This window comes from Pseudosulfitobacter sp. SM2401 (assembly GCF_042932805.1).
Classification (GTDB): Bacteria; Pseudomonadota; Alphaproteobacteria; order Rhodobacterales; family Rhodobacteraceae; genus Ascidiaceihabitans.
The window spans coordinates 3182501-3296885 of the sequence record NZ_CP170633.1; the positions used below are offsets into that span (position 1 = coordinate 3182501).

110 protein-coding genes, 1 tRNA gene and 2 pseudogenes (1 of these 113 only partly in view) are annotated in these 114385 nt (G+C 56.6%); 46 read left to right on the forward strand and 67 right to left on the reverse strand.

Annotation, left to right across the window (positions count from 1 at the left end; translation table 11 throughout):
• Window positions 1-85: 85 nt before the first annotated feature.
• The 4 genes from msrQ to ACFIO0_RS15630 form a co-directional block, all read right to left on the reverse strand.
• Window positions 86-682, reverse strand: a complete 597-nt coding sequence (msrQ, locus tag ACFIO0_RS15615; RefSeq protein WP_390911323.1) for a protein-methionine-sulfoxide reductase heme-binding subunit MsrQ — start codon at window positions 680-682, stop codon at window positions 86-88.
• Window positions 683-685: 3 nt separating this feature from the next.
• Window positions 686-1591, reverse strand: a complete 906-nt coding sequence (gene msrP / locus ACFIO0_RS15620) for a protein-methionine-sulfoxide reductase catalytic subunit MsrP (RefSeq protein WP_390911324.1) — start codon at window positions 1589-1591, stop codon at window positions 686-688.
• A 112-nt stretch (window positions 1592-1703) separates the two neighbouring features.
• Window positions 1704-1922, reverse strand: a complete 219-nt coding sequence (locus tag ACFIO0_RS15625) for a DUF6500 family protein (protein WP_390911325.1) — start codon at window positions 1920-1922, stop codon at window positions 1704-1706.
• A complete protein-coding gene (locus ACFIO0_RS15630; protein WP_390911326.1) occupies window positions 1923-3413 on the reverse strand; it encodes a glutamate synthase-related protein in 1491 nt (496 codons plus the stop codon).
• A 414-nt stretch (window positions 3414-3827) separates the two neighbouring features.
• Here ACFIO0_RS15630 and ACFIO0_RS15635 point away from each other — a divergent pair, with 414 nt between their 5' ends.
• The 4 genes from ACFIO0_RS15635 to ACFIO0_RS15650 all read left to right on the forward strand — a co-directional run bounded on the left by ACFIO0_RS15635 (window position 3828) and on the right by ACFIO0_RS15650 (window position 7336).
• Complete coding sequence (locus ACFIO0_RS15635; protein ID WP_390911327.1) at window positions 3828-5183, forward strand: calcium-binding protein; 1356 nt, start codon at window positions 3828-3830, stop codon at window positions 5181-5183.
• 454 nt (window positions 5184-5637) lie between these two features.
• Window positions 5638-6327, forward strand: coding sequence for a calcium-binding protein (locus ACFIO0_RS15640; RefSeq protein ID WP_390911328.1), 690 nt, complete (start codon window positions 5638-5640; stop codon window positions 6325-6327).
• Window positions 6328-6509: 182 nt separating this feature from the next.
• Window positions 6510-6986 (forward strand): hypothetical protein, encoded by a 477-nt coding sequence (locus ACFIO0_RS15645; RefSeq protein WP_390911329.1) that lies wholly within the window; start codon window positions 6510-6512, stop codon window positions 6984-6986.
• The gene (locus ACFIO0_RS15650; protein WP_390911330.1) at window positions 6983-7336 is read left to right on the forward strand and encodes a hypothetical protein; all 354 of its coding nucleotides are present in this window, start codon (window positions 6983-6985) and stop codon (window positions 7334-7336) included. The genes ACFIO0_RS15645 and ACFIO0_RS15650 overlap by 4 nt, the downstream gene beginning before the upstream one ends.
• A gap of 64 nt (window positions 7337-7400) precedes the next feature.
• On the opposite strand, the gene ACFIO0_RS15655 is transcribed toward ACFIO0_RS15650, so the two are convergent.
• Together ACFIO0_RS15655 and clpB are read right to left on the reverse strand one after the other, a co-directional pair.
• A complete protein-coding gene (locus tag ACFIO0_RS15655; RefSeq protein WP_390911331.1) occupies window positions 7401-8045 on the reverse strand; it encodes an HAD-IA family hydrolase in 645 nt (214 codons plus the stop codon).
• A gap of 65 nt (window positions 8046-8110) precedes the next feature.
• Window positions 8111-10726, reverse strand: coding sequence for an ATP-dependent chaperone ClpB (clpB, locus tag ACFIO0_RS15660; protein ID WP_390911332.1), 2616 nt, complete (start codon window positions 10724-10726; stop codon window positions 8111-8113).
• Window positions 10727-10992: 266 nt separating this feature from the next.
• Between clpB and ACFIO0_RS15665 the strand changes: the two genes are divergently transcribed.
• The 3 genes from ACFIO0_RS15665 (at window position 10993) to pyrF (ending at window position 12602) form a co-directional block, all read left to right on the forward strand.
• Window positions 10993-11307: an orotidine 5-phosphate decarboxylase gene (locus tag ACFIO0_RS15665; protein ID WP_390911333.1), complete on the forward strand. Its 315-nt coding sequence runs from the start codon at window positions 10993-10995 to the stop codon at window positions 11305-11307.
• Window positions 11308-11544: 237 nt separating this feature from the next.
• Window positions 11545-11814, forward strand: a complete 270-nt coding sequence (locus ACFIO0_RS15670; RefSeq protein WP_390911334.1) for a hypothetical protein — start codon at window positions 11545-11547, stop codon at window positions 11812-11814.
• Window positions 11815-11912: 98 nt separating this feature from the next.
• A complete protein-coding gene (pyrF, locus tag ACFIO0_RS15675; protein ID WP_390911335.1) occupies window positions 11913-12602 on the forward strand; it encodes an orotidine-5'-phosphate decarboxylase in 690 nt (229 codons plus the stop codon).
• 180 nt (window positions 12603-12782) lie between these two features.
• On the opposite strand, the gene ACFIO0_RS15680 is transcribed toward pyrF, so the two are convergent.
• On the reverse strand, window positions 12783-13211 hold the full coding sequence (locus tag ACFIO0_RS15680; protein WP_390911336.1) for an NUDIX domain-containing protein: 429 nt from the start codon (window positions 13209-13211) through the stop codon (window positions 12783-12785).
• A gap of 52 nt (window positions 13212-13263) precedes the next feature.
• Between ACFIO0_RS15680 and ACFIO0_RS15685 the strand changes: the two genes are divergently transcribed.
• Window positions 13264-14517 (forward strand): DNA polymerase IV, encoded by a 1254-nt coding sequence (locus ACFIO0_RS15685; RefSeq protein ID WP_390911337.1) that lies wholly within the window; start codon window positions 13264-13266, stop codon window positions 14515-14517.
• Here the strand turns inward: ACFIO0_RS15685 and ACFIO0_RS15690 are convergent, their stop codons facing one another.
• Together ACFIO0_RS15690 and ACFIO0_RS15695 are read right to left on the reverse strand one after the other, a co-directional pair.
• A complete protein-coding gene (locus ACFIO0_RS15690; protein ID WP_390911338.1) occupies window positions 14518-15624 on the reverse strand; it encodes a class I SAM-dependent RNA methyltransferase in 1107 nt (368 codons plus the stop codon).
• Between the two features lie 36 nt (window positions 15625-15660).
• Window positions 15661-16521 carry an N-formylglutamate amidohydrolase gene (locus ACFIO0_RS15695; RefSeq protein ID WP_390911339.1) on the reverse strand — a complete coding sequence of 287 codons (861 nt, stop codon included), beginning with the start codon at window positions 16519-16521 and terminating at the stop codon, window positions 15661-15663.
• 152 nt (window positions 16522-16673) lie between these two features.
• Here ACFIO0_RS15695 and ACFIO0_RS15700 point away from each other — a divergent pair.
• A tRNA-Val gene (locus ACFIO0_RS15700) sits at window positions 16674-16748 on the forward strand.
• An 82-nt stretch (window positions 16749-16830) separates the two neighbouring features.
• Window positions 16831-16956, forward strand: coding sequence for a type B 50S ribosomal protein L36 (gene ykgO / locus ACFIO0_RS15705; RefSeq protein ID WP_085850311.1), 126 nt, complete (start codon window positions 16831-16833; stop codon window positions 16954-16956).
• Between the two features lie 77 nt (window positions 16957-17033).
• On the opposite strand, the gene ACFIO0_RS15710 is transcribed toward ykgO, so the two are convergent.
• On the reverse strand, window positions 17034-17717 hold the full coding sequence (locus ACFIO0_RS15710; RefSeq protein ID WP_390911340.1) for a WYL domain-containing protein: 684 nt from the start codon (window positions 17715-17717) through the stop codon (window positions 17034-17036).
• A 102-nt stretch (window positions 17718-17819) separates the two neighbouring features.
• Between ACFIO0_RS15710 and ACFIO0_RS15715 the strand changes: the two genes are divergently transcribed.
• Window positions 17820-18671: an EamA family transporter gene (locus ACFIO0_RS15715; RefSeq protein WP_390911341.1), complete on the forward strand. Its 852-nt coding sequence runs from the start codon at window positions 17820-17822 to the stop codon at window positions 18669-18671.
• A 98-nt stretch (window positions 18672-18769) separates the two neighbouring features.
• Complete coding sequence (yghU, locus tag ACFIO0_RS15720) at window positions 18770-19648, forward strand: glutathione-dependent disulfide-bond oxidoreductase (protein WP_390911342.1); 879 nt, start codon at window positions 18770-18772, stop codon at window positions 19646-19648.
• A 38-nt stretch (window positions 19649-19686) separates the two neighbouring features.
• Here yghU and ACFIO0_RS15725 read toward each other — a convergent pair whose 3' ends face one another.
• The 10 genes and pseudogenes from ACFIO0_RS15725 to ACFIO0_RS15770 form a co-directional block, all read right to left on the reverse strand.
• Window positions 19687-21285 (reverse strand): ABC transporter permease subunit, encoded by a 1599-nt coding sequence (locus ACFIO0_RS15725; protein ID WP_390915346.1) that lies wholly within the window; start codon window positions 21283-21285, stop codon window positions 19687-19689.
• Between the two features lie 155 nt (window positions 21286-21440).
• Complete coding sequence (locus ACFIO0_RS15730; protein ID WP_390911343.1) at window positions 21441-22640, reverse strand: phenylacetate--CoA ligase family protein; 1200 nt, start codon at window positions 22638-22640, stop codon at window positions 21441-21443.
• Window positions 22641-22700: 60 nt separating this feature from the next.
• A complete protein-coding gene (locus ACFIO0_RS15735; protein WP_390915347.1) occupies window positions 22701-23525 on the reverse strand; it encodes an ATP-binding cassette domain-containing protein in 825 nt (274 codons plus the stop codon).
• A gap of 66 nt (window positions 23526-23591) precedes the next feature.
• Window positions 23592-24869, reverse strand: a complete 1278-nt coding sequence (locus tag ACFIO0_RS15740) for an ABC transporter substrate-binding protein (protein ID WP_390911344.1) — start codon at window positions 24867-24869, stop codon at window positions 23592-23594.
• A 70-nt stretch (window positions 24870-24939) separates the two neighbouring features.
• Window positions 24940-25089, reverse strand: a pseudogene (locus tag ACFIO0_RS15745) (branched-chain amino acid ABC transporter permease); the annotation flags it as partial.
• A 138-nt stretch (window positions 25090-25227) separates the two neighbouring features.
• Window positions 25228-26199, reverse strand: a pseudogene (locus ACFIO0_RS15750) (branched-chain amino acid ABC transporter permease); the annotation flags it as partial.
• Window positions 26200-26281: 82 nt separating this feature from the next.
• A complete protein-coding gene (locus ACFIO0_RS15755) occupies window positions 26282-27268 on the reverse strand; it encodes a branched-chain amino acid ABC transporter permease (protein WP_390911345.1) in 987 nt (328 codons plus the stop codon).
• A gap of 15 nt (window positions 27269-27283) precedes the next feature.
• A complete protein-coding gene (locus tag ACFIO0_RS15760; RefSeq protein ID WP_390911346.1) occupies window positions 27284-27709 on the reverse strand; it encodes a hypothetical protein in 426 nt (141 codons plus the stop codon).
• The gene (locus ACFIO0_RS15765) at window positions 27702-28520 is read right to left on the reverse strand and encodes an ATP-binding cassette domain-containing protein (protein ID WP_390911347.1); all 819 of its coding nucleotides are present in this window, start codon (window positions 28518-28520) and stop codon (window positions 27702-27704) included. Before ACFIO0_RS15765 ends, ACFIO0_RS15760 begins: the two co-directional genes overlap by 8 nt.
• A 15-nt stretch (window positions 28521-28535) precedes the next feature.
• On the reverse strand, window positions 28536-30506 hold the full coding sequence (locus ACFIO0_RS15770) for an AMP-binding protein (RefSeq protein WP_390911348.1): 1971 nt from the start codon (window positions 30504-30506) through the stop codon (window positions 28536-28538).
• A gap of 271 nt (window positions 30507-30777) precedes the next feature.
• Here ACFIO0_RS15770 and ACFIO0_RS15775 point away from each other — a divergent pair, with 271 nt between their 5' ends.
• The 3 genes from ACFIO0_RS15775 to ACFIO0_RS15785 all read left to right on the forward strand — a co-directional run bounded on the left by ACFIO0_RS15775 (window position 30778) and on the right by ACFIO0_RS15785 (window position 33699).
• Complete coding sequence (locus tag ACFIO0_RS15775) at window positions 30778-32685, forward strand: PAS-domain containing protein (protein WP_390911349.1); 1908 nt, start codon at window positions 30778-30780, stop codon at window positions 32683-32685.
• Window positions 32682-33383 (forward strand): response regulator, encoded by a 702-nt coding sequence (locus ACFIO0_RS15780; RefSeq protein ID WP_390911350.1) that lies wholly within the window; start codon window positions 32682-32684, stop codon window positions 33381-33383. Before ACFIO0_RS15775 ends, ACFIO0_RS15780 begins: the two co-directional genes overlap by 4 nt.
• 88 nt (window positions 33384-33471) lie before the next feature.
• The gene (locus ACFIO0_RS15785; protein ID WP_390911351.1) at window positions 33472-33699 is read left to right on the forward strand and encodes a WGR domain-containing protein; all 228 of its coding nucleotides are present in this window, start codon (window positions 33472-33474) and stop codon (window positions 33697-33699) included.
• Here ACFIO0_RS15785 and ACFIO0_RS15790 read toward each other — a convergent pair.
• Together ACFIO0_RS15790 and fdhF are read right to left on the reverse strand one after the other, a co-directional pair.
• A complete protein-coding gene (locus ACFIO0_RS15790) occupies window positions 33696-34889 on the reverse strand; it encodes a hydantoinase/carbamoylase family amidase (protein WP_390911352.1) in 1194 nt (397 codons plus the stop codon). The genes ACFIO0_RS15785 and ACFIO0_RS15790 overlap by 4 nt on opposite strands.
• 88 nt (window positions 34890-34977) lie before the next feature.
• The gene (gene fdhF / locus ACFIO0_RS15795; RefSeq protein WP_390911353.1) at window positions 34978-37740 is read right to left on the reverse strand and encodes a formate dehydrogenase subunit alpha; all 2763 of its coding nucleotides are present in this window, start codon (window positions 37738-37740) and stop codon (window positions 34978-34980) included.
• Window positions 37741-37908: 168 nt separating this feature from the next.
• On the opposite strand from fdhF, the gene ACFIO0_RS15800 reads away from it, so the two are divergent.
• The 3 genes from ACFIO0_RS15800 to ACFIO0_RS15810 are packed head-to-tail and all read left to right on the forward strand — an operon-like array spanning window position 37909 to window position 40246.
• On the forward strand, window positions 37909-38565 hold the full coding sequence (locus ACFIO0_RS15800; RefSeq protein WP_390911354.1) for a histidine phosphatase family protein: 657 nt from the start codon (window positions 37909-37911) through the stop codon (window positions 38563-38565).
• An 11-nt stretch (window positions 38566-38576) separates the two neighbouring features.
• On the forward strand, window positions 38577-39191 hold the full coding sequence (locus ACFIO0_RS15805; RefSeq protein ID WP_390911355.1) for a glutathione S-transferase N-terminal domain-containing protein: 615 nt from the start codon (window positions 38577-38579) through the stop codon (window positions 39189-39191).
• Window positions 39188-40246 (forward strand): saccharopine dehydrogenase, encoded by a 1059-nt coding sequence (locus tag ACFIO0_RS15810; RefSeq protein ID WP_390911356.1) that lies wholly within the window; start codon window positions 39188-39190, stop codon window positions 40244-40246. Before ACFIO0_RS15805 ends, ACFIO0_RS15810 begins: the two co-directional genes overlap by 4 nt.
• On the opposite strand, the gene ACFIO0_RS15815 is transcribed toward ACFIO0_RS15810, so the two are convergent.
• The 5 genes from ACFIO0_RS15815 to ACFIO0_RS15835 are packed head-to-tail and all read right to left on the reverse strand — an operon-like array spanning window position 40239 to window position 44855.
• The gene (locus ACFIO0_RS15815) at window positions 40239-40970 is read right to left on the reverse strand and encodes an SDR family NAD(P)-dependent oxidoreductase (protein ID WP_390915348.1); all 732 of its coding nucleotides are present in this window, start codon (window positions 40968-40970) and stop codon (window positions 40239-40241) included. The two genes, ACFIO0_RS15810 and ACFIO0_RS15815, sit on opposite strands and share 8 nt — an antisense overlap.
• Window positions 40970-41548 (reverse strand): DUF3833 family protein, encoded by a 579-nt coding sequence (locus ACFIO0_RS15820; protein WP_390911357.1) that lies wholly within the window; start codon window positions 41546-41548, stop codon window positions 40970-40972. Before ACFIO0_RS15820 ends, ACFIO0_RS15815 begins: the two co-directional genes overlap by 1 nt.
• A 3-nt stretch (window positions 41549-41551) precedes the next feature.
• On the reverse strand, window positions 41552-42802 hold the full coding sequence (locus ACFIO0_RS15825) for an MFS transporter (protein WP_390911358.1): 1251 nt from the start codon (window positions 42800-42802) through the stop codon (window positions 41552-41554).
• The gene (locus ACFIO0_RS15830) at window positions 42799-43560 is read right to left on the reverse strand and encodes a DUF1365 family protein (protein WP_390911359.1); all 762 of its coding nucleotides are present in this window, start codon (window positions 43558-43560) and stop codon (window positions 42799-42801) included. The genes ACFIO0_RS15825 and ACFIO0_RS15830 overlap by 4 nt, the downstream gene beginning before the upstream one ends.
• Window positions 43557-44855 (reverse strand): FAD-dependent oxidoreductase, encoded by a 1299-nt coding sequence (locus ACFIO0_RS15835; RefSeq protein WP_390911360.1) that lies wholly within the window; start codon window positions 44853-44855, stop codon window positions 43557-43559. The genes ACFIO0_RS15830 and ACFIO0_RS15835 overlap by 4 nt, the downstream gene beginning before the upstream one ends.
• A gap of 275 nt (window positions 44856-45130) precedes the next feature.
• Here ACFIO0_RS15835 and ACFIO0_RS15840 point away from each other — a divergent pair, with 275 nt between their 5' ends.
• The 4 genes from ACFIO0_RS15840 (at window position 45131) to ACFIO0_RS15855 (ending at window position 48195) form a co-directional block, all read left to right on the forward strand.
• Complete coding sequence (locus ACFIO0_RS15840) at window positions 45131-45637, forward strand: sigma-70 family RNA polymerase sigma factor (protein WP_390915349.1); 507 nt, start codon at window positions 45131-45133, stop codon at window positions 45635-45637.
• Between the two features lie 7 nt (window positions 45638-45644).
• On the forward strand, window positions 45645-46301 hold the full coding sequence (locus ACFIO0_RS15845) for a ChrR family anti-sigma-E factor (RefSeq protein WP_390911361.1): 657 nt from the start codon (window positions 45645-45647) through the stop codon (window positions 46299-46301).
• Between the two features lie 110 nt (window positions 46302-46411).
• A complete protein-coding gene (locus tag ACFIO0_RS15850) occupies window positions 46412-47461 on the forward strand; it encodes a methylated-DNA--[protein]-cysteine S-methyltransferase (RefSeq protein ID WP_390911362.1) in 1050 nt (349 codons plus the stop codon).
• Window positions 47458-48195, forward strand: a complete 738-nt coding sequence (locus tag ACFIO0_RS15855) for an isocitrate lyase/phosphoenolpyruvate mutase family protein (RefSeq protein ID WP_390911363.1) — start codon at window positions 47458-47460, stop codon at window positions 48193-48195. The genes ACFIO0_RS15850 and ACFIO0_RS15855 overlap by 4 nt, the downstream gene beginning before the upstream one ends.
• A gap of 13 nt (window positions 48196-48208) precedes the next feature.
• Here ACFIO0_RS15855 and ACFIO0_RS15860 read toward each other — a convergent pair whose 3' ends face one another.
• The 7 genes from ACFIO0_RS15860 to puuE all read right to left on the reverse strand — a co-directional run bounded on the left by ACFIO0_RS15860 (window position 48209) and on the right by puuE (window position 56923).
• Window positions 48209-49441, reverse strand: coding sequence for a DNA recombination protein RmuC (locus tag ACFIO0_RS15860; protein WP_390911364.1), 1233 nt, complete (start codon window positions 49439-49441; stop codon window positions 48209-48211).
• Window positions 49438-51273: a DNA mismatch repair endonuclease MutL gene (mutL, locus tag ACFIO0_RS15865; protein WP_390915350.1), complete on the reverse strand. Its 1836-nt coding sequence runs from the start codon at window positions 51271-51273 to the stop codon at window positions 49438-49440. Before mutL ends, ACFIO0_RS15860 begins: the two co-directional genes overlap by 4 nt.
• An 87-nt stretch (window positions 51274-51360) precedes the next feature.
• Window positions 51361-52710, reverse strand: a complete 1350-nt coding sequence (locus ACFIO0_RS15870) for an aminotransferase class III-fold pyridoxal phosphate-dependent enzyme (RefSeq protein WP_390911365.1) — start codon at window positions 52708-52710, stop codon at window positions 51361-51363.
• An 84-nt stretch (window positions 52711-52794) separates the two neighbouring features.
• Window positions 52795-54150: a solute carrier family 23 protein gene (locus ACFIO0_RS15875; protein ID WP_390911366.1), complete on the reverse strand. Its 1356-nt coding sequence runs from the start codon at window positions 54148-54150 to the stop codon at window positions 52795-52797.
• Between the two features lie 51 nt (window positions 54151-54201).
• Window positions 54202-54690: an ureidoglycolate lyase gene (locus ACFIO0_RS15880; RefSeq protein WP_390911367.1), complete on the reverse strand. Its 489-nt coding sequence runs from the start codon at window positions 54688-54690 to the stop codon at window positions 54202-54204.
• Window positions 54687-55496 (reverse strand): bifunctional allantoicase/(S)-ureidoglycine aminohydrolase, encoded by an 810-nt coding sequence (locus tag ACFIO0_RS15885; protein WP_390911368.1) that lies wholly within the window; start codon window positions 55494-55496, stop codon window positions 54687-54689. Before ACFIO0_RS15885 ends, ACFIO0_RS15880 begins: the two co-directional genes overlap by 4 nt.
• Entirely contained in the window at window positions 55493-56923 is a 1431-nt protein-coding gene (gene puuE / locus ACFIO0_RS15890) for an allantoinase PuuE (protein ID WP_390911369.1), read from the reverse strand. The genes ACFIO0_RS15885 and puuE overlap by 4 nt, the downstream gene beginning before the upstream one ends.
• Before the next feature lie 68 nt (window positions 56924-56991).
• Here puuE and uraH point away from each other — a divergent pair, with 68 nt between their 5' ends.
• On the forward strand, window positions 56992-57351 hold the full coding sequence (gene uraH, locus ACFIO0_RS15895) for a hydroxyisourate hydrolase (RefSeq protein ID WP_390911370.1): 360 nt from the start codon (window positions 56992-56994) through the stop codon (window positions 57349-57351).
• Here uraH and ACFIO0_RS15900 read toward each other — a convergent pair.
• The 7 genes from ACFIO0_RS15900 to ACFIO0_RS15930 form a co-directional block, all read right to left on the reverse strand.
• A complete protein-coding gene (locus tag ACFIO0_RS15900; protein ID WP_390911371.1) occupies window positions 57348-58262 on the reverse strand; it encodes a metal ABC transporter permease in 915 nt (304 codons plus the stop codon). The genes uraH and ACFIO0_RS15900 overlap by 4 nt on opposite strands.
• The gene (locus tag ACFIO0_RS15905; RefSeq protein ID WP_390915351.1) at window positions 58259-59464 is read right to left on the reverse strand and encodes an iron chelate uptake ABC transporter family permease subunit; all 1206 of its coding nucleotides are present in this window, start codon (window positions 59462-59464) and stop codon (window positions 58259-58261) included. The genes ACFIO0_RS15900 and ACFIO0_RS15905 overlap by 4 nt, the downstream gene beginning before the upstream one ends.
• Before the next feature lie 4 nt (window positions 59465-59468).
• Window positions 59469-60275: an ATP-binding cassette domain-containing protein gene (locus ACFIO0_RS15910; RefSeq protein WP_390911372.1), complete on the reverse strand. Its 807-nt coding sequence runs from the start codon at window positions 60273-60275 to the stop codon at window positions 59469-59471.
• Window positions 60276-60277: 2 nt separating this feature from the next.
• A complete protein-coding gene (locus tag ACFIO0_RS15915; RefSeq protein ID WP_390911373.1) occupies window positions 60278-61240 on the reverse strand; it encodes a metal ABC transporter solute-binding protein, Zn/Mn family in 963 nt (320 codons plus the stop codon).
• Window positions 61241-61336: 96 nt separating this feature from the next.
• A complete protein-coding gene (locus tag ACFIO0_RS15920) occupies window positions 61337-62284 on the reverse strand; it encodes an ATP-binding protein (RefSeq protein ID WP_390911374.1) in 948 nt (315 codons plus the stop codon).
• Entirely contained in the window at window positions 62272-62958 is a 687-nt protein-coding gene (locus tag ACFIO0_RS15925; protein ID WP_390911375.1) for a response regulator, read from the reverse strand. Before ACFIO0_RS15925 ends, ACFIO0_RS15920 begins: the two co-directional genes overlap by 13 nt.
• A complete protein-coding gene (locus ACFIO0_RS15930) occupies window positions 62955-64454 on the reverse strand; it encodes a DUF4153 domain-containing protein (protein WP_390911376.1) in 1500 nt (499 codons plus the stop codon). The genes ACFIO0_RS15925 and ACFIO0_RS15930 overlap by 4 nt, the downstream gene beginning before the upstream one ends.
• 177 nt (window positions 64455-64631) lie before the next feature.
• Here ACFIO0_RS15930 and deoC point away from each other — a divergent pair, with 177 nt between their 5' ends.
• A complete protein-coding gene (deoC, locus tag ACFIO0_RS15935; protein WP_390911377.1) occupies window positions 64632-65651 on the forward strand; it encodes a deoxyribose-phosphate aldolase in 1020 nt (339 codons plus the stop codon).
• Between the two features lie 36 nt (window positions 65652-65687).
• Window positions 65688-68030 carry an aldehyde dehydrogenase family protein gene (locus ACFIO0_RS15940; protein ID WP_390911378.1) on the forward strand — a complete coding sequence of 781 codons (2343 nt, stop codon included), beginning with the start codon at window positions 65688-65690 and terminating at the stop codon, window positions 68028-68030.
• A gap of 56 nt (window positions 68031-68086) precedes the next feature.
• Here ACFIO0_RS15940 and ACFIO0_RS15945 read toward each other — a convergent pair whose 3' ends face one another.
• From ACFIO0_RS15945 to ACFIO0_RS15975, 7 genes are all read right to left on the reverse strand, one after another.
• Entirely contained in the window at window positions 68087-69421 is a 1335-nt protein-coding gene (locus ACFIO0_RS15945; protein ID WP_390911379.1) for an insulinase family protein, read from the reverse strand.
• Window positions 69418-70722: an insulinase family protein gene (locus tag ACFIO0_RS15950; protein WP_390915352.1), complete on the reverse strand. Its 1305-nt coding sequence runs from the start codon at window positions 70720-70722 to the stop codon at window positions 69418-69420. Before ACFIO0_RS15950 ends, ACFIO0_RS15945 begins: the two co-directional genes overlap by 4 nt.
• Before the next feature lie 164 nt (window positions 70723-70886).
• Window positions 70887-71396 (reverse strand): DUF3035 domain-containing protein, encoded by a 510-nt coding sequence (locus ACFIO0_RS15955; protein WP_390911380.1) that lies wholly within the window; start codon window positions 71394-71396, stop codon window positions 70887-70889.
• Window positions 71397-71449: 53 nt separating this feature from the next.
• Window positions 71450-71932, reverse strand: a complete 483-nt coding sequence (gene lspA, locus ACFIO0_RS15960) for a signal peptidase II (protein ID WP_390911381.1) — start codon at window positions 71930-71932, stop codon at window positions 71450-71452.
• Between the two features lie 14 nt (window positions 71933-71946).
• Window positions 71947-73533 (reverse strand): bifunctional phosphoribosylaminoimidazolecarboxamide formyltransferase/IMP cyclohydrolase, encoded by a 1587-nt coding sequence (gene purH, locus ACFIO0_RS15965; protein WP_390911382.1) that lies wholly within the window; start codon window positions 73531-73533, stop codon window positions 71947-71949.
• 20 nt (window positions 73534-73553) lie between these two features.
• On the reverse strand, window positions 73554-75296 hold the full coding sequence (locus ACFIO0_RS15970; protein WP_390911383.1) for a heparinase II/III family protein: 1743 nt from the start codon (window positions 75294-75296) through the stop codon (window positions 73554-73556).
• Window positions 75297-75390: 94 nt separating this feature from the next.
• The gene (locus tag ACFIO0_RS15975) at window positions 75391-76665 is read right to left on the reverse strand and encodes a transcription antitermination factor NusB (RefSeq protein WP_390911384.1); all 1275 of its coding nucleotides are present in this window, start codon (window positions 76663-76665) and stop codon (window positions 75391-75393) included.
• A gap of 113 nt (window positions 76666-76778) precedes the next feature.
• Between ACFIO0_RS15975 and ACFIO0_RS15980 the strand changes: the two genes are divergently transcribed.
• Window positions 76779-76955: a DUF1674 domain-containing protein gene (locus tag ACFIO0_RS15980; protein ID WP_390911385.1), complete on the forward strand. Its 177-nt coding sequence runs from the start codon at window positions 76779-76781 to the stop codon at window positions 76953-76955.
• A 68-nt stretch (window positions 76956-77023) separates the two neighbouring features.
• On the opposite strand, the gene ACFIO0_RS15985 is transcribed toward ACFIO0_RS15980, so the two are convergent.
• Window positions 77024-77380 carry a dihydrodipicolinate reductase gene (locus ACFIO0_RS15985; RefSeq protein ID WP_390911386.1) on the reverse strand — a complete coding sequence of 119 codons (357 nt, stop codon included), beginning with the start codon at window positions 77378-77380 and terminating at the stop codon, window positions 77024-77026.
• 123 nt (window positions 77381-77503) lie between these two features.
• Window positions 77504-78319 carry a 4-hydroxy-tetrahydrodipicolinate reductase gene (dapB, locus tag ACFIO0_RS15990; RefSeq protein ID WP_390911387.1) on the reverse strand — a complete coding sequence of 272 codons (816 nt, stop codon included), beginning with the start codon at window positions 78317-78319 and terminating at the stop codon, window positions 77504-77506.
• Window positions 78320-78413: 94 nt separating this feature from the next.
• Here dapB and rbfA point away from each other — a divergent pair, with 94 nt between their 5' ends.
• The 7 genes from rbfA (at window position 78414) to rpsO (ending at window position 83292) form a co-directional block, all read left to right on the forward strand.
• Window positions 78414-78833: a 30S ribosome-binding factor RbfA gene (rbfA, locus tag ACFIO0_RS15995; RefSeq protein WP_390911388.1), complete on the forward strand. Its 420-nt coding sequence runs from the start codon at window positions 78414-78416 to the stop codon at window positions 78831-78833.
• Complete coding sequence (locus tag ACFIO0_RS16000) at window positions 78830-79564, forward strand: phosphodiester glycosidase family protein (RefSeq protein ID WP_390911389.1); 735 nt, start codon at window positions 78830-78832, stop codon at window positions 79562-79564. Before rbfA ends, ACFIO0_RS16000 begins: the two co-directional genes overlap by 4 nt.
• Window positions 79565-79635: 71 nt before the next feature.
• Window positions 79636-80541, forward strand: coding sequence for a tRNA pseudouridine(55) synthase TruB (truB, locus tag ACFIO0_RS16005; RefSeq protein WP_390911390.1), 906 nt, complete (start codon window positions 79636-79638; stop codon window positions 80539-80541).
• A 171-nt stretch (window positions 80542-80712) separates the two neighbouring features.
• A complete protein-coding gene (locus tag ACFIO0_RS16010) occupies window positions 80713-81204 on the forward strand; it encodes a hypothetical protein (RefSeq protein WP_390911391.1) in 492 nt (163 codons plus the stop codon).
• A gap of 87 nt (window positions 81205-81291) precedes the next feature.
• Window positions 81292-81804 carry a DUF1643 domain-containing protein gene (locus tag ACFIO0_RS16015; protein WP_390911392.1) on the forward strand — a complete coding sequence of 171 codons (513 nt, stop codon included), beginning with the start codon at window positions 81292-81294 and terminating at the stop codon, window positions 81802-81804.
• A 108-nt stretch (window positions 81805-81912) separates the two neighbouring features.
• Window positions 81913-82872, forward strand: a complete 960-nt coding sequence (locus ACFIO0_RS16020) for a calcium-binding protein (protein ID WP_390911393.1) — start codon at window positions 81913-81915, stop codon at window positions 82870-82872.
• 150 nt (window positions 82873-83022) lie between these two features.
• Window positions 83023-83292: a 30S ribosomal protein S15 gene (rpsO, locus tag ACFIO0_RS16025; RefSeq protein ID WP_390911394.1), complete on the forward strand. Its 270-nt coding sequence runs from the start codon at window positions 83023-83025 to the stop codon at window positions 83290-83292.
• Window positions 83293-83423: 131 nt separating this feature from the next.
• Here the strand turns inward: rpsO and ACFIO0_RS16030 are convergent, their stop codons facing one another.
• The gene (locus ACFIO0_RS16030; protein ID WP_390911395.1) at window positions 83424-84458 is read right to left on the reverse strand and encodes an ACP S-malonyltransferase; all 1035 of its coding nucleotides are present in this window, start codon (window positions 84456-84458) and stop codon (window positions 83424-83426) included.
• On the reverse strand, window positions 84455-86644 hold the full coding sequence (locus ACFIO0_RS16035; RefSeq protein WP_390911396.1) for a thiamine pyrophosphate-dependent enzyme: 2190 nt from the start codon (window positions 86642-86644) through the stop codon (window positions 84455-84457). The genes ACFIO0_RS16030 and ACFIO0_RS16035 overlap by 4 nt, the downstream gene beginning before the upstream one ends.
• 232 nt (window positions 86645-86876) lie before the next feature.
• Between ACFIO0_RS16035 and ACFIO0_RS16040 the strand changes: the two genes are divergently transcribed.
• The 3 genes from ACFIO0_RS16040 (at window position 86877) to pnp (ending at window position 90929) form a co-directional block, all read left to right on the forward strand.
• Window positions 86877-88022, forward strand: a complete 1146-nt coding sequence (locus ACFIO0_RS16040; protein ID WP_390911397.1) for a hypothetical protein — start codon at window positions 86877-86879, stop codon at window positions 88020-88022.
• 127 nt (window positions 88023-88149) lie between these two features.
• The gene (locus ACFIO0_RS16045) at window positions 88150-88533 is read left to right on the forward strand and encodes a hypothetical protein (protein WP_390911398.1); all 384 of its coding nucleotides are present in this window, start codon (window positions 88150-88152) and stop codon (window positions 88531-88533) included.
• Between the two features lie 260 nt (window positions 88534-88793).
• On the forward strand, window positions 88794-90929 hold the full coding sequence (gene pnp / locus ACFIO0_RS16050) for a polyribonucleotide nucleotidyltransferase (RefSeq protein ID WP_390911399.1): 2136 nt from the start codon (window positions 88794-88796) through the stop codon (window positions 90927-90929).
• A 54-nt stretch (window positions 90930-90983) separates the two neighbouring features.
• On the opposite strand, the gene ACFIO0_RS16055 is transcribed toward pnp, so the two are convergent.
• Both ACFIO0_RS16055 and ACFIO0_RS16060 read right to left on the reverse strand, forming a co-directional pair.
• The gene (locus ACFIO0_RS16055) at window positions 90984-91598 is read right to left on the reverse strand and encodes a hypothetical protein (protein ID WP_390911400.1); all 615 of its coding nucleotides are present in this window, start codon (window positions 91596-91598) and stop codon (window positions 90984-90986) included.
• 252 nt (window positions 91599-91850) lie between these two features.
• Window positions 91851-92636, reverse strand: coding sequence for a phenylalanine 4-monooxygenase (locus tag ACFIO0_RS16060; protein ID WP_390911401.1), 786 nt, complete (start codon window positions 92634-92636; stop codon window positions 91851-91853).
• Window positions 92637-92749: 113 nt separating this feature from the next.
• Here ACFIO0_RS16060 and ACFIO0_RS16065 point away from each other — a divergent pair, with 113 nt between their 5' ends.
• Window positions 92750-93208 (forward strand): Lrp/AsnC ligand binding domain-containing protein, encoded by a 459-nt coding sequence (locus ACFIO0_RS16065; RefSeq protein WP_390911402.1) that lies wholly within the window; start codon window positions 92750-92752, stop codon window positions 93206-93208.
• A gap of 32 nt (window positions 93209-93240) precedes the next feature.
• The gene (locus ACFIO0_RS16070; protein ID WP_390911403.1) at window positions 93241-93936 is read left to right on the forward strand and encodes a glycosyltransferase family 25 protein; all 696 of its coding nucleotides are present in this window, start codon (window positions 93241-93243) and stop codon (window positions 93934-93936) included.
• On the opposite strand, the gene ACFIO0_RS16075 is transcribed toward ACFIO0_RS16070, so the two are convergent.
• Window positions 93933-94586 (reverse strand): redoxin domain-containing protein, encoded by a 654-nt coding sequence (locus tag ACFIO0_RS16075; protein WP_390911404.1) that lies wholly within the window; start codon window positions 94584-94586, stop codon window positions 93933-93935. The two genes, ACFIO0_RS16070 and ACFIO0_RS16075, sit on opposite strands and share 4 nt — an antisense overlap.
• 155 nt (window positions 94587-94741) lie before the next feature.
• On the opposite strand from ACFIO0_RS16075, the gene ACFIO0_RS16080 reads away from it, so the two are divergent.
• Both ACFIO0_RS16080 and ACFIO0_RS16085 read left to right on the forward strand, forming a co-directional pair.
• On the forward strand, window positions 94742-96181 hold the full coding sequence (locus ACFIO0_RS16080) for an aldehyde dehydrogenase family protein (RefSeq protein ID WP_390911405.1): 1440 nt from the start codon (window positions 94742-94744) through the stop codon (window positions 96179-96181).
• A gap of 86 nt (window positions 96182-96267) precedes the next feature.
• The gene (locus ACFIO0_RS16085; protein ID WP_390911406.1) at window positions 96268-97107 is read left to right on the forward strand and encodes an alpha-1,2-fucosyltransferase; all 840 of its coding nucleotides are present in this window, start codon (window positions 96268-96270) and stop codon (window positions 97105-97107) included.
• On the opposite strand, the gene ACFIO0_RS16090 is transcribed toward ACFIO0_RS16085, so the two are convergent.
• Window positions 97104-97751 (reverse strand): RluA family pseudouridine synthase, encoded by a 648-nt coding sequence (locus ACFIO0_RS16090; protein WP_390911407.1) that lies wholly within the window; start codon window positions 97749-97751, stop codon window positions 97104-97106. The genes ACFIO0_RS16085 and ACFIO0_RS16090 overlap by 4 nt on opposite strands.
• Before the next feature lie 77 nt (window positions 97752-97828).
• On the opposite strand from ACFIO0_RS16090, the gene ACFIO0_RS16095 reads away from it, so the two are divergent.
• Complete coding sequence (locus tag ACFIO0_RS16095) at window positions 97829-98239, forward strand: nuclear transport factor 2 family protein (protein ID WP_390911408.1); 411 nt, start codon at window positions 97829-97831, stop codon at window positions 98237-98239.
• 3 nt (window positions 98240-98242) lie between these two features.
• On the opposite strand, the gene rarD is transcribed toward ACFIO0_RS16095, so the two are convergent.
• The 10 genes from rarD to ACFIO0_RS16145 all read right to left on the reverse strand — a co-directional run bounded on the left by rarD (window position 98243) and on the right by ACFIO0_RS16145 (window position 109675).
• A complete protein-coding gene (gene rarD, locus ACFIO0_RS16100) occupies window positions 98243-99142 on the reverse strand; it encodes an EamA family transporter RarD (protein WP_390911409.1) in 900 nt (299 codons plus the stop codon).
• Between the two features lie 116 nt (window positions 99143-99258).
• A complete protein-coding gene (locus tag ACFIO0_RS16105) occupies window positions 99259-101706 on the reverse strand; it encodes an FAD-dependent oxidoreductase (protein WP_390911410.1) in 2448 nt (815 codons plus the stop codon).
• 98 nt (window positions 101707-101804) lie between these two features.
• Window positions 101805-102812: a helix-turn-helix domain-containing protein gene (locus ACFIO0_RS16110; protein WP_390911411.1), complete on the reverse strand. Its 1008-nt coding sequence runs from the start codon at window positions 102810-102812 to the stop codon at window positions 101805-101807.
• Between the two features lie 3 nt (window positions 102813-102815).
• Complete coding sequence (locus tag ACFIO0_RS16115) at window positions 102816-103691, reverse strand: homocysteine S-methyltransferase family protein (RefSeq protein ID WP_390911412.1); 876 nt, start codon at window positions 103689-103691, stop codon at window positions 102816-102818.
• A gap of 159 nt (window positions 103692-103850) precedes the next feature.
• Complete coding sequence (locus ACFIO0_RS16120; RefSeq protein WP_390911413.1) at window positions 103851-106304, reverse strand: FAD-dependent oxidoreductase; 2454 nt, start codon at window positions 106302-106304, stop codon at window positions 103851-103853.
• A complete protein-coding gene (locus ACFIO0_RS16125) occupies window positions 106301-106678 on the reverse strand; it encodes a GFA family protein (protein ID WP_390911414.1) in 378 nt (125 codons plus the stop codon). Before ACFIO0_RS16125 ends, ACFIO0_RS16120 begins: the two co-directional genes overlap by 4 nt.
• Complete coding sequence (locus ACFIO0_RS16130; protein ID WP_390911415.1) at window positions 106678-107298, reverse strand: LysE family transporter; 621 nt, start codon at window positions 107296-107298, stop codon at window positions 106678-106680. The genes ACFIO0_RS16125 and ACFIO0_RS16130 overlap by 1 nt, the downstream gene beginning before the upstream one ends.
• Before the next feature lie 13 nt (window positions 107299-107311).
• Entirely contained in the window at window positions 107312-107884 is a 573-nt protein-coding gene (locus ACFIO0_RS16135; RefSeq protein WP_390911416.1) for a helix-turn-helix domain-containing protein, read from the reverse strand.
• Window positions 107885-107970: 86 nt separating this feature from the next.
• Window positions 107971-108429, reverse strand: a complete 459-nt coding sequence (locus tag ACFIO0_RS16140) for a GAF domain-containing protein (protein WP_390911417.1) — start codon at window positions 108427-108429, stop codon at window positions 107971-107973.
• Window positions 108430-108502: 73 nt separating this feature from the next.
• Complete coding sequence (locus ACFIO0_RS16145; RefSeq protein ID WP_390911418.1) at window positions 108503-109675, reverse strand: acetyl-CoA C-acyltransferase; 1173 nt, start codon at window positions 109673-109675, stop codon at window positions 108503-108505.
• A 90-nt stretch (window positions 109676-109765) separates the two neighbouring features.
• Here ACFIO0_RS16145 and ACFIO0_RS16150 point away from each other — a divergent pair, with 90 nt between their 5' ends.
• The 3 genes from ACFIO0_RS16150 to ACFIO0_RS16160 all read left to right on the forward strand — a co-directional run bounded on the left by ACFIO0_RS16150 (window position 109766) and on the right by ACFIO0_RS16160 (window position 112452).
• On the forward strand, window positions 109766-110104 hold the full coding sequence (locus tag ACFIO0_RS16150; RefSeq protein WP_390911419.1) for an anti-sigma factor antagonist: 339 nt from the start codon (window positions 109766-109768) through the stop codon (window positions 110102-110104).
• A 67-nt stretch (window positions 110105-110171) separates the two neighbouring features.
• The gene (locus tag ACFIO0_RS16155; RefSeq protein ID WP_390911420.1) at window positions 110172-110594 is read left to right on the forward strand and encodes an ATP-binding protein; all 423 of its coding nucleotides are present in this window, start codon (window positions 110172-110174) and stop codon (window positions 110592-110594) included.
• Window positions 110595-110874: 280 nt separating this feature from the next.
• Complete coding sequence (locus ACFIO0_RS16160; protein ID WP_390911421.1) at window positions 110875-112452, forward strand: gamma-glutamyltransferase; 1578 nt, start codon at window positions 110875-110877, stop codon at window positions 112450-112452.
• A gap of 23 nt (window positions 112453-112475) precedes the next feature.
• On the opposite strand, the gene hspQ is transcribed toward ACFIO0_RS16160, so the two are convergent.
• Entirely contained in the window at window positions 112476-112802 is a 327-nt protein-coding gene (hspQ, locus tag ACFIO0_RS16165) for a heat shock protein HspQ (protein WP_390911422.1), read from the reverse strand.
• 84 nt (window positions 112803-112886) lie between these two features.
• Between hspQ and ACFIO0_RS16170 the strand changes: the two genes are divergently transcribed.
• A complete protein-coding gene (locus ACFIO0_RS16170; protein WP_390911423.1) occupies window positions 112887-113768 on the forward strand; it encodes an AEC family transporter in 882 nt (293 codons plus the stop codon).
• A gap of 71 nt (window positions 113769-113839) precedes the next feature.
• Window positions 113840-114385, forward strand: partial view of a lytic transglycosylase gene (locus ACFIO0_RS16175; RefSeq protein WP_390911424.1) — the 5' portion only. Its footprint extends 42 nt past the window's final position; 546 of the gene's 588 nt are visible here — the first part of the coding sequence; it begins with the start codon at window positions 113840-113842; the stop codon falls past the right edge of the window.

Consider the following 114385-nt stretch of genomic DNA (forward strand, 5'->3'; position numbering starts at 1 on the left):
CCCCCTGCGCTGAGGGCGACTTTGGCATCACATGGCCAATCCGCAAACTGGGAATATAGTCGCATAGTATATTGCGCGGTTCAGGCTATGCGCGCGTTCTCTTATACCTCAAGGCCAGCAGGCCCAGAATGACCGCCATGTAGATCAGCGGTTCCAGCTGGATCCCCTTGACGACCATGATGAAATGGATCCCGCCCAAGGCCGCGATAACATAGGTCAGCTTGTGCAGCTTGCGCCACGTCGGGCCTAACTTGCGCACGGACCAGTTGTTCGATGTTATGGCCAACGGGATCATCAACACGAACGCCCCCATGCCTATAGTAATGTAGGGACGTTTCAGGATGTCCGTCCAGATCTGGCTAAGGATGCCGATGTCCAGCACCAGCCACACCAGCAGATGCAACGCGACATAGGTAAAGGCCAGAACACCAAAGGTGCGGCGGAACTTGAGAAAATTGAACCCGAGGTAGCGGCGCAGCGGTGTGATCGCCAGACCGATGATCAGCAACTGTAGGGCAATCTCGCCCAACTCGTGTTCCAGTTCCTTGATCGGCTCTCGGCCCAGCGCACCGGTTTGCGCCATGTACAAAAGTACAGGCACCGGGATCAGGTATAGAATGTAGACAGCCCACGTGGGAATCCGGCGGACCGCCGTGTTGGTAAAATCGACGATTGAACGCATGGTTTAGAAGTTCTTCTTCAAGTCCATGCCGTCATACAGGCTCGCGACTTCTTCTTCGTAGCCGTTGAACATCAAAGTCGGCACACGTTTGGCAAACAAACCGCCGCCGATCACCCGTTCAGAGGATTGCGTCCAGCGCGGGTGCGACACCTCGGGGTTCACGTTACTGTAGAACCCGTATTCGCGCGCGTTGGCTTTGTTCCAGCTGGTGGGTGGCTCTTTGTCGGTCAGGGTAATCTTGACGATGGATTTGATCGATTTGAACCCATATTTCCACGGCACAACCAAACGCATCGGCGCGCCGTTCTGGTTGGGGATCGGTTTGCCGTAGATGCCTGTGGCCATCATGGTCAGCGGGTGCATTGCCTCGTCCAGACGCAGCCCTTCGACGTAGGGCCAATCGAGCGAACGGAACCGTTGGCCTTGCATTTCTTCGGGGCGATACAACGTCTCGAACGCCACATATTTCGCACCGTCTTGGACACCTGCCAAATTCAGCAAGTCAGCCAGCTCAAATCCGTTCCAAGGCACAACCATCGACCATGCCTCGACACAGCGGAACCGGTAGATGCGTTCCTCGATGGTCATGGCGTCCATGATGTCGGACATTTCGTAGGGGCCGGGGTTGTCGACCATACCGCCGATCTCAACCGTCCACGGGGTCGTGGTCATTTCGCGCGCATAAATCGCCGGATCGGTCTTGCCCGTGCCGAATTCGTAAAAGTTGTTGTACTGCGTGATGTCTTCCCACGAATTCGGGACCAATTCTTCGTTCGCCGCCGCAGCCCCTGCAACACCCGCCAAACCAAAGCCTGCAGCAGCCCCCGCAATCAATTGACGACGGTTTACAAATCCCGCCTCGGGCGTGACGTCAGCGTGGGTCAGTGTGTTGGTCCAGCGATTGGCCATGGGAAATCTCCTGATACGTTTTGAACGTTATGCAACATAGTTGGGCGCGTTTCATGTAATTCCTACCCAGATCACACGAAGTTTGGAGGCTGTAACATTCGCACCTAGGCCTTTAGCGCCCCTCAACGATCATCTGGCGGATTTTTGCAGCTTTCTCAAAGTGGTCCAACCGGTGGGTTTCGATCCACCAAGTCGCTGCTTCCATCAAGGCCTCGGGGTCGTCGTTTCTATTCTTAAAGAAGGCATAGAACGACAGGCCAACGCCAATCCCTTTTTGGGCGATCTTGGCGTCACAAACAGCAACGGCCTTGTCCCGCAAGCTTTGGCGCATTTATTCGGCCGCCGTTTGAACGCTTGGGTAAATCTCGTTCATGGGAACAGTGCGGCCGCTGTCTTGCATGATCCGTACGTGACGGCGACGCATCAGGCGGGGTTCGGCAACACCAACCGAATGGGCAATCGTTTCAACCTCTTTGATGATGTCCTTGGCGTAGCGGGCGACGCGCACGTATTTGTCCTCAACCACCAAACCCTTTTGAAAGCGCTTGTCGTGGGTCGTGATCCCGGTTGGGCAGGTGTTCTTGTTACACTTTAGGGCCTGAATGCAGCCAAGACTGAACATGAATCCGCGCGCCGAGGTGACAAAATCGGCCCCCGCCGCCAGCGCCCACGCGATGTCACCGGGATTGACCAGCTTGCCGCTGGCGACCAGACGCACGCGATCTTTTAGGCCCGCAGCGTCACGCACGTTCGTGACAAGAGGCAATGCCTCGCGCACCGACATGCCGACCAGATCGATCAAAGGCATCGGGGCCGCACCGGTGCCACCCTCACCGCCGTCGATGGTGATGAAATCAGGGGCGGTGTCCGCGCCCCGCCGCACGATGGTGTCGAACAAATCTTGGACTGCAGGTTCAGTACCCACCACCATTTTGATGCCCACAGGTTTGCCGGTGACCTCGCGAATGTGCACGATCAGCGTCAACAGATCGTCCCAATCATCAACCTCGGCGTGGCGGTTGGGTGAAATGCCGTCTTGGCCCACGTTCAAACCACGGATTGCCGCGATTTCAGCGGTCACCTTTTCACCGGGCAGAATGCCGCCTTTGCCGGGCTTGGCACCTTGGGCCAGCTTTAGTTCGAACATGCGGACGTTTTCATGCTCTGCCATGGTGCGCAGCTTGTCGTCGCTTAGCTTGCCATCCGTATCGCGCACGCCAAACTTGGCGGTGCCGATCTGGAACACGACATCGCAGCCACCCTCCAGGTGAAACGGGCTTAGACCGCCCTCGCCTGTGTTCAGCCACACGCCGGCTTTGGCGGCACCACGGCTGAGCGCCTGAACGGCAGGTTTTGAAATCGCGCCGTAACTCATGCCCGAGATGTTAAAGAACGACTTGGCGGTGAACGGCGTGCGTGCAGTTGCGCCAATCACCATCGGTTCAGTGCAGGCAAATTGGTTGTCCAAAGGCGGGAACGGATCGTTTGCGAATGTTGGCGTGCCAATTACGGTCAAATTGCGGGTCGAGCCAAAAGCGACCGTGTTGCTGTGCCCTTCGGCAGCGCGTTTGACCCATTCACGTTGGGCGCGGTTGAACGGCAATTCCTCGCGATCCATTGCAAAGAAATACTGACGAAAGAATTCGCCCAGCGCGGAAAACAGATGCCGAAATCGGCCAATAACCGGATAGTTGCGGCGGATCGCGTCTTCGGTCTGGATACGGTCCGCGATGAACAGGACAATTGCCAGCAGCAGCACCACGCCAATCACCCCGACAAAGACAAAGGCCAACGCCTCTAGCACATTCATTGCAAAACCCATGACGTCACTCCCTATTCTCGTGTTGTGCCTGTTGTGTGAGCAAGCGACCCGTGGCGCAAGGGCACAGACCATCACGATGGCTACAGCCGCTTGAAACATCTGCCGTCGATTCGGGCGGTTCAGGCGTTTGAAATAAGGCACGCCGATCAATCCGCACGATACCGCGCCTCTGTTGCGCACCGCACGACAATCTTTCACGCCATGCGAGAAGAGGGCCACAATTCTGCCCTAAAGGTGCCAATTTGCGGACAAAATCAAAAATCTCGTGTTAACCTTTACTCAACCGAAGATACCTTCGGATCTGCATTTCGACGGGCTGCCACCCGTCACCACCAAAAGTCTGACCATGCCGTGGCGCGCTATTTGCGTGACCGTCCGTGATCACGCTTTGATATTTAGACGGGGACTAGATTTATGCCAACCACAGGTAACGATACGCTGACCGGCAACATGACATCCGACACCATCGATTTGCTGGATGGCAATGATGTGTATTCCGCACTGGGCGGGTCCGACAAAGTCACGGGCGGTGCAGGCGACGATATGATCGACGGCGTGTGCGGCAATGATTCAATCACCGGCGACGAAGGCAATGACACTCTGCTGGGCGGCAATGGCCGTGACACGCTGTGGGGCGGCATCGACAATGACTATCTGAACGGCGGCAACCAAGAGGACCTGCTGTTTGGCGGCGAAGGCGCGGACATGCTGATCGGCGAAAAGGGCGACGACACCCTGTACGGCGGCATCGGCAACGACACCCTGAATGGCGGCAAGGAAAACGATTTGATGTCGGGCGGCGATGGCGCGGACACCTTCATCTTTGCGTCTGGTTCGGGTCAGGACACGATCACTGATTTTACCCAAGGCCAGGACAAGCTGGACGTTTCAATCATGAACATCTGGCAACTGTCCCAAATGGGTTTGCAAACCGAAGGCTCCGGCGTGCGCGTCTCATTTCGTGACGGCAACTATGTCGTGCTGGAAAACACCGCACTCGAAGACGTCGATCTGTCGGACTTTGTTCTGGCAGACGCACCCGAAGTCGTCACAACCGAAGGCAGCGACACGATCGTGGGCACCAACGGTGCTGACACGTTCATCGGTGGTGGTGGCAGTGACCAACTGTCAGGCGGCCGCGGCAACGACACGCTGGACGGTGGGTCTGGTCAGGACACGATCCAAGGCGGCGGCGGGCAGGATGTGATCAACGGTGGGTCTGGCAAAGACAAACTGATGGGCGGCAACAACAACGACGTGATCTACGGCGACGCGGACAACGATTTTATCGATGGCGGCAATGGCAACGACTACATCAACGGCGGCAACGCGAACGACCGACTGTATGGACGGCGCGGCGATGACACTGTGATCGGCGATCACGGCAACGACAAAATCTATGCTGGCGACGGTCATGACCAAGTCGAAGGTGGCGCAGGCAAAGACCTGATCTATGGCGGCAAAGGCGACGACACGATTGACGGCGGCATGGGCGATGACGAAATGCGCGGCGGCAGTGGTGCTGACGTATTCATCTTTGATGACCGCAGTCGCGCCGACAAGATTTTCGGGTTCGAAGACGGCATTGATCTGCTGGACTTTACCAGCTTTGGGTTCGGTTTTGGCATGGACGACATGACCATCACGCAGATCGGAAATGATCTGGAAATCCGCACCAGCGCACGCGATGCAGTGACGCTCAAGAACTTTGATCTGGGCGATCTAGACAACGGCGACTTCATCTTTGCCGAGATCCCAATTCTGGGTTAATCGGGCGCGGTTCTAGCGAAAATTCACACAGGGCGGCCCGTCAAACGACCGCCCTTTGCGATTCGGTGCCGTCTTTCCCGATTCGGAGCATTTTGCCGGTTAGCATCCGAGCATCTGCGCCACAGCACCCCCAAACCTGCCGTTTTGTTGATAAAAAAACACATTTTGCACGTCGACTCGCGGGATGTGGCCAAAATGTGATGAAAAGTAGCACGGCTCAAAGCCCGCCTTGTGATATCTTCTGCGGGTCCTGGGGTGGATGAGTAAATTGGTTAAGGATTATGACATGACGACTTAAATCGAAGACACATTTAGCGACAGTTTTACCCCCAACCCCATTTCACCAGTCGCTGGTGACCTGCTAGACGGAACATTAAATTCAGAAGAATTCGGCCCGGATTCAATCGACGGCATTAATCTGCAATTGATCGCGGGCTACACCTATACTTTCAGCATGTTGGCACCGCCAGCGACCGAACTGTACTACATTTCCGGCCCGGACGCCGCACCGATCTATGCGACGCCTGTGATTGATGGCCCGAGCAATCAACTGACATTCACGGCTGCCGCCAGTGGCGTTTATACGCTGTTCCTCGAATCCGCAGATTACGTCGATTACATAATTGACGTGACCGCAGCCGACGCGCCGGTTGTTGTCGATCCAAACATCCCGACCGAAAGCAACGACACCGTTTACGGCACGTCTGGTGCTGACAACGTTGCGTTGTTGGGCGGCGATGACCGCTTTGTCGGCGGCAGTGGCGAAGACGTTTTGAACGCCGGTCAAGGCAACGACGTGCTAGACGGCGGCACGGGCAAGGACACCATGAACGGTGGCAACGGTAACGACACGTTGATCGGCGGCGCAGGTGACGACCAGCTGCGGGGCGACAACGGGGCAGATGTCTTTGTGTTCGCAAGCGGCATGAACCGTGACACTCTTCATGATTTCGAAGACGGCATTGACCTGCTCGACTTTTCCGCGATGGGTCTGTTCGACATGTCGCAGCTGACCCTGACGCAGGTGGGCATCCATGTGCGCATCAACGCCAGGCCCAGCGATTTCTTGACTGTTCGCAAGGTGGATTTAGCAGATCTGACAAACGACGATTTTATCTTTTCGGATATTTTTGAGCTGACCTAAACCAAACAGCGCATGTAAAATTCGCACCTACAGGGGGAAATCTAGGTAATTTTCCCCCTATAGGTGTGCAATCTGATCACGCCGTGTCATGGTCGCCTTCGTCAAACCGCGAAACTGTCCGTTTCAAAACATATCGCTGCCCAAAATTTTAATCAAAACGCTGTCATTAACCATGTCGCACAATGCGGCAGAGGTATTTTGTAGCAGGAAAATTAGAAAAAATAACAGCTTACACCGAAACCGTCGACACATTCTTAAACAAAAGCGGAGACGCAGCTAACCCCAGTATATGTCCTGGTGACACTTTTGACGGAACGCTGACCGAAGGGTCCGACGTTGTCGATGCAGTCAATTTGGGCAACTCGCTGGTTGGCGAAAAGTATACTGTCTCGGTCACATTCGACAATCTTGACGGCCTGATCGTGTTCGACCTGGTTTCCGCTGTTCAAGCGACCAGATTTGGTTTTCAAATCGAGGATGGCGTTTTGACCGCTTCTGAAGCGATCTTGAACCCGGAGGCATATTTTTTGATTGATCCTTCGGATTTCACAATCGAAGGCAACACACTGACCTTCAGTTATGCCCCTATTCAGCCCAGCGACTTTGCTTTGCAGATCTTGCAAATGTCATCACAGGGGCCTCAGGCGACGACCGCTTGACCGGTACGGACACAGCCGATGTGGCCGATCTTGGTGACGGCGCTGACCACTTGAGCGGCAAAGGCGGCAACGACACAATCGACGGCGGCGCGGGTCGTTACAACATGACAGGCGGCACTGGCGCTGACACCTTTGTTTTCGCGAATGGCATGGGCAAAGACGTGATCCCGGACTTTGAAGACGGTGTTGATACGCTCGATTTCTCGGCCTACGGATTTACCGATATCTCTGATCTGTCGCTGGAAACAGAAGGGGCAAATGTTTTGATCACAGCGGATGCAGGTGACACTGTCTTGCTGCAAAACGTAGATATTTCTGAGCTGGATAACTCCGACTTTATCTGGGCCTAAATCCGGGCCTTACTTCTCAAACAATTAAAAAGCGCCTGCCGGAAAACTCTGGCAGGCGCATTTGTTACAACTCCAACAAATTGGGCAAATTTGCCATATCGTCAAAGGTTGCGACGCAAAACGGATCCAGTTTGGCCACTGGCGTATCTGCGCAATAGCCATAGCATGGCATCTTGGCGGCGACGGCGGCCTTTGCCCCTGATGCACTGTCTTCGATCACCACACAGGCGGCGGGATCGCAGCCTGCTTTGGTCGCCGCTTTTAGGTAAACATCCGGCGCTGGTTTGGGGTGATCGCAATCATGTGCTGTGTAAATGCGCCCCTGCATTCGGTCCCACAATCCCGTACGTCCCAAAGTCGCCTGCATTTTGTCCATCGGCCCGTTTGATCCGACAGCATAGGGAATGTCTGCTGCATCCAATGCATCCAAGACGCCAAGAATAGATGGGATCAATTCAACCGAAGCCCCCAGCACCTGCGCGACGTTGGCATTGATCGTAGCGACCCAATCATGCGGCAATTGCACGCCACGCCGCCCAACTTCTTCGCGCACACTGGCCATCGTGCCACCGACAAACAACGCCATGATCTGATCCACGGGCAGGTCAAACCCATGGCTGGCAAGTGATCGTTGTATTACTTCATTTGTCGTCCGCTCGCTGTCGACCAAGACCCCGTCGCAATCAAAAATTACCAGTTTTGGCTGCATTCTGTACCTCACGTTAAAAGGCCAGACAGTATGTCCGGCCTTTTCAGTGTTTCATGGATCATGGGTTAGTGAACAGTGGCCTCGTCCGGTTTTGGCCGGTTCGATGCGGCGATCCGGTCACCGATGATCAGGCCATCTGCACCCGCTGAGACTTCGATCGTGTCGCCGTCCAGCACGTCACCCGCCAGCAGCATTTCAGCCAGCGGATTCTGCAGCGCGTTCTGGATGACACGTTTCAACGGGCGTGCGCCAAACACCGGATCATAGCCTTCGTCCGCGAGCCACGTGCGCGCGCCGTCGTCCAGATCAAGCGTGATCTTGCGCGCCGCCAACCGACGCAACAGGCGCGCCATCTGGATCTTCACGATGCCATCCATGTCGCCGCGGTTCAGGCGATCAAAGATGATCGTTTCATCCAGACGGTTCAGGAATTCGGGGCGGAAATGTCCGCGCACGGCCTCCATCACATCGCGTTTGGCGTCCGATGCATCAGCACCATCCGGCAGTTGGCTCAGCGCTTGCGCGCCCAAGTTCGACGTCAGGATAATCAGCGTTTGCTTGAAATCCACCGTGCGCCCTTGACCGTCCGTCAGCACGCCGTCGTCCAAAACCTGCAACAGGACATTGAACACGTCGGGGTGCGCCTTTTCGACCTCGTCAAATAGGACAACCTGGTACGGGCGACGCCGCACCGCTTCGGTCAGAACGCCACCCTCGTCGTAGCCGACATAGCCAGGAGGTGCCCCGATCAGCCGCGAAACCGCATGTTTTTCCATAAATTCGGACATGTCGATGCGCACCATCGCGCTGTCATCGTCGAATAGGAATTCTGCGACCGCCTTGGTCAGTTCGGTTTTCCCGACGCCGGTTGGGCCGAGGAACAGGAAAGATCCCAGCGGGCGATCTTCGTCGTTCAAACCAGCGCGCGACCGGCGCACGGCATTGGACAACGCGGTGACCGCTGTGGATTGACCGATGACGCGACTGTGCAGTTGGTCTTCCATCCGCAGCAGTTTTTCACGGTCGCCTTCCAGCATTTTTGCGGTCGGGATTCCTGTCCAGCGTTCAACCACCGACGCGATCTGTTCGGGGCGCACGGCCTCAGCAACCATCGCTTCGGATTCAGCGCCTTCAGCCTCGCCCAATTTGCGTTCCAGATCGGGGATCACGCCGTACGACAGCTCTCCGGCTTTGGCCAGATTGCCCTCGCGTTTCGCGATCTCCAGCTCGCTGCGCGCATGATCCAAATGCTCTTTGATGTCACGCGCCCCCGCCAGTTTGTCGCGCTCTGCCTGCCACTGCGCGGTCATTTCAGCGCTGCGTTCTTGCAGATCAGCCAGATCCTTTTCCAGCGTTTCCAGACGATCCTTGGACGCGGCATCGTCCTCCAGTCGAAGCGCCTCTGCCTCGATCTGTTTTTGCATGATGTCGCGGTCCAGCGCGTCGAGTTCCTCGGGTTTGCTGTCGACTTCCATGCGCAAACGGCTGGCGGCCTCGTCCATCAGATCGATGGCTTTGTCGGGCAGAAACCGGTCGGTGATGTAGCGGTGCGACAAGGTTGCCGCCGCAACCAGCGCGCTGTCGGAAATGCGAACACCGTGGTGCAATTCGTACTTTTCCTTGATGCCGCGCAGGATCGATATCGTGTCCTCGACAGTGGGTTCTGCGATAATCACCGGCTGGAAACGACGGGCCAAAGCCGCGTCTTTTTCAACGTATTTGCGGTATTCATCCAAGGTTGTGGCACCGACGCAGTGCAATTCGCCGCGCGCCAAGGCAGGCTTGATCAGGTTGGCCGCATCCATCGCGCCCTCGCCTTTGCCCGCGCCGACAAGCGTGTGCATTTCGTCGATGAACAGGATGATTTCGCCGGCAGCTTCGGTGACCTCGGTCAACACGGCCTTCAGGCGTTCCTCGAATTCACCGCGATATTTTGCGCCGGCGATCAACGCGCCCATGTCCAACGACAACAGGCGTTTGTTGCGCAAGGATTCAGGCACGTCGCCGTTGATGATGCGCAGAGCCAAACCTTCGGCGATCGCGGTCTTACCCACGCCCGGTTCACCGATCAAAACCGGGTTGTTTTTGGTGCGGCGCGACAAGACCTGCATTGCGCGGCGGATTTCCTCGTCACGGCCAATGATCGGGTCAATCTTGCCTTCTTCGGCGCGGGTTGTCAGGTCTTGGGCGTATTTTTTCAACGCGTCATAGCCATCTTCGGCGCTGGCACTGTCGGCTGTGCGGCCTTTGCGAATGTCGTTGATCGCGGTGTTCAAAGCCTGGGCGTTAACCTTACCGGCGTCCAATGCCGTTTTGGCACCGGACTTAACCATGCACAGTGCCATCAAGATGCGTTCGACCGGCACAAAGCTGTCGCCCGCTTTCTTAGCCAGCGCTTCGGCTTCGGCCAAAACTTTGCTCGTTGTGTTGTCCAAATAAACCTGTGCGGCATCGCCTGACACTTTGGCCAATTTGCCCAACGATACGTCAGTGGCCACTGCCACCGCGCGTGCATCACCACCCGCTGCCGTGATCAAATTGCTGGCCAAACCTTGGTCATCGTCCATCAGTGCTTTTAGAATATGTTCAGGCGTCAGCCGTTGGTGACTGTCGCGTGTGGCGATCGTCTGGGCAGCTTGTACAAAGCCGCGCGACCGCTCTGTGAACTTGGTTAAGTCCATGGTCGTCTCCTTTTAAAAAGCGCCCTGTCTCGTGTCGCACCTGACAAGCAGCATACGACATTTATCGGGCCTCATACCCCACTTGGGCATAATATTCGGGCAATTCAAGAGGGGTGCTATTGTCAAAAAACATCCCTAAAACCGCTTGTTTTGACGATAAAATCGCAAGATTCACAAAAGTTTTACAAAATTCCCCTCGAAATGAAGAAAACAAAACCCAATGTATTTATCACGAAACGAGCAATAACAAAAACAGGTGTCCAGATATGCAACGTCATACAGTCGAACTGAACAACGTCATTTACAACGCGACCAGCCAACGCTTTGAGGCATTGGCGACGGTCCACGGCGGAACCGAGACGCGCAAATTCGCATGCGCCATCGACGCGCCAATCGACATGTCCTTTGAGGACGCATCCGTTGGTCTGACCACACAAGCGCTGCGTCGTCATTCCGGTCGTGGCGGCCTGTCATCTTCACAGGTGTTCAACCCGACCTTGGCCCAGCGCACCATCCGTGCCGCCGCCCCGACCAAGCGCAACTTTGATCCGTTCGACATGCTGCGCCGTCTCGCCGCCTGACCCAAAGCTACATTTCATTCCAATGCGCAGGCCCGCGTCATTCCCCTATGTTTTGCGGCCTGCACAGCAGAGACAGCTGCCTGCCTGCTAAAGTCTCTGATACTCACCCGGCCGTACAGTGTGCGTGCCGGGCTTTTTACTGACCTCAGACAAATGTGGGGAATAATTTAACGACTTTCCCTTAGAACACAGCCACCTGCCGCTATACGATCCGACTGGTAAAACGGGGGTCGTGGCGTGCAGATAACCAGTGTTGATTTTGTCGAAGTAAACGCATCCGAAGCGCAGTGTTTGTTGACCTGTGAAGACGTGGTTGTGTCGTTAAAATGCGTTAGTCTTTTGCCAGCAGAGGCCGACGCGACGCAGCACCGGATCGCATGGTTACAAGACGCCCTGCGCCAATTGCGTCGCATGCCAGAATACCGTGCCGCCGCTGCCGAAACCGAATTTGGCGAGATCGCTCTAAGCGCGTCCTCCGCCTTACAGCGTCGCGCGGCCTCAGTCTAAAGGCCCAATTTTGGCGGCTTTGCAGGCTAAGCATAGACTTGGTGCGCCCGATCCTTTAGTGACCCGATTGTTTGTTTGCAGAAAACAGGGATCACACCATGACAGATGACAGATTGATTGTAGCGCTGGACGTGCCGAATGCGCACGCCGCACACGAATTAACCATGCAAATCGGCGATGCCGTTAACTTTTATAAAATCGGCTTGGGGATGCTGACCACCGGTGGCCTGGCATTGGCCAACGAGCTGATCCAAGAACACAACAAACGCATTTTCCTTGATATGAAACTGTTCGACATCGGGGCCACGATCGAGGCTGCGGTGCGTGGATTGGCGCAATTCGATCTGGATTTCCTGACGGTGCATGGTGATCCGCATGTAATCGACGCTGCCAAACAGGGCGCTGCGGGCAGCAATCTGAAAATCCTTGGCGTGACTATTCTGACGTCTTTGGACCGCGCTGATCTGGATGCGTGCCTGATCAAAGATGGCGACGTTCAGGATTTGGTTATCACCCGCGCCGCCCGCGCGTTTGAGGCAGGTGCCGATGGCGTCATCGCCTCGCCCCAAGAGGCCGCGATGATCCGTGCATTGCCCGAAGCAAAAGACCGCCTGATTGTGACCCCCGGCGTGCGCCCAGTCGGGGCTGCGTTAGGTGATCAAAAGCGGGTGGCAACACCGCATCGAGCGATCACAGACGGGGCCGATCACATCGTTGTCGGGCGTCCGATTTGGCAAGCCCCAAGCCCGACCGACGCCGCACAACAGATTATCGCCAGTCTACCTTAACCCGTCTTCTTGTGTGAAAATCGCCACAACATACACGATATAGTTGTGGCCAGGTATTCCATACTAGGTGAATCCGCCAAACTACTGTATGCATACGTTATTAGGTGATACTCCCCGACGGACCCGTTCTTCCTGAGGTTCGTCAACTCCCCTCGCTCAGACAGCGAGGGGTTTTCTTTTTTAGTCACCGGATTCTCCGTTCAAATAAACCCGCAGACGGTCGCCTAACGGACCGATCGTTTTGGGGTGATTGATGTACTCAGACGTGCTCATCAACACCCAGCGCTGGCCCTCGTCGCCAAGCTGAATGTCGCGGGCGACCTGTGCAGGTAAGTGCGCGACAAAGAACCACTTATCCCCTAAATCACTGTCAAAACGCTTGCCCCAGACCACTGCATTCGGGTCAATCAGCAACCCCAGTTCCTCGCGTGTTTCGCGCAGGGCGCACGCCATCGGGGTCTCACTCCCTTCGCGCCCACCGCCGGGCATATCCCAGCAATCCGGCCACGGAATATCGTCACGGTCATCGCGCAAAATCACGGCCAGATTATCGCCCACAAACAGCGCCAGCTTGGCCCCGTGGAATGGCGTGGGAAAGGTCATGTTCATCCTAACGTCCTCGCGTTAAACTGCCTGTGAACCCTATCAGAGCCGTACCAAAATGCCTGCCCTTTGTCGCGATTGCATGACCCAATTCCCGAGCGGTCGGCGCTGCCCCGCCTGCGCCAGTCCGCGTGTCGTTAACCATGCAGAGCTGTATGACCTGTCGATTGCCCACATGGATTGCGATGCGTTTTATGCGTCGGTCGAAAAGCGTGACGACCCCAGCCTGTCGGACAAACCCGTGATCATCGGTGGCGGGCGGCGTGGTGTGGTGTCGACCGCCTGTTACGTGGCGCGCATTCGCGGTGTGCGATCTGCCATGCCGATGTTTCAGGCCCTGAAATTGTGCCCCAATGCGGTGATCATCAAACCGCGAATGGAGGCCTACGTCGAGGCATCCCGCGCGATCCGCAAGATGATGGAAGACCTGACCCCCGCCATCGAACCGCTGTCGCTGGACGAGGCATTCATGGACCTGCGCGGCACCGCCCGCTTGCACGGCGCTCCGCCTGCGGTCATGCTGGCGCGGTTGATAAAACGGATGCGGGACGAGTTAGGGCTGACCGGATCTATCGGGCTAAGTCACAATAAATTCCTCGCCAAGGTCGCCTCTGATCTGAACAAACCGCACGGATTTTCGGTGATCGGTGCCGCAGAAACCGACGATTTCCTGCGCGACAAACCCGTGGGCATGATCTGGGGTGTGGGCGCCGTGACCAAAGTTGCACTGGAAAAGGCGGGCATCCGCACTTTTACCGATTTGCTACGTTGGGATCGGGCTGATTTGACGGTGCGGTTCGGGTCCATGGGCGAACGTTTGTGGCACCTTGCGCGTGGGCAGGACCATCGCCGTGTCAGCGCGCATGAACCGGTCAAATCGATCTCAAAAGAAACGACGTTCAATGACGACACGTCGGATCTCGAGATCCTCGATGGGCATCTTTGGCGGTTGGCGGAACAAGTATCTGATCGCGCCAAGGCCAAGGATCTCGCGGGTCGCGTTGTGACGCTGAAATTGAAACGCACCGATCATTCGACGATCACGCGACGGGTCACGCTGCACGACGGCACGCAAATGGCTGACGTGGTTTATCGCACAGCGCGCGCGTTGTTCGATCAGGTTGGCAACCAAGGCCCCTACCGATTGTTGGGGTGCGGGTTGTCGCATCTGATCAGTGCCGAAGGGGCGGATTGGTCGAACGATCTGCTGGACCCCGACGCCAATAAACGTAGTGCGGCCGAGCGTGCGACAGACAAAATCCGTGAAAAATTCGGTTCGGATGCGATCCTGAAAGGGCGCGCGCTGCGCTGATTACAGCGGCCCCGTGCGATACAGCGATACCTTTAGGCCACCGTTTGAAACCGGCCGTGTTTGTTCCAGAAACTTCAAACCCATTGTGTTGGCAAGGCTCGCATCCGAGGTCACAACCCCCACGCGCCAGCCTTTGAACTGGGTTTTTAGCATCGTGCCCAATTGCGCATAAACCGGATACAGCGTCTTTTTCGACCCGATCCGCGCGCCGTACGGCGGGTTCACCATGACCAAACCTTTTGGCCCATCGGGGGCTTCAGCCTCGGCAAAAGGCCGTTCCTGAAACGAACACATCTGGGCCACACCTGCGCGCTCGGCGTTTTCGCCGCTCATCCGCACAGCACCCGCATCACGGTCCGATCCATAGAACCGCTGATCGCTGGAATTTGTCGTGTCGACAGCCTTAATGTCTGCCCACGCGTCTGCGTCAAACGTCGCCAACTGCTCAAACCCAAAAGCCCGCGCACGACCGGGGTTCAGCCCGCTCGCAATTTCCGCCGCTTCTATCAAAAACGTGCCTGATCCGCACATCGGATCATAGACCGGCTCATGCCCGTCGTACCCGCATTGGCGCAAAAACAAAGAGGCCAAGGTTTCACGCATCGGTGCCTTGCCTACCGCAACTTTGTGCCCGCGTTTGTGCAGCAGTTCGCCGCTCGTATCGATGCTGATGGTGCACAGATCGTCCTCGATCCGGACCATGATTTTTAGCGCGGCGTCTTTGCTGATTTCAGCCCCGTGTTCCTCGGTGATCGCGCGCTCTACCCGCTGTGCTGCGGCACCTGCATGATAAATTCGCGATTTTTTGCACATCACCTCGACCTTCACAGGCACATCGACGCGCAAAATTTCACCCCACGGGAATTTCCGCATCCGTTTGTCCAGCTGCGCCAAGTGCATCGTGCGAAAGCTGCCGATGCGGGCCAGTACCCGATTGGCCCCCCGCAATTGCAGGTTGGCGCGCCACACCTCGGCCCACCCGCCGCGGGTCGCAACGCCACCCTTCAACACTTCGGGCGCGGCGAATCCTAAGGCGATGGCTTCATCCGCCAGCACCTGTTCCAGCCCGGGGGCCGTTGCGAAAAATATCTCGAATTCGGTATCCATGTGGCTCCCTAGCGGGGAATGCTGCGCGGGGCGAGCCTATTCCGCAGCCAGTGGCATCCGACCCTGCCCGACTTTGGCAACATCAGCGACAACATCACGCAACGCAGCGCGCACGGCTTCAAAATCACCATTCGGGCGAATCAGCTTTTCGTTCATGTAGATAGACCTGTCGATTTCGACCTGAACCGCATGTTGACCACGCGATGGGCGCCCGTAGGCTTGCGTGATGTACGCACCCGCGAACGGCACATTGCGTGTGACAACAAAACCGGCCGCGACAAATGCGGCCTCAAGCCGATCGACAACTTCTGCGGTCGCCGCAGCTCCGAACCTATCGCCCAGCACAACGTCGGGGCGGCGTATGCCTGAGCGTGCAACACCGTCCATCGCTTCGTGTGGCATCGAGTGGCAGTCAACAAGCACCGCTTGACCATGCCGTTGGTGTGCTGCGTCCAGCAGTTTTTGCAGCATTTCGTGGTACGGCGTCCAATATTGGTCGATGCGCCGCTGTGCTTCGGTCTGCGAAATCTTGCCCCGGTAAATTGCGCGCCCGTTGGCAACCACACGGGGAACAACACCCAAACCCGCCGCAACCCGTGGATTATGGCCCGATTTGCGCAGCCCTTCGATCAAGGCAGGATCCAGTTCGTCCGCGCTTCGGTTCAAATCAACAAACGCGCGTGGTGCACCGGCTTTCAGGAATGACGCCCCGAACTTTGGCGCGCAATCAAACAGCTGATCGACAAACGCATCCTCGCTTGATCGGATCGTATGCTCATCCAAAACTGTGCGCCGCAAGAACGACCAAGGATAATCGCGCCCCGAATGAGGTGATGCGAAAACCACGCAAGAGGTCTGCTTTTCAGGGTGCAAAACTTCGTAAGCGAACTTGGGCATATTCCGTCCTTTGTTGCTTATAACATATAGTAGTTGTTACGATGTTCAAAAGCCCTTGATCCCTGTTCCGACTCCTTTTATACGCCCCGTTACCGGCGCGGACTTTCGCGCCCCTTTTTGTTGGGGTGCATTGGTTCAAACTGGCATAGCGTGGGGGATTAGCTCAGCGGTAGAGCACTTCGTTGACATCGAAGGGGTCACAAGTTCGATCCTTGTATCTCCCACCACCGACACCCGTCTGGCACCCTGTCAGGCCCCGATTAACCAGGCGCTGCTTTGCGCCATGACAAACAGGAAGGAATTCGCACCATGAAGGTACGCAACTCGCTCCGCTCGCTCAAGAGCCGGCACCGTGACTGCCGCATTGTCCGTCGCAAAGGCCGTGTTTACGTGATCAACAAAACACAGCCTCGCTTTAAGGCCCGCCAAGGTTAATCTTTGGGCGTTAGACGACGCATATGTTACAAAAAGGCCGCTCCTTCGGGGGGCGGCTTTTTCCGTTTCAGGCTTGTTTACAATGGCTTGGTCGACACCGTCTGGTCTTTTTGGGTCTCTTCCCACAACCGCAACAACGCTGCACTTTGACCCGAAAACTGCGCGTCCTGCGTCACGCATGATTTGATTCGATCCAGCCTGAAATGGCGCAACCCTTGGCGCAATACGCACCACGCCACGATGATGGCACTGTCACTGAAATAGATCACCGCCAATGGCCAAATCACCCGCTGCGTCTGGTTGCCTGCCTCATCGCCGTAGGCAATTTCGAGACAATTTTCGCTGCGAATAGCTTCTCTGATTTGGGCAGGATCGACGCGCACGTCATGCTGCAGCCCCCACGACGAAGCGATCAATTGTCGCGTGCTGGGCGCCACCGCATTCAGCTTGCGCGCGGCCCGTCCCGCAGCGCGCCACAGCCCCGCATCTCCGGTCCGTGCAATCATGCTAAGGCCTAGGGCGATCGCCTCGGCCTCATCCACATCCAGATTGATCGGGGGCAAATCGTAACCTTTGCGCATCACATAACCGATCCCCGGCTCGCCCAGAATCGGTGTTTGCATGGCTTGCAGGCTGGCAATATCGCGGTAGATCGTGCGCACCGACACCTCTAGCGCGCTGGCAATGTCTCGCGCGAGCATCGGCGCTTTGGCGGCGCGTAACATCTGGATGATCTCAAAGAACCGTGCGGATTTCGACATGTGACAGCCCAAAGTTTTTCGCGTTCCCTCATAACACCACTGACATACTGTTGTCAGTAGCTGTTTGTTATGTCACCGCTGAACATAACAATCGAGAGCACCATGCAAGCAAAATCCACCCGCACCTCAGGCGTCGTTTTGGTCGTCATTTCGGCCTTTGTCTTTAGCACCGCAGGCATATTCACCAATGGCGTCAGCACGGATGCGTGGGGGGTGATTTTCTGGCGTGGAGTGGCGGCTGCCGCATTCACCCTTGCCTACTTGATGCTGCGCGGGCAGTTGCGATCCGAACTGGCCGCGTTTGGCAAACCGGCACTGTTGGTCACGATCCTGATGGCGGCAGGCACGGCCGCTTTCATCCCGGCATTCAAACTGTCCAGCGTTGCCAATGTCGCGCTGATCTATGCTGCTGCGCCTTTTGTTACCGCAGCGCTCAGTTGGATTTTCATCCGCGAAGCCCCCAGCCGCACGGTCTTGATTGCCAGCATCGCGGCCTTTGCCGGCGTGCTGATCATCGTGTCCGGGTCGCTTGGCAGCGGCGCAATTTTGGGTGACGCGTTGGCCCTGTTCATGACGTTGATGATGTCGGCCACGATGGTTGTCTACCGCAAGCACCCGGACACGACAGCGGCCTTGCCCGCGGCGCTTTCGTCAGTCGTGTTGCTGCCTGTCGCGCTGATATTCGGGGCACCGATGCTGGTTTCGGGCGGCGAGATGCCAATTCTGGTGCTGTTCGGGCTGGTGTTTGCAGTCGCGTCCGTCACTCTGTCCGAAGGGGCGCGGCGATTGCCCTCGGCCGAAACCGCCCTGTTGTCCACGCTCGAGGTTCCACTGGCACCGTTGTTGGCCCTGCTGATCCTAAGCGAAATCCCAAGCGTGCAAGGCATCATCGGCGGCGCGATCATCCTGATCGCTGTGCTGTGGTCGCAAACCCGCGCGCCCAAAGGTGCGTAACGTCACCGTGAACATGACACAGATGCACAGCCCACCCCCTTGCGCATAACGACCAAGCCCATAGGTTGTGCCCAAGCATTAAAGAAAAGGCACAGCACATGAGCGACGACACCTACACCCCACCAGCCGTCTGGACCTGGGACACGTCATCGGGCGGAAAATTCGCCAACATCAATCGCCCCATCGCAGGGGCGACTTCTGAGAAAGAACTGCCCGTCGGCAAGCACCCCTTACAGTTGCATTCGCTTGCAACACCAAACGGGGTCAAGGTCACTGTGATGCTCGAAGAGTTGCTGGCGCTTGGCCACACCGGCGCGGAATACGACGCGTATTTGGTGAACATCGGGGAAGGCGACCAGTTCGGATCCGGCTTTGTCGACATAAACCCGAACTCGAAAATTCCCGCGATGATGGACCGATCAGGCGACACACCTGTGCGCCTGTTCGAAAGCGCGTCGATCATGCTGTATCTGGCAGATAAATTCGGAGCGTTGTTGCCGACCGAACCTGCCGCGCGCGCCGAGGCGATGAACTGGGTGTTCTGGCAAATGGGCAGCGCGCCGTATCTGGGCGGTGGTTTTGGCCACTTCTACGCCTACGCGCCGGAAAAATATGAATACCCGATCAACCGTTTTGCGATGGAAACCAAACGCCAGCTGGACGTGTTGGATCGCCAATTGGCCGAGACAACCTGGATCGCGGGCGAAGAATACACCATCGCCGATATCGCGATCTGGTCGTGGTACGGGCAACTGGTTTTGGGTCGTTTGTATTCTGCCGCTGAATTTCTGGATGTGGCGTCGTACAAGCACGTGATGGCGTGGGCTGAAAAGATCGACGCACGCCCTGCGGTCAAGCGCGGACGCATGGTGAACCGCCCGTTTGGCGACCCGTCAGAGCAGCTGCACGAACGTCACGATGCCTCTGATTTTGACACGCAAACCCAAGATAAAATCGGCACCCCCGCCGAAGAATAAGCGACCAAGGTGGGCGACACGCCCGCCTTACCCACGCCCTACAAGCGACCGCGCCCGACTTGGCGACAGATCAAAATCACCGGTAACAACCCCATCGCGACGATCACGACGCTAGGCACCGCCGCCCCATCCAGCCGCTCGTCAGAAGCCAGCCGGTACGCCTGCACCGCCAGCGTATCGTAGTTGAACGGGCGCATAATCAGCGTTGCCGGCAATTCTTTCATCACATCGACAAATACGATCAGCAATGCGGTCAGCAAACTTGGCGTCAGGATCGGCAGGTGCACCCGCCGCAAGGTGCCAAACGGACCTTGCCCAAGCGAGCGGCTGGCCGCGTCCATATTCGCGTGAACCAACGATTGCCCACCTTCGTACGCCCCCAGTGCAGCCGCCAAAAACCGCACCAGATAGGCCCCGATCAGCAGCCAGATCGATCCTGTCACCAACAGCCCCGTGGAATAATCAAACGTCGCGCGCATCCACGCATCCAACGCATTGTCGAAGGCAGCAAACGGCACCATCAGACCCACCGCGATCACGCCGCCCGGCACTGCGTAGCCCAACCGCGCCGCATAGGCCGACGCACTGGACAGGCGTCCCGGCTGCATGCGCTGAAAGAAACCAACGGCGACGGCGGCAACCACTGTGATCACCGCCGCAAGGCCCGCAAGCGTCAGTGAATTGCGGATGAACCCGAGGTAGCGTGCGCTCAGCAGGTCTTGTTCTGACCCTAACCCCATCGAAAACAGCACGACAATCGGCAGTACACATCCCAAAAGAACAGGCGCGCCGCATAAGAAAACCGCCAAGACCGCTTGCCAACCCGAAAGGTCGATCTGCGTTTTGTCCTGTGACCGGCGGGACGGATCGTAGTATTTGGCGCGCCCCCTTTGGATCCGCTCAAGCATCGCCAACAGCAACGCAAAACTGAGCAAGCACAACGCCAATTGCGCAGCCCCAGCCCGATCCACAAAGGTGAACCAGCTGGAATAAATCCCCGTCGCAAAGGTCTGAACACCGAAATAGGCAACTGTGCCAAAGTCCGCGATCGTCTCCATCACTGCTAGCAAAACACCGCCCGCAATGGCAGGACGCGCGAGCGGCAGGCTAACCCGAAAGAACGCAGACCACGCACTGCTGCCAAGCGCGCGGGCCGCTAAAAACGTCGTCCCGCTTTGCTGTAAGAACGACGCGCGCGCGAGCAGATAAACGTAGGGGTAAAGCACCAGAATCAACATCATCGCAGCACCGCCGATCGAGCGGACTTCGGGGAACCAATAATCGCGCGGGCCCCAACCCATCAGGCTGCGCAAACTGCTTTGCACAATGCCGGGATGGTCCAGAATATAGGTGTAAGCATAGGCGAGCACGTAGGCCGGAAACGCGAGCGGCAACACCAGCGCGATCTCGAAGAACCGTACGCCGGGGAAACGGGTCATGGTGACCAGCCACGCAGCGCCAACACCAACCAGAAACGTGCCTGTCGAGACCAAGAGCACCAACAAAAGCGTGTTGCCCGCGTAACGCGGCAATACGGTGCTAAGCAGATGCGCAACCGTACCCGTACCGCCACTGAACGCCGCAATCGCAACAGCAAGCATCGGCAGAAGGCAAATCAGCGCAACCGTGACAGCCATCACAGATAGACCGCGCGGGGCGTGGCGTGCTGTGGTTTTGCGCATAGGCGTTTGGATGGTTTGATCCGACATGCACTCTATTTCGACTATTTTAGTCAGAATATCCAGCGCTGCCTTTAAGCGGGTAAGGTGTGGGTGCCCCACACAATCGCGCGTCAGTCGTAGGTGCGCTGATCTTCGATGACAAGCCCGTCTTTGGGCAGGCTCCCAAGGTCACACACAACCACTTTGCCCTTCATCTTCATCGTCTCGACAATGCTCTCGGCATAGGCATCTGCATCGCCTCCGTCGCTTTCCACCTGCACTGTTAGCACGTCGGTTTCAGCCTCGCGGCTGGCAATAACCCGCGCCTTTGGCACCTCATCGTGGCGCGCAACAAAGGCTGCGACCTGTTCGGGGCGCACGAACATGCCTTTGATCTTGGTGGTTTGATCGGCGCGTCCCATCCAGCCTTTGATGCGGGTATTTGTACGTCCGCAAGGGCTGGTGCCCGCCATCATCGCACTCATGTCGCCAGTCGCAAACCGGATCAGCGGATAATCAGGGTTCAATGAGGTCACGACAACTTCGCCCACCTCGCCAAACGCAACAGGGTTCCCCGTGCCCGGCGTTACGATTTCTACGATCACGCCTTCGTCGATCATCATGCCTTCCATCGCGTCGCTTTCGTAGGCGATGTTGCCAAGGTCCGCTGTCGCGTAACATTGCAAACATGCGATCCCGCGATCAATGTAGAACTGACGCAAAGACGGGAACAACGCGCCGCCGCCAACAGCCGCTTTGGTGATGCCCAAAGCAACGCCCATCTCATCGGCTTTTTCGAGGATAATTTTCAGATAATCAGGCGTCCCTGCGTAGGCCGTGCTGCCAACGTCCCGTGCCGCGGTGACTTGCAATTCTGTCTGGCCGGTGCCGGCTGGCAAGACCATGGCCCCAACAGCGCGCGCGCCCGATTCAAACATGTGACCTGCAGGGGTCAGATGATAGCCAAAACAGTTTTGCACGACGTCATCCGCACCAATGCCAGCGGCATGCAAGAAACGCCCCATTCGGAACCAATCATCGTCCAATGCACCGGGCTCATAGATCGGACCCGGCGATTGAAACACGTGGGTAACTTTGCCAACCTGAATGCCACCAAACGGCGGACGCGCCTTTTGCCATTCCGACAAATCGGACTTGCGCAACACAGGTAAGTTAACCAAATCTTCCGGCGATTGAACCTGCGCCGCCGCATCCTGCCAGTCCTGTGGTGCGACGGTGATCGAAGCCAAACGGGTGCGCAGCAACGCCGACTGTTCGGCCATCCGCTGGTCTACACTGCGGGTTTCCAGATCATCAAAATACTGTGCCATCGCGCGCGGGCCCCTATCGAAAAAGTCATGGTAAGGTGGGTTTCAACCCACCAGTTACGCTTAGCTGAGCCAACGTTTGCGACGGCGATAACTGCGCACGTCACGGAACGATTTACGACCCTCATCAGACATACCCAGATAGAATTCCTTGACGTCCGGGTTCTCTCGCAACTCGGCCGCAGGGCCATCCATCACAACGCGACCCGACTCCAGAATATAACCATAGTGGGCAAATCGCAGCGCCACATTGGTGTTCTGTTCAGCCAGCAAAAACGTGACGCCTTCGCTTTCGTTGATCGATTTGACGATGCCGAAAATCTGCTCAACCAACTGCGGGGCCAATCCCATCGACGGCTCGTCCAGCAGGATCGTTTCAGGGCGCGACATCAGCGCACGTCCGATAGCGCACATCTGCTGCTCACCACCCGACGTATAGCCCGCTTGGCTTTTGCGTCGTTCGCGCAGACGTGGAAAATAGTTGTAAACCATCTCAAGGTCAGCGGCTATTGCCGCCTTGCCGTCGCGCCGTGTGTAGGCTCCGGTCAGAAGGTTTTCTTCAATCGTCAGATGCTCAAAACAGTGGCGGCCTTCCATGACCTGCACGACACCGCTTTTTACGGTTTCGGCCGGATCTTGGTGCTGGATCACGTCGCCACGATACTTGATCGACCCTTTGGTGACCTCGCCGCGCTCAGACGCCAACAGACCGGAAACAGCCTTAAGCGTCGTGGTCTTACCCGCGCCATTGCCGCCCAACAACGCAATAATCCCGCCTTTGGGCACCTTCAGGCTGACACCCTTCAGCACAAGGATCACGTGGTTGTAGATCACTTCGATGTTGTTGACCTCAAGCAAGGTTTCGTCTGTTTCAGTGCCGTCCAGCATCTTGTTCTGATCCCAAATACTCAAATAATTCCGGCGGCAACCAAATGCCGCCGCCGGAGATTTCGCTTAGTTGCAGTTAGAAGCGATGTTGTTTTCTGCAGCGTAGGCTGCGGAATCTTCATCGATCAACGGCTGGACAACTTCCATGTCAGACGCTGCAAATTCATTGATCAAAGACCATGTTTTTGCGGATGCATCCCATTGCGTCATACCAACAAGGCCAGGGCCGCCGTGGTTTTCGCAAGACACGCTGAACTCAGGTCCAAAGCCCGGCAGACCAAGTGCGGTCATCTTGGCTTCGGTGATTTCCAACGCTTCCATCCCGTCACGCATCATCGCAGGTGTGATGTCTGCTGTGCCGTGGATTTCTTGGGCTGTTTTGGCGGCTTCTGCTGCCAACATCGCCGCATACAAACCGCGGTTATACAGAACCGTACCGATTTGATCGCCGTTGCCTGCTGCGTTTCCTGCATCAACAACATACTTTTGGATGTCACCAAATACCGGGAAATCATTGCCAACACCGTGGAACGTCAGTGCTTTGTAACCGTTGGCTTTTTCGCCCGCCGGCAGCACGTCGTTTTCAGAACCGGACCACCAGATGCCGATGAAGTTTTCCATGTCGTAGCGAATGTTTGCAGCTTCTTGAACCGCAACTTGGTTCATAACGCCCCAACCGTACATGATGACATTGTCAGGCTTTTCGCGGCGAATTTGCAGCCACTGTGATTTTTGCTCTTGGCCCGGGTGATCAACTGGCAACAGCACCAATTCAAAACCGTGCTTTTTGGACAGCTCTTCCAACGTGCGGATCGGCTCTTTGCCGTAGGCAGAGTTGTGGTACACGAGCGCGATTTTCTTACCCGCGATGTCGCCTTGGGACATCAGATAGTTGATCGCACCGGACGCACCGTTCCAGTAGTTTGCAGGGTAGTTGAACACGTTGCTAAATACGTCGCCGTTTGCGGCAGACGTACGACCATAGCCCATCGAGTGGATCGGGATACCGTCAGCCGTCGCTTTCGGGATCAACTGGTAGGTGATGCCAGTGGACAGCGGTTGATAGACCAACGCGCCTTCGCCTTTTGTAGACTCGTAGCACTCAACGCCTTTTTCGGTGTTATAGCCGGTTTCGCATTCGATCACGTTCGTCATCACGCCACCGATGCCGCCATCGCGTGCGTTCAGCAGGTTCATGTAATCGGCGTAGCCATCCGCAAACGGAATACCGCCCGCCGCGTATGGGCCTGTGCGGTAGCTTAGGGATGGGAACACGAGGTCCGCCATCACAGGGCTTGCCGCCATAACGGCTGCAACAGCCATTGTACCTAGTTTCATTTTCATCAGTTATCCTCCCATGGATTTTTGATCGTTTATAAGGTCAGAGTTTTCCCTGCCCGTCTTGGTGGCGCCCCTAATGCGGGAACGGCCACAATCTTAGTTTCTCTTTTGCGACGCGCCACAGTTGGGCAATGCCATGCGGTTCAGCGACCAAAAAGATAATGATCAATGCCCCGACAATCACAAGGTTCAGGTGCGCCACAATATCCGTCGGCCAACCCATGCCGCCGATTGTCAGCGCGTAGGCGAAAAAGCTGACGACGATCGCGCTTAACCACATCAGGCCAGATCCCTCGATGATGGATCGGGTGCGGACAAAGCTGATCAACAGCATCACAAAACTAACGGTCAGCGCCGCCAAAAACACGCGCGAACCCCAGAGTTGAGACATCGAAATATCAGTGTCGGCATCAGCCAGCATGATTTTCAACAGCACCGGCAAAACCACAAGGAACGCCGCCCCCGCGAATGCACCAAAGATACTGCCCAACCCACCGATGATGATCATGAACAAGACGATGAACGACTTTGTAATGCCAAAGACCTCGCCAACTTCGACAGCACCCAAATAGACCGAAAAGAACAACGCGCCCGAGATGCCGATGAAAAACGAGCTGATCGCAAACGCGCTGAGTTTTGCAGCCAACGGGTTCACACCGATGATCTCGGCGGCGATGTCCATGTCACGGATAGCCATCCATTTGCGACCAAATGATCCGCGCGTCAGATTGCGGGCGACCACGGCACTAAAGATCACAAACACAAGGCAGAACAAATAGGTCGCCCATGCTTCGGTGTTTGGTCCGGTTACCAAAACGCCAAAGACTTCGCGGTCCGGCGCATTGATTTGACCGGTCGCAGAGTAGTTGTAGAACCACGGCACACGGTTGAATAACCACACAAGGAAAAACTGCGCGGCCAGTGTCGCTACCGCCAGATAAAACCCTTTGATGCGCAGGCTAGGCAGCCCGAAAAGTACACCAACACCAGCCGTCACGACGCCCGAAAGCAAGACATGCACCAGCATGCTGACCTCTGGAAATGCGGTCATCAGCTTGTAACAGGCATAGGCCCCCACAGCCATAAATCCGCCGGTCCCAAGCGAAACCTGTCCGCAATAGCCAGTCAGAATATTCAACCCGATCGCCGCAATGGCATAGATCAGGAACGGTAGGAAAATCGAATTCACCCAGTAGTCATTGATCATGAACGGAATGACAAAAATCGCGATGGCGAGAACAAGATAGTAGCGAATGCGATCAAACCTGATCGGAAACGTCTGGCTGTCCTGCGGATAAGTTGTGCTGAAATCACCAGCTTCACGATAGAACATTTAGCTGCTCCCAATTTCAGAGGTCAAAGGGCGGGTGGGTGTCGTGGCGCAAAGCGACACGCGGTCACACGATCCTTGGAATTCAAACGCGTTCAATGATTTTCTCCCCGAACAAACCTTGCGGACGGAACACCAAAAAGATCAGCGCCAGCACGTAAGCGAACCAGTTTTCGGTCGCACCACCCAATGCCGGGCCCAGCGCAAATTCAAACAACTTTTCGCCCACACCAATGATCAAACCGCCGACGATGGCCCCGGGGATCGACGTAAAACCACCCAGCATCAGCACCGGCAAAGCCTTAAGCGCGATCAGAGACAGCGAAAACTGCACGCCAGATTTCGCGCCCCACATGATGCCCGCAACCAGCGCGACAAAACCAGCAACCGACCAGACCAATATCCAGATGTAGTTCAGCGACACACCAACCGACAGCGCCGCCTGATGGTCATCCGCCACAGCCCGCATCGCGCGCCCCTGTTTGGTGTATTGTGAAAACAGCACCAGCGCCGAAACCAGCAAGATTGCGATCACGGTCGCCACGATATCAAGGTTGTCAATAAAGAACCCGTAATCGAAAATCTTATACGTCACTTCATCGATGTATTCGTTAATGCCTTGGGGCAGGCCAACGTCCATCTTTTTGATGTCAGACCCCCACATAAGATCACCCACACCCTCAAGGAAATAGGCCAATCCAATGGTTGCCATGAACAGGATGATCGGCTCTTGGCCCACCAAATGGCGAAAGATAAATCGCTGCACGAGGATGGCAAAACCAACCATCACAGCCATAGTCAAAAGGATCGCGAAGAACGCGGGTATGTGCCATCCAAAGTGGTGAATGTTGGTCCCAAACGTCGCGTTGATCAGATGCGCAAAGGGCACCTGCCCCTCCATGATTCCGACCAAGGTCAAGGCCGCAAACAACGCCATCACCCCTTGGGCATAGTTGAAAATCCCCGAGGCTTTAAAAATCAAAACAAACCCCAGCGCGACCAAAGCGTACAACACGCCGGCCATCAGACCGTTGAGGAACACCTCCATCGCAAAGACTAACTGTTCAGGCATCGCGCCGCTCTCCCATTAACTCTCAAGGTCCGTTTCGATCACACGCAGGATAAAGTCGTCGGCGTCACGCTCGACGGACACCCGCAACTGTGGTTCGATCCATTCATCGCTCGCCCAGACATCAGCGCCTTGGGGAACGTAATTTCTGTTGCCAGCCGTCATTCGGTTACGCAGCGCTTGCGCATCCGATTGATCCGCTCCGTGCACACCGCAGGCCAATTCGCCATCTTGTGGCACCAGCTCGATCACCAATTTTTCTCCGACCGTCAGATCAAACACGGCAAGTTCAGAAATCGAAATCTGGCGGTCCAGCCCGTCCACGATGACCGGGAACAAGTTCTCGAAGGGCAGTAAACACCTTGCCTCGAACTCATCCCACGCGCCGGCCATGACCGCAGCCGGAAGCATCGCTAAAACATATGCCAAAATGGCTTTAGTCATGCGACACACCCAGATAAGCATCAATCACGGCTTGGTTGTTGCGCACTTCATCCGGCGTGCCATCGCCAATTTTCTTGCCGTAGTCCATGACCACAACCCGGTCGGACAGGTCCATAACCACGCCCATATCGTGTTCGATCAGCGCAATTGTGGTGCCGAATTCATCATTCATCGACAGGATAAAGCGGCTCATGTCCTCTTTTTCCTCGACGTTCATGCCCGCCATTGGTTCGTCCAACAGCAGCAGTTCTGGTTCGGCAGCCAGCGCGCGCGCCAGCTCGACCCGCTTCTTGAGGCCATAGGGCAGACGGGAAACCGGAGTCTTGCGGATCGCCTGAATTTCCAAGAAATCAATAATCTTTTCGGCGACTTCACGGTTCTCGGTTTCTTCCTTTTCCGCACGTCCTTTCCAGAACGCTTGGGCGAACATACCGGTTTTCATGTGGGTCAAGCGACCCGTCATGACGTTGTCGAGTACTGACATGCCTTCGAACAACGCGATGTTCTGGAACGTGCGGGCAATACCTTGACGCGCCACCTGATAGGGGCGCATTTGCGGGCGCGGCACACCTTTGTACAAAACCTGACCTTCTTGCGGGACGTAAAACCCCGAGATCACGTTCAGCATCGATGATTTACCAGCACCGTTTGGCCCGATAATCGCGCGCACTTCGCCCTCGCGAATATCAAACGAGATGTCTTTGATCGCCTCAACGCCGCCAAAACGCAGGGTGATGTTTTGCATTTCCATGACCACAGGGCCGATCTGGCGGCCATCTGCGGTTAGGTATCCGTCAGCTTGATCAAGCATTGTGCGTATCCTTCATCACTCAGCCGCCAACTTTGCGGCAACGGCCACAACGGCCGCTTCACGGATTTCCAACGTCGCCGAAATCGCGCCTTTGCGGCCGTCTTCGTAGGTCACTTCGGTGGTGGTCGAAATTTCAGTCGATCCATCGTACAGCGCGTCGATAATATCCGAGAATTTGTCTTCGATAATTCGGCGGCGTACCTTTAGTGTACGGGTCAATTCACCGTCATCCGCATCCAGCTGTTTGTGCAGCACGACAAAGCGGTGAATTTGGCAATCCGACAACATTTCATCCTGAGCGACAGAGGCGTTGACCTCTTCAACGTGAGACTGGATCGTTGACAAAACGTCGGGATGGCCGGCCAGTTCTTGGTAGGATGCATAGGCGATATTGTTACGTTCTGCCCAGTTCCCAACGGCTGTCAGATCGATGTTGATGAACGCAGTGCACTGCGCGCGATCATTGCCAAAGACGACTGTTTCGAGAATGTTAGGAAAAAATTTCAGTTTGTTTTCAACATACTTAGGTGCGAACAACGCGCCAGATGCGGTTTTACCAACATCCTTGGCGCGGTCGATAATACGCAGATGGCCCGTGCCTTCTTCGATGAAGCCCGCATCGCCTGTTGCAACCCAGCCTTCGGGGTCTTTGGTGTCCGCCGTGCTTTCCGCGTTCTTGTAGTATTCCACAAAAACACCCGGGCTGCGGTAGTAGACTTCGCCGTTGTCTTCGATCTTTAGTTCGACGCCCGGGCACGTCACACCGACAGTATCGGAGCGGACCTCGCCATCAGGTTGCGCGGTGATAAACACGGTTGCTTCGGTCTGACCGTACAGTTGCTTTAGGTTGATGCCGAGCGAGCGATAAAAGTCGAAAATCTCTGGTCCGATCGCTTCGCCCGCGGTGTAGCCAACGCGCACACGGCTGAAACCCAGCGTGTTTTTCAGCGGGCCGTAGATCATCAATTCGCCCAGATTGTACTTGATCCGGTCCAACAGGTTGACCGGTTTTCCATCCAGAATCGAAGGCCCAACTTTGCGCGCTACCCCCATGAAATAGTCGAACAAGCGGCGCTTGGATTTGGACGCGTCCTCCATCCGGATCATCACATTCGTCAGCTGCGTTTCAAACACACGCGGCGGGGCAAAATAATACGTCGGCCCGATTTCACGCAGGTCCAATTGCATCGTATCCGCGCTTTCGGGACAGTTCGTGCAGAACCCTGTCCACAACGCTTGGCCGACCGAGAAAATGAAATCCCCGACCCACGCCATCGGCAAATACGCAAGAATATCATCGCTCTGGCGCAGATCATCAAATTCCGACGATGATTTAGATGTCTCGATCACATTGCGGTTAGACAGCACGACGCCCTTGGGCTTTCCAGTGGTTCCGGAGGTGTACAACATCACGCAGATGCTGTCGTAATTCTGCTTGGCAATGCGCGCTTTCATTTCAGGTTCCAGCGTCGCGCGCTTGGCCCGCCCCGCATCCTGAACTGCACTATACTGCGTCAAATGTGTGTGGTCATATTTACGCAAACCGCGCGGATCGAGGTAAATCATTGCCTCGAACGTGTCCAAACCGTCCTGAATATCCAGAACTTTGTCGACTTGCTCTTGGTCACCAGCGATCACAAAACGTGCGCCACAATGGCCCATCGTATAGGCCATCTCTTCGGCTGCCGCGTCTTGGTACAACGGCACAGGGATCGCCCCGACCATTTGCGCGGCCATCATCGACCAGTACAAATAGGGACGGTTGCGGCCGATAACGGCGATGAAATCACCCTCGTTCACGCCCATATCCAGCAGACCCAGCGCCAAGGCTTCGACCTCTTCACAGGTCTGCGCCCAGGTCCAGCTTTGCCAGATCCCGAATTCCTTTTCGCGGTATGCAGGCGCAGATCCGAATTGCGTCGCATTGCGGTGCAAAAGTGCTGGCACGGATACTAATCCGGCAGCCCCATTAAGCGTGTCAGCCAAAGTTCTTCCCTCCCAAACCAGCCTCTCCTCAGGCCGGTCGCGCTCGCTTTCGCGAATCTTCGTCCCACAAGGATGTTCATCTGAACCTGATGGTCAACTTTTTCCTGAAGTTTTCTCAAATCTAACGAATTGTAACAGGCACTCATCAACGCTTGATCTTGTTAGACGAACGCTCGCACAGTGCGTGCACTCGGATGGGCCGCAGGCCAAGCCGAGGACATATCGTGCGTGCGCAAGCACGCTCCTTTGGATCAGACAAAGGCCTGAATTCGTGCCCCAAACCCCTGCCGCTATCCAGACGCTCACTGCCGCCGGTCTTAATTTGATCGGCCAAGCGTTGACGATCTATGATAACGATCTGCGGCTGGCCGTGTGCAACGCCCGGTTTCAAAGCATGTTTGATTTGCCTGACAACCTCGTCATGATTGGCGCCCCCTTCGAGGAAACCATTCGCCATCTTGCACAGCGCGGCGAATACGGCGAGGTGGATGATGTCGAGGCTTTCGTGCGCGAACGTGTCGAACAAGCCCGTGCGTTTCAGGCGCACTACATGGAACGGACCCGCGCCACCGGCACGATCATTTCCGTCGAAGGTTCCCCCCTGCCCCAAGGCGGTTGGGTCACCGTTTACACCGACATCACCCGCACCAAACAACAAGAGGTGTTGCTGCGCGCCCGCTCAGAAGAACTCAGCGATCAGGTTCTTGCCCACACCGAAGAACTCGCCAGCACCAACCGCGCCCTCGCGTCCACCGTTTCAACCCTCGAAGAGACCAAACGCCACCTCACCAAAATTGAGGCCCGCACCCGCCTGACCACCGAAATGATGCCTGCCCATATCGCGCATGTGGACGAGGCAGGGCACTACACCTATTCCAACCGGCGCTTGTCTAGTGTGATCCCTAACCGGCCCTCCGATATCGTCGGGCTGCACATCTCGGATGCACTTGGACCAACGGTGTATTCCAAGGTTCGCGACCACCTGCAAACTGCGTTCTCAGGGCTTGAGGCCGTGCACGAATTCAGCGACATCGACAGCGCGCGCCGTATCCGTGTTGCCTTTACCCCCGACAGCAACGGTGGGGCCTATGTTTTGTCGATGGACGTGACCCAAGAAACGCAGGCTCGTGTCGCCTTGCAGCAAACCCGCAGGCGCACTTTGGCTGCCCAAGTCACATCCGGCATGGCCCATGATTTTTCTAACTTGTTGACGATCATTCTGGGTATGCAAAGCAGTCTTGCGCGAATTGACGGGCTACCCAAGGAGGCAAACGCGCTGATCGACGCCACATTGTCGGCGGCCCAAAGAGGCGGCCAACTGCTGTCCAGCATTGCCGAAATGACCGGGCAACCTCTGCCCAACCCGCGTGCGACTGACCCGCATGTGTTGCTGCAAGATTTGCAAACACTGGCCCGCCCGTCGCTGCCAAGTGGCATGACCCTAACGGTCACAGACCTTTTGCCAGACGCATCCATTTTACTAGATTCCGGCACCGTTCAGGATTCACTTTTGAACTTGATTTTGAACGCGCGTGACGCGTGCCAGCCGGACGGAGCGATCACCCTGTGTGCCGAAACCGTGCACGACACGTGGGTGCAATTTACGCTAAGCGACACTGGCGCAGGTTTTTCAGCGCACGCTCTGGAACACGCATGCGATCCGTTTTTCACGACCAAAGGCAAGGACGGATCGGGCCTTGGCCTGCCGATGGTTTACGACATGACAAAACTGGCGGGCGGCGATCTACAGCTTGGCAATCAAAGCGGCGGCGGGGCCGTGGTTCGCTTGCGTTTGCCCCTGCGTTTTAGCCCAACCGGGACCAAAGGCCTTGTGCTGTTGGTCGAGGACGAAGATGATCTGCGCGCGCACTACCGTGATCTGCTGATCGGCCTCGGCCATTCTGTTGTCGAAGCGATTTCGGTGCAAGAAGCAACGGCGCTGATAGAAACCATCCCCGATATCCAACTGGTTCTATCCGACATCCATCTGAGTGGTGAAGGCACCGGGTTAGATTTGATGAACGGTTTACGAAAAACTGGCACGCCGGTTATCTTAATGACATCATTGCCAGAAACTGATCCGCTACACCGGATGGCCTGTGCGACAACACTCGTTTTGCACAAGCCGTTTTCACCCGCCGACCTTGCGGCGGCACTAACCCCGAAGGTTGCGCAATGATCGCCCCGCTTGTCACAATTTTGGACGACGAGCCTGCCATCCGCACGATGCTGGCCGACGCGCTCGAAGAAGCCGGGTTTCGCACGCTCAGCTTTGGGCGCGCGCGTGAATTCGAGGCGGCATTGCAGTCGCACACGCCGGACGTTTGCCTAGTCGATTTGTCACTGCCCGACACCGACGGGCTGACAATTGTGCACAGGCTGGCGCTGGAACAAGGTGCGATCGTGATCATTATTTCCGGACGTGCACAGGTGCAAGATCGGGTCACGGGATTAGAGCTTGGGGCCGACGACTACATCATCAAACCTTTTGATCCCGCCGAAGTTGTCGCCCGCGTGCGTGCCCGTTTGCGCAGCAACAAACCCGCAGCCCAAACCGCCAACACCGCACATTTTGACGGCTGGCGCGCAGAATTTGACAGTTACATGCTGGTAGATGACGCAGGCGAACACACGCCTTTTTCCCACGCAGAAGGCGAAGTATTGCGCCTGTTTTTGGACAGCCCCAAACGCCTGATCAGCCGCGCACAAATGCAAGAAAGCTTGGGCGGCGCCGCAGGCGAAAGCTTTGATCGGGCAATGGATGTGCGCATTTCGCGCCTGCGAACCAAGCTGCGCGAAGATCCTAAAAACCCCCAGTTGATCAAGACGATTTACGGGGCTGGCTACATCTTTTTGGGCGATGTGCGTTGGAACTAAACAGCCTTGGTGTGCGACACGCACACCTTACACGCTGATCCGCGAAATAGCGCTTCACCTCGCCAGAAACGCTGTTAGAATCGCACCCATGCTTGACGTCGTTCTATATCGCCTTGGCCGTGCAACGCGCCCGCATTTCTACCGTGTAGAGATCGCGATGAACCTGTTTTGCGAGGTCTCGGTGCTGCGCGAATGGGGGGTGCAAGGCGGGGCGCCACGCGAAGTCATCACCTGTTTTGGCAACCTGCGCGAAGCGTCACACGCGGCAGACACTTACCGCAAACGCGCGCTAAATCGTGGATATCAGCGCGGTTAAAGCACGCTGATAGCTGCGGCCAAGACTTGCAAACCGGCGACCAAATCACTGCGCTTGGTGTCTTCTTCAAACGCATGACTGATCCCGTTGATCGATGGGACAAACAGCATTGCAACCGGCATCAGACGCGACACGTTCGTGGCATCATGCAAAGCACCTGACGGCATCACTTGCCACTTACGGGGCGCAATTTGTTCTGCACCACGCTCCAATGCTGCGCGCAATTGCGTGTCCATGACCACGGGCTCCAACCCAAGCATCTCGCTAAAGTTTACCTCGAACCCGCCGTCAGCCGCGACCCCGATTGCCGTATCGCGAATGATCTGTTCCATACGGCCCAAGCGATCCACATCACCATCACGCCATTGCATCGAAAACCGGGCACGCCCCGGCACGATAGATGATGCATTGGGGTGCAAATCCAAGTGCCCGATGGTCCAAACCGTTTGCGGCGTGACGACATTGCGCAACCGTTCGTTGAGGCGGATATTGAACTGCGACACCGCTTGAAACGCATCACGTCGCATCACCATCGGTGTCGTGCCTGCGTGGTTTTGTTGGCCCTCAAACGTGATGCGCATGTCGCGTATGCCAACGATGTCACTGACGACGCCAATCTGAAGGCCCAAGTTGTCAAGCGCGGGACCTTGTTCGATGTGCATTTCGATGAAGCCGGTAAATTGAGCTGGATCGATGTCAGGACCCGCAATATCACCCATTGATTGCCGTGCTTGCTCCAAAGGTATGCCATCGTGGTCCTTTAGCTGATCCGCTTGCAGCAGGGTCAGTTGGCCTGACCAAACCGCACTGCCTGTCGTGACGCCAAATCGCCCTTCTTCGTCTTGAAATGAAACCACGGAAACCGCGGGGCCGCCCTGTTCTTGTGATGATCGGGCGATCTCTAATGCGGCAATGACGCCCAACGCGCCGTCGAGCCAACCGCCTTCGGGTTGGCTGTCTGAATGTGATCCCAGCAGGAGCGATTGGCCCTTTGCCAAGCCGAACAGATTGCCCATAGCGTCGTATCGCACGTTCAAACCAGCATGGCGCATTTGATCTGCCAACCACGCTCGCGCTGCAACATCGGGGGCCGAATAGGCTGGGCGCACGACGCCCTTGCCAACACCGGAAGCACCAAAACTTCGCAGGGTTTCCAAGTCGTGCAAGAACCGTTCAGCATTGACGCGCATGAGGTCTCTCCAATGAAAAAGGTGGGCCAAGGCCCACCTTACGTCGTTTTCATGTCAAAGTAAGGTGTGGGTGTCCCACACCCATCGCTTATTCTGCGGCAATCGTTTCGCTGGCAGCCTCAACCTTAACGGCCGAGAATTTAAACTCGGGAATTTTGCCATAGGGATCAATCGCAGGGTTTGTGAGGATATTCGCCGCCGCTTCGACATATGCGAAAGGCAAGAACACCATGTCAGGGGCAACCGCACGGTCCATCCGCGCCATGATCACGATGGACCCGCGTTTGGTTGTCAAACGGACGTGGCCACCTGGCTCGACCCCTAACTTGCGTAGCGTTGAGGGGTGCAGCGAACAGTTCGCTTCAGGCTCCAGCCCGTCCAAAACCGTGGCGCGGCGGGTCATGGACCCTGTGTGCCAATGTTCCAGCTGGCGCCCTGTGGTCAGGATCATCGGATAATCTGCATCCGGCGTATCATCAGGTGCAATCACGCTGGCAGGTGTAAAGCGCGCCCGCCCGTCCGGACGCGGGAAACCGTCACCGAACACAACAGCTTGGCCCGGATCGGTCGGGCTAAGCGACGGGTACGTCACTGCTTCGGTCGTCAGTCGATCCCACGTGATGTTGTCGAGGCTGCGCATGTTCACAGTCATTTCCGCGAACACTTGGCTTGGGTGCGTGTAAGTCCAGTTCAGACCGCAGCGCTTGGCCAATTCAACCTCGATCCACCAATCTTCTTTTGCCTGACCCGGAGGCGTCACGGCTGGGCGCACCATTTGCACCTGACGGTTGGTATTCGACACGGTGCCCGATTTTTCGTACAGCGCCGAAGCTGGCAAAATCACGTCGGCGTAGTTGGCCGTTTCGGTGATGAAAATGTCCTGCACAACAAGGTGGTCCAGCTTTGCCAAAGCGTCGCGCGCGTGTTCCACATCGGGGTCCGACATCGCGGGGTTTTCGCCCAGAACATACATTGCTTTGATGTCACCGTCGTGGACCGCATCCATGATTTCGGTGACAGTCAGGCCCTTTTCGTTTGAAAAATCACCCGACCCCCAAACCTCGGTAAAGGCAGAGCGCACACCGTCGTCCATGACCGATTGGTAGTCGGGCAAGAACATCGGGACGAGGCCCGCATCAGACGCGCCTTGCACGTTGTTTTGACCGCGCAGCGGGTGCAGGCCAGACCCCGGACGACCGACCTGGCCAGTCATCAAGGCCAGTGAAATCAAGCAACGCGAATTGTCAGTGCCGTGAATGTGCTGACTGATGCCCATGCCCCAGAAAATCATGCCGGCTTTCGCGCCTGCAAATGTGCGTGCGACGGCCCGCAGAGTTTCTGCGTCGATACCACAAATCTCTGACATTTTTTCGGGCGTGAAATCCTTGAGGTGCGCTTTTTCTGCTTCCCAGTTTTCGGTGTAGGCCTCGATGTATTGCTGGTCGTACAGCCCTTCTTCGACGATCACGTGCATAATCGCGTTCAGCATTGAGACGTCCGCGCCGGGGCGGAATTGCAGCATGTGCGTGGCAAACCGTTTCAGGGCTTGGCCGCGTGGGTCCATCACAATCAGCTTGCCGCCACGTTTGGTGAACTGTTTGAAATAGGTGGCCGCGACGGGGTGGTTTTCGATCGGGTTTGCCCCAATCACAATCGCCACGTCTGCGTTTTCGATTTCGTTGAACGTTGCCGTAACAGCGCCCGATCCGACATTTTCGATCAGCGCAGACACCGACGATGCGTGGCACAAACGTGTGCAGTGATCGACGTTGTTGTGCTTGAACCCTTCGCGGATGAACTTTTGAAACAGGTAAGCTTCTTCGTTGGTGCATTTGGCAGATCCAAAGCCCGCAACTTCGCGTCCGCGCCCTTTTAGGCCGTTCGCTGCAAAATCCAGCGCCTCGTCCCACGTTGCTTCGCGAAAGACGTTTTGCCAGTTGCCCGGGTCAACGTTCAGACCCTTTGCAGGCGCGTCGTCGCGACGGATCAACGGTTTGGTCAGGCGGTGATTGTGGTGGATGTAGTCGTAGCCAAAGCGGCCTTTGACGCACAAGCGGCCCTCGTTCGCAGGGCCATTGATGCCCTCGACATATTTGACTTTGCCGTCTTTGACCTTGATCGAAATCTGGCAGCCAACACCGCAGAACGCACAAACGCTATCGACTTCGCTGTCGAAATCTTTGCTATCGCCTGTGCCTGCGCCCGGCGTGACAGCGGCCGGCATCAACGCGCCTGTTGGGCAGGCTTGCACGCATTCGCCGCAGGCCACGCAGGTGGAATCGCCCATCGGGTCGGCCATGTCGAAAGTCGGATAGCTGTCCGCGCCGCGGCCGGACATGCCGATCACGTCGTTCACCTGAACTTCGCGGCAGGCGCGCACGCACAGGCCACACGAAATGCAGGCGTCCAAGTTCACCGACATCGCCACGTGGCTGTCATCGAGCAGCGGAATGCGGCCCTCTTCCAGCTTCGGAAAACGACTTTCGGAGACGCCGTTCAAGTCGGCCATGTCCCACATGTGCGCGGATTTATCGTGGGCGGTTTCACGTTCTGGCAAATCAGCGACCAGCATTTCAACAACCATTTTGCGGGCATTTTCAGCGCGCGCTGAATTGGTCGTGACAACCATGCCCTCGCCCGGTTCACGGATGCAGGAGGCCGCCAAAGTACGTTCGCCTTCGATCTCGACCATGCAGGCGCGGCAGTTGCCGTCAGGGCGGTAACCGGGTGCCGGTTTGTGGCACAAATGCGGGATAACCAGACCGCGGCCATTGGCCACTTCCCAGATGGTCAGACCGGCTTCGGCCTCGACTTCTTTTCCATCCAGCGTGAATTTCACCATGTCCGACATCCTGCGTCTCCCTAATATTGCGCGACACTTAGCAGAATCAGCGCCAATTCAGGACTCTCAATCCCGACACCCATTGCCGAATTTACGCCACTCTCGGTTTCCGATCCGCTCCATTGCGACACGCAACGCCTTGGCCTATCAAAGCAGCACACCCAATCAGGAGCGCCCATGTCCCACATCACCCTTATCCGCCACGGTCAGGCAAATTCCGGCGCGCAAGACGAGGCCAGCTATGACCGGCTGAGCGAATTGGGGCACCAGCAGGCACAGTGGCTAGGGCTGCATCTCAAGGACACGTTGCAGCACCATCACCGGCTGTACACCGGCACCTTGCAGCGTCACATCGAAACGGCGAACGGAATGGACACCGGGCTGGAACCCACCCGAGATGCGCGTTTGAATGAGCTGGAATATTTCACGCTTGCCGCCGCACTCGAGGCCGAGCAAGGTATCCCGATCCCCACCGAACAGATTGAGTTTACCAAACACCTGCCCCGTGTTTTTGCCGCGTGGCAAGCGGATGAAATCAAGGGCGCGCCAGAAAGTTTCGCTGATTTTGAAACCCGTGTCAGTGGGGCCATGGCCGATATCGCAGCGGGCGAAGGTCCGGCGTTGGTTGTCACCTCGGGCGGGCTGATTTCGATGGTGATGCGGCAGCATTTAAAATTGGACATAGACGGCATGGCACATCTGGCCCTAGGGATCATGAACACCTCAATGCACCGTTTGTTTCCGATCGGGGGCACGCGTTGGTCGCCGGTGATGTTCAACAATATCGCCCATCTTGAAGCCCCCGCACGCCATCACGCCCAAACCCACGTTTAAGGAAAATGCACATGCAATTGTTTTACGCCACCAACACGATTTCAGTCGCCGTCGCCATCGCCTTGCAAGAAGCCGGGCTTGATCACACGTTAACTAAGGTCGATTTTTCCAAGGGCGAACAGCTGGGGGCGGATTACCTTGGAATCAACTCCAAAGGACGCGTGCCGGCATTGGTTGTGGATAGCGAGGTGTTGACGGAAACCGGCGCGTTGCTTGAATACATCGCGGCCAGTGCACCTGACAAAAACCTAGTTCCGAGCAACCCGATTGAGGCCGCCAAAATGCGCAGCGTCATGTTTTATGTCGCCTCAACCATGCACGTAAACCACGCCCACCGGATGCGTGGAACACGTTGGGCTGACCAGCAATCCAGCTTTGATGACATGGCCGCCAAGGTCCCTGAAACGATGACTGCTTCGGCCACGTTTGTTGAAAACGAGTGCCTGACGGATTTGTTTGTTGGTGACGCTATTTCCATCGCCGATTGCTACCTTTTTGTTGTTTGCACTTGGCTGACAGGCGACGGTGTCGATCTGTCTGTTTTCCCGAGAATCAACGCCTTCATGGCCGCGATGGAAGACCGTGCATCAGTCAAATCCGTGCGCGCAGCTGGCATTCTCGCATGACCCATCTGTGGGTGCGCGCCGAACAGCGCAACAACGAAGAGCGCGTCGGGATCACCCCTGCAGGCGCAGCTGAAATGATCGCTGCCGGGATCAAAGTCACGGTGGAACACAGTTCCGTCCGCGCCATCCCGATCCAATCTTACATCGACGCAGGTTGCGCCATCGCGGATGAAAACAGTTGGCCAAACGCCCCTGCAGACGCGATCATTTTCGGCCTGAAAGAACTGCCCGAAAACGGGACGCCCTTGCATCACAAACACATCCTGTTCGGGCACGCCTTCAAAGGGCAACCTGCTGGTCAAATCCTGCTAAAGCGGTTCAAGGCGGGTGGCGGGACGTTGTATGATCTGGAATATTTGGTCGATGAAACCGGGCGTCGTGTGGCTGCATTTGGCTATTGGGCAGGCTACGCAGGGGCGGCCGTGGCCCTAAAATGCTGGGCAGCACAAAGACGTGGTGACATCGCAGGGGCCGTCAAAACCTACCCCAGCTCAGCCGCGCTCCTAGACGATCTGCGCACTGAATTAGACGGGATGGATCCCCCAACGGCCATCGTCATTGGCGCATTGGGGCGCGTTGGTTCAGGGGCCGCAGACTTGTGCGCATCGTTAGGTATCGACGTCACGAAATGGGACATCGCGCAAACCGCAAGCGGCGGTCCATTCCCGCAAATCCTAGATCACGACGTGTTTTTGAACTGCATTTTGGCCCGCCCAGGCACACCGGTTTTTGTGCCCGCATCCGCAAAAACAGCGCCCCGCATGCTTAGCGTTATTGGCGATATCGCCTGTGATCCGGACAGCGATTTTTCACCCATCAAAGTCTACGACCGCACGACCAGCTGGGCCGCACCTGCCTTGCGTGTGCACGATGAACCGATTTTGGATGTGACCGCAATCGACAACCTTCCGTCGTTGTTGCCTGTGGAAAGTTCCGAAGATTACGCAGGCCAGTTGCTGCCCTCATTGCTGACCTTAGACGACCTTTTGAGCGGTGTCTGGGGCCGCGCGTTTGAAACGTTCGCGACAGCCACGAAAGATATGTCAGTCAGCTGAACACACGATAATACAGCCAGTCTGGTAGGAATTGTGCACCGCGAAACACCATTGAAAACAAGCGTGGAAAGCTCTTTTTAAAGGCGCTGTCGTTCATGTGTTCAAACATCTCGCGCGCCGCGACGTCCGTTTCCATGATGAACGGCATTTTGAAATCGTTCTTTTCAGTGAGCTGGGTTTTGATGAACCCCGGGTTGGCAATTTGCACCTTGATCCCGGTCTTGCGCAGGTCCGCGTAGATGCATTCAGCCAGCGACATTGTCGCCGCTTTGGACGCCGTGTATCCGATGCTGCCCGGCAAGCCGCGAAAGCCCGTCAGACTAGATGTGATCACGATGTGGCCGGCGTTTTTGGCGACAAACTGCGGCACGACTTGGCCCAAGACCCGCACGAATCCTGTAAAATTGATGTCGGCCATTGCCGTGGCTTGATCTGCGTTCCAGTCTTTTGCACCAAAGGGCCAGTAGACCCCCGCGAGCAGAACAACGCCGTCGATATCACCCACTGCTGCGGCCGCCACTGCCACGCTTTCGTTGTCCGAAATATCGATGGTTTGATAGCTCGCTTTGCCGGGCAATTCGGCGACGACTGCTTTTAGCTTGTCCTCACCGCGTGCAGATACGACCACCTCGGCCCCCGCGCGGCTTAGGATGTGCGCCAGCGCTTTGCCCAACCCGTCACTTGCGCCAACCAACCAATACCGTTTGCCCTGCCATTCCATGATTATGCGGCCTCTTTAAAGTGTTGTTCGACCGGGCGCATCGTTGCCACCAATTCGGCCACTTTGAACCCGAATTTGCGGAATTGTGACCGGTTCACGATGGATCCATTAGGGGCTAAGTACATCCAGTCAACGGTGTCCAATACGTGGCCACCCGCACTTTCGGGCAATTGGAAACGGTACTTAAGCTGCACCGATCCGCCTTTTTGAACGCCAGTGCCGATACCAACAACATCAGACGCGGTGGCCTTGATCCGCCCGTCAGCGCCGATTGCCAATTGCCATTCACGGTTTTGGATTGAACCGTCATCGTAGCGAAACACTTCGCGCATCACACCGGAGTCATTGGTCCATTCGCAGTCGAATTCACCAACAAACCGGCTGGTGACACGCCCCAATGGCCCGTAAATCACGCCCTCGCATACGATCGGTCCGTTCAGGTGTTTGCGCACGTCAAACTGTTCAGCGTCCGCCGAATAATCCGTGGGGTTTTGCGCCGAAAAGCTGGCGTAACGCGAACGCGCCCAGTTCAAGAGCAGCACGATAGCGACCCCTGCAAGCATGTAGAAAAACCCGGTCATCCCTTAGGTCTCCTCTAGGTTGGTCGCTGCGAACAGCAACATGGCGATGGCTTTGAGCGCGCAAGGCACGCCGGCGTATAATATCGTGAGGGTGGTCAACGCAGTCTCTGGATTGTCCTGCGATCCGCTTTGAAACCCAGCGAATTGCAGCGTCGGCAACAGGGCCACAGCGGCAAATGCCAAGGTGAATTTCGACACAAATGACCACAGCCCGAACCCTTCGGCGGCAGAGGGCGAAATGCGGGCCATACGCGCCGAAAACAACGCAGGCAGCAGGGTCAGATCCGCGCCCAGCGCCGCCCCCGATGCAAGGCAAATCAACGCAAAGGCCATCCAGTCACCAGCGCCCAACGTCAGCGCAAATCCCAGCGACAGGATCGACATCGCCATGGCCGTCAGCAAAATGGGTTTGATGCTGTAACGTTCGGCAAGGTGGCTCCAGACCGGGGCCGCGCAGGCCGCAGACAGAAAAAAGACCAGCAGCAGCGGCCCTTCAAAACCCGGTGCGGCAAGGCGCGATTCCACAAAGAATAAAAACAGGGTCGAACTGACGGCAACGGGGGCGGCATTGATCAAAGCGATCAGCAACAAACGACGCGCGATTTTGTCCTGTAACACGGTCGCGAATCCGGTTGATGCCTGTACATGCCCAGCCCCCCATTCGCGTTGCATCAGCAGCACGGACAAAACGGCCAGAACCGCAAAACCAATGGCGAAACCGGCAAATGGCGCACCCATAAAGTTGCCCAACACAACTGGCGCAATCGCGGCAACACACACGCCCAACAACGCACCGGTTTCGCGCCACCGCGCGAGCCGCAAGTGGCCTTGTGCGCCGAGATCATCGGCCTTCAACACCCCCTGAGCGTAAAAGTTGATCGTCAGAAACGAGAAGGCTGAAAACACCAACGTCAGCATCACCCCAAACCAGATCAGCGGCGGCAGCAAAGGCGGGATCGCAAACAGCCCAATCATTCCTGCGGCGATCACCACACAACCGCCAAAGACCATCGCTTTGCGGTTGTGCCGATAGCGTTCAGACCAGCGCCCGAACAGCGGATCCTGAACCACATCCAGCAAGCGCAGCACAAACAAAACCGTGCCCAGCGCAACGAGCGACACGCCGTATTCATCCACGTAAAATTTGGGCGCGTGGATGTAGATCGGCAGCCCAGCTGCAGACAAAAGCGCTGCGAACACACCATAGGCAGGCAGCCGTGTGGGTGCCTTTATGTCCATGATTGTCGTGCTCATCCGCGCGTCACGTCGTGTTCAGGTGGGGTCGGGCTGGGCCGGAATTTCGCCCCCTTGAACCACAGCTTGACCGCTTGCCAATGGATTAGACCCAGCACGCGGCGCGATCCAAACGGGCGTCTGATCATCGCGCGCAAGATACTGGCGTTGCTGATCGGACGACGCGCGCCGGTCAGCGTTGCGATCACACCACCGTCGCCGCGGGTGTAGTCGATCCAGACCCCGATCCGTTCAGGTGAAATATCAAATCGAAAGACGTACCCGCCTTTCACCGGCTGGAAGGGTGAAACATGCATGAATTTTTGCGCGCTTAGACGGTCGGTGGGCGCGATGGGCCGCAGGTCAGGGTGATGCACCAAATAGCTGTGGCGCAGGCCGAATGTGTTGGAGACCTCAGCGATGACAGCTATCATTGCGTCATCTGCGCGCCGACACAGCCAAAAACTGACAGGGTTAAACACATGCCCAAGCACCCGAGGCTGCGCCAGCAATTCGATCCGCACAACGCCAGTGATTTGGTGCGTTTGCAGCACCTCGCGCACCCACGTAGCACCGCGCCCGCCTTTGATTTCGCCACCGTGGTCCACATCCTGAACAGACATCGCGCCACGCGCATTTCGACCGAACAGCGACGGCGTTTGCACATCCGCGTCCGCATCCAACAACACGTAGTCGATGGAATAGCGAAAACCGTTGTTCACGTCGCCTTTGCGTCCGTGAAACGTCTGGCCCTGGATATGATCGACGGTTGTGTTCATTCAGCGGCGACTTTGATCATGTTGCGGGCTTTGATGGCATTAGCGACGTTCACAGCACTGGCCAGACCGTCCTCGTGAAAACCGTGCTGCATCCATGCACCTGTGAACCACGTGTTGTTCGTGCCGTTCATTGCGCGCACCACGTCTTGGGCGGCCAAAGCAGCCTTGTCGTAAACGGGATGGCGCAGGGTGACTTGATCATAGATCAATTCATCGCGGATTGGGCGTTTTGTATTCAGCGTCACAAAATGCGGATCATCCATCGGGATCGGTTGCAGCGAGTTCATCCAATAGGTCAGGTCAATCTGATCGCGGCTGGTGGTTTCATCTTCGGTGTAAACCCAAGACGACCACGTCGCGCGTCGTTTTGGCATGATCGTTTCATCGGCGTGCAGAATAATATCGTTGGGTTGATATTTTATCGCGCCGAGCGCTGCATTTTCTGCACCACTTGGATCAGCGAGCAAAGCCAGCGTGTCATCGGAATGGGTGGCAAAGATCACATCATCAAAGGTTTCCCAGTCGCCGCCCCATGCCTTGATCTGGACCCCCAGGGCCGTGCGTCGCACAGATTGCACCGCTGTGCCCAACCGCATCTGGACGCCGCGCGCTGTCATCGCATCGCCCAAACGGCGCACATATTCGATGGACCCACCATCGACCGTGTACCATTGGTGCTGGCCGGTCACGCCCAGCAGCGCGTGGTTCTCAAAGAATTGGATCATCGAATGCGCCGGATAGTCCATAATCTTTTGCGTCGGCGTCGACCAGATCGCACCGGACAGAGGCAGCAGGTAGTAGTCGCGAAACCAATCGCCGGTTCCGAGCACCTTCAGAAAGCCACCAACCGTCAGGGTGCGATCCTGTGCAATGCGCAGTGCGTTTTTGTTGAACCGGATGATGTCGCGGATCATGCCCAGAAACTTTGGGTTCAAGGCATTGGATCGTTGGGCGAATATCGCACCAAGCCCTGCCAATCCGTATTCCAGCTTGCCGCCGCCAATCGAAGCGCCAAAGCTCATGTTGGATTTGATCACGGGCACGTCCAGTTCAGCGAACAACGCTGCCATGTGTGGATAGTTTGCATAGTTGAACACGATGAAACCGGTATCGACAGGCTGGTCACCGCGCTTGCCAGCCATCTTGGTGCGGGCATGACCACCCAACCGCGGCTCCGATTCAAACAGTGTAACGCTTGCATCTGTGCTGAGGTGGTACGCAGCGCCCATACCGGAAATTCCAGCTCCGATGACCGCAATACGCGAATTCGCCGAAGCAAGTTGATGAGATGGCATAAGTTGGTGCGTCCTGTATTACTGTCAGATGTACAATAGGTACGATCCATGTCCGCAACCGGATGCAAATGCGGATAAATTAATTTTACCAACCAAGTGATCCAACCGCTGAGGTGCTCCGTATCACTATCATGTTAACGGGTCTATCAACTGCCGATCATGGCCACCCAAGCCTGTTTCCCGGACGCATTGCCGGGGCAGTACCTAAACGGGCCGCAAAAGAACTGAGACGCGTGAAACAAGAAGACAACAAACGGAACCTGTGGGTCGATCATATGATCCGCATCCGCCAACATCAGGATAGGGCAGCCTTTGCAGAGCTGTACGAGCACTTTGCGCCGCGCGTGAAGGGTTTCTTGATGAAATCTGGGTCCGATGCATCACTGGCCGAAGAATGTGCCCAAGACGTCATGGCGACGTTGTGGCGCAAGGCCCACATGTTTGATGCAACACGGGCATCGGTTGCGACGTGGATCTTTACGATCGCACGGAACAGAAGAATTGATTTGCTGCGCAAGCAGCGCCGTCCCGAGCCAGAAGAACTGACTTGGGGCCCCGAACACGAACCTGATCAGGCCGATACAATCGCGCTGCAGCAGGAAACGGAAATACTCGGCAAAGCCATACAGGACTTGCCGTCCGCTCAGCGGGAATTGCTAGAAAAGGCATATTTCGGGGATCTGTCCCACAGCGAAATTGCCGCCCAAACCGGTCTGCCCCTTGGCACGATCAAATCAAGAATTAGATTGGCGCTGGAACGCTTGCGCCACGTTATGAAGTGAACATGTTATGACAGACACAATCAAACACCACCTGACGGACGACATTCTGATGGCCTATTCCGCAGGCACATTGCCAGAAGCGTTTAACTTGATGGTCGCAAGCCACATTTCGCTGTGTGACGTGTGCCGTGCGCAAGCAGAAAGCTTTGACGCGGTTGGCGGTGAATTGTTGGACACCTCCAAATCTGCGCACACGTCGATGACGGCGGACAGCCTTGCCGCGACCTTTGCCCTGATTGATGCGCACCCGTCCGAAACCATCACGATGAAGGCCCGGCCCAAAGGCGTGCTGCCCTCACCATTGCAAGACTACGTCGGCGGCGATTTGGAATCAGTGAAATGGCGCGCCATCGGGCTGGGCGTGAAACAAGCGGTGTTGCCAACGTCATCAGATGCCAGCGCGCGTCTGCTGTTCATTCCCGCCGGGGCTGCGATGCCTGATCACGGCCATGAAGGCATCGAAATGACGATGGTTTTGCAGGGTGCGTTTCAGGACGAAGACGATTATTTCGCCTGTGGTGATGTCGAATTTGCGGACAGCGATCTGCATCACACGCCGATTGCCGACATCCACACCGATTGTATTTGCCTGGCTGTCACCGACGCGCCGCTGAAATTCAAGGGGATCATTCCCCGCATTGCGCAGCGCTTTATCGGCATCTGAATTCTCTCCTGAGAATATGTGAAATCGGGCGGGGGAAACCTCGCCCTTTTTTATCTGTAAACGCCCGAAAATCGGCACCCTTTGCAGCGCGGGTTTGCTAAGCTCTATTTATGCTTTTTGATCTGCCCGATGACGCCACCCTGTATGCCGCCTTGCTGGCCCGCGATCCTGCATGGGATGGACGCGCCTTTGTTGGCGTCAGTTCAACCGGCGTGTTTTGCAGGCTTACCTGCCCTGCCCGAAAACCCAAACCCGAGAATTGTACGTTTTACGCCAGCCCAGCCGCGTGCTTTGACGCTGGTTTTCGACCCTGCAAACGCTGCTATCCGCTGCACAGTTTGATCCCGGATGATCCCGCCGTCCAAGATCTGCTGACCCGCCTAGACGCCGATCCGGCGAAACGCTGGTCCGAGACAGAAGTTGTCGCGCTGGGCCACGATCCATCCACAATACGGCGCGCGTTCAAACGGACCTTTGGCACCACGTTTTTGGACATGGCGCGCGCACGACGCTTGCAAATGGGATTCACAACATTGGCCGCTGGCGGGCAGGTGATTGATGCCCAGCTCGAAGCGGGCTTTGAGAGCGCGTCCGCCTTTCGCGCCGCATTTGGCAGAATGCTGGGGCTAAATCCCGGTGCGTTTTCACCGGATGCATTGTTGCGCGCAGATTGGTTTCAAACGGCATTGGGTCCGATGATCGGTGTCGCAGATCAAACCCATTTGCACCTGTTGGAATTCGCTGATCGCAAGGCCCTTCCTGCCGAATTGAAACGCCTCGTCAAGGCAACGCCAACCGGGATCGGACTGGGCCGCACCGCCCCGCTCGCCCAAGCAAAATCAGAATTAGAGGCCTTTTTCGAAGGGCGCTCTGCTGACTTCAAAACCCCAATGGCACCCGCAGGTACACCGTTCACCAAATCCGTTTGGGACGCACTGCAATTGATCCCGGCAGGGCAGACCCGCAGCTACTCCGACCTGGCTCGTGATTTGGGAAAACCAGATTCAACACGCGCCGTTGCCCGTGCGAACGGGGCAAACCAAATCGCCATTCTGATCCCGTGTCACCGCGTGTTGGGCGCAGATGGCAGCCTGACCGGATATGGCGGCGGGCTATGGCGCAAACGCAAATTAATTGACCTCGAAAGGCAATTTCAATGACTGACCTCAGACCGTTTCACATACCCGGCAATCCGTTGATCTTGTTCAACATCTGGGACGCTGGCAGCGCCAGTGCGGTTGCGAAATCCGGCGCGCCTGTGATCGCTACAGGCAGCTGGGCCGTGGCGCGTTCGCAAGGATTTGACGATGGGCAAGTCATGCCCTTTACCCGTTTCATCGACACAACCGCGCAGATCATCGACGCTGTTTCACAACCCGTCACTGTGGACTTTGAGGGCGGCTTTGCGGATGATCTTTCTGGCTTAAAAACCAACATCGAAACGCTGCTTGAAACGGGTGCGTGTGGTTTGAATCTTGAGGATCGCGTGATCGGCGGCCAAGGGCTGCACGACACGGGCGATCAATGCGAACGGATCAAGGTTTTGCGAGCCAGCAGCGTTGAAATGTTCATAAACGCACGATGCGATTTACTGTTCATGGGCGCGAAACCCGAAGAACACAGCGACCTGATCGTCCCATTGATCGAGCGCGCCAAATCCTATGCAAACGCGGGCGCTGACGGATTGTTTGCACCTGGATTAACCAATCCGGTTTTGATCGAACGATTGGTCAAACACAGCCCATTGCCCGTTAACATTATGCGCACAGATGAGACCCAGAGCATTGCCGACCTTGCTGATTTGGGGGTCGCGCGCATCAGTCACGGACCGGTGCCCTACCTAAAGATGATGAGCGCCCTCGGGACCCAAGCGAAGACATACTACGAAAGGTAGCGTCGCACGATTGTCAGCTGTCCGGCTGTTTCAGCGGCACCACGTTGGCGGCAATTTCATCCGCTGTCAGCTCTTCGAAATCGAAGTTGTCCAAGCGTTCCGCCCGTTTGCCTGCGCGTTCGGCGGCGGTGCCAATCCCGTCCAGATCCTTGCGGGCAAGACTGAAATGCGTGTTCAATTTATCGACACGTTCCACCACCAGTTCTACGTCTCGGTGCAACTGCTTTAGCGTCGTGCGGATCGCGCCTGCTTGTTCGCGCATGCGGGCGTCTTTGAGGATCGCACGCATCGTGTTCAGCGTCGCCATACAAGTGGTCGGCGACACGATCCAAACGCGGGCATCAAAGCCGGTGCGCACCAATTCAGGAAAGTTTGCGTGCAGCTCTGCGTAGACCGCTTCGGAGGGCAAAAACATCAAAGCACCGTCTGCGGTTTCGCCTTCGATGATGTATTTTTCACTGATGTCACGGATGTGCTTTTTGACGTCCACTTTGAACCGCACAACTGCGGCCTTCAGGTCGTAATCCGTCTTGGCATTCCGCAGCGCCTCGTAGGCATCCAGCGGAAATTTGCTATCAATAACAATGGGGCCGGGCGGATTGGGCAGCGAAATCAGGCAGTCGGCACGTTTGCCATTGCTCAGCGTTTCTTGCAGCTTGTAGCTGTCGCGCGGCAAAGCTTTGCCAACGATGTCCGTCAGCTGAATTTCACCAAATGCACCGCGCGTTTGCTTGTTCGACAGGATGTCTTGCAGCGATAAAACATCGCCCGAAAGCTTGGTGATATTGTCCTGCGCCTTGTCGATTGCAGCCAGTCGTTCTTGCAATTGCGTCAGGCTGGTTGTCGTCTGTTTTGAAGACCCGTGCAGGGTTTCCTTCATCCGTTCTTGCAGCTCTGCCATGGCGCGCTGCGAGCGCATGGCGTTGTCGGCCAAACGGTCCTGCATTTGTTGCTGAACAGCGGCCAAGCGTGCCTCAACTGTTTGAATAACCTGCGTTTGTGCGTTGGCTTGGGTGTCGGACACGGTCTGCAAACCGCCCTGTAATTGCGCCTGACCCGTGCTGAGGTGCTGCACGTTTTGGCCCAGCACAACCATGTTTTGTGACAACAATGTACTGGCTGCCGCCGCCCGCCGCGCCGCACGGCCAGACGCGATCAGCAGCAAAATCACGATCAGAACAAGCACGCCCATCGCAGCCAAAACCGCAACATTCACAGGGATCAAGGCACCGCCAACTTCGATCATGTGCGCCCGAACAGCCGCTCGATATCGGCCAGCTTTAGCTCCACATACGTTGGTCGACCGTGGTTGCATTGACCCGAGTGCGGCGTCGCTTCCATTTCGCGCAGCAGCGCGTTCATTTCTTCGGCGCGCATCCACCGACCTGACCGGATTGAGCCATGGCAGGCCACCCGGCTTAGGATCGCTTCGACCCGCGCTTGGACCATGTTTGATGATCCTTGGTCGGCGAGTTCGTCCAAAATATCCAAAATCATCGCTCGCGCGTTGACTTCGCCCAAGATTGCTGGCGTTTCGCGCACGGCAATTGCAGCCCCGCCGAATGGTTCGATGCCCAAACCAAAACGCGCCAATTCATCGGCCACTTCCAACAATCGCGCGCAGTCGCCTTCGGACAGTTCGACGATTTCAGGGATCAGCAAACCTTGGGTTGCCACGCCATTTTCAGCCATTTGGGTTTTGAGTTTTTCGTAAACCAAACGTTCGTGTGCGGCGTGTTGATCGACGATCACCATGCCTGTGGCGGTTTGCGCAATGATGTAGTTTTCATGCACTTGCCCGCGCGCTGTTCCCAGTGGCAAGTCGTCTTGCGCGACCTCGGGGGTCGGAACATCATCAACCACTTGTCCGCTGTAATCCTGCGCCATTTCCGCAAAGCCCGGAGCCTGCGCCTGATAGGAAGCGCCGCGCGCACCTACCGACGGGCGGTCCATCTGATAGACCCGCGCAGAGCCGACAGGTTCAGGCGTCATCGCCCCCAAAGTTGCCCCCGCGACGGTTGACGACGCGCGATGTCCGGCCTCCGCCAAAGCATGACGCAGCGCGGAAACGATCAGCCCGCGCGCAAGACCAGGATCGCGAAACCGCACCTCTGATTTGGCGGGATGCACGTTCACGTCAACCAGCGTCGGGTCGCAATCCAAAAACAGCGCTGCGGCAGGGTGGCGGTCACGGCTGAGAAAATCGAAATAAGCACCGCGCAGGGCACCCACCAACAGTTTGTCGCGCACAGGACGCCCGTTCACGAATAGGAATTGCGCGACGGCAGACCCACGTGAATAGGTCGGCAAAGCGGCGTATCCCGTCAGGTGCAGCCCTTCGCGCAGAGCATCAATGCGCAGCGAATTGTCCGCGAATTCGCGCCCCAAAACCGTGGACAAGCGCCCGTGCAGCGCATCGAACATATCGCCGTTTTCGGCCTCGGCTTTGAACGTCGTGCGGGGTGCGTCGCCGCTGACGTCACGCAATTCGAACCGCACAAAAGGCTCAGCCATCGCCAGTCGTTTGACGATGTCATTGATCGCTTGGGTCTCTGCCCGATCGGTGCGTAAAAACTTCAGGCGCGCAGGTGTTGCGTAAAACAAATCGCGCAATGTGATCACGGTGCCAGCGTTCAATGCGGCGGGGCGCACAGTGCCGACGTCGCCGCCTTCAACGCTGATTTCGAACGCAGCAGCACCCGGCACACGCGAGGTGATATTCAAGCGACCCACCGCGCCCAAGGACGGCAATGCCTCGCCGCGAAAGCCAAAGGTGTGGATGTTCAAAAGGTCGGACCCGTCGATTTTTGACGTGGCGTGACGTGACAACGCCAGCGGCAAATCCGCGCCCGCAATCCCGCAGCCATCGTCGGTGACACGGATCAATCGTTTGCCGCCATCCGCGACGTCTATCGTGATCCGGCGCGCGCCTGCGTCAATTGCGTTCTCGACCAGCTCTTTGACGGCAGACGCGGGACGTTCCACAACCTCGCCTGCTGCAATCCGATTGATCGCGGCATCGTCCAACTGACGGATAACAGGGCGGTTTTCGCCGATATTGGGGTTCATGGCTGCCATACCGCGAAATGTAGCATAACTACGCGCGATTCTGCCAGCCATCTAAGGCGATGTTTAGCCCATCAATTCCGCTTATGCTTAACGCGCCTACGCCGCCCCTAGCCCTGTGTCCAGACAAGCCAACACGTGGTCGATTTCGGCCTCGGTGATGATCAATGGCGGCGACATCAGGATGTTGTTGGCCCCCAAACGCACCATCGTGCCTGCGTCATACGTCGCTTTGTGGATACGCTTCATGGTGGTCATGTCCATCGGTGTTTTGTTGGCTTTATCTGACACCAATTCCAGCCCTGTCATCAATCCATGACCGCCACGCACGTCACCGATGATACCGTGTTTTTCCATCAGCTTGATGCATCCGTCGTACAATTGTGCGCCCCGTACTGCGGCATTGGTTTTTGTGTCCAAACGCAGCGTTTCAGAAATACATGCCGTGACCGCGGCGGCCCCGACGGGATGCGCGGAATAGGTGTAGCCGTGGTAGATCGCGCCGGTTTCATCAGCTTTTTCAAAGGTCTCAGCGACCTCTTCGTTCATCAATGCGGCCCCCACCGGGAAGTACCCCGAGGTGATGCCTTTGGCGCAACACATCATGTCAGGTTTGACGCCAAAATGACGACTGCCCGTCCAATCGCCTGAGCGACCAAAACCGGTGATCACTTCGTCCGCGATCATCAGAATGCCGTGGCGGTCACAAATCTCGCGCATCAACTTCATAAAGTTTCCGCCGGGCACAATGACGCCGCCGGCCCCTTGGATCGGTTCCATGATGAAGGCTGCGATTGATCCGGCCCCTTGGAACGCAATTTCGTCTTCCATCGCCGCGGCAATGTTTTGCGCCAGCACGTCAGGGTCCGTTTCGTTAAACGGGTTGCGGTACGGATAGGGCGACGGCAGGTGGAAACAACCGGCCATCAGCGGTTCGTAATTGATCCGAAAACGGTTGTTGCCGTTGACTGACGCGCCGCCGAAATGCGTGCCGTGGTAGCCCTTTTTCAACGACAGGAATTTTGTACGGTTCGGTTCGCCTTTGATCCGGTGATACTGACGCGCAAGGCGCAGGCAGGTTTCTACGGAATCCGATCCGCCGGACGTGAAAAACACGCGCGCCATGCCGTCGGCCTCAAAGAACTCGCGAACAGCATATGATGCCTCGATTGCTGTCGGATTGGACGTGCCCGCAAAGGCGGAATAATACGGCAAATCGTACAATTGCTTGGCAATCGCGTCTTTGACCACATCGTTGGAATAGCCGAGGTTCACGCACCACAAACCACCAACAGCATCGATGGTGTCGTGCCCGTCAATGTCGGTGATTGTTGACCCGTTTGCGCCCGAAATGATCGTGGGCGCATGTTCGATTGCATCGCCCGGATGCCCCATCGGATGCCACATGTGGCGGGCATTGTTAGCGCGTAGGAAATTGTCGTCTTTCATGGCGAACCTCGTCTGTGTGCTGCACACAATCACGCATGAAAAAGCCCGCGCCGCAAGGGCGCAGGCCAATGGTTTTTAGATGGTTTAGCCCAAATCTTCGGGCAGGACCAAGTTCAGCACGATCGCGATGAACGCGGCTGGCAACAGGCCAGACGTCAGCAAGATGCGTGCTGTGTCACCCAAGAACGCCATGGCGTTTGGCACCTGTTGCAGACCTAGGCCGACAGACAAAGACACCGCAAAAATCACCATGTTGCGGCTGTTCCAATTCACGTCAGACAGCATCGATGCACCCGCAGCGGCGACCATGCCAAACATCACGATGACACCGCCACCCAGCACTTGGATTGGGACTGTGTTGATAACCGCGCCGACCTTTGGGATCAGACCGCAGATGATCAAAAACACCGCGCCGATGGTCACAACGTGGCGCGACATCACGCCTGTCATTGCGATCAGACCAACGTTTTGGCTGAACGATGTGTTGGGCAAGCTGCCGAACACGCCCGCGATTGCAGACCCGATACCGTCAGCGAATGTGGCACCTGTGACTTCGGCATCTGTTGCTTCGCGACCTGCGCCACCTTTGGTGATACCCGATACGTCGCCAACCGTTTCAATCGCCGAGATGAACGCCATCAGGCACATGCCGATGATGATCGCCCAGTTCAACTCGAATCCGAATTTGAACGGACTTGGCAGTTGGAACCAGCCTGCGCGACCGACACCAGCCATGCTAACATCACCCATTGCGTAGGCGACGACGTAGCCCGCGATCAGGCCAATCAGAACGGCTGCTACAGACAACAATCCACGGGTAAAGAATTTGAGCCCCAAGGTCACAAAGATCACGACGCCAGCTTGGAACCAGTTCGACGCACTGCCCCAAGTTGGTTTGGACATGTTGAAATCGCCAGCGCCACCAGCGGCGTATTGAATGCCGACCTTGATCAGCGCCAAACCGATCATCAAAACGATCAGGCCTGTCACCAATGGCGGTAAAGCAAAGCGGATTTTGCCGACAAACAGGCCAAGGACCGCGTGGAAAATACCGCCGATGACAACGCCTGTCATCAAGCCCGCCAAGCCAGCGGTTCCAGCACCAATCATCGCGGGGATCATCACCGGCAAAAACGCGAATGACGTGCCTTGGACGATGGGCAGCTTGGCCCCGACCGGCCCTATGCCGATGGTTTGGATCAGTGTCGCAACACCGGCAAACAGCATCGCCATCTGGATCAAATAGATGAGTGTTGGAATATCAGCGCCCGGTGCGCCGAACCCGAACCCAGCAACACCCGCAATGATAATCGCAGGGGTTACGTTCGATACGAACATCGCCAAGACATGCTGGATGCCAAGCGGGATCGCTTTGCCCAAGGCGGGTGTGTAGTTTGGATCGCGCAGTTGTTCTGGCGTCCCCAAGCTGGAGTCTGTCATTAAATCTGTCCCTATTGCTATTTCATGCCGTCTTTTTGCGGCAGTGCCGAACTATGAGACCACAACATATGGCGGATCAAGGAAAACTTCTTCGAGATTTGGCGTTTCACCAATACGATCCACGACAGCAAACAGTCCAGGGCTTTGCAAGGGTGTGAGGACGCCGTGCCAAGTATTTGCATAAATATTAATCACTTGCCCTGCTAAAGTCAGGAACGCACGCGGCGTGTCGGGCCTTCCGTTCAGGTCTGTGGCGACGGTCACAAGAAATCCATGTTCAGTCATCGGAATGAACGCTTGGGACCCTTCGGGGTGCCGCTCCATCAAATCCAAAGTGTAGGGCAAGCTGCGCGGCGTCGCGTTAAACAGGCTGATACCAGCGCGCCCGTCTGATCCGAAATCCATCGCCGCGCGGTCGTGGTAGCGCCCGCACAGACCCGCATTGATGATCTTGTCCGGATCACCCGCGCAGTCGATCACATCGCCAAACGGGGCAAAGGCGGCGGCGGTCAGAGCCTCGCATTTGATCGTTTCGCTCATAGCATCGGGTGCCGGTTCACGTCTTTGTACAGCAGATAGCGGAACGGTTCGTCACCCGTCGCAATGCAGGCTTGTGGGCAGAAGGCGCGCAACCACATGAAATCGGACGGGCCGACGTTAACCCAGTCTTTGTTCAGCAGATATTCGGCGGTGCCTTGCAGCACGTAAAGCCCGTGTTCCATCACATGGGTTTCCGCAAACGGGATCCGTCCACCTGGTTTGAAGGTGACGATGTTGACGTGCATGTCGTGGCGCAAATCTGTCGGTTCGACAAAGCGGGTCGTCGACCAGACCTCGTCACAATCGGGCATCGCGATGGGCGCGACGTCCTTGTCCGAGGTCACAAAAGCGGTTGGCAAATCAATGCCTTCTGCCGGTTCATACTGCTTGCGGATCATGTGGAATTTGCACAGATCGGTGCCTTTGTTGTGCAAAGTCCAGTCGGCCATGGGTGGGATGTAGGCGTAGCCGCCCTCATTCAAAACATGCGTTTCCTCGTTGATCGTCAAGGTCAAAGTGCCCGAGGCAATCAGAATCACGCACTGCGCTTCGGGGTTTGGTTCGGGGTCATCGCTGCCGCCTTCGGGGGCGATTTCAACGGCGTATTGCGCGAAAGTTTCGGCAAATCCGGACAGCGGGCGCGCCAAAATCCAGATGCGGGTTTTGTCCCAGCCGGGCAAAAAGCTGGTCACGATATCACGCTGGGTGACGGCGGGAATGACCGCGTAGGCTTCGGTGAAAACAGCGGTGCCTTCGGGGTTAACTGTTTGGTCAGGCAGGCCGCCGGGGGGGAATGCGTAGGTCATAAAAGGGCCTCCAAGCGCAAGCGCGCGATGCGTTCGACCTGCTTGCAGGCCTCGGTGAATTCGGTTGCAGTGTCGCTGCCAATGCGCCGTTCAAAGGCGCGTAAAATACCGGCTTTGTCGTGATCTTTGACCGCGATGATGAACGGAAAACCGTGTTTGGCAACGTAGGTCGTGTTCATGTCGCTAAAGGCTGCGCGCTCGTCATCTGTCAGCGCATCAAGGCCCGCGCTGGCTTGTTCAGCGGTGCTTTCTGCTGTCAAACGCTTGGCCGCAGCCAGTTTGCCCGCAAGGTCTGGATGCGCGTTCAGAACGCCAAGACGTTCTGCATCCGATGCGCTGCGGAACATCCGGCACAGAACCGAATGAACGCCCGCGACGCTGTCATGGGCGGGCCCAAGTTCCAGATCAAACGCGCGATCTGCGATCCATTCTGAATGCTCAAAGATGCCGCCGAAATGTGCCAGAAATTCGGCGCGTGGCAACTGCGAAGCGACAATTGATTTTGGCGCCGGTGGATGATTTGCGACCCAATGTTCCGCGATTTCGATCCGGCGCGGGGTCCAAACGCCTTCAAATCCTTGGATATACTCAACGAACCGTTTCAGCGCCCGCACCCGCCCCGGTCGCCCGATCAAACGACAATGCAGACCAATCGACATCATCTTGGCCTGACCGGCCTGCCCTTCGGCATAAAGCGCATCAAACGTGTCTTTCAGATACGCGTAAAACTGGTCACCCGAATTGAACCCCTGCGGCGTCGCAAATCGCATGTCGTTGCAATCAAGTGTGTAGGGAATGATCAGCTGATCACGCCCGTCGATCTGCACCCAATACGGCAGGTCGTCGTCGTAGGTGTCGCTGATGTAATCGAGCCTTTGCGCCGCCGCCAAAGCCACAGTGTTGACCGAACAGCGCCCCGTGTACCAACCACGCGGGCGTTCGCCAGTGACTTCGGTGTGCAGACGGATTGCTTCGGCGATGTCTGCGGCTTCGGCCTCGGGCGTGTGGTCTTTGTAATCGATCCATTTCAAGCCGTGACTGGCTATTTCCCAGTTGGCGGATTGCATCGCTTCGACCTGATCGGGGCTGCGCGCCAACGCGCTCGCAACGCCGTAAACCGTAACTGGAACATTCGCGCCAGTGAACAGACGGTGCAGACGCCAGAAACCAGCGCGTGCGCCGTAGTCGTAGATGCTTTCCATGTTCCAATGCCGCTGCCCGACCCAAGGGGCCGCCCCAACGATTTCGGACAAGAATGCCTCGGATGCTGTGTCGCCGTGGAGCAAGCAGTTTTCGCCGCCCTCTTCGTAGTTCAGCACAAATTGCACGGCAATGCGCGCGCCATTTGGCCAATCGGCATTTGGCGGTGTTGCCCCATGGCCTGCAAAATCACGTGGGTAACGGGGAGGATTGATTTTTGTATTCATGATTTCCTTTTGCGTTTGCTTTGCCCCTGTGGTCAAGCTGTGGCGCACAGATCAAAGGGATGACGGCCATGGCAAACGGATATTTAACGACGCATGTTTTGGACACCGCGCGCGGTTTACCGGCGGATGGCATCACAATTTCACTGTATCTTTTGTCGGGCAATTTGCGCGAAAAGATTGCGCAGGCTGTGACGAATGCAGACGGGCGCACCGATACGCCGATCTTGCCGTCTGGCAAAATGACCGTCGGGCAGTACGAGCTGGTTTTTCAAACAGGTGAGTATTTGGATCAGAACAATCTGGCGACGGGCGAGATTAAATTTCTGGACGAAATCCCGATCCGGTTTGGCATTGATGACGAAGAAGCGCACTATCACGTGCCTCTCTTGCTGTCGCCGTTTGGCTATTCGACCTATCGCGGATCTTAGGTCGCGCGTTGCCGATGTGGGCCTTTTAGTGCGGCGATACCCAGTATGACGCCGGACATTGTTGCGATCATTCCTGCGGCGCTGACAGAGCCGTGAAAGCCAATCCAAAGTGGACCGTAGCCTGCGATCATGTAGCCTGAGATCGCAGCAAGGATCGCAAAGGCAACGGACCACGCGATTTGGGTTTCCAAACGGTTTGTCATCAATCGTGCGGCGGCTGGCGGGCAGATAAACATCGCGATCACGATGATTGACCCAACCGCGTCAAAGGCTGCCACGGCCGCGATCGCCGACACGATCACCAGCGCCAGACCCAGCGGCCCTGTACGCATCCCCATTGTCCGCGCGAACCCTTCGTCGAAGGTCGAAATCTTAAGCGGTCGCCAGAAGATCGCGATGAACAGCGCGACCCCGATGAGCGTGATGGCCATGCGCGGCAACTCAACCGGCAACCCAGCCAGCGCGTCGATGTCGGACACCGATGACCATCCGGTCGCATCCAACCAAATCAGGCTTTCCAAGTTGCCAAACAGGGCGTGTTCCACATCCAAATGCACGCTGCTGGTATCGGATTTTTCGAGCAACAAAACGCCGCCTGCGAACATTGTCGTGAACACCACGCCCATCGCAGCACCTGGTTCAATCTTGCCCAAACGACGGATCAATTCGATGGCAGCAACCGCAACAACGGCGGCCCCCGCAGCCCCCAAAAGCATCGGCAGTGTTGCGACAACACCGCTAATCAGGAACGCCACGACAATGCCGGGCAAGACCACGTGACTGATCGCATCACCGATCAAAGCTTGGCGGCGCAGCACCAGAAAATTACCGGGCAAAGCGCAGGCGATTGCAACGCAAATACCGATCAACAAAGGGGGCAAAGACAGTGGCACGAATTCGGAACCGGTCATGCTGGCACCTCGGATGGGGCGGCAAGTCGTCCGTCGATTTCGGTAATCTGGTCTGGGGTTAGCAGTGTTTCGATGTCGGTTAATCCGTCATAAAGGGCGGCCGCCGCTTCATAGCTTTGATCGCCGCGTACGATGCTCCAGCGGGCTTCGTCCAGCATGGCTTTGGCCGCGCGTGCTTGGCCCGAATTTGTCGGCACACCGTCAGGGCGCACGAGATCCGCACGCCGCAGCAGGCGCAAAGTTAACCCCTCGTAGATCGGTTGAGATTGGGCCATGGCTAGCAACCCTTGGCGCAGGTGCACCCGCCGCTGGAACGATCTGTGGCGAAGAAAGGATGACATCACGCCACGTCTTGGTGCCAGCAACAGTGACAGCGCGAACAACGCAAAGCCAACCAACACAATGATCGGACCAGTGGGCACATCAGGGATCGCCGCAGATATCGCAGCGCCAACATACCCTGAAACACCGCCGACGATGCCAGAAATCAGCACCACGTGGTCCGTACGCTCTGTCCAAAAGCGGGCCGTGACTGGTGGAATTATCAGCAAAGCAACAATCAGGATCAGACCAACAATCTTGAGCCCCACAACCGTCACAGCCAGCACAATGCCCATCATCGCCAAATCGATGCGCGTCACGTTTTGCCCGCTGGCTGTCGCATATTCCGGGTCGAAAGCCGCCAAGGTCAATGGCCGGCGCAAAAGCAACACCAGCGCCAATGTCAACGCTGCCGCGCCGGCGAGGATGGCTGCGTCACTGCGCAACATGCCTGCGGTAGAGCCTAACAAAAACCCCTCTAACCCCGCTTGCCGCCCTGCGTTCATCGTTTGGATGATCGTCAAGATAACCACCCCAAAGCCGAAAAAGACCGACAGAACCGCGCCGATGGCCGCGTCTTCCGCCAACCGAGTTCGCGTGCTTAGCCAGCTGACGCAGAGCAACCCAAGGCCTGCAGACACCGCCGCGCCGCCAAGTAGTCCGATCAAGGATCGCCCATCACCGCCAAGCGCCACCATGATGATGAACGCCAGTCCGATGCCCGGCAGTGTTGCGTGGCTGATCGCATCGCTGACCAGTGCCCGTTTGCGCAAGAATAGAAATGTGCCGCCAACACCCGCGGCCATGCCCAAAAGGGTTGCGCCAATTGTGACCAGCGTGGCGTTGTAGCCTAGCTGCAAAGTCAGCGCGTCGAACAACACCGGTTTAGGCCGTCGCAGCGGAGAGCGAATCCATCTGCGCGCCGGCCAAGCGGCCGCCATAGGTCGCTTGCAAGTTTTCTTGCGTGAAAACGTCAGCGACGGGCCCAGCAGCAACCGCTTGGGTGTTGATCAGGAACACGTCGTCAAAATACTCAGCGACCGTCGACAAATCGTGGTGCACTGCAACAACGGTTTTGCCCGCGTCACGCAAAGATTTCAGCACATCGATGATGGCTTTTTCCGTCGCGGCATCGACACCTGCAAAGGGTTCGTCCAGCAGATACAAATCAGCCTGTTGCGCCAAGGCACGGGCCAGAAACACACGTTGTTGTTGCCCGCCGGACAGTTGCCCGATTTGACGGGTCGCAAAGTCTTGCATGCCGACACGGGCCAGACAATCCAACGCTTGGGCGCGGTGATGCGCGCGCACGCGGCCAAGCAGACCCAGTTGCGCATACAGTCCCATCATCACCACATCGATCACCCGTGTCGGGAAATCCCAATCGACACTGGCGCGTTGCGGCACATAGGCGATCCGGTCCCGTTGGCGCGCAACGGTTTTGCCAAACACAGTGGACGTGCCCGCAAGCGGCGTAATGATGCCAAGCGTGGCCTTGAGCAGCGTCGATTTACCCGCGCCGTTTGGCCCGATGATCGCAGTCATGGCACCGGGGCGCACGGTCATATCAACCGAGAACACTGCTGGTTTTTGGCCGTATGACACTGTCATGCCACGGATCGCGAGCGGGCTTTGATCCCGTGCTGCGCGATCAGCGCTTTGTCCGTTTAGGGTCGCCAGTTCAATGCTCATGCTTAGCTTTCCAAACCTAGTTTGCCTTGCATGCCGCCGGCGGGCACATCGGCCCCCAAAGCGGATGCAATTGTCGTCACGTTGTGGTCGATCATGCCCAGATACGTGCCCTCATAGGTGCCATCGACGCCCATCGCATCGCTGAACAACTCGCCGCCAATTTTGACGGTGTGTCCTTGGGCTGCGGCCCCTTCGATCAGGGCGCGCACGTTGCGATCTGACACCGAACTTTCGACAAAGACCGCCTCAAGCTTGCGGTCCACCAGCATGTCGACCAACGCACTGACGCGGTTCAAGCCTGCTTCTGATTGCGTCGAAATTCCTTGGATGCCAATCACTTCGAACCCGTATGCCCGCCCGAAATAGCTAAAGGCATCGTGGGCGGTCAGCAGAATACGTTGCTCGCTAGGAACTTTGTTCAAGGTCACGTCGGCGTAGTCTGCAAGTGCGACCAGCTCGGCCTTGTATGTATCCGCGTTGGCGGCAAAAGTCGGGCTCATCTCCGGTCGTTGCTCGCTGAGGGCAGCCGCAACCGCGTCCACAACCATGACCCACATGTTCGGATCCATCCAGACGTGCGGATCAAAGCGGTTTGCGTAATCTTCGTGGCTCAGCAACTGATCTTTGGGCAAACCTTGGGCGACAGCAACGACGCGGCGTTTGCGGCTAAGTTCTTCAAAGAAACGCTCCATTTGCGCCTCGAGATACAGACCATGCCACAGCACCAGATCGGCACGCGTCATGGCGACAATATCGCTACGGGTTTGACGATAGGCATGCGGATCAACGCCCGGACCCATCAGTGCGCGCACGACAACAGCGTCACCGCCAATACGGCGCGCGGCATCGGCAATCATGCCCGTGGTTGCCACGATGTTCAACGCACCAGCGGCCCACACAGGGGTCGCCATGCCAACCAAAGCACTGGCGCTAAAAGTAGAAAGCAATTGACGGCGATCGATCATGGCACACCCTTTTTCATCACTTGTTAGAATGAATATGCGAGTCATTCGCAAAAAGTCAAGCTTTTGCAAATGATTCTCAATTGCGAGTGTGTGATCTTAGTCAAATGTGATTAAAAAGCAGGCACCTTGGGCGCTGGCTTGCAGTTCGATCTGCCCGCCTCGCGTGGCCAGCAACGACCGCACGATGCTAAGGCCCATGCCTGTGCCACCCGCGTCACGGCGCGTGGTAAAGAACGGGTCAAAGATGCGGGATGCGTCACCTTGGGCAATTCCTTGACCGTTATCTTGGGCCAGCATGCGCGTGCCGTCCCAGTCGATACCCAACGTCGTTGCGCCATGCGCCGCTGCATTCTGCGCCAGCTGAACAAGGATCGCGCGCAGATCCTGAGGCTCCAACGGAACAGGCGTTGTGCCGTGACAAGTGATCTTGAGTGGCGGATCATCCGGCAGGCTATCAAGCAGCAGGCAGGTTCCAACACCTGCGCTTTGGCTGGCCAACGCGTGGCGACGCAGGTCGTTTAGCAGGGCATCCATGCGTTGGCTCGCCGCGGCAACAGTTTGGCAAAGGGCGGTGCGATCATCCGAGGGCAAATCTTCGGATTGCAACAGCTCTGCCGCGCCCTGAATACTGGTCAGAGGCGATTTCAATTCATGCGTGACGTGATCCGCGTAGGCCCGCAAAGACGCGGCACGACTGTTCAGGGTCGCGCCCATATCGATCACGCTTTGGCCCAAATCGCGAAACTCCGGCGTGCCGAAATGTGTGGGGGCTGGCGCGTCCATTTGGCCCGCCTTGATCGCCTTTGCATGGGCCGTCAGCGCGTAAACCGGACGTAGAACCAAGCGCCAAAGCAGCAAGCCAAGGATCGCTGTGGCGACCAGCGCGATCCAGAACACCAGCCACGCGGCCTCTCCCCAGCCCAGCACATTTCCCCAGAGGCGAAAATACACGATCCCGATCAGCGGCGTCAAAAGCACCCCTGCCAGACCGCCACCGATCACCAGCGCCAAAGGTGGGCGCCATTTGCGGCTTATTCTGTGCATGGGCCCATCCGAACGCCAACGCCGTGCACAGTTTCGATGGCATCACCGCAGCCGCCTGCAGTCAGTTTGGCCCGCAAGTTGCGCAGGTGGCTGTCGACGGTGCGATCGCTGACGTGAATGTTGACGCCGTACATAGCATCCGTCAGCGCAGGACGGGCCGAGATGTGATCGGGTTGTGCCATCAGGTGCGCCAGCAGTGCCATTTCCCGCGCGGTTAGGGCGACAGGGCGGCCCGAAATTTCGCACAAATGCCGGCTGGCATCGACATGCAAGCAACCCCGCATCAGGCCTGTCGATTTGGCAACAGGTGCGGCGCTGCGTTTCAGGATCGCGCGGATGCGGGCGACCAGTTCGCGCGGCGAAAACGGCTTGGTCACGTAATCATCGCCGCCCAGTTCGAACCCCAAGACCCGATCGATTTCATCGTCCCTCGCGGTCAGGAACAACACTGGCGTTTGATCGGTGGTGCGCAGGGTCCGGCAGACCTCTAGCCCGTCCATTTGCGGCATGCCGATGTCCAGCAGAATCAGGTCAAACCGACCCGTGCGCGCCTTGGTCAAACCTTCGGCCCCATCGCCGGCTTCTTCGATGTCAAATCCTGCTTGGGCAATTGCGATCCGCAGCACCTGACGGATTTGCGGGTCATCGTCGATGATCAGGATCGACTGGCTCATGGCTGGCTCGTTTCAGACGTCATAGAGGCCAGACTACGGCGCACCCGCCAATTACGGAAGCCCCATTCACGCCAGTCTTGTGGTTCAAACGCGCTGTAGGTCGGGTTGCGGTAATGGTAGTAGCAGTAGTCAAGCGCTGACTTGCCGGTAAGACGTTGGATTTCGGGAAACGCGGCCTCGTCCAACTGGCACAGGTAGGTGCGGTCCTGCGTGACGTCGTGGGTTAGATTGTAACGCGCGATCATGCGATCAAAGCTGGTAAAGGCGCAGGCGTACAAAACCGCTGATCCCAGCAGGCCGACGCGCAACAGCATCCAACCGTTCGCCTTGTCCTTCCAGATTTGCAGCCACACCACGCCCAAACCGGTGCCAACCAGACCCATCCAGATCACCGCCGCGATGCGCCAGTGGGTCAGCCCGTAGCTGGTGATGTACAGATCCATCCGGATCAACGATGCCACCACCAGCGCCAGCGTTTGCGCCACCCACAACAGCAGCAACAAACGTACCATCGGCGCATCTTTGGCAAAGGGGCGCGAGATCAGCGCGAACAGCCCAGCTAACAATGCCGTGGCCAGCAAAGGATAGGCACCGCGATGCGCGTAGCTGGCATAGGTCATGCCCTCGGGCAAATCGCCGACGCCGTACAGGAAATACATGTCCATCAAGGTCTGCGCCGCAAACATCAGGTTAAAAATCACTAACGATCTGAGGATTGATTGCGCATTCAGCACCGCATAACTGCGTTGGTTTCTTACGATTTGACGGGTGCTGCGCATCCGTTCACGCAATCGGAACAGGATCAGGCAAGGCCAGCTGATGAAGGCGATAAAGCCCCAGAAAAACATGCGGGCGACGTCTGGTTCTGGCAACGACTTGGGGATCAACGTTTCGGCCCACGTGCCAAGCACCGGATTGGCCCCCGCGAACAGAGCGAAAAAGACGACCCCAAGCGCGACGGGCACACCCCAGCCGATGAACATGTTGCGCACCGCGCTGGCTTCGATCTTGGCCGAGCCCGCGTTTGTCGTGCAGTGCCAGACGTCCCGGATATTTTGAACCGGAGCGATCCACCACAGGCGCACGGCCCCCATCAACAATCGATCTGGCCTAAGCCCCGCGACAAAGGCCAAAACCACGGACAGACCCGCACACAGAATCAAAACCGACAGCGGCTGAACCAGCTCAACCACCGGCAACACGCACAGCAATGTGCCCATTCCCGCAATCCGCAGTTTTCGCATGTTCAACGCCGGATCAATGACCAACGCGGCCGCCCCTGCCAGCGCGATCACAAAGACCGCAATCGACAGACCCGCCGCGACATTCCACAGCAAAACATCCGCCATTGCGATCAACGCGACCAGCAACAGCGGGCGCATCCAAACGGTTTCACCTGCGTGCTTGATCGCCTTGGTTGCAGGCGCTGCGCTCGACAACCACCAGCCATCGCGCTGCATCGCCATCGGCACCCCTCGGACTACGTATGATTTCATGTCCCTGTCCTTTTTTATGTTTTGCTTGGGACAGCAATGACGTTTCAATTGCGTAACTCTTGCCCGCAAGTTGTGCAGTTTTTGTGCAAATTGACGCGTGGTTGGGGGGATGGCCAAGCTTGCCATCCGGCGTCGCGCGTGCCACCTCTGGATCAAATCTGTGCAACGAGGTGCATCATGCAAAGCTCTCCTTTGACGGCCACAACGACCGATCAAACAACTGGCCAAACCGCGGCGCAACTGCCGCAAGTGACCGAACCGCGCAATCCGGGCATGCCGCTGGACATGGATTGGGTGGCGCGCGTGCAGGCCAACACCTCCGCGATCGAGCGACGCTGCGCGAGCCTGCCTGCCCGCCGTTCCGTCAAGAAAACGCACCAAGCTGCGTGGCTGCTAAAGGCCATCGCGTGCATTGATTTGACGACGTTGTCCGGGGACGACACCGAACGCCGCGTCGGGCGCTTGTGTGCCAAAGCGCGCCAACCAGCACGGGCCGAGATTCTGGAACAGCTGGGCATGACCGGCCTGACAACAGGGGCAGTCTGCGTCTATCACGAAATGATCCCCGCCGCCGTACGCGCGCTGGACGGGACCAACATCCCTGTGGCCGCCGTGTCTACCGGTTTCCCCGCGGGCCTGTCGCCCCTGCATTTGCGCATTCAGGAAATCAAGGAAAGCGTCGCCGCCGGTGCCAAAGAAATCGACATCGTCATTTCACGTCGCCACGTTCTGAGCGGCGATTGGAACAAGCTGTACGACGAGATGAAAGCGATGCGCGAGGCCTGCGGCGAGGCGCACATCAAAGCGATCCTTGCGACGGGCGAACTTGGCAGCCTGCGCAACGTCGCGCGTGCATCTTTGGTGTGCATGATGGCGGGCGCTGATTTCATCAAGACCTCGACCGGCAAGGAAAGCGTGAATGCCACGCTGCCTGTAACGCTGGTGATGATCCGCGCTATCCGCGACTATTTTGAACGCACCGGCTACCGCGTTGGCTACAAACCTGCGGGCGGGATTTCCAAGGCCAAAGACGCGATCACTTATCTGGCGTTGATCAAAGAAGAATTGGGCGATCGCTGGCTGCAACCCGACCTGTTCCGCTTTGGCGCATCATCCTTGTTGGGCGACATCGAGCGGCAGTTGGAACACCACCTGACCGGCGCGTATTCTGCCACTTACCGCAATCCGATGGGCTAAGCCCGCTGCTAAGCAAACGATAGAAAGACCGCTGATATGACCGTCAAAGAGATCTTCGACACCATGGATTATGGCAATGCTCCCGAAAATGCGGCTGACGCTTTGGCGTGGATTGCCGCGCAAGGCGGCACATTCGGGCATTTCATTGACGGTGCTTTTACGGCAGCTGGATCACCGTTCGAAACACGCAACCCCGCAACGGGTGGCACGCTGGCCACGGTGACACAAGCGACACAATCTGACGTCGATGCAGCCGTGGCCGCCGCGCGTAAAGCACAAGCAAAATGGCAGGCGTTGGGGGGTCACGGCCGCGCCAAAGCGCTCTATGCCATTGCGCGCCTTTTGCAAAAACACAGCCGTCTGTTTGCGGTTCTTGAAACACTCGACAACGGTAAACCGATCCGCGAAAGCCGCGATATCGACATCCCGCTGGCCCAACGCCATTTTTACTATCACGCAGGCATGGCGCAGTTGATGGACAGCGAATTGCCAGACCGCACGGCGCTTGGCGTGTGTGGTCAGATCGTGCCTTGGAATTTCCCGCTGCTGATGCTGGCGTGGAAAATCGCGCCTGCGCTGGCGATGGGCAACACTGTGGTGCTGAAACCTGCGGAATACACGCCGCTTACAGCCCTGCTATTTGCGCAAATTTGCACCGAGGCGGGCCTGCCCAAAGGTGTCGTGAACATCGTCACAGGCGACGGGGCCGTTGGCGAAATGATCGTCGCGTCCGACGTCGACAAGATTGCGTTCACCGGTTCAACATCCGTGGGTAAACGCATCCGCACAGCAACCGCAGGATCGGGTAAATCTTTGACGCTCGAGCTGGGAGGAAAATCCCCCTACATCGTGTTCGACGACGCCGATCTGGATTCAGCCGTCGAAGGGCTGGTCGACGCGATCTGGTTCAACCAAGGCCAAGTCTGCTGCGCAGGGTCGCGCCTGTTGGTCCAGGAAGCCGTCGCTGATGTATTCTACGCCAAACTGCGCGCCCGCATGGACAAGCTGCGCATTGGTGATCCGATGGACAAATCCATCGACGTTGGCGCAATCGTGGATCAGTCGCAGCTTGATACGATCACGCGTTTGGTTGACGCCAACACCGCTGGCACGATGCATCAATCGACGGCGGCATTGCCCGACCAAGGACTGTTTTATCCGCCAACCTTGATCACCGATTTGCACCCTGCCGACACGCTGATGCAGGAGGAAATCTTTGGTCCCGTTCTGGTCGCCACCACTTTCCGCACGCCGGCTGAGGCCGTCGAGGTCGCCAACAATACGCGCTACGGCCTTGCCGCCACGGTGTGGAGCGAGAACATCAACCTCGCGCTTGATATTGCCCCCAAACTGGCTGCTGGCGTTGTCTGGATCAATGGAACCAACATGTTTGACGCCGCCGCAGGATTTGGCGGCGTACGCGAAAGCGGGTTTGGACGCGAAGGTGGCTGGGAAGGGTTAGGTGCCTACACCAAGCCCAAATCGACCCCTAAACCCCTTAAACCGATTGCGCCAATGACCAGCACGAGCGGGTCAACAGACAGCATCGACCGAACCGCCAAACTGTACATCGGCGGCAAACAAGCACGCCCTGACGGCGGCTATTCCGCGCCGGTGTTTGCCAAAAACGGATCGCTATTGGGCCACGCATCACTGGCCAACCGCAAGGACGTGCGCAACGCAGCCGAGGCTGCGCAAGCCGCCAAAGGCTGGTCCAAAACCACGGGTCATCTGCGCGCGCAAATCATCTATTTTGTCGCTGAAAACCTATCCGCCCGTGCCGATGAATTCGCCAATCGATTAAACGCCCTGCAAGGCGGCAAATCCGGCGCAAAAGAAGTCGCAGCCAGCATTGATCGCCTTTTCACCTACGCCGCTTGGGCTGACAAATATGACGGACAGGCACACGGCGTCCCGATTCGTGGCACAGCGCTCGCGATGAAGGAACCAGTCGGCACGATCGCCGCCCTTTGCCCTGACACAGCGCCATTGCTTGGGCTGATCTCGGTCATGGCACCGGCCATCGCGATGGGCAACCGCGTGATCCTGTCGGCGTCCGAACCCTTCCCGCTGATTGCCACTGACTTCTTCCAAGTGCTCGACACATCTGATGTGCCAGCCGGCGTCGTAAACATTTTAACAGGCCCACATGCCGACGTCGCCAAAACCATGGCGGAGCACATGAACATCGATGCGGTCTGGTCATTTTCAGGGTCTGATCTGAGCCACGTGATCGAGGCAGGCAGCCAAACCAACGTCAAACGCAGCTGGGTCAACAACGGTCAAGCGCGCGATTGGTTCGAAGCTGAGGGACAAGGCAAAGACTTCCTCGTGTCCTCCACAGAAGTCAAAAACATCTGGATCCCATACGGCGAGTAACGCCAAAGCGCACCCACCGGAGGGTGGGTGCAAACATCGTGTAGCGCGTCAGCGCTTCATTCAGGTAAAGCGCCGGTTTCCAAGCCAACGGGCTTACCCACAACCACAAAGTGCAGCCCGTCAGGGTCCAGCAATTCGTTTGCGACACGCTTGACGTCTTCCATGCTGACAGCTTCGACACGGTCATTGCGCGTGGCGATGTAGTCGCTGGGCAAGCCGATCATCTGCATACCAACCATGATCCGCGCAATCGGGCCATTGCCGTCAAACCGCAGCGGATAAGCGCCCGTCATGTAGGTTTTAGCGTCATTCAATTCCTGTTCCGAAACGCCTTCGGCTGCGGCTTTGGCCCATTCGGTCCGAATAACGGAAATCGCCTCAGCGATGCGATCGTTCGAAGAGGCGACTTGCCCCAAATACGTCGCCGCGTGATCGCGCGGAGAGATGTAGGAATAGACGCCATAGGTCAGGCCACGTTTTTCACGCACTTCGGTCATCAAGCGGCTTTCGAACGATCCGCCACCCAGAACCTGGTTCAGCACCACGGCCGGGAAATAGTCCGGATGTTCCAGTCCGATCCCTTTGTGTCCAAATATCGCAACGGACTGTGGCGTGTCGAAATCGACAACCGTCACACCGCCTTCGATTGTGATATCTGCCGCTGCGGGCATCGCAGCGCCAGTGGTCGGAAGATCACCCAAAAGACGGTCCAGCAACACGCCGAGTTCCTCGGGTGTGATATCCCCGACGGCCCCCACATACAGGCGGTCTTTGGCAAAAATATCGCCGTGCGCGTTCACCAAGTCTTCACGTGTCAGCGCCGTAACGCTCTCAATCGTGCCGCTTTGGTCACTGCCATAAGGGTGATCGCCAAAGGCCATCGCGTTAAACGTTTTTGACGCGATTTCATCGGGGTTCGTAGTGTCAGATCGCAGACCCGTCAGAACCTGCCCACGTACCCGTTCAATGTCTGCTGCATCAAAGCGCGGCTCAACCAAGGACGAACGCAACAATTCAATCGACGCATCGCGGTTTTCAGTCAGGAACTGCGCTGAAATCGACAGCTCGTCCACGCCGACATCGTAACCAAGCGACGTTGCCAGTGTTTCAAGTTCACGCGCGAAGCCACGGGAATCCAGTTCGCCTGCGCCTTCTTCTAACAAACCTGTCATCAGGTTCATTGCGCCGCGTTTGCCGGCGCGGTCCAAGGATGCACCACCACGAAACCGCAGCTCCAGCGCCATAAACGGAATTGAGGGTTCCTCGACCAGCCATGCTTTGATGCCGCCGGGCGATGTCACTTCTTGGATGTTTGTTTCTGCTTTAGCATCAACGACCCAAACCATTGGGGCCATGATCAGGGCGACAAACAGTGCGCTCAAAGTCTTCATTGTGTCGCCTCCTCTTCTTGCATTAACCATCCGGTCACGGATGCCTCGCGGTTAAAGACCATCTTTGCGGCGGCCATAATATCCGCCTCGGTTACGGCCGCTAATGCATCAGGCCACGCTTGGATATCTTCCACGGTCAGACCCGATGTCAGGCCCGATCCATAGCGCTGGGCGATGCCGTCGACATTATCGCGCGCATAGATTTGCTGGGCGCGCAGTTGTGCCTTCAGGCGTTCCAACTGCTCTGGGTCGACGCCATCCGTCATGAACTGCGCCAAGGCGGCGTCCATCGCGTCTTCGATTTCTTGCAGCGACACGCCTGGGGCCGGAACAACGATCAAATCAAAGGTCGTGTCGTCCAGCGATGTGCCACGGTAAAACGCACCAGAGTACACGGCGTCTTGCGTGTCGAACTGCAGCTTTTCGGTCAAGTATGACGTGGTGCCACCGCCCAAAACTTCGGCCAGCATTGTCAGTGCCGCTGCGGTGTCCTGCGCGCCGCTATCGCGTTCCGGGGCAAGGTAGGACCGGCTTACGTAGGCTTGGGACACACGCGCATCTTTGAAAATCAGGCGGCGTTCGGCGGTTTGGGGTGGTTCCTTTGTGCGCGTGCGTTCGGGCAAATCAGGATTGGCCGGGATCACGCCGTAATATTTGTCAGCCAGCGTGCGCACGTTTTCGGGCGTCACGTCGCCAGACACCACGAGGATCGCGTTGTTTGGCGAATAGTAGATGTCGTAAAACGACAGCGCGTCCTCCATATCCAGCGTTTCCATCTCGTGCATCCAGCCGATGATCGGCACGCCGTACCGGTGGTTGTGATACTGGACCGCGTTCATCTGCTCGGAAAACAGCGCGCGCGGGTTGTTTTCGGTGCGCGAGTTGCGCTCCTCGATGATCACGTCGCGTTCGGTTTCGATGTTTTCTGGCGTGAGGCGGATGTTGCGCATCCGGTCGCTTTCCATCCGCATCATCAGTTCCAGACGGTCTGCCGCGATACGCTGGTAGTAGGCGGTGTAGTCGTAGCTGGTGAATGCATTGTCGCGCCCGCCGTTGGCTGCAACCGTGGCTGACAATTCGCCGGCCTCAAGGGTATCGGTCGCCTTGAACAGCAAGTGTTCCAGAAAATGCGCCACGCCTGAGGAACCCTTTGGTTCATCCGCAGATCCCGCCCGGTACCAAACCATGTGCTGCACAACAGGCGCGCGGTGATCTTCGACCACCACAACTTGCATTCCGTTGTCCAAAACAAATGTGGTCACGGGTTCATCAGCTGCAACAGCAATGACGGGGGTGAGCATCACAAGCGAAGCCAAAGCGGCGCGCAGATTGATCATAAAATATCCTTTACTGGAATCCCGACGGGGATCTAGGTCTTGCCCTTAGAGATACGTCAGGCAAATCACGCTTCAAGCATGATGGCAAAAAAGTGAGAAGGAATGTTGAGCGCAAACTCGCCAGACGTTCAATCTTGCAAAGGCGCGCTAGGGGTCGCAACACCGGCACGGCGGTACTGACGCTCTACCACAAGCGGATCAAGCGCTTGGCGTTTGTACGCCTCGTTGTAGCGATCCACCGGAACAATTTTGTATTGTGTGAAACGGCCGCGGCGCTTGCGAAATGCCGCATCTTCAGTTGCCAAAGTTGCGCGGATACCTGCGCTGACGCCAAAGCGGCTGGCATAATTCACAACAGACCCGTCACGTCCGGGCACCGGCGCATTCGGATCACTCAGACGTCCACCGACCGCTGCGGCCCCATCTTGCAATGGTGTCGCGTCGGCAATGTTCACTTGTCCCGGTGTTGGTACCGGCAAAACGGAATAATTTTCAGGTGAAGACAATGGCTTGGCTGGATTGATGAGAAAATCATCAGGCCCATCACCACCATTGCGCAATTCACGCAGGCCAGTGTTCGCGCATGCTGTGACGGACAGCAGCAACATCAAAAAGGCAATCGGGCGCATCAGGCGCATCGGATTTCTCCCAAATCGGTTGGGGTTAGCAATATCGCAGGCACTTAGGGGTGTCACGCATCCTTTTTGCGCTGCTTGCTGTCTTTTGCAAAGAACACCAGCCCCAGCGCGCCAATCACGATAAACACATCGGCCACATTGTAGACCGTCGGGTTGGTCCAGCTACAGCACGACGAGTTCAGGAAATCCAGAACATAGCCATAATACACACGGTCAAAGACGTTTCCTAACGCGCCCCCCACCAACAAACCCGTGCAGATTTGAACCAATTTTGATTGATTGTTACGCAACACCCAACGTGTCACCGCGATGCAGATAATCAGTGCCACAACAATCAGTGTCCAGCGCGTGATCTCTGAATCACTGCTGAACAGTCCAAAGTTCACACCACGGTTTTCCCCGTAGCGAAAATTTAGAACCGGCGGCAGGAAATCAATTTCCTTGAACGGCGATACGCCCATCACATGGATCACGACATACTTGCTGATCTGATCGGCGATCAGGGCCAGCAGTCCAAACCAAATTATCAAACGCATCGTTACGAATCCTTTTAGTGGCGAAAGTGGCGCATGCCGGTGAACACCATGGCAAGGCCTGCATCGTCAGCGGCGGCAATCACATCGTCATCGCGCATCGAACCGCCCGGTTGAATAAGAGCGGTGGCCCCGGCTTCGGCTGCGGTGATCAAACCATCAGCGAAGGGGAAAAACGCATCGGACGCCACAACAGACCCTTGGGTCAGGGGGGCGGGCAAGCCCATCGCTTCGGCCATGTCGATGGCTTTGCGAGCGGCGATGCGGGTACTGTCAACGCGGCTCATTTGGCCGGCACCAACGCCAACTGTCGCGCCGTCTTTGACGTAGATAATCGCGTTGGATTTGACGTGTTTGGCGACAGTCCATGCGAACATCATGTCGGACAATTCCTGGTCCGTTGGCTGGCGCTTGGTCACGACTTTCAGGTCGTCCAGTGTGATAAATCCGTTGTCTTTGTCCTGCACAAGGTAGCCACCAGACACTTGGCGGATCGTTTGGCCAGCACTGCGCGCGTCAGACAGCCCGTCAGTGGTTAGCAAGCGCAGGTTCTTCTTTTTGGCGAAAACAGCGCGCGCTGCCTCATCGGCACCAGGCGCAATCACCACCTCAGTGAAGATAGCCGAGATTTCCTCGGCAGTTGGTCCGTCAAGCCGTTGGTTCAGCGCGATGATGCCGCCAAACGCGCTGGTGCGGTCGCAATCGAACGCACGGGAATACGCCTCGGCCAAGGTCGCGCCACGGGCCACACCGCAGGGGTTGGCGTGCTTGATAATCGCGACAGCGGGGCCATTGGCTGGATCAAATTCGCTGACCAATTCAAACGCCGCATCCGTGTCGTTGATGTTGTTGTACGACAGTTCTTTGCCTTGGTGTTGCTCAGCTGTGGCAATGCCTGTGCGCGCAGTCCCGTCGGTGTAGAACGCCGCGGTCTGGTGCGGGTTTTCGCCATAGCGCAGGGTCTGGGCCAGCGTGCCGCCAACCGTGCGGCGGCGCGGCGTGCCCTCAATCTGGGTCGCCATCCACGTGCTGACCGCCGTGTCGTAGGCCGCCGTGCGCGCGTAGGCGGTTTGGGCCAAACGCTGGCGCAATACGTAGGTCGTCTGGCCGTCGTTTGCCGCCAAATCCGCCAGCACCACGTCGTAGTCTTCGACATCGACAACGACGTTCACAAAACCATGGTTTTTCGCAGCAGAGCGGATCATCGCAGGACCACCAATGTCGATGTTCTCGATCATCTCGGCGTATTCAGCACCACGTTTCAGCGTTTCTTCGAACGGGTACAAATTCACCACAACCAGATCGATTGCGCCGATGTTGTGCTCGTCCATCGCGGCGACGTGGGTGGCATTGTCACGCAGCGCCAACAACCCGCCATGCACCACAGGGTGCAGCGTTTTTACACGACCGTCCATCATCTCGGGAAAGCCGGTGACCTCGGACACATCTTTGACCGTCAGACCCGCGTCACGCAGCGTTTTGGCCGTGCCGCCTGTGGACAGCAATTCGACCCCTCGTGCGGCCAAAGCAGTCCCAAATTCCACCAAACCGGTTTTGTCGGAAACAGAAAGCAAAGCGCGGCGAACAGGGTACAGATTGGTCATAGGGGGCAGGTCCTTTGGAATTAGTCAAACAGGTCTAGGTCATCGCGGCGTAAATCCCGCACGCCAATCGCAGTTTCCTGCGCTTTGGACAATGACCAGCGGATGCGCGTGGCATACTCCAATGCGCGACCAGATAGAACAATCTGTTGTGTCGCACGTGGCTTTAGGCGACCTTTTTCCAGATAAACGCTTGGTTCCAAAGATAATTTATGTTGACCGTCGTGTCGAAAAACCCAGATTTCACCGCTTTTGAGCGCCATCGACACCGCAGCACCGCCCAAATCCAGCGTCGCATCGACCTCTGGATGCAGATGAAAGCGGATATCGAACGGCACGCCAGCCAGTTTAATCGCATCCATAGACCGGTCAAATTGACGTTTCGGGATGTCTTCGAGCGACAGCAGCATGTCTTCGCCGGCCAACCCGCGCCCATCAAAAGTCAGCTCAAGCGTGCGGGCGTGCGTCAGCCCATGGATTTTTTCGAACCCGTTGTGCCCGCCCTGAAACCGCAGGCCATCGGGGGCGTGGCTGACTTCGATCGGGACGTGGTTGGGGGCGTCAATCAGCGTCTCAAGCGTGCTGGCGCGGTCCGCATCCCCCAGCCGCGCGCTAGAATAGCCATCCAGCACCAGGGTGGAATGCGAGGGGGTTGCCCGCCCGGCGCGGCGCCATTCAGCGCCAAAAGTTTCGCCCGACCCGCAGTTCACAATCAACGGGCGTCGACCCGAGGTCAGTTCAAACGCGAGGGTCGAGGCATGGGCAGAGCGCGAAGATGTCCCGCTTGGCGGCACATTCGCGTCAATGATAACACTGGTGCGGCCTGCAGACAGGCGCGCAAATCCCATCGACAGCCCATCCGGCTGCGCGTGCTTGACGCCGGCCGAGGCCAACGCGTGATCCAGCCACCCTTCTTGCCCGCGCCCACCACCGTGGAATCGTGCAAGGCTGCCGTCGGCATGGCGCAGGGTGCGCAGCGTCGGGGCGATCCGCTCGATTGCGGCCAGATGTTCTGGCGGGGTCGACAGGCTGGCTTCGTTCATCGCGGCTGCCGCCCACGTCAACAACGTGAACACGTGCAGCAATTCCTCGGGATTGCGGGTTGGCAGGCCACCTTCGGCGTCAATTTGCGATTTGCATTCGCGCGCCAACGCCTTGATCGCGGGTTGGGCCAACTGCTCCATCCCCTCTAGCGACAAACCCGCGTAGATCAATCCGGTTAGGGCCTCAAAACGCGGCAAACCGGGGCTAGCACTATGCCAGCGTTTGGACAGAAATGTGGTTTGTTGCGCGAGCGAGCGATAGAATGCTTCGGACGCGTCGCCATCCTGACCGCGCAAGACAAAAAGCGCGTGGTTGATCCAGCGGATCAGGCGGCGTCCGGTCAGGTCTGGCGTCCAGCCTGCCCCTTTGCCGCGCCCGTAGCGTTTGATCCATTCCCACAGCCATGCTTGTGCCGTTTCGCGCGTGCTGATGTCGCCGACAGACGCCAAATCATCGAGCCATGCAAACCCCTGAAGGTCGCAGTCAAACGCTGCATCAGGGGCGTTCAGCGCCCAAATCGACGTGCCCGGTGCTTCGATCAAATATCCGGCAAAAAGATAATTGCCCGCCACCAACTGTCGCCCGCGCGCAAAGCTGCCGATGGTGCGTGGTTCAGGCGACGACACGAATCCCGTCGCCGCGCGCGCACGTGTGGCCAACCGCGCGTGAATGCGATTGAGCAAGCGCGCCTTGCGGGCGACGTAGCCATTTTGGTCGGACATACTGCTCTGCCTTTGCACGCTCTTTGGGCGTTTGGGCAGATCATAGCCAATGCTTGCGTTTAAGTCACCGCTTTTCGCGCGACTGAATCGCGGCTCAGCCCGCTTTTACCAAAGCTGCGATGTAAAAGCCGTCCATGCCGCCCAGATCAGGCCAATAGTCAGGACGCAGACGCAGCCCGCCCTCGGATGTGATCCAGGCAGGATCGACGCCGGTAACCGCCAGCGCGTCCTTGGAAACGGTCATGTCAGGGTGGCGGCCCAGCGCCTCTTCGATCTGGACTTCGCCCTCGTCCGGCAGCAATGAACACGTGCAAAACACCAGGCGCCCGCCGGGCTTTAGCAAGGTCCACGCGTGATCCAGAATTTTTGCTTGCAGGTCGATCAAACCGCCGAAATCGGACCCGTCTTTGGCGTGTGGCAAATCAGGGTGGCGGCGCATCGTACCGGTTGCGGAACAGGGCGCATCCAGCAGGATCGCGTCGTATTGCCCTTCTAAAGTGAGTGCATCCGCCACGACAATTTCAGCGTTCAATTTGGTGCGGTCCAGATTTTCCTGCACCCGCGCCATGCGCGTTCGCGAAACATCAACCGCCGTTACTTTTGCGCCCATCGCCGCCAATTGCAGTGTTTTGCCACCCGGCGCTGCGCAAAGGTCTAGAACCCGCGTGCCTTTTGATGGCGCAAGAATGCGCGCAGGGATCGCTGCCGCACCGTCTTGAACCCACCACGATCCTTCAGAAAACCCGGGCATGGTTGAAACTTGACCCGCGTCTGTCACCCGCACAGACCCCGTAGGCAGAACGGTACCGCCGACCAAAGCGGCCAGTGCATCGCTGTCGCCAGCACGAGGCGTCAAATCCAACGGCGCACCGGCAAAATGGGCGATTTCCATTGCGCCAACGGCCTCGCCCCCCCACGCATCCGCCAGCGGGCTGCGCAACCATTTTGGCACCCGCGGCGGGCGCAATGCGGCCCACGCATCCGGCCCTTTGTCAGCCACTTTGCGCAAGACGGCGTTGGTCAGTCCCTTTAGCTTGGCATAGCGTTTGTGGCTGGAAACCACCTGAACCATCGCGTTGACGACACCGTGGGCGGGCGCGCCGTTGCACAGCTCATACGCGCCAACGCGCAACACGTTGTGCACAGTCAAAGGCGGGGTTTTCTGCATGAAAGGCTTCAAAACCCGGTCTGCCCGTTCCAAGCTGCGCAGGGTTTCTGTTGCCAATCGTTGTGCCCGTGCGCGGTCCGCGTATTCTAGTCGGTCCAGTGCGCCTTCGCCCAGAATTTCGGCCATCAAGCGGCCCTCACCCAGAACCTGATCCAGAATGTATGCTGCGCTGCGCCGTGCGTTAACACCTGTGTCTGCCATGCTATCGGACCTTTCGCTGCGCCAGATTAGAACTTGAATTTGAAACCGCTGCGCACTTGCCTGCGCGTAACGCGTGGCTATATCAACGCCAAGCGATCAAAGGAACCCAAACAATGACTGATCCGTCAAAGGACCTACCAGACGCCGCAAAACGCGCCTTGGCCGAAGCAGACGCACGGCGGCAAGCCAACGCTGAACTTGATTTGCCAAAAGAGCTGGGTGGCCGAAATGGGCCAGAACCTGTGCGGTTTGGCGATTGGGAACGCAAAGGCATTGCCGTCGATTTTTAAACGGCACCCCGTCGGCTTGCGTATAAATAATGGAATACGAGCGTAGCGAGTGCCTTTGGATCAGGTCGCTACTTCAACCGGAACTCAGCCGAATCGCCTTGGCCTTTGTCTGACGTAAACCGGATGCGACCGTCTTGGATGCGTACTTCTTGACAGTTGTATCCCATGGCGTCACCGCCCCAGAACAAGCTGCGGCAAAAGTATCCGTCGCGCCACGTCCAGTCACCGGTCACATCCCACTTCGCCCCTTTGCCAGCAATCTGACCATCCGGCCGCACCTCGATACGGATCAGTGGTCGTGACAGCGTTTTACCCGCCACCAACTGCACAAACTCAGCTTGGTTTTCGACCTTTTTAAGTTCGGCAAAAGCAGGGGATGCCAGCAATGCAATACTGGCAGAAACGATCGTCAGATAGCGGCGCATAAGGTGAACCCTCGTAAAAACTGTTACTACAGGTACGACCCTAGCAGCCGTTTGGTTCACAATCACAGGCAGAGATGCGGCGATTTTATGCCGATTGGGCGCAATTCACCTAAAATGGGCAGATCAGTCGTTCATTCCCAGCACGTCCAGCATGTCGTATTCACCCGGTTGCTGGCTCAGCCCCCAAAGGGCTGCCTTTAACGCGCCACGTCCGAACACCGCACGGTCCGTCGCCATGTGGCGCAAGACGATCCGCTCGCCTGCGGCCGCAAACATCACGTCGTGTTCACCCACGATATCCCCACCGCGAATGGCCGAAAACCCGATGTCGCCGCGTTTACGCGCACCCGTGATGCCGTCGCGCCCGCTGTCCATGGTGCCTTTCAAAGACACACCGCGCCCCTCGGCGGCGGCCTCGCCCAGCATCAGTGCTGTCCCCGACGGAGCGTCGACTTTGTGGTGATGGTGCGCTTCGATCACTTCGATGTCGAAATCTTCGTCCAGAGCGGCGGCCACCTTTTTGGTAAGCTGCGTCAGCAAATTGACCCCAAGGCTCATGTTGCCGGCCCGCACGATCACTGCGTGTCTTGCGGCGGGGGCAAGCTTTGCAATGTCATCCTCAGTCATGCCTGTGGTGCCGATCACGTGAACTGCACGCGCTTGGGCGCACAACTCAGCAAAGGCTATCGTCGCTGCGGGCGCCGTGAAATCTATCACAACCTGCGCTTTTGCAATCGCCTCTAGTGCGTCGTCCGTAACCACGACGCCCAGATCATTGCCGCCCATCGCAGCGCCCACGTCACGCCCGACCCAATCGTGGCCTGTACGCTCGATCGCGCTAACCAAATGCATCCGGTCGGACTCAGTAATCAGCTTGATCAACATCTGTCCCATGCGGCCAGAAGCCCCTGTCACCACGATCCCGGGAAGTGTGCTCATCTGATCAATCCTTAGATATGCGTAAGTCTGCTCAAACTCCTAGCGCGCAAAGCCGTCCTTGGCAAAGGGGCGCGCGCGCCTTACATGCACAAATATGGCAAAGAACAAATCACCCGAGGGCCGCGGCCCATCCCAGCGCATGCTACGTGTCGGCGAAGTTATCCGACGTGGGCTCTCCGAAGTGTTATCGCGTGGGGAAATCCATGACGCAGAGTTGAACCGCATGATGATCACCGTAGGCGAGGTGCGCGTGTCAGCCGATCTGCGGATCGCAACCTGCTACGTCCTGCCTTTGGGCGGCGATGGCAAAGACGATCTGCTTAAGATGCTGTCCAAGAACAAGCACGAGCTGCGCATGGTTCTGACACAAAAGTTGAAGCTGAAACATTCACCAGAGCTGCGGTTCCAGTTGGATCACACCTACGATCAGATGGAGGCCACCCGCGCCATGTTGGCCCAAGAGGACGTTGCCCGCGATATCGCCGCACCGGATCACGAGGAAGCACCTGAATGATCTGGCGCGCCGCATTTTTGTGGCTTGCTAGTGTCGCAGTTGCTCAGGCTGCCGACTGTCAGAACGTGGCCTTTGACGGCGACAACTTCAGCGTTTGCACTGTCGACATGACCCGCGAAAACCTGCGTTTGTTTCTGTATGACGATGCAGGCGACCCGTTTTCCCAATTTTCCAGGATCGACGCCCACCTCAATCAAAGCGGTGACAAGCTGGGCTTTGCGATGAACGCAGGGATGTATCACGAAGACCGCGCACCCGTCGGCCATTACGTCGAAGACGGCGTCGAGAAAATGCGCGTTATCCCAAACGCGGGGCCGGGCAATTTCGGGTTGTTGCCCAACGGCATCCTGTGCTTGCGTGAGGGGCGCGCAGACGTGTTCGAAACCCTGCGCTTTCAACGCGAGGCCCCCGCGTGCCAACACGCGACTCAATCCGGCCCGATGCTGGTGATTGATGGCGCGCTGCATCCACGGTTTCTGGCAGACGGGACATCGCGCTACATTCGTAACGGCGTTGGCACCAGCGCGGACGGGAAAACGGCGATGTTTGTCATTTCCAACGGCGCGATCAATTTCTACAAATTCGCCAGTTTCTTTCGCGATTACCTGAAACTGCCCCAAGCGCTGTTTTTTGACGGCAACGTCAGCCGACTGCACGCGCCTGATCTAAAACGCAGTGATTTTGGCCGCCGCTTGGGCCCGATCATCGGCACAGTTGTCCCCGATAAATAATCGCGCGAATTGACAGCCTGCCCAGCGCAGGCTAGGCGGCAATTTCCAATTCCAAAGAACGAGGGCGACGCATGGGCCGCACACGCAAAGGGCGCGACATTTCTGGATGGCTGGTGGTTGATAAACCTGCGGGCCTGACCTCGACCGCTGTGGTCAACAAGGTAAAGTGGGCGTTTCAAGCGAAAAAAGCGGGCCACGCGGGCACGCTTGATCCAGATGCAACCGGCGTTTTGGCTGTGGCATTGGGCGAGGCAACCAAGACGGTTCCCTACATCACCGATGCGCTCAAGGCCTACACTTTCACCGTGCGTCTGGGCCAGTCGACCAACACCGATGATGCGGAAGGCGAAGTGGTCGACACCTCAGATTTGCGCCCAGACGATGCGGCGATCAAAGCCGTGCTTGGCCAATTTGTCGGCGACATCATGCAAGTCCCGCCCAAGTTTTCTGCCGTGAAAATCGACGGTCAGCGCGCCTACAAACTGGCCCGTGACGGCGAAGATGTCGAACTGGCGGCGCGCCCTTTGTGGGTCGAAGAATTGTTGCTGGTCGGTCGCCCTGACGCCGATCACGTGACCTTGGAAATGACTTGCGGCAAGGGCGGTTATGTCCGCTCCATCGCGCGTGATTTGGGCGAGGTATTGGGCTGCTTTGGTCACGTGCGCGAATTGCGTCGCGTTTGGTCTGGCCCGTTTGACGCCAAAGACGGCCTGACCCTGGACCAGATCCAAGAACTTGCCCGTACACCCGAATTAGATACGCATTTGCGCCCTCTTGAGGAAGGCCTGCAAGACCTGCCCGAAGTCCGCGCCACACCAGAGGGGGCCACCCGTTTGCGCAACGGTAATCCGGGCATGGTGATCGCATCCGACGTCGAATACGGCGACGAAGCGTGGGCATCTCTCGAGGGCAAAGCCGTCGCAGTGGGCCGTTACAAAGCCGGTGAATTGCACCCAAGCCGCGTGTTCAACACCTAAGTCTGTAACAATTGTAACGCGCCTCACGCGCCTGTCAGCGGATCGCGGGGATTGTATCAGGCTTTGTTTCAAAATCATCGCATGACATCAGAGACGCGTGATCGCACCTTTTGCAGCACGGCGTTTAGCGCCAATTGTCCAGCAACAGAAATGCAATGATTGGACAGCACAATGACACTCACGAAATCCACAGTTTTCACCGTATTAACCGCAGGCGCATTTGGCACGATCGCGTTTGATCTGTTCGGCCAAGCCATCAGCCCGTTGTTCGGGTATGCCAAGCTGGCCCCAGTCGGCCTTGCCGGTGCCACGCTAAAATCGGTGTTCGGGGCGAACCCCTCAGGCGCTGCGCATTTATTGCATACGCTGACCGGTCTGATCTTTTACGTCGTGGGCTATTTCGCCATCGCACGCCCCGTTCAGCGCGCCATTTTGCCCAACCTGCATTGGAGCATCACAGCCACCGTTTACGGCGTCGCGCTCTGGATCTTTGCGCTGTACGGCGTCGCGCATTTGATTGCGGGCAACAAGCCGTTCTTGGGCTGGACCGGCATCACGTGGGTCGCGCTGTGGGGGCACATCGTCTACGCGTTGGTCGCCGCTTGGGTGCTGGAGGCAAAGGGCGTCGTGCTTGAAATCCCGCGCCGCACAGTACTGGCCTAATCACGCTGCCCGCCGATCTGACATTTGGGGTCGGCGGGCCCACACATCCGATTGACGCGGCGATGCCCGTCGCTCCATAACCGCTCCATGATCACCAGAACCCACACCAAAGGCGATGCGCCTTCGACCGCCGTTTATTCAGATTGCGAACGCTACCGTTATAGCCTGACGCGGGTCTGGGATGACGCAGGCCGCAAGGTTTTATTCGTGATGTTGAACCCGTCCACTGCCACCGAAGTGCAGAACGATCCGACGGTTGAGCGTTGCGAAAGACGTGCACGCACCTTGGGATTCGGGGCGTTTCGTGTGACCAATATTTTCGCGTGGCGCGACACCGATCCCAAGAATATGCGCGCGGCCAGTGACCCGGTTGGTCCGGAAAATGACGCAACGCTTTTGCAAGGGGCCGCGTGGGCAGATCAGATCATTGCGGCTTGGGGTACACACGGCGCGCATCGGGATCGCGGCGCAGAAGTTGCAGCATTACTAAAGGGTTGCGAGGTTCCACTGGCGCATTTGGGTCTGTCAAAAGCCGGCCATCCCAAGCATCCCTTGTACCTGCCCTACACCCAGCAACCGATCATTTGGGACATCGAATAGCATTAATCGACAGCCCGTTAACGACTTTATCTAAATACTTTTGTAACCTTACGCGATGTATGACTTAAGGACACTTGGAATAGTGCGCGCTTTTAGGTTGGAAATGTAATGCTCTGGTTAGCTGGTTTAATGGGTTTGATGGCCGTCGGGGCCGTAACGTTTGTAGAAGCAAGCGCTGATGAAGATGAGCCTGAACAGCCCCCGGCAGAAATCGACGTTGGCGAGGATGTTCCTAGCCTGAACGATGTTTTCGTGGGTGGCGATTTAGATGACAGCATCGATGGCGGCGAAGGTGACGACCAAATCGGTGGTTATGACGGGTCCGATACGCTGAATGGCGGTGCAGGCGACGATGACGTGCATGGCCAAGACGGCGACGATGACGTTTTAGGCGATGTTGGGAATGATACGCTGCACGGCGAAGATGGCGATGATGCGATTTTTGGCGGCGATGACGACGACACGCTTTATGGAAACAACAACGCTGACACGCTGAATGGCGGCGAAGGCGACGATGCCCTGCAAGGCTCCGCCGGGGACGACCTGTTGTTTGGCGATGCCGGTGATGACGCATTGCAAGGCGGTTTGGACAATGACACTCTGTCAGGTGGCTTGGGCGAGGATACCTTGTTCGGCGGATGGGGCAGCGACGCGCTCATCGGGATTATCGACGACGCTGACGTTGATGGCATACAGGACCTTGATGGTCAGGATTTTCTAAATGGCGGCGGTGGCAACGACCTGATTATTGCTGGCAACAACGATATCATCTCGTCTGGCGAAGGCACCGATGAAATCGTGCTTGGTGATTGGATTACCGAAGGCAATTCAGCCACCATTTGGGATTTCGATTCCGAAGGCGACAGTATCGTTTTGGTCTGGGATGACTTGACCGAAGATGAACCTGATGTAACCCTTCAGTCTGACCCCGAAGACGACAGCCTGATCCAAGTCATGATGAATGGCGTCGCTGTGGCAACATTAGGGGCCGAAGCCGGCTTGGACGTTGCCGACATCGCATTGATCCCGCAAAGCGTAGCTGCAACAAGCGGCATCGCAGGTCTGTAAGCGCAACGCGCAATAACTCTTTGCCATTTCCCACAAAACTTCCTATACGCGCCCATCGCTTGCGGAATCATTCGCACGATACCTCCACGGGCCTGAGCTGGACGACATCCCGGCCTGCGCCATCACACTAACCTTTTAAAGGAGACCCCGATGTCGATTACAGCTGAAGAAAAATCACGCTTGATGAAAGAATTCGCAATCAAAGAAGGCGACACTGGTTCGCCCGAAGTTCAGGTTGCGATCCTGTCCTCGCGCATCGCGACTTTGACAGAGCACTTCAAGACACACAAAAAAGACAACCACGGTCGTCGCGGCCTGCTGAAGATGGTGGCAACACGCCGCAAGCTTCTGGACTATGCACGCGCCAAAGACGAAGCACGTTACCAAGACCTGATCAAACGTTTGGGTCTGCGTCGCTAAACCGGATTTTTTGGGCAGTTGCCCAAAGATTTCTTGAAACCGCGCCCCAACCGGCGCGGTTTTTTGTCATCTCATCAAATTTTTGAAACCAGGGTTTCCTTCGATCTCACCGCGCAAGTGTGAAAAGACGTTTAAAGCAAAACCGTAGACCGCTGCGCCGCCAATCCCATTGAAACCAAAATCGGGTTCGCAATCTGACGCGTCATAAATTCCGATTTGCTACGCATACCCCGCCATTCTTCCAAAATGAGCGATTGCGCTACTGCGCCGCCCAACGTGTTGCCTGGTCCCGTCACAATGAACACATCCGGTGCCAGTTCACGAGCTGCTGTTTGTATCGCTTTGGTAAAATCGTAAGGCTGCGTTACCTGATGCCCGAAAGTGTATTCGTAAAGTGCCGAACAGTCGGTGCTATGCGGCCACCAAATCTCGCCACGACCATCAACCATTGGGATACTCGGCTGCCCAAACATTGCGGCATCAATGTTTTGTCGTCCCAAGGCGGCTATTGGCGACTGCAAATGCGTGTGAAAAGCCGCGTGATTTGGCAGGCGCATTGGATAGCGTCCTTGGGCTTGTGGAACCTGCGATTCAAAAGTCGTCAATCCAGCCTCATTGCCAGCCAAAACCAGCATTCCACCCAGATCAATTGACAAGGCCAACACGTGATCTGAACGTTTATCAATTTCGCGAACCGCATCCAAAATCGCGGATTTTGCCAACAGGTCATTCTGCCAGTCTTCGCCCACAAACGGATAGATCAATTGCCCACCGATCAGTTGCTTTTGCATCAAGGTGCCCATGGTGTTCACAACACGAAACCCGTCTGTCGCTGACAGGGCTCTGGCGACCGCCAACGCGATGTACCAACCCATCGAATTGCCGGTCACTCCGACAATTTCAATGTCATCAGGAATGCTTAGCGCGTCCGCATAAGACGCAGCATAAATCAGTGGCGAGGCCACATCACCGCGCGTATGCAAGCCTGCGGAGAACTGTCCTTCGCCGTCAAGTCTTGTGATTTCTGGCTGGCCTGCGTCCCTTCGCAGGTCATCAAATTCAGCAAACAAATGCGCCTTATCAGAATGATGTCGCTGCAAATACCCGTGCTCGGGTTTATTATAGGTGCCGCGCCCCGGGCAAATGATGACAGCAGTACGGCTCATGATGTGCCCCCAATCAAAGCGTTTGCCGCTTTGACAATGCCGTGAACAGACGGCAGTGGTGCTGCATATGCAGGCCCCGTTGCGATAAACGAATCTTCGGCTGTCACCCGCGCAAACGAAGCTATCCCGGCTTCAGCAAACATCGCCATCAACCCTTCGGACTGGCTGCCCGTGTCCCGACATTCATCAACGATCAGAACATGTGCGCACCCGTCCAGCGCTTGCATCAAGGCGTCTTTTGGTAACGGTGCCAGCCAACGCAAATCGATCACACGAGACTGAATATCTTGATCGTTCAGCGCTGATTGCGCTTTTCGCGACAAGTAGCACCCGTTGCCATATGTCACGATCGCAATGTCCGCTCCATCGCCATAGACACCCACCTTGCCCAGCGGGATACTTTGATCCGCTGACGGGTATATCCCCATGAACGCTCCGTCTTTTTCATCGAACAAGTCACGCATCGGATACAACGCAATGGGTTCCAAAAACACGACAACGCGCTGTTCAACACGCGCCAAACGCACGGCTTCTCGCATCATCATGGCAGCATCCGGCCCGTTAGACGGGCACGCGATGATCACACCCGGAATGTCGCGCAGCACGGCGATTGAGTTGTCATTGTGAAAATGCCCACCAAACCCTTTTTGGTAGCCAAGCCCCGCAATGCGCAGCACCATCGGATTGGTGAATTGACCGTTTGAAAAGAACGGCAAAGTCGCGGCTTCGCCACGCAGTTGGTCTTCGGCGTTGTGCAGATAGGCCAGAAATTGAATTTCGGGCATCGGCACAAACCCGTTCTGGCCCATGCCAATCGCAAGGCCAAGAATGGATTGTTCGTCCAGCAGCGTGTCGATGACCCGGTCCGGCCCAAAACGCGATTGCAGCTTTTGCGTAACGCCATAAACGCCGCCTTTGCGCCCGACGTCTTCGCCCATCACGCAAATTTCACCATGTTCCAGCATCAGATCGGTTAGTGCCCAATTGATCAATTTGGACATGGGCTGAGGCTGGTCCATGGCGCGAAGATCTGATCCGAAAGCCGCAGCGCGTGCCTCTGGCGTAGGTCCATTTGTTGGCTGGCAATCACGCGCGGGCGGGATCAAGCTGGCTTTGACCTCTTGCGCGGTTTGCAAACGCGGACGTTTGATAACCTGCGCGGCCACCCGTTCTGTGCGCGCGCAGGTTTCAGTGTAAATATCCAACGCCGCGTTCGGGGCAAGCGCACCAGCCTGCCGTAACAGGCGAACCGAATGCAGCAACGGATCGTTGGCCTCATCCGCCTCGACCTCGGCTTTGGGCAGATAGCTGGTCGCAACATCAGCGCCTGCATGGCCGTACAGCCGCACGGTACGCAGGTGCAAAAACGCAGGTTTACGATGGCGGCGCACATAGTCAGCCGCCTGTTTTGCAACCGCATGTGCCGCGTAAATGTCGAGCCCGTCAGTCTGAAAATACTTGATCCCCGGCCGGTACCGCATCGACATTTCGATCCAACCCGCCGGTGTTTTGGTGGATATCCCGATCCCGTTATCTTCGCACACAAACAGCAGCGGAAGCGGCGTGTTTTGGATGGATGTCCAGCCGGCAGTATTGATCGCGCCCTGCGCCGTTGAATGGTTCGCAGATGCATCCCCAAAGCTGCACATCACGATGGCATCATCATCGAACAACTTGTGCTCGATCGCGATACGGCGCGCGGCACCAATAGCATAGGCGGACCCAACGGCCTTGGGCAAATGGCTGGCGATGGTTGAGGTTTGCGGCGGGATCATCAGATCGCGTGACCCCAGCACTTTGTGGCGACCGCCGGAAATCGGATCATCCGAGGAACAGGCAAAGGACAGCAACATATCCCAAGCCATGTTTTGCCCCGGCACTTGGGCGGCACGGGCAATCTGAAACGCACCGTCGCGGTAGTGCAAAAATGCAGGGTCCGTGGGGCGCAAGGCATGCGCAACAGCCGCCATACCTTCGTGGCCAGAGGAGCCGATTGTGTAAAACCCCTGCCCCTGTTTTTGCATCTTGCGACTGGTGCGATCAAGCGCACGGCTAAGGCATTGAGAGCGGAACAGCGACACGGCTTGATCGGCCGGCAGTGTTTCATTCGCAGGTGCGCCAACCGGAAAATCATTAGCCGCCACCCGGGTCAGAAAATTGTCGTGAACGATGTCTGCGCGGTCCATAAATCTCTCCTGAGCGGTTGGCACAGGGTTACCCCAGCTTTGAAAACGCGCAAGGGGGGAAACGGCACGAAGTGTGCGGTGGGTTATACAAAAAACGCATAGGACGCGCGGTCGCCACACCTATTTCTTGCGTGGGTCGCCTTCGTGCGACATAGTTCGACTATATTTTAGCTTCCGTTTTATGCCCGCCTGTTTGTGGCGATTTGTATTTGTTTCGATCAAAGGTCTTTAAATGACGCACAAAACCGCACGCCTGATTGTCTGGCTGTCTACTGCTGTTTCCATGGTCGCTGTCGCATTGATCGTCACTGGATGGTTGTTGGTTGGACACAACCTTGGCGCGCGCACAAAAGTCATCAACTCAGCCGCCGAATTAGAAACTTTCCTAAGCGCCGCCGATGCAAAAGGCACAGTCGAGAACTCCAAAAGCGCGGATATCATTCGAATACCTACGGGGGTGTTCATCCAATCCGCATCCTTCAAATCCAGCACCGACGTCAATTTGATCGGTTTCATTTGGCAATACTATCCCTTGGATTTCCCGTTCGAGCGCGGTTTTTCTTTTCCCGAAGAAATCGACAGCTCGTTCGGGTTTGTCGAGACAGCGTATGACAAAACCATCATTTATAACGGCGCACCACACCAGTTGATCGGGTCGCGTTTTGATGTCACCGTGCGCCAGTCGTTCGATTATTCCAGCTATCCGTTGGATTTCCTGAATATCTGGCTGCGCATCTGGCCCAAGGATTGGACCGATCATGCCAGCATCATTTTGGTCCCCGATTTCCAAAGCTACGAGGCTGAACGCCGTGCGGATTTTGGGTTGGACGGCGATTTAGTGCAAGGCGAATGGGACATCGTGCGCACGTTTTTTAGCTATCAGAACATACGATACGACACGAATTTCGGGCTGTCTTCGCGGGCCAAAAACACCACGTACAACGAGTTTTATTACAACCTCGCAGCCGAGCGGAAATTCATCAATGCCTTCATCATAAATCTGGTGCCACTACTGGTGGTCAGCCTGCTGCTGTTCTCGGCGCTCATGACCATCTCGAATGACAAGGAGCAGGCGCGATTGTTCGGTTACAGCGCATCGGGCATTTTGGGCACCTGTTCTGCGCTGTTTTTCGTGGTGTTGCTTAGCCACATTCAGGTGCGCGGATTGTTCGTAGATTCGGGGCTGGTCTACATCGAATACTTCTATCTCGTGCTGTACGTCATGATCCTGCTGGTGGCGTTGAACGGGTATCTGTTTTCGTTGACGGGGGATCGGCGTGTGGCGCTGCTGCACAGGAACGATAACTTTTTGGCACGGGTCAGCTATTGGCCGCTGCTGTCGTGGTCATTGGCGGGCATGACGTGGTGGGCGTTGTGAAGCCAGCCCAATCTGCTAACGTTCCCAATATGACATTGTTCCAATCGCAAATTGGCGGCGGCTGTTTTCAGGTATCTTTTCTTTCACATCCAACACCCAAGACTTTTATCAAAGAGGACTAATTCAAATGAAAATTCGAAACACTTCTGTGGCGATAGGTGCCGCGATCATGGGCATGGCAATGCTGTCGCAGCCAGCGTTTGCTGATTGCACGCGCCACATCTACAACAAATCGAAAAATGTTTGGTCTTACGGGTTCACCAAATCCGTCGATGAAACGCTTGGCGATAATGCGATCATCATCGTCAGCGGGGCAACCGCGGTGATCGAACACGTCACAGGCGGAGAAGAGCCCAAGTGGCTACGCTTGGAAAAAGTGACCTACACGGATGGCAAGCCGCACTACAAAGCGTCGTTTCGCATGAATGGCTGTTACATCAAACATGACGGTCGAACCGATCGCGCCGTGCTGAATGATCCAGCGGACGGTGATGTGATCTTTATCGATTAGGTCCAAAACAGATGCAGCAGGGGACATAGAAATTCCCTGCTGCATTGATCAAGCGACAAAGCACATCGTCTAGCTGGCAGCAGCGACGTCTTGGGCTTTCGCGATCACACCCCAAACCACACATCCCTTCCCATCCTGCTCAATCTAGGGTATGCGCGCGCTATTGGGCGCTCGGACTCTAGCGCCCGAACAGACAATAAAGCGAGTCAGGGGCAATTCGGCCCCTATGCAATGGCCAATGGGCCAACAAGGAAACTTAGATGTTTAACGTTACAACGAAATCTATGCAGTGGGGCGAAGAGACGCTGACACTGGAAACAGGCAAAGTCGCGCGTCAAGCCGACGGTTCTGTCATCGCCACACTGGGCGAGACATCCGTTATGGCCAACGTCACTTTTGCCAAAAAGCAAAAGCCGGGTCAGGATTTCTTTCCGCTGACCGTGCACTACCTCGAACGCTATTACGCCGCCGGTAAAGTACCAGGTGGCTTTTTCAAACGCGAAGCGCGCCCGTCAGAAAAAGAAACACTGACATCGCGCCTGATCGACCGTCCGTTGCGCCCACTGTTCGTCCCTGGCTTCAAAAACGAAGTTCTGGTGATGTGTACAGTTCTAAGCCACGACCTGGTCAATGACCCTGACATGGTTGCGATGATCGCAGCCTCTGCCGCGCTGACGATCTCTGGTGCGCCATTCATGGGCCCAATCGCTGCGTGCCGTGTTGGTTTCTCGGATGGTGAATACATCCTGAACCCTGAAATCGACGACATGCAGGACCTGCGCCTGAACCCTGAACAGCGTCTTGATCTGGTTGTTGCCGGTACCAAAGACGCCGTGATGATGGTTGAATCAGAAGCCTACGAACTGTCCGAGGCAGAAATGCTCGGCGCGGTGAAATTCGCCCACGATGCGTTCCAGCCTGTGATCGATCTGATCGTTGATCTGGCCGAAGATGCTGCAAAAGAGCCGTTCGATTACCAGCCTGCTGATTATTCCGAACTGTCTGCTGCTGTTGCAGCCGCTGGCGAAGCTGGCATGCGCGCTGCATTCGCAATCGGTGACAAGCAAGAGCGTACAACCGCAGTTGCAGCAGCCCGCGCCACAATCATGGACGCGCTGAGCGAAGAGCAACAAGGCGACGCAAACCTTGGTTCCGCAATGAAGGGCCTTGAGGCGTCAATCCTGCGCGGCGACATCGTCAAAACAGGTAAGCGTTTGGACGGTCGGGCGACGGATGAAATCCGCGACATCGTTTGCCAAACCGGTTTGCTGCCACGTACCCACGGTTCTGCCCTGTTTACGCGCGGCGAAACCCAAGGTTTGGTTGTGACCACGCTGGGCACCGGAGACGACGAACAGTTCATCGACTCGCTGCACGGCAACTTCAAATCCAACTTCTTGCTGCACTATAACTTCCCACCCTATTCGGTTGGTGAAGCTGGTCGCGTGGGCCCTCCGGGTCGTCGCGAAATCGGTCACGGCAAATTGGCATGGCGCGCGTTGCAAGCCGTTCTGCCAGCCGCAACTGATTTCCCATACACGGTGCGCGTTGTGTCCGAGATCACAGAATCCAACGGCTCGTCCTCAATGGCGTCCGTTTGCGGTGGTTCCTTGTCCATGATGGACGCGGGTGTGCCGTTGAAATCTGCGGTTGCTGGTGTGGCCATGGGCCTGATCATGGAAGACAGCGGCGACTACGCCATCCTGTCCGACATTTTGGGCGACGAAGATCACCTTGGCGACATGGACTTTAAAGTGGCGGGTACCGAAAACGGCATCACGTCTTTGCAAATGGACATCAAGATCGCAGGCATCACGCCAGAGATCATGGAAAAAGCGCTCGAGCAGGCACGTGCCGGCCGTTTGCACATCCTTGGTGAAATGAGCAAAGCACTGACAGGTGCGGCTGACTTCTCGGTCCACGCCCCACGCATCGAAACCATGCAGATCCCAACGGACAAAATCCGCGAAGTGATCGGTTCGGGCGGTAAAGTGATCCGTGAAATCGTTGAAGTGTCCGGCGCCAAAGTCGACATCAACGACGAAGGCATCATCAAGATCGCATCGCCAAACGGTGACTCGATCAAGAAAGCCTACGACATGATCCACTCGATCGTGGCAGAGCCAGAAGAAGGCATGGTTTACACCGGTACAGTCGTCAAAATCGTCGATTTCGGTGCATTCGTGAACTTCTTTGGCAAACGCGACGGTCTGGTCCACGTGTCCCAAATCGAAAACCGCCGTTTGAACCACCCTTCCGACGTCCTCAAAGAGGGCCAAGAAGTGAAGGTCAAATTGCTGGGCTTTGACGACCGCGGCAAAGTCCGTCTGTCGATGAAAGTTGTCGATCAGGTTACCGGCGAAGAAGCCAAACCAGAAGCAGCTGCCGAGGAATAAACCCCTCTGTTAGCTTTCTAAAACTTGGGCCCTGTCGGAAACGTCGGGGCCCTTTTAGTTTGGTGTCTTAAGCGACAAAAACTGTGCCAAGCCAAGTGGATCATAACCCGCGTCCCTTACAAATGTCGGCAGCCAATAGCCTTCAAAGTATTTTGCCGGATCAGCTTTTTGACGCTGTGCTTCGGTCAGGCAAATCAGTCCATGCACCTCATTATTTTGCCAATGGATCATGATCCCGTCTGCGGTTACAGCACTGGGTGTATTGCCTTCGACTTCTAAGGTTGGCAGATTCGATGCGAAATTGGTGACCGGACAAGAGCATGATTCATCTCGCCACTCGCCCCAAAGTTGGACAATTTCGATTTCCAATGCGGTAAAGTAATCGAACAATGTTGGTTCAGTAATGGCCGGAAGCCAATCTTCTTCGGGAGGGTAGAGACCGGTTTCTTGTCGCAAATTATCCAATGAGTTTATAAGGCTGGTATCCGCTTCAATTTCATCTGCATGACCCACAGCCCAAAGCCACACGGTGCGCACGAACCTATTAAAATCGGAACCTTCGATTTGATCGAAAACCTCACGCCACGTGACCGAAACACTCTGTTCCTTGACCACATTTTCAAAGCCAACTGGGGCTGAGCGAGGGTATTCGGGTGGGTATTGGATCATTGATAATACCTCTGCAACAGACTTTGATCCAACATGTTGCGGCCCATATGCGTGCAAGAGTGGATGATAGCCGTCCACCCTGAAAAATGAGTTCAGCACGACATAGAAATGATCGTAGCAACCCTCCTACCATTCAGCCAACGGCGTGTCATAAGGCGATGGAAAAACATGGCGCGGGATATCAGTCACCACGTCATACTGAGGAAAGTAGGGTTTGGGATCAAGCCTGGCTGTTATTCTTGAATGAATGAGCTAAGCAGCATCGTCAAAAAGGCTCGGCAAATCCCCCAGTCGTGCAGCTTCATCCAACATCGCTTGCATGTCACACTCCAAACTGTTGGCCAGTTGCTCAAAACTGTCAATTTCAAAATACACCGGTTGCAGAATATCGATCCGGTAAGGTGTGCGCAGGACTGTCATCAGATCAAACGGCATCACTTTGGGGGCGTCTGTCATCGCATAGGCCAGCTCTTCTGGGCTGCTGATAATGCCGGCGCCGAACGCCTTGCGCGCACCGTTTTCACGGATCAAACCGAACTCAACTGTGAACCAGAACAGGCGAAACAGCCGCTCGGAATAGTCATTCCCCAAATCCAACGCCAACCGCCCGAACCGTTCCATAAACTGGCAAAACGCTTCGTTCGTCAGCATCGGGCAGTGGCCAAAACACTCGTGGAAAATGTCCGGCTCTTCGATGTAGTCGAAATGCTCGCGCCGCCGGATAAAGGTCGCGACGGGAAAGCGGCGCTCGCTGAGCAACGTCGAAAATTCATCCTGCGGGATCAGCGCATCCACTGCTTTGACCCCTGATCCGTTGATCGCATTCAGCCGCGCATTGATGTCGACAACTTGCGGTACCGTGTCGCCGATCATGCCGAGCGCGGCTTGCCCATCCAGATAGGCCGCACAGGCATGTGTCCGCAGATTTGCCATTTGCTGGTCGAACAGATCACGCCAAACGGCGGTTTCTGATGCGGTGTAGTGAAACAAGCCGTTCGCGCCGGCAATTTTAGACTCGTAATCAGCAGTTATTGGCATGGTTTTGTCCCTTATGGCTTTTGACTACGATCCCCCTAATTCTGCACAAAGTGCTTTCAATTCACTCGCAATTATGATGGGATTTGGAAAATTATCCATTCAGAGTCGAAAATATGAACTTTTCCAATCCAGAACGCGCGCTTTTGCAAGAACTGCAACGTGATTGCAGCCAATCCTTGGCACAAATTGCTCAGGTCTGCGGCATGGCGCAAAGCACGGTTTGGCGAAAGGTCCAAGAAATGGAAGCCAGCGGTGTCATCACATCCCGAGTCGCCTTGCTGAACGCTGCGCATTTGGGGTGCAAACTGACAGTGCTGGCGTCAATCACCCTTGCGGATCATGCCGAAGACACTGTCGCCGGCTTTGCCCGCTTGATCCAAGGTCATCCGGAAATCATCGAATGCCTGGCGACCTCAGGCGGGTTCGATTACAGCCTGAAAATCAAGGTTGCAGATGTAGAAGCCTACGAGCAATTCATGACCCACACCTTGTTGCGGTCCGATTATGTGCGCAGCGTCCAGTCCAGCTTTGTTCTGAAGGAATTGAAATCGACCACTGAATTGCCGATTTGAAGCGGACAGCGTTTGGGGTTAAGGCGTTGTCCATGCAATCGTTTATCATTCACATGTCCTCGGCCACCGCGCGACGTTCAAACGTCGATCGCCTGCTGACGGACCTTCCTGATGCGCAGGTGATCGAGGCTGCGACCGGTCAAGGCGTTCAAACCGCGCCCGGCAACCTGCACGTGCCAAACTATCCTTTCGCGATGGGAAATGGTGAAATCGGCTGCACGCTGTCGCACCGCAAATGCTGGCAGCACATTGTGGACAGTGGCGCCGACTACGCGCTGATTGCCGAAGATGACTTGCACATTGATACAATAGTTTGGCCCAGCGTGATGGCCTTGATCGCCGCACATATGACGCCCAATCATTTCATCAGACTGCCCGCAAAAGCGCGGGAAATTGCGGCTCAGGACATCGCGCGCGATGGCTTGGCCCGCTTCTTTTTACCAAAGGTCGTCGGCTTGCAAACCGTGTGCCAAGTGGTGGGCCGAAATGCAGCACAGCGATTGTTGGATGCGACGCAAAAACTGGATCGTCCCGTTGATACATTTTTGCAAATGCACTGGGTGCACGGCCAAAAAATCCACACGATCCTGCCGAACGGTGTGGCTGAATTAACGGCTGATCTTGGCGGTTCGACCATCCAAAAGAAAACCCGCACCAGCGGCAAGCTAGTGCGGGAAATTCGTCGGTTCAATTACAGGCGCGCGGTCAACGCACGCCCGCAAGTTTAGCCCGGGGCTTTGGTCTTGCGCAGGTAGGGCAGGATCGTTTCGAATTCACCAAACTTGGCTTTAGCGTCTTCGTTCGAAACCGTTGGCGGGATGATCACATCGTCACCCGGCACCCAGTTGGCGGGGGTCGCCACGCCGTTGCCTGTCGCCATTTGCAAGCCGTCCAGTGCCCGCAAAACTTCGGCAAAGTTACGGCCAACCGTCATCGGGTAAGTCATCGACAATTTCAGCTGTTTATCTGGTCCGATGATGAACACGGATCGAACGGTGGCGCTGTCGGCAGGGGTGCGCCCGTCTGGCAAATACGCCTCGGCTGGCAGCATGTCGAAGGCCTTGGACACTTCCAGCCCCGTGTCTGCGATAATCGGAAAACCAGCCGTGGTGCCTGCAACCTTCTCGATGTCGCCTTTCCACTTTTTGTGGTCCTCAACGCCGTCCACTGACACGCCGATCACCTTGGTACCGCGCGCCGCCCATTCGTCGGCCAACTGTGCCACTGCGCCAAATTCTGTCGTGCAGACTGGCGTGAAATCCTTGGGGTGTGAAAACAGAATCGCCCAGTCATCCCCAATCCAGTCGTGCAGTGTGATTGTGCCGTGGTCCGTGTCGACGGTCAGGTTAGGGATAGTGTCGTTGATGCGCAAACCCATGGGTCTCTCCTTTGATTGATTATCGATTATGTGGGCTTTGCGAGATCAAACGCAAGTATTGTATGGATACATGCGACGCCTTGCCCTGCCCCAATTGTGGTGCCAAGGTGCCGACAAACACAGGCCATGGGCCGCCTCGCATCAGGAGAATCACTATGCTGGAAAAACGCGATTTTTACATCAATGGCCAATGGGTCAAAAGCCAAGGTGGCGCGGATCATCACGTGATTGATCCCTCGACCGAGGAACCCTGCGCTGTGATTTCAATGGGCACAGAGGCTGACGCGAACGCCGCAGTTGCGGCTGCCAAGGCTGCGTTTCCGGCATGGATGGCAACGCCCGTAGAAGAGCGCATCGCCTTTGTGTCCAAGCTGATCGAAATATATGAGGCCCGCGCCGATGACATGGCCACAGCCATGAGCACCGAAATGGGCGCTCCGATTTCGATGTCACGTTCCAGCCAAGTTGGCGCAGGATCGTACCACCTGAAAAACTTCATCCGTGCCGCCAAGAATTTCGAATTCAACCGCCCCTTGGGTGCCCATGCGCCGAACGACCGGATCATCTATGAACCCATCGGTGTCGCCGCGCTGATCACCCCGTGGAACTGGCCGATGAACCAAGTCACGCTCAAGGTCGGTGCCGCTGCGATTGCTGGCTGCACGATGGTTCTGAAACCGTCCGAAGAAAGCCCGCTGAACGCGGTGATCTTTGCCGAAATGATGCACGAGGCGGGTTTCCCTGCCGGTGTGTTCAACATGGTAAACGGCGACGGCGTCGGCGTCGGTACAACGCTGACAGGCCACAAAGACGTGGACATGGTCAGCTTTACCGGCTCGACCCGCGCAGGTACGGCCATTTCCAAGAACGCCGCTGAAACGCTGAAACGTGTGCATCTGGAATTGGGTGGCAAAGGCGCGAACGTGATCTTTGATGACGCAGACGACAAGGCCGTCAAACGCGGTGTTTTGCACATGATGAACAACACAGGCCAGTCGTGCAACGCGCCGTCCCGCATGTTGGTCCAGCGCGGCGTCTACGACAAAGCCGTGGAAGAAGCAGGCGCAGTTGCGGCCAGCGTCGCAGTTGGTCCGGCATCTGAGGAAGGGCGCCACATAGGTCCCGTCGTGAACGAAGTGCAGTGGAACAAAATCCAAGCGCTGATCGAAAAGGGTATCGACGAAGGTGCCAAGCTGGTTGCCGGTGGCCCAGGCCGCCCTGAGGGTCTGAACCGCGGGTTCTACGTACGTCCGACAGTGTTCGCCGACGTGAACAACCAGATGACCATCGCGCGCGAGGAAATCTTTGGCCCAGTACTGTCAATCATCCCGTTCGACACCGAAGAGGAGGCCGTCGAGATCGCCAACGACACGCCGTACGGCCTGACCAACTACGTCCAAACCCAAGACAGCGCACGCGCCAATCGCTTAGCCACACAACTGCGTTCTGGCATGGTTGAGATGAACGGCACATCGCGCGCAGCCGGTGCCCCGTTTGGCGGGATGAAGCAATCGGGCAACGGGCGCGAAGGTGGCGTTTGGGGGCTGGAAGATTTCCTAGAGGTCAAAGCCGTGTCCGGCTGGGCCGCTGAATAAATGAAACGCAGGGTGGGCGACACGCCCACCTTACGGTGCAAAACAAAGGGGAAGGTGTGCCACAGGCGCACCTTTTTACGGTTTAGATGATTTACGCACGCTTGCATGGCCGCCTTGGCAACCAGATGTTTCAATACGCTGCCGCGCGTGGTTTGGCTGCGCGCTTGGGCGTTGAGTTTGCGTTGGATGAACGGCGCGCGATCCACAAAGGCGAAGGGGTCTTAACCCGCGTTTTTGATCTGGATTTAGCGACGCCTGACAGTTTGCCGCCTACCCAGCACGAGCGCCTGTTGGCTTATGCAGCGTGGCGGGCTTTGGGCCTGTCCCCAAAGATGTACCGCGAAAAAGGCTTGGGGTTTAATCCAGCATTCGAGAGCCTGCCAGACGGCACGTATCTGCACGGGTATTGGCAGGTGGAGCGTTATTTCAAACACATTGAGGCGGACATTCGCGCAGCATTTGTTCCGCGCAATCCGATGTCAGACCAGAACGCTGAAATGGCGACGCGCATCGCGTCTGGAACATCCGTGTCTTTGCACGTGCGACGCGGTGATTATTTGACCGTCGGGGCGCACGGGCTTTGTGATCAGATCTACTACGATGCGGCTTTGGCCAAGGTTGTTGAGGGGCTCGATACCGACCCGACCGTCTTTGTATTTTCGGACGATCCAGACTGGGCCAAAGACAACCTGCCGCTGCCTTTTGAAAAGGTTGTTGTTGATTTCAACGGACCGGACACAGATTACGAAGACCTGCGATTAATGAGCCTGTGCCAGCACAATGTTCTGGCCAATTCATCCTTTAGTTGGTGGGGGGCATGGTTAAACACGAACCCGAACAAGCGTGTGGCTGGCCCCGCAAATTGGTTCAGCGATCCAAAGCTGAACAACCCTGACATCCTGCCAGACGGCTGGCTAACGGTTTAAAACGGGGTCTTTGCGCGCATCCGCGTTGATTGCCCGTTTTGCGGATGCCTGAACCGTAATTCTTCGGCGTGCAGCATCATGCGCGGATGATCATCCCAATCAGGCCCACTATAAAACGGGTCACCCACAATCGGATGCCCAATGGCTTGCATGTGGACGCGCAGCTGATGCGTGCGACCGGTTTGGGGCGTTAGCCGCATACGGGCAAATTCACCCTGAACTTTGGTGACCCGCCAGTCGGTGACGGACGGTTTGCCCGTCTCGTGACACACCATTTGCAGCGGTCGATTGGGCCAGTCCACGATCAACGGCAGATCAACCGTTCCCGTCTTGTCGGACGGCACGCCATGCACTTGCGCGATGTAGGTCTTTTTCGTGAGCCGGTCTTGGAACTGCTTGGCCAGATGGCGCTGCGCATAGGGTGTCAGCCCAAAGACCATGACGCCAGATGTATCCCGATCTAGCCTGTGAACCAGCAACGCTTGGGGAAAGCCGACCTGCAGTCGCGTGATCAGGCAATCGGTCAAATGTTCGCCCCGACCAGGGACAGACAGCAGGCCTGCAGGCTTGTCGACCACAACGACTTCTGCGTCCTCGTGCAAGATCACCAGCGGGTCGTTCGGGGGGGAATACGTTACGTCCATACCTGCGCACATCTCAAATGTGGGTTTGGTTTTCAACCCTTCGCATGCCAAGCTGTGTGCAATTCAGGAGAACCTTCATGCACCCGACGATCCAAAAATTCCACGATCATGTTCTGGCAAATGACCACGCAGCCGTCCCTGCGCTGATGGCAGAGGACGTGCGATTTAGTCCTCCGACCTACTGGGCCACATGGAATGGACGCGAGGCCGTGGCGGCCGTTTTGGGGCACGTGAACGAGGTGTTTCAGGATTTCAAATACCGTCGTGTCATGGGGTCCGGCAATGATTGGGCGCTGGAATTTCAGTGCACCGTCGAAGGGTTGGATTGCGTTGGGGTTGATCTGATCACGCTAAACGACGACGGGCTAATGCAAGATTTCGAAGTCGTCATGCGCCCACACAAGACCATCGGTGCCCTGCGCGAGGCGATGAATGCACGGGTCAAAACCGACCCACGGTTCCTGAAATTTCGCGACGCGCTGTCCTAGGTTTTAGCGCCGCATTTGGCGGAACATCGACACGGAATAGATCACCAACGCCGCCCAAATCATTGGGAATGCGATCATCCGCGCTTGGCCAAAGGTTTCGCCAAACACAAACACCGCAACGAGGAAAATCATCGTAGGTGCGATGTATTGAAGGACTGCGATTGTTGTCAGACGTAGCCCTTTCGCTCCGTTGGCGTACAGGATCAGCGGCACTGCCGTGACCACGCCGCAGCCCATCAAAAGCCACGTGTCGCGCGTTGCTGTGAACGTGAAGTGCGAACTGCCTGTGCTTGCAAGATATCCGACGTACGCGAGCGCCGGGACCAGCAGGATCAGCACCTCAAGGAGGAACCCTTGGTTCGGGCCAATCGGCAGCTGTTTCTTGCAAAGCGCGTAGAACCCCCACGACACCGTCAGCCCAATGGAGACCCAAGGAATTGACCCGTTCGAGATGGTCAAAATGGCGACAGCGGCGGCGGCCAATCCAATCGCAACCATCTGCGCGCGGGTCAGTTTCTCGCCCAACAGTAACGCGCCCAAGGCGACGCTAAACAGCGGATTTATGTAGTATCCAAGGGCCGCATCCAACGCGCGATCAGCGGCAATGGCCCACACGTAAATACCCCAGTTGATGGTGATCAACGCGGCCGTCAACCACCCCATCGCCAAGGTGCGCGGATTGCGCAATGCAGCCCCCAGATCACTGGTGCGACGCAACGCAATCAGCAACAATCCGGCAAGTGGTACGGACCAAATCACGCGATGCGCGACGACCTCGGCAGGGGGCATGTGTTGCAACATTTTCATGTACAGCGGCAGGAACCCCCACAGCAAATACGCCCCCATCGCAAAGCCGAAGCCAGACAGAGTATCACCAGATTTAGGAGAGGGAGATTTGGACATGGAACCCACCAGATGCGACGTTAGACCCTGCCTAACAGGACTGGGCGCGATGTCCATCGGTGTCGTCTTTGGCGGGCATCCCTGCCAAACGGAAAACCCGAATGGCAGGGGATATGTTAGACCTTAACGCGTTCGGATTTCGGGTCGTAGAACGGCTTCAGTTGCGCTTCGGCTTTGACTTTTACGCCCATCACGTCGATCTCGAATGTGCTGTCCAACAGATCTGCTACGGTTTCGCCTTTGCACGGAACATAGCCCATGCCAAGCGACGCGCCGACGTGATGTCCGTACCCGCCGGATGACAGGTAGCCGACGTATTCACCGTTTCGCAAAATCGGCTCGTTGTGGTACAAAAGCGGCTCTGGATCGGTCAGCTTGAACTGCACAAGGCGTTGTTCCAGACCCGTTTCACGCTTGCGTAAAACCGCATCACGACCGATGAAATCAGGCTTGTCGGTTTTGACGGCAAAGCCAAGGCCCGCTTCTAAAACGTGGTCCTCGGACGTGATGTCGTGCCCAAAGTGGCGGAAGCCTTTTTCCATGCGGCACGTGTCCATCATGTGCATTCCACACAGGCGCATTCCGAAATCAAAACCGGCCTCGGCCAGCGTTTCGAACACGTGGCCGCACATGTCGGAACTGACGTAAATTTCCCAGCCCAATTCGCCCACGTAGGTCACACGGTGCACCCGTGCGAGGCCCATGCCGATCTCGATCTCTTGTGCTGTTCCGAACGGGTTCACGTCGTTACTAAAGTCGTTTGGCGACACCGCTTGCAGCAATTCGCGCGACCGTGGGCCCATGACAGCCAGCACGCCTTCACCCGCAGTCACGTCGGTGATGACCACGTTGAAATCGCCCTGATTGCGACGCATCCATGTCTGGTCGGCAAGGCGTGTGGCCGCCGGAGTAACAACCAAATAGCAGTTTTCCTCGATGCGGGTAACTGTCACGTCCGCCTCAATCCCGCCCTTGCGATTCAGGAATTGCGTGTAGACGATTTTGCCCACAGGCACGTCGTAATCGCCGCCGCCGACGTGGTTCATGAACGCCATCGCGTCGCGCCCTTCGACGCGGATTTTGCCGAATGACGACATGTCGTACATGCCAACGTTTTGGCGCACGGCCATGTGTTCTTCGCGGACGTTGTCAAAGAAGTTCTGGCGCGACCAGCTGTATTCGTATTTGGGCTCTTGGGCTTCGCGGGCGAACCAGTTGGCGCGTTCCCAACCGGCCAATTCGCCCATCACCGCACCACGATCCAGCAATTGGTTGTGGAACGGTGTGCGCCGAACACCGCGCGCAGTGTCCTTTTGGCGGAACGGGAAATGGTCCGCGTAAAGCAAGCCCAGCGTCTCTTTTGAGCGTTCCTCAAGGTAGCGTTTGTTGCCTTGGAACGGCTGCATCCGACTGATGTCAACATCGCCCAGATCGAACGGTTTTTCGCCTGTGTCCATCCACGCAGCCAGCGCCATGCCAGCGCCACCCGCAGACTGAATACCGATCGAATTGAAACCAGCGGCCACCCAAAAGTTGTCCATCTCTGGTGCAAGGCCAAGGTGGTATGCATCGTCTGGCGTAAAGGATTCTGGCCCGTTAAAGAACGTGTGAATCCCCGCCTCGGCCAGCATTGGCATCCGGTCAACAGCCATCTCTAGGATCGGTTCAAAGTGGTCGAAATCTTCTTGCAGTTGATCGAATTCGAACCCTTCGGGGATGCCATCGACAGCCCACGGTTTGGATTCCGGCTCGAACGCGCCCAGCAACATTTTGCCGGCGTCCTCTTTGTAATAAGCGTATTCATCAGGGACGCGCAGGACGGGCAATTGCTTTAGCCCTTCGATGCTTTCGGTCACGATGTAAAAGTGTTCGCAGGCCTGCAAAGGCACGTTGACGCCAGCCATGCGGCCGACCTCGTGACCCCACATACCGCCGCAGTTCACGACCATGTCCGCCGCTATGTGACCAGTGTTGCCGTCAGCGTCGGTCCAGTTAACGCCCGTTACGCTGCACCCCTGTTTGGTGATGTCGGTGACCTTGACGCGCTCTTTGACCAAAGCACCGTTTTGACGGGCTCCTTTGGCCAACGCCAGCGCGATGTTGGCTGGATCGCCTTGGCCATCCAGCGGCAGATAAACCGCACCCTTGATGCCCTCAAGATTAATGTGCGGGTACAATTCTTTGACGCGCTCGTTGCTGATTTCCTCGACCTCGACGCCAAATGCGCGGGCCATGCCGGCTTGGCGATAGATCTCTTCGCGGCGCTCTTCGGTTAGGGCCACAGTGATCGAACCGCAGCGCTTGAACCCTGTCGCAACGCCTGTTTCGGCCTCAAGCGTGCCGTATAATTCCTGCGAATACTTCGCCAGCTTCGTCATGTTCGCTGTCGCACGCAGCTGTGCAATCAGGCCAGCGGCATGCCAAGTGGTGCCAGATGTCAGCTGTTTGCGTTCCAGCAACACAACGTCTTTCCACCCCAATTTGGCGAGGTGATAAGCCACAGAGCAGCCGATCACACCACCACCAATGATGACAACGCGGGCTTTTTCAGGAAGATCGGACATGGGCGGAAACCTTATGAAATGAGTTATTTTCGCGTGTGGCACAGATACGTCGACCGCAGCCCGCCAAAAGCGTCATAGTTGACGTTTTTGAGTAGTTTTTACGCCTGTTGGCTGCGTCGACCAGTTGTCCGTTTTTTCTGACGGATTGCTGTTGGTGTGACGCCGAAAAAGCTGCGGTAGAGGCTGGAAAATCCATTGGGAAACCCACAGGCCATCCCGATTTCGCGCACAGTCAACGTCGTGTTCAACAGCAGGTTATTTGCCCAGTTCAAACGCAGCTCGCGGTAGTAGGTATTAGGCGTCGTATTCAGGTGACGGTGGAACCGGCGTTCCAGCGAACGTGACGAAATGCCGACCTGCTCAACCAGATCAGAGATTGGGCGCGGGTCTTCCATGTGGGATTGCATCAACTCGATGCATTGATCCAGTTCCTTGTCGCCTGTCATCGTCAGGCGCTTGCCACCAAAGGGTTGCAAGGTTTTGAAATCACGTATCTTTTCGTGCAGCAAAATATCCGCTGCCGTCATGACCCCCGCCGCCGACATGTGGTTTCCGACCAGCCCAAGGGTCAAATCCACGGCGGATTCCATCCCCGCGCAGGTCACGATGCGACCGTCATCCACGGCCAAAGCATAGGTCCCGTCACCGCCCGGCTCACCACGTTCTTGTAGCACAGCGCGGTTTTCCCAGTGGGTGGTGTGCGCGTCGCTGTCCTCTGGGTTCTCCGAAATATATCGACTCGCGGCTTCGGACAATAACAACACCTTGGCACGACGGTACGTGTAGGTTTTGATCACGCCGCCCAGCGACAATTCAGGGTGGTCAGAATCCGAATTGCCAATGACAAAGACATAGTCTGCGTCGGGGCGTTCTGCCAACGTTTCGGTGTCCATCCCTAGACCCGCCAAGCTGGTCACGTAACCGCCGGTGCGCGACCGGTACGTCCAGTCAAACAACGGTGCGGGGCTGATGCGGTTCGCCATTCGCAACACTTCGACCACGCCGGACAATTCGACCAGAACGAACCCTTCTGCCACGACAATGTCCACGCGCCAAGGATCCCCTGACGCGCGTTGATTGAGCAGTTTCGGGGTCACGCCTGTCATGCTTTATGTCACCTTAAATCGACGTGCGAGTTCGCTGATGTGTGCAGGTCCGACTTCACAGCACCCGCCGATCAGGGTCGCACCAGACTCAATCCAGCCTTGGGCGAAATCTGCATATCTGTCAGGGCCTAAATCCGTGCGCGATTTCAAGATGTCCACAGTTGCGCCGATCTTGTCAAAGTCAGCGGCAATTCCAGTGAACCCGTTGGCATAGGCACCTACAGGGATGCTCTGAACCGAAAGAACTGGCACGGCGGCGTCCACGGCTTCGGGCAGTGAACAATTCACAAAAACGGCTGCGGGTTTGTATTCGCGAAGCAGTGGCAAAATGTCGACCAAAGGTTCGCCAGAGCGCAGTTTTGTGCCGTCCTGATCATCGACAGACAAAGCAAGCCAAACCGGTTTGCCTGTCACGCCCGCGCCCATCAACCCACCCAAGGCCTGATCGATGCCAGACATGGTTTCCAGCACATGCACATCGACGTAATTGGCGTGAATGCGCGCGAGATGGGCGTAGGTTTCAGCAGCCTCTGCGGCCGGAGGAGATTTATCTGCGCGGTACGAAAAACCTTGTGGCCCAAGACTGCCGGCCACCAGCCCCGCGCCATGCGCGTCACGCGATTGAACGGCCAAAGTGCAGGCCAAATGCGCCAACGTGTCCAACTGGTCTTCGATGCCATGGGCAATCAAACGATCGGGCAGAACCGAATAACTGTTTGTCGTGGCAACATCCGCACCAGCGGCGAAATATTCGTCATGCACCATGCGTACGATTTCAGGCGTGTCCAGCAACGCCTGCACAGACCAAAGCGACGTCGCCTTGGCCGCCCGTGCGACCAACTCCTGGCCCATGCCGCCGTCCAAAAGAGTGATTGTCATTGTGTTACCCGATCATCAGTTTCGCAGTGTTCAAACCACATCAGGCAATGTGGGCCAAATGTCTTGTTGGAAAACGGCACACCGTAGGTCGGGATAGGCATGCACGTGAAAAACCAAGGCGCACCCCTGCGCGCCTTGGATGTTTTTATCGTGTGCTGATCACGCACGGATACGTTCGTTGGATGGATCCCAAAGCGGTTCGTCCTTTTGCACAACGGCTTTGCAGCGCGTGCCAAAGATTTCCACCTCAAGCTCGGTGCCTTCTCCTGCCAAATCGGCGCGCACCATACCCAAAGCCACGGATTTGTTGATCCGGTAGCCCCAGTCACCCGAAGTGGTTTCGCCGACAACGTCGTCGCCATGCCAGATCGTCGACATGTAAGGCGCATCGGTGAATGGTGCGTCCACGATCAGCGTGACAAAGCCCTTTTTGGACCCCTGCTGTTTTTCGGCCAGCAACGCAGCTTTGCCCGGGAAATCCTGTGGCTTGTCAAAGCGGATAAACCGTTCGATCCCACCCTCAAGCAACGTGTAGTCAGACGACAAATCGCCCTTCCACGTGCGGTACCCTTTTTCGATCCGCATTGAATTCAGCGCGTACATTCCGAACGGCGTGGCCCCTGCGTCGCACACCGCGTCGTAGGCGTGCTTCGCATCGTCGAACGACGTGTGAACTTCCCAGCCCAATTCGCCCGCAAACGAGATGCGGAACAATTTGGCAGGCTTGCCCGCAAACGTCGCGTCCTGGATCGTCAACCAGCCTGTGGACAGGTCCGCGTCAGGTGCAAGACCCGCGATTAAATCGCGCGATGTCGGCCCTGTGACAATCATCGTTGACCAGTCTGTCGTGATGTCCGTGAGGGTCAGAGAACCATCTGCTGGCAACGCGTTGGCCAGGAAATCAAAGTCATGCCATTGGGCCACGGCGGCGGTCATGATCCAGAAATCGTCCTCATCCCAACGGATGATCGTGACCTCGGTGACGATGCGCCCACGGCTGTCTGCGAAATAGCCAAGGTTCATGCGGCCAGCTTTTGGCAATGCGCCTGCGATCTGACCACGCAACCATTCCGCAGCGCCCGTCCCCGACAGCTTGTAGCGCGAAAAGCCCGGCATATCGAGAACACCTGTGCCGTCACGTACGGCTTCGACTTCATCCTTGATGCGTGCGCTCCATGGCCCTTCACGGTTCCAGGTTTCGGTTGCCGCCTCGGATGTGTCGTCACCGTCTTTGGCGAACCAATTGACCCGCTCCCAACCGTTGTATGCTCCGAATTGGGCACCGGACGTTTGCAAACGTGCGTGGTTCGGCGACAATTTCTTGTCACGGCCTGCGGGCCATTCATGACGCGGAAAGTGCATGGCGTATTCGTGCCCATAGGTTTCCAGCGCTTTGGACAAGCAGTAATCGTGATCGGCGTAATCAGTGTAGCGACGTGGATCGACGGCCCACATGTCCAGTTCGGTTTCGCCGTGCATGATCCACTCGGCCAATGTCTTGCCTGCACCGCCGCCTTGGGCAATGCCGAATGTGAACGAATGCGCCTCGTATGCATTCGGAACACCCGGCATTGGTCCAATCATTGGCAAGCCATCCGGCGCATACGGGATCGGGCCGTTGATGTTGCGACCAACACCTGCGGTACCCAATGCTGGTAAACGCTCCATCGCGTCTTCGATGTAATACTCCAAACGCTCCAGATCATCCGGGTACAGCTGGAACGAGAAATCTTCGGGCATCGGATCGTCAGGTGTGACCCAATGGGCCTTACAATTACGCTCGTATGGTCCAAGGTTCAGGCCGTTCTTGTCTTGGCGCAGGTAATAAGATGTATCCACGTCGCGGATCATCGGCATTTTGCGACCATTTTCTTTGGTCCATGCGGCCAGTTCCGGGATTTCATCGGTCAAGAAATACTGGTGTGACATGACAACCATCGGAACCGTGCGCCCGCCAAATGGTTTGAACATCTCGCCGACGCGTTGCGCATAATAACCGGCACAGTTGGCGACGTGTTCACAACGAATGTCGCCCTTTTCGGTCTTCACGATCCACTCGTCGCCGTCCCGTTCGATGCCTGTGACCGAACAGAACCGTTCGATCCGACCACCTGCGTCACGCGCCCCTTTGGCCAACGCTTGGGTCAACTGGGCGGGATCGATGTCGCCATCCAGTGGATCCCAAAGACCACCCGCAAGGCCATGTGTTTCCATGAACGGATTGTGTTCTTTCAACTCGTCCGGCGTGCAAATATCCATTTGCAGACCTTGGTAGCGGCCCATGCCTGCGACGCGCTCAAATTCCTGCATACGCTCTTTGGTGTGGGCCAAACGGATCGCGCCAGTGACGTGATAGTTCATCGGGTAATCAACGTCTTCGGCCAGCGTGCGGTACATCGCGGCTGAGTAGCGCTGCATGTTCATCACGGCCCACGACCCGGCAAAGTTCGGAACGTTACCTGCCGCGTGCCAGGTAGAACCCGCCGTCAGTTCGTTCTTTTCCAGTAGAACGCAATCGGTCCAGCCTTCTTTTGCCAGATGGTACAGCGTTGATGTACCGACCACACCGCCACCGATGATGACGACGCGGGCTGTTGTTGGAAAATCGCTCATTTGTAGTGCTCCCTTTGCGGCGCATCGTCCGCTATTTCATAGTAATCCCCTTTGTCCGCCGTGAAGATATGGCGGTTCAGGGTCAAATTCGTGGGGCTGTCGATCAAACCCAGCGAAAAGCTCATACTGTCCTCGTCCTTGCGCTTCCAAAACAGGAAGGACCCGCAGGTGGGACAGAAACCTCGTTTGGCGATGTCGCTGGATTCGTACCAGCGGACCTCGCCTGTGATTTCAAAATCGGTTTCGGGCATGTGCCCTGATGCCCAATGATGACCGGATTGTTTGCGGCATTGCCCGCAGTGGCAAGCTGTTGCTGTCTCGGGTTGGGTGACGGTGAACGTCACGCCTTTGCAGTTGCAGCTTCCTTTTAGCATCACACTCTCCCTGGTGTAGTGGCGGTGCCAAGCAGCACGCCGTAGATGACAAAACATGCGCCCATCACGCGGCGCACCCAGACGTTGAACACAGCGCCCATGGCCGCGCGACCAAGGCCCGCACCGATGGCCGTGAACCCTGTGTAGGCCAATGCTGTTAGCGTCAGCGTTGTTGGCATGATCACCCACATTTGCCCCCAGATCGGGGCCTCGGGCGACACGAACTGTGAAAATGCGGCAAAATATCCGGCGACGGATTTTGGATTGATCACAGCAATAGCCAAGGCATTGGCGTAGATTGATCCGGCTTTGGCTTGCACCTTTGGCGGTGGGCGGCGGGCCAGTATCCAGCCGCGTATGCCAAGGAAAATCAGAAAACATGCGCCGATGGTTTTGGCGATCAGGAACGCTGTGGGCGAGGCCGCGATCAAGGCAGTGATCCCAAAGGCGGACAGGATCAGGAACAACGTCGCTTGGGTCAAAATCGCCAAAACCGCAATCAGCCCGCGGCGAAACCCGATGGTCATGCCGTTGGTGATGCAGTTCACCGCGTTTGGCCCCGGCGTGATCACAAAGACCCCCCAGAACAGCGCGAATATGATCCAGCCCTCGAACGTCATCAATACAAACCCTTCAATACACTGGCGGCGCGATGACCCAGACCGCAACGGCAGGGGCGTCATAAGGGTTCATCCAGCGAAACGGTTCGCCTTTGATGCGGAAACTGTCACCGGGGTGAATGTGAAACAACCGACCCGCGATATCGAGATCCAGCTGACCCGAGATCAAGTATCCGACCTCTTGAGTGGGCCGTATCACGGGGTCTGTGATCTCGCTGTGGGGCTCGAATGTGGAATGCACCATTTCAAAGTCGTCGGTCAGGTCGGGCGACAGCAGTTCTTCGACCAAGCCCGCGACAGTCGACCCCATTTGGCGCCGCGTGCCTTGACGCACAACATAGCCTGCCTCGGCGACAGGGGCGGCTTCGTTTCGAAACAGGATCGACACGGGCACTTCGAGGAAGCCAGCGATGTGGCGCAAGTCGGTAATGGAGGGTTCGGACAAGTCACGCTCGACCTGACTAAGCCAACCCACAGAGCGCCCCAGCCCGTCGGCCATGTCCATCAACGTCAGCCCGCGCGATTTGCGCAGGGCCCGCAGGTCAGCGCCCAACGTGTCGGGCTTGGACAGGTTTGATTGTAGCATAGTGGCTTTCGCGGAATGTGATCCGTGAAATTACAGGCCACAATTTCACGATGGCCCATTCGCGCGTGAAAAATCAAGTTAAAATTTCACGCCGCCTGTGCAAACACCTCAGCCAAAATGGATTTTAGAGCGTCTGCATCCGCTTGGGTAAACGCGTCTGGCTGATCACTATCGAGGTCAAAAACCCCTAACAGCCTTTGATTTAAGCCAAAAACCGGCAACACCAGTTCTGATCTGGTCGAGCTTGCGCAGGCGATGTGGCCCTCAAACGCCTCAACATCCGCGACCAGTTGAATTTCACCCGTCCGTGCCGCAGCCCCGCAGACGCCGCGGGCAAAAGGAATCACCAAACAGCCGTGCCCCCCTTGGTAGGGCCCGATTTTCAGCAGTTCTGGTTCGGTGACACGGTAAAATCCGGTCCAGTCAAACCGGTCATCGCTGTGGTGCACTTCGCACGCGACCGTCGCCATGAGAGCCACAGCGTCGGTTTCACCCTCGGTGAGCGCACGTAGAGTTTTCGTCAAAGTGTTGTAGTCAACGCGCATAGGCTGCTTTCTGTTGGTTAAGGATGGGGGCCAGCCCCCAAACCCCCGGAGTATTTTTGATCAAAACAAATGGTCAGGGGCGTTCGATTGCGATTGCTGTGCCTTCGCCACCACCGATGCAGATGGCCGCGATGCCACGTTTCAGCCCGCGTTTTTCGAGGGCATTCAGCAGAGTCACCATGATGCGTGCCCCCGATGCTCCGATAGGATGGCCCAGCGCACAGGCACCGCCGTTTACGTTGACGATGTCATGACTGAGCCCCATTTCGTGCATGAAAGCGAGCGGGACGACGGCAAACGCTTCGTTCACTTCCCAAAGATCAACATCGGTTTTGTCCCAGCCCAACTTGGCCAACAGCTTTTGTGCGGCGGGCACTGGGGCGGTTGTGAACAATCCCGGCGCTTGGGCGTGGCTGGCATGCCCTAAGATGCGCGCCCGCACGGTCAGGTTTTGAGCGGTAGCAGCGTCGGCTGATGCCAGGACCAATGCTGCGGCGCCGTCCGAGATCGACGAAGAGTTTGCCGCCGTGACTGTGCCACCTTCGCGAAACGCAGGTTTCAGTTGCGGGATTTTATCAGGGCGCGCCGTGCCGGGTTGTTCATCCGCTGCAACTGTCGTCATACCTTTGCGGGTTTTCACGTCGACTGGCGCGATCTCTTGATCAAAGGCTTGCGTCTGTTGCGCCTCAAGCGCGCGCGACAGAGATGCCAACGCATAGTCGTCTTGAATCGTCCGGGTGAACTGGAACGTCTCGGCACAATCCTCGGCAAAACTGCCCATCAGGCGACCTTTGTCATACGCGTCCTCAAGCCCGTCCAGAAACATGTGGTCGATCACGGAACTATGCCCGATCCGCGCACCGCCCCGCATTTTGTCGAGCAGATAGGGCGCGTTTGTCATGCTTTCCATACCGCCTGCGACAACGACATCTGATTGGCCCAAGGCGATCTGATCAAACGCGATCATCGCAGCCTTCATGCCGGACCCGCACATTTTGTTCAGGGTCGTGGCGGGGACATCTTCGCCCAAACCAGCGGCGAATCCAGCTTGGCGGGCGGGTGCCTGACCTTGGCCTGCAGGCAAGACACAGCCCATCAGAACCTCGTCAACCGCAGGCGCACCTGCCCCTGCAACGGCGGCTTTGATCGCAGCGCCGCCCAAATCGGCAGCCGTCACTGCGCTAAATGCGCCCTGGAACCCTGCCATTGGGGTCCGTGCGGCCCCTGCAATTACAACGTCTTTCATTTTAGGCTCCGATTCTGATGGCTTGGTCACAGATTGGTAAGACTTGCGACCTAATGATGGCAAGGAACCGCAGGACCATAGGTGTTTAATATGGAATTATCGAGCAGAACAGAAAACTCTTTCAAGATTGTGTCAGTCCAAGGGTCTCGAATCGATGCCGCCGTTGCAATCGAATTCAAAGATGCGATGCGTGCGCAGTCAGATGGTGGGCCGAATACCGTGATTTTGGACCTCAGCGAGGTGGAATTTATCGATTCCAGCGGGCTTGGGGCTATCGTCGCTGCCATGAAACATATCGGGCCAGATCGTACATTGGCCTTGGCTGGACTAACCCCAACCGTGGATAAGGTGTTTCGCCTGACACGGATGGATTCGGTCTTTAGTCTATTCTCAACTCTGGAAGGAGCACTTGATGAATTGCGCGTCTGAACAAAACGGATTGTCTTCACAATCTGATGCTTCCCAAAATGCACGCCTCCCTAGCTTTAACGTCGCCGTGACCAGTGGCACTTTTGCTGCGCGAGAGGCGATCGGAATGCTGATGGAAAAACTGTCGCCATTACAATTGGATATCGAAGAATCGGGCACCTTTGAATTGGTTGTCGCCGAGGCGCTGAATAATGTTGTGGAACATGGATATCCTGATCCCGCCAATTGCGGTCCAATCAAGATTGATTGCACGCATGAGTCAAATGGCCTTCACATTCATATTGTTGACCAAGGGTTGCCAATGCCAGACGGCAAAACGCCACTAGGCCTTGCCGCAGAAGTCGACGTTGATTTCATGGATATGCCAGAAGGCGGTTTCGGCTGGTTCTTGATCAAGGATCTGGCAAAAGATGTCCAATATGAACGACAGGGCGACAAAAATTGCCTGCGTTTGCGCGTTGCAATCGCGATGAATGCAACTGCCCATTAATTTGGGGAAACCAACTTTTCAACCCAAGGGTATGCTAGACCCAGAAGCACCTCAGACGTTTCTTAAAACGGTCACCCAAGCATCACATTCTTGCCCAGATCAAGGGGCATAAACGATCCTGTAGCTGCATATAGCTTCCCTCGGTACCGTGTTTATAGCCCCCACCCAGTGCACGGTGCCGAGGACCTAATTTTCTCGACGTTTTTCGTTGATGAACTGAGTGGACTTCCCAGCACCTCCGGTTAGGTTCCTTTGCAATCGTTATGCAAAGGTCAGACACATGCGTGATTTTCATCTACCTGGGCGTTCGCCCGTTTGTGCCAGCAACGGAATGTGTGCCACATCGCATCCGCTTGCCGCGCAGACAGCTATCAATATCTTGCAAAGTGGTGGGAACGCGATGGATGCGGCCATTGCAGGCGCGGTTTTGCTGGGAATCTGCGAACCACAAATGACCGGAATTGGGGGGGATTGTTTTGTGCTCTACTCCCCTGCAGGCAGCGACGATGTACAAGCACTCAACGGATCAGGTCGCGCGCCAGCAGCTTTGGATGCGGAACTATTGCGCAATCAGGGCGAAAGCACTGTCCCAATCCTAAGCGCCCATGCTGTGACCGTGCCTTGCGCAATCGATGCGTTTTGCAATCTTTCCGAGAAAGTTGGAAAGCTGGGCTTGGATCGCATCCTTGCCCCCGCCATTCATTACGCCGATCAGGGTGTGCCAGTGGCACCACGGGTTGCTTCTGATTGGGCCAATGATTGCGGCAAACTAAAGGGTGCGGCGCAAAAGGCGTATCTTTTTGACGGCAAAGCCCCAAAAATCGGACAAATATTTCGCGCACCCGGCCAAGCAGAAGTTCTTCGTCGCATCGCCAAAATTGGACGTGATGCATTTTATACAGGTGAAGTCGCCGAAGATATGCTGCAAGCGTTGAACTCCCTTGGTGGCGTGCACTCCAGTGCAGATTTCGCGAACGCATCAAGCAACGTAACGACGCCCGTATCTGGACCTTACAAATCCTTGGAGGTCGTCGAACATCCGCCAAATGGCCAAGGTGCGACCGCGCTATTGTTGATGAATATTCTGTCCTATTTTAACGTTTCGGACATGGATCCATTTGGAGCGAAGCGCGTACACATTGAGGCCGAGGCAACGAAATTAGCCTATGACGCGCGCAATCGATTTTTGGCTGATCCAGACCACATGACGTGCCTAGATCACATTTTGTCGCCGGAAACCGCCAAAAAGCTGGCCAATCTGATCAACCCTAACAAGGCGATGCAAGCCCCTACAGAACTGTCAGAATCGGTGCACAAGGATACGATTTACATCACTGTTGTGGACCGCGATGGGATGGCTGTATCGCTGATCTATTCGATTTTTCATGGATTCGGCTCTGGCATTGCCACTGATAAATTCGGCATCCTTTTGCAGAACCGTGGCGCAGGTTTTACCCTCGAAAAAGATCACCCAAACGAAATGAAGGGTGGCAAACGTCCGATGCACACGATCATTCCCGGTATGATCCGCGAGAATGGCAAAGTCAGAATGCCCTTTGGCGTGATGGGCGGCCAGTACCAATCCACAGGCCATGCACGTTTTGCATCCAATCTTGTCGACTTTGACATGGATCCACAAACCGCTATCGACGCGCCGCGCGCCTTTTTCGATGCAGGCACATTGAGAATGGAGAACGGATATTCAGATTCGGTAAAGCAGGAATTGACCGATTTAGGGCACACTGTGGTCACGCCAGACACAGCAATCGGCGGTGCTCAAGCGATCGATATCCGCCCTGATGGCGTGCTGATCGGCGCAAGTGATCCGCGCAAAGACGGATGTGCTTTGGGGTATTAAGGCGCGCGGCCTGATCAAACAGACTAGTTCAGCTGGAAATGCAGTGGGTATGTTCCGTCCTGAAACGGGCCAAACAAATCCGGAATGTCTGGATGATCCACCGGCTCACCGGAATAATCCGCGACCAAATTCTGCTCGGACACATACGCCACGTAATAGCTTTGATCGTTTTCCGCCAAAAGATGGTAGTACGGCTGCTCTTTTCGGGGGCGACTTTCCTCGGGAATGGCTTCGTACCATTCGTCCGTATTGGAAAATTGTGGATCCACGTCAAAGATCACACCCCGAAAGGGATGCTTCTTGTGCCGGACGACTTGCCCGAGATGATATTTTGCACGTGTTCGCAGCATTGCGTTGAAGCCCCTATCGGTCGTTAGTAAACGTTGCAAGGGGCGTTTGTCCAATTATTGCACCCGAATTTTAGGAAACAGTCTGTGAACCTTATTGTAACAGTGCTCGAGATCGTGGCCCCTGTATTTTTGCTGGCTGCCGTTGGCTTTATCTGGGTCAAGCTGGGCTTTGAATATCGTATCGAATTTGTCACCCGACTGGCCATGACACTGGCTGTGCCATGCCTGATTTTCGTGGCCCTGATGCAGGCTGACATGGACCCGAGCGCGATTGCCAATCTGTCATTGGCGACCTTGGCCGCCTATGCAGGGGTCACAATCGTGTCCTGGACTTTTGTCTGGATCGCGGGCCTGAACAGACGCACATATCTGGCCCCTTTGATATTCGGGAACACTGGAAATCTCGGCTTGCCTCTGGCAATTTTTGCCTTTGGAGACATAGGATTAAGCAACGCGATTGTTGTATTCGCAATTATGGCAGTGCTGTCTTTCACCTTTGGTATCTGGCTCGTGTCCGGCAGTGGTTCGCCCAAAAAGGTCCTCGGCGAGCCTATGGTTGGGGCCACGATCCTTGGTGCAATTTTCCTCTGGCAGGGTTGGGAAACGCCGACGTTCCTGACCAACACGCTGTCCTTGATCGGGCAAATGGCGATCCCGATCATGCTGATCACGTTGGGTGTCGCGGTGGCCCGATTGAACCCCCAAGGCATGTGGTGTGCGACGGCGTTGTCTTTCATCAAAGTCATCGTTTGCGTCGCAATTGCGTGGGGTGTTGCGACCTTGTTCCAACTCGACCGGATCAGCTTTGCGGTGCTGGTTGTTCAAGTCGCCACACCGGTTGCCGTAACGTCGTATATGTTGGCCGAGAAATACGGGGCCGACGCACAATCGGTCGCGGGGCTGGTTGTTGTCTCAACCGTGATGTCAGTTGGCGCATTGCCGCTGATATTAGCGTTGGTTTTGTAGAAAACGTGATTTCCAAATTCAACAAAACCCGCTATGTTTAGGTAAAATAAAAAACAAAAAGCGAGCGGCAGATGAGCAGACTCTTTCGCGCAATGATTATCGTATTGGCTGTTGCATCTTGCAGCAGTGGTGGATCGTCCAATGCCCCGCGGCAATTGGATAATGCCTGTGCGATCGTCAAAGAGCGCCCCGAATATCTAAAGGCGTTCCGCGCCACTGAACGTCGTTGGGGCGTGCCCGTGCACGTGCAAATGGCGACGATTTATCAGGAATCGAAATTCAAATCGAACGCGCGCACGCCGTTCAAATATGCAGCTGGCGTGATCCCGATTGGCCGTCAATCCAGCGCATTTGGGTATTCCCAAGCACTGGACGCCACGTGGAAAGAATACCAACGCGACACCAACCGTCGCACCGCGAAACGCGACCGCATTCGCGACGCCTCGGACTTTATGGGCTGGTACATGAACACAACGCGCGAACGCAACGGCGTCGCGTTGTCAGATGCGCGCAACCAATACCTTGCCTATCACGATGGGCACACCGGATTTGCGCGCGGCACCTACAAAAACAAGGCGTGGTTGGTCCGCGTCGCTGGCGAAGTCGACCAACGCGCG

Excerpts from the sequence above, each read along its gene's own strand:
- msrQ (WP_390911323.1), bottom strand. The coding sequence starts at position 682 with ATGCGTTCAATCGTCGATTTTACCAACACGGCGGTCCGCCGGATTCCC.
- msrP (WP_390911324.1), bottom strand. The coding sequence starts at position 1,591 with ATGGCCAATCGCTGGACCAACACACTGACCCACGCTGACGTCACGCCC.
- ACFIO0_RS15625 (WP_390911325.1), bottom strand. The coding sequence starts at position 1,922 with ATGCGCCAAAGCTTGCGGGACAAGGCCGTTGCTGTTTGTGACGCCAAG.
- ACFIO0_RS15630 (WP_390911326.1), bottom strand. The coding sequence starts at position 3,413 with ATGGGTTTTGCAATGAATGTGCTAGAGGCGTTGGCCTTTGTCTTTGTC.
- ACFIO0_RS15635 (WP_390911327.1), top strand. The coding sequence starts at position 3,828 with ATGCCAACCACAGGTAACGATACGCTGACCGGCAACATGACATCCGAC.
- ACFIO0_RS15640 (WP_390911328.1), top strand. The coding sequence starts at position 5,638 with ATGTTGGCACCGCCAGCGACCGAACTGTACTACATTTCCGGCCCGGAC.
- ACFIO0_RS15645 (WP_390911329.1), top strand. The coding sequence starts at position 6,510 with ATGCGGCAGAGGTATTTTGTAGCAGGAAAATTAGAAAAAATAACAGCT.
- ACFIO0_RS15655 (WP_390911331.1), bottom strand. The coding sequence starts at position 8,045 with ATGCAGCCAAAACTGGTAATTTTTGATTGCGACGGGGTCTTGGTCGAC.
- clpB (WP_390911332.1), bottom strand. The coding sequence starts at position 10,726 with ATGGACTTAACCAAGTTCACAGAGCGGTCGCGCGGCTTTGTACAAGCT.
- ACFIO0_RS15665 (WP_390911333.1), top strand. The coding sequence starts at position 10,993 with ATGCAACGTCATACAGTCGAACTGAACAACGTCATTTACAACGCGACC.
- pyrF (WP_390911335.1), top strand. The coding sequence starts at position 11,913 with ATGACAGATGACAGATTGATTGTAGCGCTGGACGTGCCGAATGCGCAC.
- ACFIO0_RS15680 (WP_390911336.1), bottom strand. The coding sequence starts at position 13,211 with ATGAACATGACCTTTCCCACGCCATTCCACGGGGCCAAGCTGGCGCTG.
- ACFIO0_RS15685 (WP_390911337.1), top strand. The coding sequence starts at position 13,264 with ATGCCTGCCCTTTGTCGCGATTGCATGACCCAATTCCCGAGCGGTCGG.
- ACFIO0_RS15690 (WP_390911338.1), bottom strand. The coding sequence starts at position 15,624 with ATGGATACCGAATTCGAGATATTTTTCGCAACGGCCCCCGGGCTGGAA.
- ACFIO0_RS15695 (WP_390911339.1), bottom strand. The coding sequence starts at position 16,521 with ATGCCCAAGTTCGCTTACGAAGTTTTGCACCCTGAAAAGCAGACCTCT.
- ykgO (WP_085850311.1), top strand. The coding sequence starts at position 16,831 with ATGAAGGTACGCAACTCGCTCCGCTCGCTCAAGAGCCGGCACCGTGAC.
- ACFIO0_RS15710 (WP_390911340.1), bottom strand. The coding sequence starts at position 17,717 with ATGTCGAAATCCGCACGGTTCTTTGAGATCATCCAGATGTTACGCGCC.
- ACFIO0_RS15715 (WP_390911341.1), top strand. The coding sequence starts at position 17,820 with ATGCAAGCAAAATCCACCCGCACCTCAGGCGTCGTTTTGGTCGTCATT.
- yghU (WP_390911342.1), top strand. The coding sequence starts at position 18,770 with ATGAGCGACGACACCTACACCCCACCAGCCGTCTGGACCTGGGACACG.
- ACFIO0_RS15725 (WP_390915346.1), bottom strand. The coding sequence starts at position 21,285 with ATGGCTGTCACGGTTGCGCTGATTTGCCTTCTGCCGATGCTTGCTGTT.
- ACFIO0_RS15730 (WP_390911343.1), bottom strand. The coding sequence starts at position 22,640 with ATGGCACAGTATTTTGATGATCTGGAAACCCGCAGTGTAGACCAGCGG.
- ACFIO0_RS15735 (WP_390915347.1), bottom strand. The coding sequence starts at position 23,525 with ATGCTGGACGGCACTGAAACAGACGAAACCTTGCTTGAGGTCAACAAC.
- ACFIO0_RS15740 (WP_390911344.1), bottom strand. The coding sequence starts at position 24,869 with ATGAAAATGAAACTAGGTACAATGGCTGTTGCAGCCGTTATGGCGGCA.
- ACFIO0_RS15755 (WP_390911345.1), bottom strand. The coding sequence starts at position 27,268 with ATGCCTGAACAGTTAGTCTTTGCGATGGAGGTGTTCCTCAACGGTCTG.
- ACFIO0_RS15760 (WP_390911346.1), bottom strand. The coding sequence starts at position 27,709 with ATGACTAAAGCCATTTTGGCATATGTTTTAGCGATGCTTCCGGCTGCG.
- ACFIO0_RS15765 (WP_390911347.1), bottom strand. The coding sequence starts at position 28,520 with ATGCTTGATCAAGCTGACGGATACCTAACCGCAGATGGCCGCCAGATC.
- ACFIO0_RS15780 (WP_390911350.1), top strand. The coding sequence starts at position 32,682 with ATGATCGCCCCGCTTGTCACAATTTTGGACGACGAGCCTGCCATCCGC.
- ACFIO0_RS15785 (WP_390911351.1), top strand. The coding sequence starts at position 33,472 with ATGCTTGACGTCGTTCTATATCGCCTTGGCCGTGCAACGCGCCCGCAT.
- ACFIO0_RS15790 (WP_390911352.1), bottom strand. The coding sequence starts at position 34,889 with ATGCGCGTCAATGCTGAACGGTTCTTGCACGACTTGGAAACCCTGCGA.
- fdhF (WP_390911353.1), bottom strand. The coding sequence starts at position 37,740 with ATGTCGGACATGGTGAAATTCACGCTGGATGGAAAAGAAGTCGAGGCC.
- ACFIO0_RS15800 (WP_390911354.1), top strand. The coding sequence starts at position 37,909 with ATGTCCCACATCACCCTTATCCGCCACGGTCAGGCAAATTCCGGCGCG.
- ACFIO0_RS15805 (WP_390911355.1), top strand. The coding sequence starts at position 38,577 with ATGCAATTGTTTTACGCCACCAACACGATTTCAGTCGCCGTCGCCATC.
- ACFIO0_RS15810 (WP_390911356.1), top strand. The coding sequence starts at position 39,188 with ATGACCCATCTGTGGGTGCGCGCCGAACAGCGCAACAACGAAGAGCGC.
- ACFIO0_RS15820 (WP_390911357.1), bottom strand. The coding sequence starts at position 41,548 with ATGACCGGGTTTTTCTACATGCTTGCAGGGGTCGCTATCGTGCTGCTC.
- ACFIO0_RS15825 (WP_390911358.1), bottom strand. The coding sequence starts at position 42,802 with ATGAGCACGACAATCATGGACATAAAGGCACCCACACGGCTGCCTGCC.
- ACFIO0_RS15830 (WP_390911359.1), bottom strand. The coding sequence starts at position 43,560 with ATGAACACAACCGTCGATCATATCCAGGGCCAGACGTTTCACGGACGC.
- ACFIO0_RS15835 (WP_390911360.1), bottom strand. The coding sequence starts at position 44,855 with ATGCCATCTCATCAACTTGCTTCGGCGAATTCGCGTATTGCGGTCATC.
- ACFIO0_RS15840 (WP_390915349.1), top strand. The coding sequence starts at position 45,131 with ATGATCCGCATCCGCCAACATCAGGATAGGGCAGCCTTTGCAGAGCTG.
- ACFIO0_RS15845 (WP_390911361.1), top strand. The coding sequence starts at position 45,645 with ATGACAGACACAATCAAACACCACCTGACGGACGACATTCTGATGGCC.
- ACFIO0_RS15850 (WP_390911362.1), top strand. The coding sequence starts at position 46,412 with ATGCTTTTTGATCTGCCCGATGACGCCACCCTGTATGCCGCCTTGCTG.
- ACFIO0_RS15855 (WP_390911363.1), top strand. The coding sequence starts at position 47,458 with ATGACTGACCTCAGACCGTTTCACATACCCGGCAATCCGTTGATCTTG.
- ACFIO0_RS15860 (WP_390911364.1), bottom strand. The coding sequence starts at position 49,441 with ATGATCGAAGTTGGCGGTGCCTTGATCCCTGTGAATGTTGCGGTTTTG.
- mutL (WP_390915350.1), bottom strand. The coding sequence starts at position 51,273 with ATGGCAGCCATGAACCCCAATATCGGCGAAAACCGCCCTGTTATCCGT.
- ACFIO0_RS15870 (WP_390911365.1), bottom strand. The coding sequence starts at position 52,710 with ATGAAAGACGACAATTTCCTACGCGCTAACAATGCCCGCCACATGTGG.
- ACFIO0_RS15875 (WP_390911366.1), bottom strand. The coding sequence starts at position 54,150 with ATGACAGACTCCAGCTTGGGGACGCCAGAACAACTGCGCGATCCAAAC.
- ACFIO0_RS15880 (WP_390911367.1), bottom strand. The coding sequence starts at position 54,690 with ATGAGCGAAACGATCAAATGCGAGGCTCTGACCGCCGCCGCCTTTGCC.
- ACFIO0_RS15885 (WP_390911368.1), bottom strand. The coding sequence starts at position 55,496 with ATGACCTACGCATTCCCCCCCGGCGGCCTGCCTGACCAAACAGTTAAC.
- puuE (WP_390911369.1), bottom strand. The coding sequence starts at position 56,923 with ATGAATACAAAAATCAATCCTCCCCGTTACCCACGTGATTTTGCAGGC.
- uraH (WP_390911370.1), top strand. The coding sequence starts at position 56,992 with ATGGCAAACGGATATTTAACGACGCATGTTTTGGACACCGCGCGCGGT.
- ACFIO0_RS15900 (WP_390911371.1), bottom strand. The coding sequence starts at position 58,262 with ATGACCGGTTCCGAATTCGTGCCACTGTCTTTGCCCCCTTTGTTGATC.
- ACFIO0_RS15910 (WP_390911372.1), bottom strand. The coding sequence starts at position 60,275 with ATGAGCATTGAACTGGCGACCCTAAACGGACAAAGCGCTGATCGCGCA.
- ACFIO0_RS15915 (WP_390911373.1), bottom strand. The coding sequence starts at position 61,240 with ATGATCGATCGCCGTCAATTGCTTTCTACTTTTAGCGCCAGTGCTTTG.
- ACFIO0_RS15920 (WP_390911374.1), bottom strand. The coding sequence starts at position 62,284 with ATGCACAGAATAAGCCGCAAATGGCGCCCACCTTTGGCGCTGGTGATC.
- ACFIO0_RS15925 (WP_390911375.1), bottom strand. The coding sequence starts at position 62,958 with ATGAGCCAGTCGATCCTGATCATCGACGATGACCCGCAAATCCGTCAG.
- ACFIO0_RS15930 (WP_390911376.1), bottom strand. The coding sequence starts at position 64,454 with ATGAAATCATACGTAGTCCGAGGGGTGCCGATGGCGATGCAGCGCGAT.
- deoC (WP_390911377.1), top strand. The coding sequence starts at position 64,632 with ATGCAAAGCTCTCCTTTGACGGCCACAACGACCGATCAAACAACTGGC.
- ACFIO0_RS15940 (WP_390911378.1), top strand. The coding sequence starts at position 65,688 with ATGACCGTCAAAGAGATCTTCGACACCATGGATTATGGCAATGCTCCC.
- ACFIO0_RS15945 (WP_390911379.1), bottom strand. The coding sequence starts at position 69,421 with ATGAAGACTTTGAGCGCACTGTTTGTCGCCCTGATCATGGCCCCAATG.
- ACFIO0_RS15950 (WP_390915352.1), bottom strand. The coding sequence starts at position 70,722 with ATGCTCACCCCCGTCATTGCTGTTGCAGCTGATGAACCCGTGACCACA.
- ACFIO0_RS15955 (WP_390911380.1), bottom strand. The coding sequence starts at position 71,396 with ATGCGCCTGATGCGCCCGATTGCCTTTTTGATGTTGCTGCTGTCCGTC.
- lspA (WP_390911381.1), bottom strand. The coding sequence starts at position 71,932 with ATGCGTTTGATAATTTGGTTTGGACTGCTGGCCCTGATCGCCGATCAG.
- purH (WP_390911382.1), bottom strand. The coding sequence starts at position 73,533 with ATGACCAATCTGTACCCTGTTCGCCGCGCTTTGCTTTCTGTTTCCGAC.
- ACFIO0_RS15970 (WP_390911383.1), bottom strand. The coding sequence starts at position 75,296 with ATGTCCGACCAAAATGGCTACGTCGCCCGCAAGGCGCGCTTGCTCAAT.
- ACFIO0_RS15975 (WP_390911384.1), bottom strand. The coding sequence starts at position 76,665 with ATGGCAGACACAGGTGTTAACGCACGGCGCAGCGCAGCATACATTCTG.
- ACFIO0_RS15980 (WP_390911385.1), top strand. The coding sequence starts at position 76,779 with ATGACTGATCCGTCAAAGGACCTACCAGACGCCGCAAAACGCGCCTTG.
- ACFIO0_RS15985 (WP_390911386.1), bottom strand. The coding sequence starts at position 77,380 with ATGCGCCGCTATCTGACGATCGTTTCTGCCAGTATTGCATTGCTGGCA.
- dapB (WP_390911387.1), bottom strand. The coding sequence starts at position 78,319 with ATGAGCACACTTCCCGGGATCGTGGTGACAGGGGCTTCTGGCCGCATG.
- rbfA (WP_390911388.1), top strand. The coding sequence starts at position 78,414 with ATGGCAAAGAACAAATCACCCGAGGGCCGCGGCCCATCCCAGCGCATG.
- ACFIO0_RS16000 (WP_390911389.1), top strand. The coding sequence starts at position 78,830 with ATGATCTGGCGCGCCGCATTTTTGTGGCTTGCTAGTGTCGCAGTTGCT.
- truB (WP_390911390.1), top strand. The coding sequence starts at position 79,636 with ATGGGCCGCACACGCAAAGGGCGCGACATTTCTGGATGGCTGGTGGTT.
- ACFIO0_RS16010 (WP_390911391.1), top strand. The coding sequence starts at position 80,713 with ATGACACTCACGAAATCCACAGTTTTCACCGTATTAACCGCAGGCGCA.
- ACFIO0_RS16015 (WP_390911392.1), top strand. The coding sequence starts at position 81,292 with ATGATCACCAGAACCCACACCAAAGGCGATGCGCCTTCGACCGCCGTT.
- ACFIO0_RS16020 (WP_390911393.1), top strand. The coding sequence starts at position 81,913 with ATGCTCTGGTTAGCTGGTTTAATGGGTTTGATGGCCGTCGGGGCCGTA.
- rpsO (WP_390911394.1), top strand. The coding sequence starts at position 83,023 with ATGTCGATTACAGCTGAAGAAAAATCACGCTTGATGAAAGAATTCGCA.
- ACFIO0_RS16030 (WP_390911395.1), bottom strand. The coding sequence starts at position 84,458 with ATGAGCCGTACTGCTGTCATCATTTGCCCGGGGCGCGGCACCTATAAT.
- ACFIO0_RS16035 (WP_390911396.1), bottom strand. The coding sequence starts at position 86,644 with ATGGACCGCGCAGACATCGTTCACGACAATTTTCTGACCCGGGTGGCG.
- ACFIO0_RS16040 (WP_390911397.1), top strand. The coding sequence starts at position 86,877 with ATGACGCACAAAACCGCACGCCTGATTGTCTGGCTGTCTACTGCTGTT.
- ACFIO0_RS16045 (WP_390911398.1), top strand. The coding sequence starts at position 88,150 with ATGAAAATTCGAAACACTTCTGTGGCGATAGGTGCCGCGATCATGGGC.
- pnp (WP_390911399.1), top strand. The coding sequence starts at position 88,794 with ATGTTTAACGTTACAACGAAATCTATGCAGTGGGGCGAAGAGACGCTG.
- ACFIO0_RS16055 (WP_390911400.1), bottom strand. The coding sequence starts at position 91,598 with ATGATCCAATACCCACCCGAATACCCTCGCTCAGCCCCAGTTGGCTTT.
- ACFIO0_RS16060 (WP_390911401.1), bottom strand. The coding sequence starts at position 92,636 with ATGCCAATAACTGCTGATTACGAGTCTAAAATTGCCGGCGCGAACGGC.
- ACFIO0_RS16065 (WP_390911402.1), top strand. The coding sequence starts at position 92,750 with ATGAACTTTTCCAATCCAGAACGCGCGCTTTTGCAAGAACTGCAACGT.
- ACFIO0_RS16070 (WP_390911403.1), top strand. The coding sequence starts at position 93,241 with ATGCAATCGTTTATCATTCACATGTCCTCGGCCACCGCGCGACGTTCA.
- ACFIO0_RS16075 (WP_390911404.1), bottom strand. The coding sequence starts at position 94,586 with ATGGGTTTGCGCATCAACGACACTATCCCTAACCTGACCGTCGACACG.
- ACFIO0_RS16080 (WP_390911405.1), top strand. The coding sequence starts at position 94,742 with ATGCTGGAAAAACGCGATTTTTACATCAATGGCCAATGGGTCAAAAGC.
- ACFIO0_RS16085 (WP_390911406.1), top strand. The coding sequence starts at position 96,268 with ATGATTTACGCACGCTTGCATGGCCGCCTTGGCAACCAGATGTTTCAA.
- ACFIO0_RS16090 (WP_390911407.1), bottom strand. The coding sequence starts at position 97,751 with ATGGACGTAACGTATTCCCCCCCGAACGACCCGCTGGTGATCTTGCAC.
- ACFIO0_RS16095 (WP_390911408.1), top strand. The coding sequence starts at position 97,829 with ATGCACCCGACGATCCAAAAATTCCACGATCATGTTCTGGCAAATGAC.
- rarD (WP_390911409.1), bottom strand. The coding sequence starts at position 99,142 with ATGTCCAAATCTCCCTCTCCTAAATCTGGTGATACTCTGTCTGGCTTC.
- ACFIO0_RS16105 (WP_390911410.1), bottom strand. The coding sequence starts at position 101,706 with ATGTCCGATCTTCCTGAAAAAGCCCGCGTTGTCATCATTGGTGGTGGT.
- ACFIO0_RS16110 (WP_390911411.1), bottom strand. The coding sequence starts at position 102,812 with ATGACAGGCGTGACCCCGAAACTGCTCAATCAACGCGCGTCAGGGGAT.
- ACFIO0_RS16115 (WP_390911412.1), bottom strand. The coding sequence starts at position 103,691 with ATGACAATCACTCTTTTGGACGGCGGCATGGGCCAGGAGTTGGTCGCA.
- ACFIO0_RS16120 (WP_390911413.1), bottom strand. The coding sequence starts at position 106,304 with ATGAGCGATTTTCCAACAACAGCCCGCGTCGTCATCATCGGTGGCGGT.
- ACFIO0_RS16125 (WP_390911414.1), bottom strand. The coding sequence starts at position 106,678 with ATGCTAAAAGGAAGCTGCAACTGCAAAGGCGTGACGTTCACCGTCACC.
- ACFIO0_RS16130 (WP_390911415.1), bottom strand. The coding sequence starts at position 107,298 with ATGACGTTCGAGGGCTGGATCATATTCGCGCTGTTCTGGGGGGTCTTT.
- ACFIO0_RS16135 (WP_390911416.1), bottom strand. The coding sequence starts at position 107,884 with ATGCTACAATCAAACCTGTCCAAGCCCGACACGTTGGGCGCTGACCTG.
- ACFIO0_RS16140 (WP_390911417.1), bottom strand. The coding sequence starts at position 108,429 with ATGCGCGTTGACTACAACACTTTGACGAAAACTCTACGTGCGCTCACC.
- ACFIO0_RS16145 (WP_390911418.1), bottom strand. The coding sequence starts at position 109,675 with ATGAAAGACGTTGTAATTGCAGGGGCCGCACGGACCCCAATGGCAGGG.
- ACFIO0_RS16150 (WP_390911419.1), top strand. The coding sequence starts at position 109,766 with ATGGAATTATCGAGCAGAACAGAAAACTCTTTCAAGATTGTGTCAGTC.
- ACFIO0_RS16160 (WP_390911421.1), top strand. The coding sequence starts at position 110,875 with ATGCGTGATTTTCATCTACCTGGGCGTTCGCCCGTTTGTGCCAGCAAC.
- hspQ (WP_390911422.1), bottom strand. The coding sequence starts at position 112,802 with ATGCTGCGAACACGTGCAAAATATCATCTCGGGCAAGTCGTCCGGCAC.